The 115,343-nt window shown below is 71.9% G+C and carries 91 protein-coding genes and 4 pseudogenes (2 of these 95 cut by a window edge); 40 read left to right on the forward strand and 55 right to left on the reverse strand.

The window, feature by feature from the left end; translation table 11 throughout:
* On the forward strand, window positions 1-491 hold the 3' portion of the coding sequence (locus B073_RS39105; RefSeq protein ID WP_037810860.1) for a hypothetical protein. It extends 175 nt beyond the left edge of the window; 491 of the gene's 666 nt are visible here — the last part of the coding sequence; its start codon lies off the left edge, out of view; the stop codon is at window positions 489-491.
* 94 nt (window positions 492-585) lie between these two features.
* On the opposite strand, the gene msrB is transcribed toward B073_RS39105, so the two are convergent.
* From msrB to B073_RS0104695, 4 genes are all read right to left on the reverse strand, one after another.
* A complete protein-coding gene (msrB, locus tag B073_RS0104680; protein ID WP_018536932.1) occupies window positions 586-993 on the reverse strand; it encodes a peptide-methionine (R)-S-oxide reductase MsrB in 408 nt (135 codons plus the stop codon).
* Window positions 994-1,010: 17 nt separating this feature from the next.
* Window positions 1,011-2,414 (reverse strand): UDP-N-acetylmuramate--L-alanine ligase, encoded by a 1,404-nt coding sequence (gene murC, locus B073_RS0104685; protein ID WP_026247061.1) that lies wholly within the window; start codon window positions 2,412-2,414, stop codon window positions 1,011-1,013.
* A 163-nt stretch (window positions 2,415-2,577) separates the two neighbouring features.
* Window positions 2,578-3,237 (reverse strand): response regulator transcription factor, encoded by a 660-nt coding sequence (locus B073_RS0104690; protein ID WP_018536934.1) that lies wholly within the window; start codon window positions 3,235-3,237, stop codon window positions 2,578-2,580.
* Window positions 3,234-4,484: a sensor histidine kinase gene (locus B073_RS0104695; RefSeq protein WP_018536935.1), complete on the reverse strand. Its 1,251-nt coding sequence runs from the start codon at window positions 4,482-4,484 to the stop codon at window positions 3,234-3,236. The genes B073_RS0104690 and B073_RS0104695 overlap by 4 nt, the downstream gene beginning before the upstream one ends.
* A 202-nt stretch (window positions 4,485-4,686) precedes the next feature.
* On the opposite strand from B073_RS0104695, the gene B073_RS0104700 reads away from it, so the two are divergent.
* Together B073_RS0104700 and B073_RS0104705 are read left to right on the forward strand one after the other, a co-directional pair.
* Window positions 4,687-5,775 (forward strand): ABC transporter permease, encoded by a 1,089-nt coding sequence (locus B073_RS0104700; RefSeq protein ID WP_018536936.1) that lies wholly within the window; start codon window positions 4,687-4,689, stop codon window positions 5,773-5,775.
* Window positions 5,772-6,458 carry an ABC transporter ATP-binding protein gene (locus B073_RS0104705; RefSeq protein WP_018536937.1) on the forward strand — a complete coding sequence of 229 codons (687 nt, stop codon included), beginning with the start codon at window positions 5,772-5,774 and terminating at the stop codon, window positions 6,456-6,458. The genes B073_RS0104700 and B073_RS0104705 overlap by 4 nt, the downstream gene beginning before the upstream one ends.
* Window positions 6,459-6,556: 98 nt before the next feature.
* Here the strand turns inward: B073_RS0104705 and B073_RS0104710 are convergent, their stop codons facing one another.
* The 3 genes from B073_RS0104710 to B073_RS0104720 all read right to left on the reverse strand — a co-directional run bounded on the left by B073_RS0104710 (window position 6,557) and on the right by B073_RS0104720 (window position 8,513).
* Entirely contained in the window at window positions 6,557-6,766 is a 210-nt protein-coding gene (locus B073_RS0104710; RefSeq protein WP_018536938.1) for a hypothetical protein, read from the reverse strand.
* A 294-nt stretch (window positions 6,767-7,060) separates the two neighbouring features.
* Window positions 7,061-7,534, reverse strand: coding sequence for a hypothetical protein (locus B073_RS0104715; RefSeq protein WP_026247063.1), 474 nt, complete (start codon window positions 7,532-7,534; stop codon window positions 7,061-7,063).
* Window positions 7,535-7,691: 157 nt separating this feature from the next.
* Window positions 7,692-8,513: a pyrimidine reductase family protein gene (locus tag B073_RS0104720; protein ID WP_018536940.1), complete on the reverse strand. Its 822-nt coding sequence runs from the start codon at window positions 8,511-8,513 to the stop codon at window positions 7,692-7,694.
* Window positions 8,514-8,580: 67 nt separating this feature from the next.
* Between B073_RS0104720 and zapE the strand changes: the two genes are divergently transcribed.
* Window positions 8,581-9,708: a cell division protein ZapE gene (gene zapE, locus B073_RS0104725; protein ID WP_018536941.1), complete on the forward strand. Its 1,128-nt coding sequence runs from the start codon at window positions 8,581-8,583 to the stop codon at window positions 9,706-9,708.
* A 284-nt stretch (window positions 9,709-9,992) separates the two neighbouring features.
* On the opposite strand, the pseudogene B073_RS39110 reads toward zapE, so the two are convergent.
* Both B073_RS39110 and B073_RS0104735 read right to left on the reverse strand, forming a co-directional pair.
* Window positions 9,993-10,655, reverse strand: a pseudogene (locus B073_RS39110) (ABC transporter); the annotation flags it as partial.
* An 8-nt stretch (window positions 10,656-10,663) separates the two neighbouring features.
* Window positions 10,664-11,575, reverse strand: a complete 912-nt coding sequence (locus tag B073_RS0104735; RefSeq protein ID WP_051093919.1) for an ATP-binding cassette domain-containing protein — start codon at window positions 11,573-11,575, stop codon at window positions 10,664-10,666.
* A gap of 272 nt (window positions 11,576-11,847) precedes the next feature.
* On the opposite strand from B073_RS0104735, the gene B073_RS0104740 reads away from it, so the two are divergent.
* From B073_RS0104740 to B073_RS0104755, 5 genes and pseudogenes are all read left to right on the forward strand, one after another.
* Complete coding sequence (locus B073_RS0104740; RefSeq protein ID WP_051093920.1) at window positions 11,848-12,552, forward strand: peptidyl-tRNA hydrolase; 705 nt, start codon at window positions 11,848-11,850, stop codon at window positions 12,550-12,552.
* Window positions 12,553-12,623: 71 nt separating this feature from the next.
* Entirely contained in the window at window positions 12,624-12,800 is a 177-nt protein-coding gene (locus tag B073_RS46220; RefSeq protein ID WP_158690088.1) for a hypothetical protein, read from the forward strand.
* A 75-nt stretch (window positions 12,801-12,875) separates the two neighbouring features.
* Window positions 12,876-14,172: pseudogene (locus B073_RS39115) on the forward strand (DUF692 domain-containing protein).
* A gap of 153 nt (window positions 14,173-14,325) precedes the next feature.
* Entirely contained in the window at window positions 14,326-15,126 is an 801-nt protein-coding gene (locus B073_RS0104750) for a TIGR04222 domain-containing membrane protein (RefSeq protein WP_018536945.1), read from the forward strand.
* A gap of 142 nt (window positions 15,127-15,268) precedes the next feature.
* Window positions 15,269-16,981, forward strand: coding sequence for an alpha/beta hydrolase (locus B073_RS0104755; RefSeq protein ID WP_026247064.1), 1,713 nt, complete (start codon window positions 15,269-15,271; stop codon window positions 16,979-16,981).
* Window positions 16,982-17,078: 97 nt separating this feature from the next.
* On the opposite strand, the gene hemQ is transcribed toward B073_RS0104755, so the two are convergent.
* Window positions 17,079-17,816, reverse strand: a complete 738-nt coding sequence (hemQ, locus tag B073_RS0104760; protein ID WP_018536947.1) for a hydrogen peroxide-dependent heme synthase — start codon at window positions 17,814-17,816, stop codon at window positions 17,079-17,081.
* A gap of 2 nt (window positions 17,817-17,818) precedes the next feature.
* The gene (hemG, locus tag B073_RS0104765) at window positions 17,819-19,282 is read right to left on the reverse strand and encodes a protoporphyrinogen oxidase (RefSeq protein ID WP_026247065.1); all 1,464 of its coding nucleotides are present in this window, start codon (window positions 19,280-19,282) and stop codon (window positions 17,819-17,821) included.
* Window positions 19,283-19,536: 254 nt separating this feature from the next.
* Between hemG and B073_RS0104770 the strand changes: the two genes are divergently transcribed.
* The 3 genes from B073_RS0104770 to B073_RS0104780 all read left to right on the forward strand — a co-directional run bounded on the left by B073_RS0104770 (window position 19,537) and on the right by B073_RS0104780 (window position 23,856).
* Window positions 19,537-20,745: a thiolase family protein gene (locus tag B073_RS0104770; RefSeq protein WP_018536949.1), complete on the forward strand. Its 1,209-nt coding sequence runs from the start codon at window positions 19,537-19,539 to the stop codon at window positions 20,743-20,745.
* 112 nt (window positions 20,746-20,857) lie between these two features.
* On the forward strand, window positions 20,858-22,315 hold the full coding sequence (locus tag B073_RS0104775) for an aldehyde dehydrogenase family protein (protein ID WP_018536950.1): 1,458 nt from the start codon (window positions 20,858-20,860) through the stop codon (window positions 22,313-22,315).
* A gap of 152 nt (window positions 22,316-22,467) precedes the next feature.
* Window positions 22,468-23,856 (forward strand): FAD-dependent oxidoreductase, encoded by a 1,389-nt coding sequence (locus B073_RS0104780; RefSeq protein WP_018536951.1) that lies wholly within the window; start codon window positions 22,468-22,470, stop codon window positions 23,854-23,856.
* 57 nt (window positions 23,857-23,913) lie between these two features.
* Here the strand turns inward: B073_RS0104780 and hemE are convergent, their stop codons facing one another.
* Window positions 23,914-24,981, reverse strand: a complete 1,068-nt coding sequence (gene hemE / locus B073_RS0104785; protein WP_018536952.1) for a uroporphyrinogen decarboxylase — start codon at window positions 24,979-24,981, stop codon at window positions 23,914-23,916.
* A gap of 102 nt (window positions 24,982-25,083) precedes the next feature.
* Here hemE and B073_RS0104790 point away from each other — a divergent pair, with 102 nt between their 5' ends.
* The 3 genes from B073_RS0104790 to B073_RS0104800 all read left to right on the forward strand — a co-directional run bounded on the left by B073_RS0104790 (window position 25,084) and on the right by B073_RS0104800 (window position 28,036).
* Window positions 25,084-25,740 (forward strand): DUF3000 domain-containing protein, encoded by a 657-nt coding sequence (locus tag B073_RS0104790; protein WP_018536953.1) that lies wholly within the window; start codon window positions 25,084-25,086, stop codon window positions 25,738-25,740.
* A gap of 272 nt (window positions 25,741-26,012) precedes the next feature.
* Window positions 26,013-26,675 (forward strand): response regulator transcription factor, encoded by a 663-nt coding sequence (locus B073_RS0104795; protein ID WP_018536954.1) that lies wholly within the window; start codon window positions 26,013-26,015, stop codon window positions 26,673-26,675.
* A gap of 80 nt (window positions 26,676-26,755) precedes the next feature.
* On the forward strand, window positions 26,756-28,036 hold the full coding sequence (locus B073_RS0104800) for a ribonuclease D (protein WP_026247066.1): 1,281 nt from the start codon (window positions 26,756-26,758) through the stop codon (window positions 28,034-28,036).
* Between the two features lie 47 nt (window positions 28,037-28,083).
* Here the strand turns inward: B073_RS0104800 and B073_RS0104805 are convergent, their stop codons facing one another.
* Window positions 28,084-28,731, reverse strand: coding sequence for a PepSY domain-containing protein (locus B073_RS0104805; protein WP_051093908.1), 648 nt, complete (start codon window positions 28,729-28,731; stop codon window positions 28,084-28,086).
* 258 nt (window positions 28,732-28,989) lie between these two features.
* On the opposite strand from B073_RS0104805, the gene B073_RS0104810 reads away from it, so the two are divergent.
* The 3 genes from B073_RS0104810 to B073_RS0104820 all read left to right on the forward strand — a co-directional run bounded on the left by B073_RS0104810 (window position 28,990) and on the right by B073_RS0104820 (window position 32,854).
* Window positions 28,990-30,204, forward strand: a complete 1,215-nt coding sequence (locus tag B073_RS0104810; protein ID WP_018536957.1) for a thiolase family protein — start codon at window positions 28,990-28,992, stop codon at window positions 30,202-30,204.
* On the forward strand, window positions 30,201-32,330 hold the full coding sequence (locus tag B073_RS0104815) for a 3-hydroxyacyl-CoA dehydrogenase NAD-binding domain-containing protein (RefSeq protein WP_018536958.1): 2,130 nt from the start codon (window positions 30,201-30,203) through the stop codon (window positions 32,328-32,330). Before B073_RS0104810 ends, B073_RS0104815 begins: the two co-directional genes overlap by 4 nt.
* 125 nt (window positions 32,331-32,455) lie before the next feature.
* The gene (locus B073_RS0104820; protein ID WP_018536959.1) at window positions 32,456-32,854 is read left to right on the forward strand and encodes a hypothetical protein; all 399 of its coding nucleotides are present in this window, start codon (window positions 32,456-32,458) and stop codon (window positions 32,852-32,854) included.
* 39 nt (window positions 32,855-32,893) lie between these two features.
* Here the strand turns inward: B073_RS0104820 and B073_RS0104825 are convergent, their stop codons facing one another.
* From B073_RS0104825 to ngcE, 9 genes are all read right to left on the reverse strand, one after another.
* Window positions 32,894-34,474, reverse strand: a complete 1,581-nt coding sequence (locus tag B073_RS0104825; RefSeq protein ID WP_018536960.1) for an amino acid permease — start codon at window positions 34,472-34,474, stop codon at window positions 32,894-32,896.
* 203 nt (window positions 34,475-34,677) lie between these two features.
* On the reverse strand, window positions 34,678-36,606 hold the full coding sequence (gene dxs, locus B073_RS0104830) for a 1-deoxy-D-xylulose-5-phosphate synthase (RefSeq protein WP_018536961.1): 1,929 nt from the start codon (window positions 36,604-36,606) through the stop codon (window positions 34,678-34,680).
* Window positions 36,607-36,972: 366 nt separating this feature from the next.
* Window positions 36,973-38,247, reverse strand: coding sequence for a sugar ABC transporter permease (locus B073_RS0104835; protein WP_018536962.1), 1,275 nt, complete (start codon window positions 38,245-38,247; stop codon window positions 36,973-36,975).
* Complete coding sequence (locus B073_RS0104840) at window positions 38,244-39,044, reverse strand: ATP-binding cassette domain-containing protein (protein ID WP_078507894.1); 801 nt, start codon at window positions 39,042-39,044, stop codon at window positions 38,244-38,246. Before B073_RS0104840 ends, B073_RS0104835 begins: the two co-directional genes overlap by 4 nt.
* A gap of 124 nt (window positions 39,045-39,168) precedes the next feature.
* Window positions 39,169-40,260, reverse strand: coding sequence for a sugar ABC transporter substrate-binding protein (locus B073_RS0104845; RefSeq protein ID WP_018536964.1), 1,092 nt, complete (start codon window positions 40,258-40,260; stop codon window positions 39,169-39,171).
* A gap of 148 nt (window positions 40,261-40,408) precedes the next feature.
* Complete coding sequence (locus tag B073_RS0104850; RefSeq protein ID WP_018536965.1) at window positions 40,409-41,608, reverse strand: ROK family transcriptional regulator; 1,200 nt, start codon at window positions 41,606-41,608, stop codon at window positions 40,409-40,411.
* A 243-nt stretch (window positions 41,609-41,851) separates the two neighbouring features.
* Window positions 41,852-42,727, reverse strand: a complete 876-nt coding sequence (locus tag B073_RS0104855) for a carbohydrate ABC transporter permease (RefSeq protein ID WP_018536966.1) — start codon at window positions 42,725-42,727, stop codon at window positions 41,852-41,854.
* Between the two features lie 11 nt (window positions 42,728-42,738).
* Complete coding sequence (locus tag B073_RS0104860; RefSeq protein ID WP_018536967.1) at window positions 42,739-43,662, reverse strand: carbohydrate ABC transporter permease; 924 nt, start codon at window positions 43,660-43,662, stop codon at window positions 42,739-42,741.
* Between the two features lie 62 nt (window positions 43,663-43,724).
* Window positions 43,725-45,158: an N-acetylglucosamine/diacetylchitobiose ABC transporter substrate-binding protein gene (ngcE, locus tag B073_RS0104865; protein ID WP_018536968.1), complete on the reverse strand. Its 1,434-nt coding sequence runs from the start codon at window positions 45,156-45,158 to the stop codon at window positions 43,725-43,727.
* A 500-nt stretch (window positions 45,159-45,658) separates the two neighbouring features.
* Here ngcE and B073_RS0104870 point away from each other — a divergent pair, with 500 nt between their 5' ends.
* Window positions 45,659-49,078, forward strand: a complete 3,420-nt coding sequence (locus B073_RS0104870; RefSeq protein ID WP_018536969.1) for a GH92 family glycosyl hydrolase — start codon at window positions 45,659-45,661, stop codon at window positions 49,076-49,078.
* A 353-nt stretch (window positions 49,079-49,431) separates the two neighbouring features.
* On the forward strand, window positions 49,432-50,394 hold the full coding sequence (locus B073_RS0104875; protein ID WP_018536970.1) for an FG-GAP repeat domain-containing protein: 963 nt from the start codon (window positions 49,432-49,434) through the stop codon (window positions 50,392-50,394).
* A gap of 109 nt (window positions 50,395-50,503) precedes the next feature.
* Here the strand turns inward: B073_RS0104875 and acnA are convergent, their stop codons facing one another.
* On the reverse strand, window positions 50,504-53,218 hold the full coding sequence (acnA, locus tag B073_RS0104880) for an aconitate hydratase AcnA (RefSeq protein ID WP_018536971.1): 2,715 nt from the start codon (window positions 53,216-53,218) through the stop codon (window positions 50,504-50,506).
* Window positions 53,219-53,589: 371 nt separating this feature from the next.
* Here acnA and B073_RS0104885 point away from each other — a divergent pair, with 371 nt between their 5' ends.
* Entirely contained in the window at window positions 53,590-54,492 is a 903-nt protein-coding gene (locus B073_RS0104885) for an aminoglycoside phosphotransferase family protein (RefSeq protein WP_018536972.1), read from the forward strand.
* A gap of 68 nt (window positions 54,493-54,560) precedes the next feature.
* On the opposite strand, the gene B073_RS0104890 is transcribed toward B073_RS0104885, so the two are convergent.
* The 3 genes from B073_RS0104890 to B073_RS0104900 all read right to left on the reverse strand — a co-directional run bounded on the left by B073_RS0104890 (window position 54,561) and on the right by B073_RS0104900 (window position 56,951).
* The gene (locus B073_RS0104890; RefSeq protein ID WP_026247068.1) at window positions 54,561-55,421 is read right to left on the reverse strand and encodes a nucleotidyltransferase; all 861 of its coding nucleotides are present in this window, start codon (window positions 55,419-55,421) and stop codon (window positions 54,561-54,563) included.
* A gap of 182 nt (window positions 55,422-55,603) precedes the next feature.
* On the reverse strand, window positions 55,604-55,963 hold the full coding sequence (locus B073_RS0104895) for a GntR family transcriptional regulator (RefSeq protein WP_018536974.1): 360 nt from the start codon (window positions 55,961-55,963) through the stop codon (window positions 55,604-55,606).
* A 1-nt stretch (window position 55,964) separates the two neighbouring features.
* Window positions 55,965-56,951 carry a hypothetical protein gene (locus B073_RS0104900; protein WP_037810937.1) on the reverse strand — a complete coding sequence of 329 codons (987 nt, stop codon included), beginning with the start codon at window positions 56,949-56,951 and terminating at the stop codon, window positions 55,965-55,967.
* Window positions 56,952-57,051: 100 nt separating this feature from the next.
* On the opposite strand from B073_RS0104900, the gene B073_RS0104905 reads away from it, so the two are divergent.
* A complete protein-coding gene (locus B073_RS0104905) occupies window positions 57,052-58,581 on the forward strand; it encodes a helix-turn-helix domain-containing protein (protein WP_018536976.1) in 1,530 nt (509 codons plus the stop codon).
* Between the two features lie 151 nt (window positions 58,582-58,732).
* Here B073_RS0104905 and B073_RS0104910 read toward each other — a convergent pair whose 3' ends face one another.
* Entirely contained in the window at window positions 58,733-59,167 is a 435-nt protein-coding gene (locus B073_RS0104910; RefSeq protein ID WP_026247069.1) for an integrase, read from the reverse strand.
* A gap of 139 nt (window positions 59,168-59,306) precedes the next feature.
* Here B073_RS0104910 and B073_RS43580 point away from each other — a divergent pair.
* A pseudogene (locus B073_RS43580) lies at window positions 59,307-59,597 on the forward strand (NUDIX domain-containing protein); the annotation flags it as partial.
* Here B073_RS43580 and B073_RS39125 read toward each other — a convergent pair.
* Window positions 59,597-59,881: pseudogene (locus tag B073_RS39125) on the reverse strand (HD domain-containing protein); the annotation flags it as partial. The pseudogenes B073_RS43580 and B073_RS39125 overlap by 1 nt on opposite strands.
* A gap of 506 nt (window positions 59,882-60,387) precedes the next feature.
* A complete protein-coding gene (locus B073_RS43585) occupies window positions 60,388-60,678 on the reverse strand; it encodes a hypothetical protein (protein ID WP_234024994.1) in 291 nt (96 codons plus the stop codon).
* A 344-nt stretch (window positions 60,679-61,022) separates the two neighbouring features.
* On the opposite strand from B073_RS43585, the gene B073_RS42680 reads away from it, so the two are divergent.
* The 3 genes from B073_RS42680 to B073_RS0104930 all read left to right on the forward strand — a co-directional run bounded on the left by B073_RS42680 (window position 61,023) and on the right by B073_RS0104930 (window position 65,780).
* Window positions 61,023-61,553 (forward strand): hypothetical protein, encoded by a 531-nt coding sequence (locus B073_RS42680; RefSeq protein WP_158690089.1) that lies wholly within the window; start codon window positions 61,023-61,025, stop codon window positions 61,551-61,553.
* Window positions 61,554-61,757: 204 nt separating this feature from the next.
* A complete protein-coding gene (locus B073_RS0104925) occupies window positions 61,758-62,591 on the forward strand; it encodes a hypothetical protein (RefSeq protein ID WP_018536980.1) in 834 nt (277 codons plus the stop codon).
* A gap of 1,074 nt (window positions 62,592-63,665) precedes the next feature.
* Window positions 63,666-65,780 (forward strand): toll/interleukin-1 receptor domain-containing protein, encoded by a 2,115-nt coding sequence (locus B073_RS0104930; protein ID WP_018536981.1) that lies wholly within the window; start codon window positions 63,666-63,668, stop codon window positions 65,778-65,780.
* Window positions 65,781-66,179: 399 nt separating this feature from the next.
* Here the strand turns inward: B073_RS0104930 and B073_RS42685 are convergent, their stop codons facing one another.
* The 6 genes from B073_RS42685 to B073_RS0104960 all read right to left on the reverse strand — a co-directional run bounded on the left by B073_RS42685 (window position 66,180) and on the right by B073_RS0104960 (window position 74,413).
* The gene (locus B073_RS42685; RefSeq protein ID WP_018536982.1) at window positions 66,180-67,040 is read right to left on the reverse strand and encodes a hypothetical protein; all 861 of its coding nucleotides are present in this window, start codon (window positions 67,038-67,040) and stop codon (window positions 66,180-66,182) included.
* A 216-nt stretch (window positions 67,041-67,256) separates the two neighbouring features.
* On the reverse strand, window positions 67,257-68,210 hold the full coding sequence (locus tag B073_RS0104940) for a hypothetical protein (RefSeq protein WP_158690090.1): 954 nt from the start codon (window positions 68,208-68,210) through the stop codon (window positions 67,257-67,259).
* A 115-nt stretch (window positions 68,211-68,325) separates the two neighbouring features.
* Window positions 68,326-70,926, reverse strand: a complete 2,601-nt coding sequence (locus B073_RS0104945) for an ABC transporter permease (protein WP_018536984.1) — start codon at window positions 70,924-70,926, stop codon at window positions 68,326-68,328.
* A 99-nt stretch (window positions 70,927-71,025) separates the two neighbouring features.
* On the reverse strand, window positions 71,026-71,805 hold the full coding sequence (locus tag B073_RS0104950; protein WP_018536985.1) for an ABC transporter ATP-binding protein: 780 nt from the start codon (window positions 71,803-71,805) through the stop codon (window positions 71,026-71,028).
* Between the two features lie 207 nt (window positions 71,806-72,012).
* A complete protein-coding gene (locus tag B073_RS0104955; RefSeq protein WP_018536986.1) occupies window positions 72,013-72,705 on the reverse strand; it encodes a response regulator in 693 nt (230 codons plus the stop codon).
* Entirely contained in the window at window positions 72,698-74,413 is a 1,716-nt protein-coding gene (locus tag B073_RS0104960; RefSeq protein ID WP_018536987.1) for a sensor histidine kinase, read from the reverse strand. The genes B073_RS0104955 and B073_RS0104960 overlap by 8 nt, the downstream gene beginning before the upstream one ends.
* Before the next feature lie 324 nt (window positions 74,414-74,737).
* Here B073_RS0104960 and B073_RS0104965 point away from each other — a divergent pair, with 324 nt between their 5' ends.
* A complete protein-coding gene (locus tag B073_RS0104965) occupies window positions 74,738-75,286 on the forward strand; it encodes a DUF5994 family protein (RefSeq protein WP_018536988.1) in 549 nt (182 codons plus the stop codon).
* Window positions 75,287-75,433: 147 nt separating this feature from the next.
* Here B073_RS0104965 and B073_RS0104970 read toward each other — a convergent pair whose 3' ends face one another.
* On the reverse strand, window positions 75,434-75,682 hold the full coding sequence (locus B073_RS0104970) for a hypothetical protein (RefSeq protein WP_037810866.1): 249 nt from the start codon (window positions 75,680-75,682) through the stop codon (window positions 75,434-75,436).
* Window positions 75,683-76,121: 439 nt separating this feature from the next.
* Between B073_RS0104970 and B073_RS0104975 the strand changes: the two genes are divergently transcribed.
* The 3 genes from B073_RS0104975 (at window position 76,122) to B073_RS0104985 (ending at window position 77,562) form a co-directional block, all read left to right on the forward strand.
* On the forward strand, window positions 76,122-76,643 hold the full coding sequence (locus B073_RS0104975; protein WP_018536990.1) for a DUF5994 family protein: 522 nt from the start codon (window positions 76,122-76,124) through the stop codon (window positions 76,641-76,643).
* A 165-nt stretch (window positions 76,644-76,808) separates the two neighbouring features.
* Window positions 76,809-77,279 carry a hypothetical protein gene (locus B073_RS0104980; protein WP_018536991.1) on the forward strand — a complete coding sequence of 157 codons (471 nt, stop codon included), beginning with the start codon at window positions 76,809-76,811 and terminating at the stop codon, window positions 77,277-77,279.
* Window positions 77,260-77,562, forward strand: coding sequence for a transcriptional regulator (locus B073_RS0104985; RefSeq protein WP_018536992.1), 303 nt, complete (start codon window positions 77,260-77,262; stop codon window positions 77,560-77,562). The genes B073_RS0104980 and B073_RS0104985 overlap by 20 nt, the downstream gene beginning before the upstream one ends.
* Before the next feature lie 279 nt (window positions 77,563-77,841).
* On the opposite strand, the gene B073_RS0104990 is transcribed toward B073_RS0104985, so the two are convergent.
* Window positions 77,842-78,390 carry a DoxX family protein gene (locus B073_RS0104990; protein ID WP_018536993.1) on the reverse strand — a complete coding sequence of 183 codons (549 nt, stop codon included), beginning with the start codon at window positions 78,388-78,390 and terminating at the stop codon, window positions 77,842-77,844.
* A 319-nt stretch (window positions 78,391-78,709) separates the two neighbouring features.
* Here B073_RS0104990 and B073_RS39140 point away from each other — a divergent pair, with 319 nt between their 5' ends.
* Entirely contained in the window at window positions 78,710-79,447 is a 738-nt protein-coding gene (locus B073_RS39140; protein WP_018536994.1) for a helix-turn-helix transcriptional regulator, read from the forward strand.
* Window positions 79,448-79,499: 52 nt separating this feature from the next.
* Here B073_RS39140 and B073_RS0105000 read toward each other — a convergent pair whose 3' ends face one another.
* Entirely contained in the window at window positions 79,500-80,657 is a 1,158-nt protein-coding gene (locus B073_RS0105000) for an acyl-CoA dehydrogenase family protein (RefSeq protein WP_018536995.1), read from the reverse strand.
* 191 nt (window positions 80,658-80,848) lie between these two features.
* On the opposite strand from B073_RS0105000, the gene B073_RS0105005 reads away from it, so the two are divergent.
* Together B073_RS0105005 and B073_RS0105010 are read left to right on the forward strand one after the other, a co-directional pair.
* Window positions 80,849-82,456, forward strand: a complete 1,608-nt coding sequence (locus tag B073_RS0105005) for an AMP-binding protein (protein WP_018536996.1) — start codon at window positions 80,849-80,851, stop codon at window positions 82,454-82,456.
* A 4-nt stretch (window positions 82,457-82,460) separates the two neighbouring features.
* Window positions 82,461-83,330 (forward strand): PaaX family transcriptional regulator C-terminal domain-containing protein, encoded by an 870-nt coding sequence (locus B073_RS0105010; RefSeq protein ID WP_018536997.1) that lies wholly within the window; start codon window positions 82,461-82,463, stop codon window positions 83,328-83,330.
* A gap of 129 nt (window positions 83,331-83,459) precedes the next feature.
* Here the strand turns inward: B073_RS0105010 and B073_RS39145 are convergent, their stop codons facing one another.
* Complete coding sequence (locus tag B073_RS39145) at window positions 83,460-84,275, reverse strand: HAD family hydrolase (protein WP_234024995.1); 816 nt, start codon at window positions 84,273-84,275, stop codon at window positions 83,460-83,462.
* Window positions 84,276-84,724: 449 nt separating this feature from the next.
* On the opposite strand from B073_RS39145, the gene B073_RS0105020 reads away from it, so the two are divergent.
* The gene (locus B073_RS0105020) at window positions 84,725-85,372 is read left to right on the forward strand and encodes a TetR/AcrR family transcriptional regulator (protein WP_026247072.1); all 648 of its coding nucleotides are present in this window, start codon (window positions 84,725-84,727) and stop codon (window positions 85,370-85,372) included.
* 356 nt (window positions 85,373-85,728) lie between these two features.
* On the opposite strand, the gene B073_RS0105025 is transcribed toward B073_RS0105020, so the two are convergent.
* Both B073_RS0105025 and B073_RS0105030 read right to left on the reverse strand, forming a co-directional pair.
* Window positions 85,729-88,062: a bifunctional salicylyl-CoA 5-hydroxylase/oxidoreductase gene (locus B073_RS0105025; RefSeq protein WP_018537000.1), complete on the reverse strand. Its 2,334-nt coding sequence runs from the start codon at window positions 88,060-88,062 to the stop codon at window positions 85,729-85,731.
* A complete protein-coding gene (locus tag B073_RS0105030) occupies window positions 88,059-88,886 on the reverse strand; it encodes an enoyl-CoA hydratase family protein (protein WP_018537001.1) in 828 nt (275 codons plus the stop codon). Before B073_RS0105030 ends, B073_RS0105025 begins: the two co-directional genes overlap by 4 nt.
* A 536-nt stretch (window positions 88,887-89,422) precedes the next feature.
* Here B073_RS0105030 and B073_RS0105035 point away from each other — a divergent pair.
* The gene (locus tag B073_RS0105035; RefSeq protein ID WP_018537002.1) at window positions 89,423-89,824 is read left to right on the forward strand and encodes an ATP-binding protein; all 402 of its coding nucleotides are present in this window, start codon (window positions 89,423-89,425) and stop codon (window positions 89,822-89,824) included.
* Here the strand turns inward: B073_RS0105035 and B073_RS0105040 are convergent.
* From B073_RS0105040 to B073_RS0105055, 4 genes are all read right to left on the reverse strand, one after another.
* The gene (locus B073_RS0105040; RefSeq protein ID WP_018537003.1) at window positions 89,787-91,370 is read right to left on the reverse strand and encodes an amino acid permease; all 1,584 of its coding nucleotides are present in this window, start codon (window positions 91,368-91,370) and stop codon (window positions 89,787-89,789) included. The two genes, B073_RS0105035 and B073_RS0105040, sit on opposite strands and share 38 nt — an antisense overlap.
* Before the next feature lie 185 nt (window positions 91,371-91,555).
* Entirely contained in the window at window positions 91,556-92,560 is a 1,005-nt protein-coding gene (gene argF / locus B073_RS0105045) for an ornithine carbamoyltransferase (protein WP_018537004.1), read from the reverse strand.
* Between the two features lie 226 nt (window positions 92,561-92,786).
* Window positions 92,787-94,022, reverse strand: a complete 1,236-nt coding sequence (locus B073_RS0105050) for an arginine deiminase (RefSeq protein WP_018537005.1) — start codon at window positions 94,020-94,022, stop codon at window positions 92,787-92,789.
* 261 nt (window positions 94,023-94,283) lie between these two features.
* A complete protein-coding gene (locus B073_RS0105055) occupies window positions 94,284-95,795 on the reverse strand; it encodes an MFS transporter (RefSeq protein ID WP_106731766.1) in 1,512 nt (503 codons plus the stop codon).
* 105 nt (window positions 95,796-95,900) lie between these two features.
* On the opposite strand from B073_RS0105055, the gene B073_RS0105060 reads away from it, so the two are divergent.
* Window positions 95,901-96,866 (forward strand): GlxA family transcriptional regulator, encoded by a 966-nt coding sequence (locus B073_RS0105060; RefSeq protein WP_018537007.1) that lies wholly within the window; start codon window positions 95,901-95,903, stop codon window positions 96,864-96,866.
* Window positions 96,867-96,940: 74 nt separating this feature from the next.
* Here the strand turns inward: B073_RS0105060 and B073_RS0105065 are convergent, their stop codons facing one another.
* The 10 genes from B073_RS0105065 to B073_RS0105110 form a co-directional block, all read right to left on the reverse strand.
* A complete protein-coding gene (locus B073_RS0105065) occupies window positions 96,941-99,946 on the reverse strand; it encodes a polynucleotide kinase-phosphatase (protein ID WP_078507895.1) in 3,006 nt (1,001 codons plus the stop codon).
* Entirely contained in the window at window positions 99,939-101,576 is a 1,638-nt protein-coding gene (locus B073_RS0105070; RefSeq protein ID WP_018537009.1) for a 3' terminal RNA ribose 2'-O-methyltransferase Hen1, read from the reverse strand. Before B073_RS0105070 ends, B073_RS0105065 begins: the two co-directional genes overlap by 8 nt.
* 270 nt (window positions 101,577-101,846) lie before the next feature.
* The gene (locus B073_RS0105075; RefSeq protein WP_018537010.1) at window positions 101,847-102,770 is read right to left on the reverse strand and encodes an LLM class F420-dependent oxidoreductase; all 924 of its coding nucleotides are present in this window, start codon (window positions 102,768-102,770) and stop codon (window positions 101,847-101,849) included.
* Window positions 102,771-103,381: 611 nt separating this feature from the next.
* Window positions 103,382-103,837 carry a DUF6099 family protein gene (locus tag B073_RS0105080; RefSeq protein ID WP_026247076.1) on the reverse strand — a complete coding sequence of 152 codons (456 nt, stop codon included), beginning with the start codon at window positions 103,835-103,837 and terminating at the stop codon, window positions 103,382-103,384.
* A 536-nt stretch (window positions 103,838-104,373) separates the two neighbouring features.
* Window positions 104,374-104,730: a nucleotide pyrophosphohydrolase gene (locus tag B073_RS0105085; RefSeq protein WP_018537012.1), complete on the reverse strand. Its 357-nt coding sequence runs from the start codon at window positions 104,728-104,730 to the stop codon at window positions 104,374-104,376.
* Window positions 104,727-106,163 (reverse strand): hypothetical protein, encoded by a 1,437-nt coding sequence (locus tag B073_RS0105090; RefSeq protein WP_026247077.1) that lies wholly within the window; start codon window positions 106,161-106,163, stop codon window positions 104,727-104,729. Before B073_RS0105090 ends, B073_RS0105085 begins: the two co-directional genes overlap by 4 nt.
* Before the next feature lie 55 nt (window positions 106,164-106,218).
* On the reverse strand, window positions 106,219-106,608 hold the full coding sequence (locus B073_RS0105095) for a cell division protein SepF (protein WP_018537014.1): 390 nt from the start codon (window positions 106,606-106,608) through the stop codon (window positions 106,219-106,221).
* 711 nt (window positions 106,609-107,319) lie between these two features.
* Complete coding sequence (locus B073_RS0105100) at window positions 107,320-108,183, reverse strand: ABC transporter permease (RefSeq protein ID WP_018537015.1); 864 nt, start codon at window positions 108,181-108,183, stop codon at window positions 107,320-107,322.
* Entirely contained in the window at window positions 108,143-109,162 is a 1,020-nt protein-coding gene (locus B073_RS0105105; RefSeq protein WP_018537016.1) for an ATP-binding cassette domain-containing protein, read from the reverse strand. Before B073_RS0105105 ends, B073_RS0105100 begins: the two co-directional genes overlap by 41 nt.
* Entirely contained in the window at window positions 109,159-109,614 is a 456-nt protein-coding gene (locus B073_RS0105110; RefSeq protein WP_018537017.1) for a MarR family winged helix-turn-helix transcriptional regulator, read from the reverse strand. Before B073_RS0105110 ends, B073_RS0105105 begins: the two co-directional genes overlap by 4 nt.
* Before the next feature lie 981 nt (window positions 109,615-110,595).
* Here B073_RS0105110 and B073_RS0105120 point away from each other — a divergent pair.
* The 4 genes from B073_RS0105120 to B073_RS39150 form a co-directional block, all read left to right on the forward strand.
* Window positions 110,596-111,129, forward strand: coding sequence for a hypothetical protein (locus tag B073_RS0105120; protein ID WP_018537019.1), 534 nt, complete (start codon window positions 110,596-110,598; stop codon window positions 111,127-111,129).
* Window positions 111,130-112,049: 920 nt separating this feature from the next.
* Window positions 112,050-113,261, forward strand: coding sequence for a cytochrome P450 (locus B073_RS0105125; RefSeq protein ID WP_018537020.1), 1,212 nt, complete (start codon window positions 112,050-112,052; stop codon window positions 113,259-113,261).
* Window positions 113,262-113,524: 263 nt separating this feature from the next.
* Window positions 113,525-114,577, forward strand: coding sequence for a type III polyketide synthase (locus B073_RS0105130; protein WP_018537021.1), 1,053 nt, complete (start codon window positions 113,525-113,527; stop codon window positions 114,575-114,577).
* A 58-nt stretch (window positions 114,578-114,635) separates the two neighbouring features.
* A protein-coding gene (locus B073_RS39150; protein WP_018537022.1) for an MFS transporter crosses the window boundary here: on the forward strand, window positions 114,636-115,343 show its 5' portion. The gene runs 372 nt beyond the window's last position; only the first 708 of its 1,080 coding nucleotides appear in the window; it begins with the start codon at window positions 114,636-114,638; the stop codon falls past the right edge of the window.

Raw genomic sequence — 115,343 nt, forward strand, 5'->3', positions numbered from 1 at the left:
CCGCCCGCGGCACCGTCCGCCACCAGGAGAGCGGCAGCCGCATCGTCGTACAGCAGCAGCCGCCCCGCTACATCATCGTCCGGCAGCAGCCGAGCCGGACCATCATCGTCCGGCACCGGCCGAGCCGCAGCACCGTGATGCGGCAGCAGACGACCGTCATCAACGGCCAGCCGCAGCAGCAGGCCGCTCCCCAGCAGGCGGCTCCCGCCCAGCCGCAGCAGGCCGCCCCCGCCGCCCCCCAGCCGCAGCAGCAGGCACGCCCCCACACCGCCCCCCGGCAGCAGAGCAACCGCGGGCGCCACGAGGGCGGCCACGTCCTCGTCCTCCGGCAGAGCTCCGCGTGCGGGACGTACGACAAGAACGTCGACGTGTTCGGCGAGGTCGGGGTCGCCAACGGCTGGCTGCCGCTGCACCGGTGGCACGACCGGCGGGGCGACCAGCACGTCCGGATCGGCACGTCGATGGGGTGCAACAACGTCGCCCACCTGTAACGCGCCGGCCCGAAGGGGCCCGCGGTGGACCCCTCCACCCCCGTGAAACCCCGGATGCCCGCGCCCTGTCACCAGGGCGCGGGCATCGGCATGCTCAGCCCGCGTCGGGCGTCAGCCGCAGCGAGATCGAGTTGATGCAGTACCGCTGGTCCGTCGGCGTCGGATAGCCCTCGCCCTCGAAGACGTGGCCGAGGTGCGAGCCGCAGCGGGCACAGCGGACCTCGGTGCGGACCATGCCGTGACTGCGGTCCTCCAGGAGCTCGACGGCGCCGCTGTCCTTGGGGTCGAAGAACGACGGCCAGCCGCAGTGGCTCTCGAACTTGGTGTCGGAGCGGAACAGCTCGGCGCCGCAGGCGCGGCAGGAGTAGACGCCGGTGGTTTTGGTGTCGGTGTACTCGCCGACGAAGGCGGGCTCGGTGCCGCCCTGGCGCAGGACGTGGTACTCGGCCGGGGTCAGCTCGGCGCGCCACTGGTCGTCGGGCTTGTCGATCTCGTACGTCATCGAGGGGCCTCCTCAGCTCATGCGCCCAGGCGGGACAGGATGGCGGGGCCGAGGTCGGTCACATCGCCCGCGCCCATGGTGAGAACAAGGTCACCGGGCCGGGCCATTCCGGCGATCAGGTCCGGGATCGCGCTCTTGTCGGCCTCCGGGGTGACCTCGGCGCCGGCAGCCCGGGCGGCGTCGGTGATCAGGGCGCTGGTGACGCCGGGGATCGGGTCCTCGCGGGCCGGGTAGATGTCCAGGACGACGGAGGCGTCGGCGAGGGCGAGCGCCTGGCCCATCTCGGTGCCCAGCTCCTGGGTGCGGGAGTAGAGGTGCGGCTGGAAGACCACGAGGATGCGGCCGCCGGTCTCCTCGGTGGCGCTGCGGATGGCCTCCAGGTCGGCGGTCATCTCGGTGGGGTGGTGGGCGTAGGAGTCGATGACCTGGACGCCGGCGGCCTCGCCCTTGAGCTGGAGGCGGCGCTTGACGCCGGTGTACTTGCCGAGGGCGTCGGCGAGCTGGTGCGGCGGGAGGTCGAGGGCGACGCCGGCGGCCAGGGCGGCGACGGCGTTGCTCGCGTAGTGCCGGCCGGGGACGGAGACGGTGAAGGTGAGGATCTTGCCGCTGGTGAGGGTGACGGTGACGTCGCTGGCCAGGCCGTGCGGGGTGATCTGGAGGATGCGGACGTCGGCGTCCTTGGCCTCGCCGTAGGTGACGATCTCGAGGTCGTCGCGGCCGGCGAGGCGGGCGGTCAGCTCGCGGGCGCCGGGGTGGTCGGCGGAGACGACCAGGGTGCCGCCGGGGCGGATGCGGTCGACGAAGGTCTCGAAGGACTCGTAGATCTCGTCCATCGAGGCGTAGTTGGCGTGGTGGTCCAGCTCGACGTTGAGGACGATGGCGACCTCGGGGGCGTACTTGTGGAAGCTGCGGTCGCTCTCGTCGGCCTCGGCGACGAAGATCCGGCCGGTGCCGTGCTCGGCGTTGGAGCCGGGGGCGTCGAGATCGCCGCCGATGGCGTAGGACGGCTTGAGGCCGAGGGCGCCGAGGGAGACGGCCAGCATCGACGTGGTGGTGGTCTTGCCGTGGGTGCCGGCGACGGCGATCGGGCGCAGGCCGTCCATGAGCGCGGCGAGGGCGTCGGAGCGGTGGACGACGGGGATGCCGCGCTGCTGCGCGGCGGCCAGCTCGGGGTTGTCCGGGCGGATCGCGGAGGAGACCACGACGCAGCTGGCGCCGGCGGCGAGGTGCTCGGCGGCGTGCCCGATGTGGACGGTGGCGCCCAGCTCGCGCAGCGCCCCGGCCGTCGCGGAGTCCTTGGCGTCGCTGCCCGCCACCTCGGCGCCGCGCTGCGCGAGGATCTTCGCGATGCCCGACATGCCGGCGCCGCCGATGCCGATGAAGTGCGGCCGTTCCATCGAGGCTGGGATGGCGGGTGCCATGGATGGGTCTCCCTGATCGTCGAGCGGGCGTGCGGGTGGTGCTGGTCCTGCGGGTCGTGCCGGCCGCGCGTGGGGGCCGGCTGCCGACGATTCTCGCACCCGGCACCGACAGCGGGCGTCCGCGACCCCGCGGGGGTGCGCGTCCCGGCGCCCGGCGGGCCGCTCAGCGGCGGATCAGGCCCTGCGCGGTGGCGGCGGCGACCGCGGCGGTACGGGAGTCGACGCCCAACTTTGAGTAAATGTGGACAAGGTGGGACTTCACGGTCGCCTGGCTGAGGAAGAGCCGCTTGCTGATCGCCGCGTTGGAGAGCCCGTCGGCGACGAGCTGGAGGACCTCAGTCTCGCGGCGGGAGAGCGCGGTGGCGGGTGTCCGCATCCGGTCCATCAGGCGCAGCGCGACGGTGGGGGCCAGCGCGGACTTCCCGGCCGCGGCGGCCCGCACCGCGGCGGCCAGCTCCTCCGGCGGGGCGTCCTTGAGGAGGTAGCCGGTGGCGCCGGCCTCGATGGCGGCGAGGATGTCGGCGTCGCTGTCGTAGGTGGTCAGGATCAGCACGCGGGGCGCACCGGGGCGCGCGGTGATCTCGGCGGTGGCCTGCGAGCCCAGCATCCGGCCGCCGAACTGGAGGTCCATGAGGACCACGTCGACGCCGAGCCGCCCGGCCAGTTCCACGGCCTCCTCGGCGCTGGGGACGTCGGCGGCGATCTCGAAGTCCGGCTCGGTCTCCAGGACGGCGCGCAGCCCGGCCCGTACGACGGGGTGGTCGTCGGCGAGCAGCAGGCGAACGGGCGCGGCAGACGCGGCAGACGCAACAGACTCAGTCACGGGGCGGCCCCCTCGTCGGGCTCGTCGGGAACGGCGGACGGGTCGGGGCAGGGCAGGGTGACGGCGAGCGCGGTGCCCTCCCCGGGGGCGGACTCGACGGCCAGGGTGCCCTGGAGGGCGCGGGCCCGGGCCCGCATCGCGGCCAGCCCGAAGCCGGAGTCGCCGGCCGCCGTGGAACCGGGCGGCGGGACGTCGGCGGGCACGAACCCCGCGCCGTCGTCGACGACGTCCAGGGCGACCTCGGTGTCCATGTAGCTCAGGGTCAGCTCGACGCGGCGGGCGGCGGCGTGCCGGACGGTGTTGGCGAGCGCGGACTGGGCGATGCGCAGCAGGGCGACCTCGTGTGGGGTGGGCAGCGGGGCGGGCGCACCGGAGACCTGGCAGTGCACGGCCAGCCCGGAGGTACGGGCGGTGGCGGCGCACAGCCGCTCCAGGGCGGCCGGCAGCGAGCCGGCCTCCAGGTCGGGCGGGCTCAGCGCGCGGACGAAGCGGCGTGCCTCGGCGAGGTTGTCGACGGCGGCGGTGCGGGCCTGCCGGATGTGGTCCAGGGCCGTCTCCGGCCGCCTCGGTACGGCCCGCTCGGCGGCCCGGAGCAGCAGCTGGATGCTGGACAGGCCCTGGGCGAGGGTGTCGTGGATCTCGCGGGCCAGCCGCTCCCGTTCGGCGAGGACGCCGGCGGCCCGTTCCGCGGCGGCCAGTTCGCTGCGGGCCGCCGTGAGCTCCTCGATGAGGCGGCGGCGCTGCTCGCTCTCCCGGTAGAGGGCCTGGTAGCCGAGGACGACGGCGACCGCGACCGCGGCGCCCAGGACGGGGCCGATGACCGTGCCGACGGTGAGGGCGCCGGTGTGCCAGGCGAAGCCGGCGATGGCGACGGCCGTGCTGGCCGCGACGGCGGGCAGCGCCGCCCGCAACGGCAGCAGGTGCAGCTGGACGAAGAAGAGCGGGAAGGCCAGCCAGACGCCGTCCGGGGTGAGCGCCAGCAGCACCAGCCAGACGGCGGCCACGGCGGCGAGCCAGAGCGCGGCGGCGCGGGCGGAGCTGCGCACCCGGGGCAGGAAGGGCCCGAGGACGTAGAGGGCCAGCAGGACCACGGCGGTGACGAGGACGGCGGGGGCGGCGGGCGCGCCGTCCGCCAGCGCGCGTACGGCGGCGAGCGCGAGCAGCGCGGCCACCATCAGATGGAGGCACAGGCGCAGCGCGCGCAGGACGGGGGTGAGGGAGTGGTCGGTGCTGGCTTCTTCGGTCACGGCCTCTCCAGGCTACGGGCCGCTACCGGGGCCGGCATCAATCGAAAGGTGGAGCGCGGGCGTCCAAAGGTGGAGCCCGGACCGCATCCTTCGGCGGCGGTGAACCACTCCTGGGCGCGATGCCCGGCGCCCCTCCGGCGGGCGACGGTGGGGTCAGCCGCCGGGCAGCGGGCCCGGCACCGTTCCGAGGATGGCCGCGCCGGTGTTCGTCGCCTGGAGAGACCTGAGATTCGCCAAGGGCCGGTTCGCCCTGATGGGGACCGTCGTCACGCTGATCACGGTGCTGGTGGGGCTGTTGTCCGGCCTGACGGCGGGGCTGGGCCGGGAGAACACCTCGGCGATCACCGCGCTCCCCGCCGACCACCTGGTCTTCGCCGCCCCCGCCGGGGACGGCAAGCCGTCGTTCACCGACTCCCGGCTGCCGGAGCGGACGGTGCGGGAGTGGGCCCGGGTGCCCGGTGTGCGCGCCGCGGACCCGCTGGGGATCGCCACCACCAAGGCCGTGGGGGCCGGCGGGAGGTCGGCGGCGGTGTCGGTGTTCGGAGTGCGGCCCGGGTCGCACCTGGCGCCAGCCGCGGGCCCGGCCGCCGACGGCACGGTGGTGCTGTCGGAGAAGGCCGCCGACAAGCTCGGCGTACGGGCCGGCGACCGGGTCGCGCTGGGCGGCCGGACTCTCGCCGTGACGGCGGTGTCGGGGGCCGCGATGTACAGCCACACTCCGGTGGTGTGGACCTCCCTGGACGACTGGCACCGACTGTCCGGCGGCGCCGGCGGCGCGGACTCCGGGGGCGCGACGGTGCTCGCCCTGTCCACCACCGGGACGGACGGTCTGGCCGCCGCGGACCGGCGGCTGGGCACCCGCACGGTGGCCGCCGCGGACGCCCTGGCGGCGATCGGTTCCTACAGCGCCGAGAACGGCTCGCTGCAGCTGATGCGCGGCTTCCTGTTCGCGATCTCCGCGCTGGTCATCGGGGCGTTCTTCACGGTCTGGACGATCCAGCGCAGCGGCGACGTCGCGGTCCTCAAGGCGCTCGGCGCCTCGACGCGCTATCTGCTGCGGGACGCCCTCGGCCAGGCCGTCGTCCTGCTGGTGGCCGGCACTGCCCTGGGGACGGCGGTGGCGGCCGCAGTGGGCGCCGCGGTGGGCGGGACCGTGCCGTTCGTCCTCGACCCGTCCACCGTGCTGGTCCCGGCCCTGGTCATGATCGCGCTGGGTGCCGTGGGCGCCGCGCTGTCCATCCGCCGCATCACCTCCGTCGACCCGCTGACCGCCCTGGGAAGTGCCCGATGAGTCTCGAACTGACCGATGTCACCCTCACCTACCCCGACGGCGACACCCGGCTGACCGCACTGGACGCGGTCTCGCTGACGGTGCCGGCGGGCAGCCTGACGGCGGTGGTCGGGCCGTCCGGGTCCGGCAAGTCCAGCCTGCTGGCGGTCGCCGCGACGCTGATCCGGCCGGACCGCGGCCGGGTGGTGGTCGACGGCCGGGACACCGCGGGCCTGAGCCGCGCCGAGCTGACGGCGCTGCGCCGCACCACCATCGGGACGGTCTTCCAGCAGCCCAACCTGCTGCCGGCGCTGACGGCGGCCGAGCAGCTCCAGGTGATGGCCCATCTGGACGGCCGCCCGCCCCGTACGGCGCGGTCCCGGGCGCGGGAGCTGCTGGCGGCGGTGGGCCTGGCGGAGCAGGCGGACCGGCGGCCGCACCAGCTCTCGGGCGGCCAGCGGCAGCGGGTCAACATCGCCCGGGCGCTGATGAACGAGCCCGCGGTGCTGCTGGTCGACGAGCCGACCAGCGCGCTGGACCACGAGCGGGGCGCCGCGGTCCTCGCCCTGCTGACCGAGCTGACCCACGCGCGCGGCACCGCGACGGTCCTGGTCACCCACGACCGCTCCCACCTGGACGCGGTGGACGCGGTGGCGGAGGTCCTGGACGGCCGGCTGACCTCGGGGGCGGGCGCCGGGGTGTGAGCCGGTACGGGACGGGCGGGTCACCGGCCGTCCCGTACACCTGCCGGGCCGGGCTCTCGGTGTTCTGTCCACAACCTCCGTCTCCCTGGACAGAACACCTACTCGTCGCGGTGCGAGAAGGTGGGGAACAGGCCGGACGGGCCGCCCGTCTTCCCCTTGGAGGGGCCGCTCGCCCGCTTTCCCGGCTTCCCGTTCTCCGGGGCGGCCTCCTCCGTCGCCTCCCTGCCGCGCTCCTCGTCACGGGTCCGGCCCGCGTCGCGGCCGCGCTCCCGTTCGTCGCCCGGTTCCCGTCCCCGCTGCTCCGCCATGACGGCCCCTTTCCTCGTTTCCTCGCTGCGCCGGTCCTCGGCTGTCGGATACGGCCCGCCACGGGCCGCTTTCTGACCAGGAACGCACCGATCGGGGGCGGCGGCGGGCCGGAGCTGGCCCGTTCGGGTGACGGGCCGACGCGGGGGTGACGCGGCCGGGCGGGACCGGGTCAGGCGCCGCCGGGCTGCTGCGGCCAGGGCGCTTCTGACGGATCTCCGTGGAGGAAGGAGCGGCGCCTGGCGCGAGCGTGCGTGCCAGGCGCCGCGACGCCACGGAGATCCGTCAGAGGCGCCCTAGTCGTCGGCGGCGTGCGAGAACAGCTTGAGGACCGGGACGCCGACCTTGTGGCGGGCCCGGGAGGCCCAGTCGCGGTGGAAGAACTCCTCGACGAAGTGCGGGGCGGTCAGCACGATCACCTCGTCCGCGCCGGTCTCGTCGACGACCGACTTCAGCAGGTCCAGCGGATGGTCCTCGACCACCTGCCCGACCGCCTCGGAGCCGGCCGCGCGCAGCGCCTCCAGGGTGTGCGACAAGCCCTGCTCGGCGGGGAGCGCGGCGTGCGCCCCGCCGGGCTCCCCGCCCTCCCGCACGGCGTCCTCGAACTCCCCGAGCGCGACGTCGTCGATGGCCCGCAGCAGGACGTCCTGTTTGCCGCGCGGTTGCATGAGGACCACGAAGGAGACCGGATCGTCCCCGTGCAGGGTGGTGACGAACTCCACGTCGGCGGGCGCCAGAGGCTTCTCGATCATCAATACGCTCGTGAACACGACGGACGCCCTTCTTCTCTTCCGGCACCGCTGTCACGGTGCCCACAGAAACCATCCTGCCCCGTCGCCACACGGGACCTGTCGGCTTTTAGTGTGCCCAACGGAAGCTAAGCGGAACAGGCAATTCCGCACGCTCTTTTGAGCACCGGCGGCACGCTCAGAACCGGCGGTAACGGGTGAACAGGAACCCGGCCTCCTCCAGTACGGACACCAGCGCGAACCGCTCCGGAACGGCCACCGCGGGCCCGTCCATGATCCGCTGCGCGCCGCCCACCGCCACCACCGGGGAGAGCGAGAGGCACATCTCGTCCAGTGCCCCGGCCGCCGCGAACTGCCCCAGCAGGCGCGGCCCGCCCTCGGAGAGCAACCGGGTGTGGCCCCGCCCGGCCAGCGCCCCCGGGACCCGCGCCGGGTCGACGCCGAGCCCCTCGCCGGCGAACAGCACCTCGGCGCCGGCCGCGCGGGCCGCCCGCACCCGGTCCTCGGGGGCGCCCGTGCCGGTCACCACCAGGGTGGGCACCAGGGGCTCGGTGAACAGCGGCAGGGAGAAGTCCAGGTCCAGGCCCGCGGTCACCACGGCGATGGCGGGGGCCGGGGCCTGTCCGGCGGCGGCCCGCCGCTCGGCGAACGCGGCCCGGGCACGGGCCGGCCGGTAGCCCTCCCGCCGGACCGTTTCCGCGCCCACCACGACGGCGTCCGCGAGCGCCCGCAGCACCCCGAAGATCCGCATGTCGGCGTCCCCGGAGAGCGGCTGCGAACGGCCCTCGTGGTGCGCCGCGCCGTCCAGGGAGGACACCATGTTGGCGCGCAGCCAGCCGGGGCGGCCGGAGCGCACCGGGTCGTCCGCCTCCGGGTACGCGTAGACCGCGGCCAGCTCGTCCAGCGTCCACTCGCGGTCGGTGGTGCCGTCGGGACCGGCATCCGGGCCGGTTTCCGGGGACGGGGCGGTGGTGGTCGGGAGGGGGAACAGGCGTCGCATGGGCGCAGTGTGACATGCCTCGCTCACCGGGTCGGGTGGTACCGCGCAGCGACTAGGCTGGACAGCTGTGTCACCTTCCCAGCCCTCGTCCTCTTCCGCGCCCTCCCCGATAGCCGGGCCCCCGGCCGACGGGGACGGCACCGCGGCGCCCACCGCGCTCACCTCCCGCGCACCGCACGTCCCGGCCGAGCGCCTGGTCGCCGAGATGGTGCCGCCGCCGCGCTTCCAGGGCGCCCGCTTCGACACCTACCTCCCGGACCCGAACCAGCCCAGCCAGGCCGAGGCGGTGCAGGTCCTGCGGACGTTCGCCGCCGGCATCGACGGCGGGGCGGACGCGGGCGGCGGGAAGCGCCGCTGGTTCTCCCGGGGGCCGAAGAAGGCCGCGGCGCCCAAGGGGCCGCGCGGGGTCTATCTGGACGGCGGCTACGGCGTCGGCAAGACCCACCTGCTGGCCTCCCTCTGGCACGCCACCCCGGCCGCGCCCGAGCTCAAGGCGTTCGGCACCTTCGTCGAGCTGACCAACCTGGTCGGCGCGCTCGGCTTCCAGCAGACCGTGCGGACGCTCAGCGGCCACCGGCTGCTGTGCATCGACGAGTTCGAGCTGGACGACCCCGGCGACACGGTGCTGGTCTCCACCCTGCTGGGCAAGCTGGTGGAGGCGGGCGTCGCGCTGGCCGCCACCTCCAACACGCTGCCCGGCAAGCTCGGCGAGGGCCGGTTCGCGGCCGCCGACTTCCTGCGCGAGATCCAGGGCCTGAGCGCCCACTTCCGCCCGCTGCGGATCGACGGCGAGGACTACCGCCACCGCGGCCTGCCCGAGGCGCCCGCCCCGTACGACGAGGAGACGGTGACCCGCGCGGCGCACCGCACCCCCGGTGCCTCGCTCGACGACTTCCCGTCCCTGCTGGGGCACCTGTCGACGGTGCACCCGAGCCGGTACGGCGCGATGTGCGACGGCATCTCGGCGGTCTGCCTCACCGACGTCCAGGCGGTGCCGGACCAGTCCACCGCGCTGCGCCTGGTGGTCCTCGCCGACCGGCTCTACGACCGCGAGGTGCCGGTGCTGGCCGCCGGCAAGCCCTTCGACGAGCTGTTCAGCGACGAGATGCTGCGCGGCGGCTACCGGAAGAAGTACTTCCGGGCGATCTCCCGGCTGACCGCGCTGGCCCGGGACGCCAAGACGCTGGTGGCGTAGGGCGCGCCGTCCCCTTGCGGCGGCCGCCGCGGGTCACCCCGAGCAGGCCGTCCGCTGGGCCTCCTGCCACTCGCAGACCGGGCAGCGGACGATCCCCGGGCGGGCGGCCGGGTACTCCGTCGGGCGGCCGCACTCGACGCAGTCGGCGCAGTCGCCGCGGGGCGCGCCCGCGTCGGGAACTGCGGCGGCCGGGCCCCGGTCGGGGGCGGCGGGCGTCTCGGGCACGGGGTGCGGGTCGGTGGACGGCATGGGGCGAGCGTACGCCGCGGCCGGAGCGGTCCGCCGCGGCGCCCGGTGAGTGCGCAGGCCAGGGCCGTCGCCCCGGAGGCCAGCAGCCCCGCGGCGGCGAACGGCAGCCAGGGCACGGTGACGGTGCCGTGCTCGGAGCCGGTGATCATGCCGGTCAGCGCGGCGTTGGCGGGCGACGCGCCCAGGACGAGGACCAGCAGCGCGGCGACCAGCCCCGCCGGGACGCCCCAGCCGGGACGGCGCAGCACCGGCCAGGAGCACAGCGCGCCGATCCCGACGCCCAGCAGCAGGCAGACCAGCTGGGTCAGCAGCCCGGCGACGGTGGCGGGCAGCACCGGGACCGCGACCCGGTGGTCGTTCGAGTGCGGGTCGGAGAGCAGCGCGACGAAGGCGGTCCCGGCCAGGGCGAGCAGCAGCCCGGCACCGGCCGCGGTCAGCAGGGCGGCGAGGTGCGCCCGGCCGGGTCCGGCGGCGGCCGCGGTGCAACTACGGGCGGCGGGCGGCTCGTTGGCGACGCAGATCCGGGCCAGCCAGACGGTGACCGGCAGCAGCCCGCCGGCGGCGTAGCCGTACGCGTCCAGGATCGGGCCGCCGGTCTGGACGCCGACGGCGAGGAACGCCGCGTGGACGAGGAGCGGCGGCAGCCAGCGGTACGAACCGGCGAACAGCGCCGCCTGGTAGCGGACCAGGGCGGTCAGGGAGGCGGTCATGGGCGGGGCGCTCCTCCGGGGGCGGGCGTGCCGGGGGCCGGTGTTCCGGGGCCGGGCGGCTCGGCGGCGGCGACCGCGCGGATGTGCCAGGGCGGGCGCGCGGTGAGCAGGGCGCGGAGCAGGGCGTCGGAGTGGGCGGCCGGGACGGTCAGCCGGAGGGTGCCGCCGGGGCCGGGGGCGAGATGCGGTGCCCCGGGGAGGCCGGGCGGCGGGCTGCCGGACGGGCCCTCCGCCTCGATGACGGTCCACGGCCCCGGGTCGGGCACGGCCCCGTCCACCGGGTCGGCGGCCGCCGCGGACTCCTGGGGCAGCAGCCGGCCGTCGGCGACGCGGTAGCGGGCGTCCGCGGCCCCGGCGAGCCGGCGCGGGTCGTGGTCGACGAAGACGACGGTGCCGCCGGCGGCGACCCGCTCGCCGACCGCACGGTCGAGGACCTCGCGGGCGGCCGGGTCCAGACCGGTCCACGCCTCGTCCAGGACGAGGAGTTCGGGCTCGGCGAGCAGCGCCTGAGCCACCGCAACCTTCTGGCTGGTCCCCTTGGAGAGCTCGGCCAGCGGGGTACGGGCGCGGCCGGAGGCGCCGAAGCGGGCCAGCCACTCGGCGGCCCGGCCGGCGGCCTCCGGCGTCCGCAGGCCGTGGACGCGGCCGAGGTGGGTGAGGTAGCCGGCGGCGGTGAACGGCAGGGCGGCCGGGAACCGTTCGGGTACGTAGGCGGTGCGCGGGCGGCCGGTGATCCGGCCGGTGGTGGGCCGGTCGATACCGGCGAGCAGCCGCAGCAGCGTGGACTTCCCGCTGCCGTTCGTCCCCTCGACGCGCAGCAGCGCACCCGCCGGCACGTCGAGCCGCACCTCGCGCAGCACCCAGGAGCCGCGCAGCCCGTAGCGCCGTCCGACCCCGTCCAGCCGCATCCGCTCGGCCCCCCGCCCCGGCATGGGCGGCACCTCCCCCGCTGCTCCGCTTCCCCGCCGGCGCCGACAGTAACGCGGCGCGGGGCGCGCCGGGTTGCCGGGGGCACACACGGCGACCGCGGGCACGCGCGGGGGATGTCGGTGGCGGCTGGCAGACTGATCGGGTGACCAGTACCGAGACCGCCGGCCCGGCCGGCGAGCACAGCCGGCCCACCCGGATCGACGACCACGACCGCCCGCCGGCCGCCCGTGAGGAGACCGCGGAGCAGGCCATGGAACAGGCTGCGGAGCGGACGGAGACGGCACCGGAGTACGTGCTGCCGCTCGTGGTGCGCCTGGAGCGGGACGCCCCGCCGGCGCGCACCGACGCGCTGGAGACGGCGGCGCGGGCGGTGCTGGTGCTGCTCTCCGACGAGCGGTCCGCCGGCGCGGGCGAGTGGGCCCCGGTGGTGCACGCCTGGCAGGACTCCCGGATACGGAAGGTGGTGCGGCGGGCGCGCGGCGCGGAGTGGCGGCGGGCCGCCGCGCTGCCCGGCATCACGGTCACCGGCCGCGCGGCCGAGGTGCGGGTCTTCCCGCCGGTGCCGCTGGACGGCTGGCCGAAGGAGCTGGCGCGGCTCCAGGTCTCCGGCACCGAGCTGGACGATCCCGGCGCCCCCGCGGAGCCGGCGGACGGCGTGCCGGTGCTGTGGCTCAGTCCGGCGCTGGAGATGTCGGCAGGCAAGGCGATGGCGCAGGCCGGGCACGGCGCGCAGCTGGCGTGGTGGGGGCTGTCCGCGGCGGAGCGGGAGTCCTGGCGCGCGGCGGGCTTCCCGCTCGCGGTGCGGACGGCCGAGCCCGCGGCGTGGGCGGCACTGACCACCGGCGGACTGCCCGTGGTGCGGGACGCCGGCTTCACGGAGATACCCAGCGGCTCGTGCACGGTGGTCGCCGACCATCCGGCGCTGCCCGGCTCCTCGCTGCCCGCCGCCCGCTGACGGCCGGGTCGGCTCCCCGGCACCCGTCCCCCGTCGGAGGCGCCGCCCCCGACGGGACATACCGTGTACCCATGCCGACCTCGCTCCCCGGCTTCACCGTGGTCGCCGGGCTGCCGACCGTCTCCGGACGCGGCGGTCGGGTTCGAGGTGGCCCGCTGAGCCCCGGCCGGAGGCGGCGGCCGGGGCACGTCACTCCGGGGCCGCGGCCCGCCCGGCCGGTGCCGGGCGAAGCTCAGATCAACCTCTGAACCGCGCGGCCGGGCGATTGTCCGGGCCGCGCGCGGTGAGGAGTACCCCGACCGAGAGGAACGACAGGGGGGACCATGCGGCATTTGGGGACGGGCATCGGCTGGCGGCCGGAGATCGCCGCGGAGATCGCCGCACTGCCCGGGGTGGACTGGGTGGAGGTGGTGGCCGAGAACGTCTGCCCGGGCCATCTCCCGGACGCCCTGCGGGAGTTGCGGGAGCGCGGCACGACGGTGGTGCCGCACGGCGTCTCGCTGGGGCTCGGCGGTGCGGACCGGCCGGACGCCGGGCGGCTGGCGGCGCTCGCCGAGCGGGCCACCGCGCTGGACGCCCCGTTGGTCACCGAGCACCTCGCGTTCGTCCGCGCGGGCGGCCCGCTGACCGCGTCGCCGGTGATGGAGGCCGGGCACCTGCTGCCCGTGCCGCGCACCCGGGACGCGCTCGACGTGCTGTGCGAGAACGTCCGGATCGCCCAGGACGCGCTCCCGGTGCCGCTGGCCCTGGAGAACATCGCCGCGCTGTTCGCCTGGCCCGGTGAGGAGCTGACCGAGGGGCGCTTCCTGTCGGAGCTGGTCGAGCGCACCGGGGTCCGGCTGCTGATCGACGTCGCCAACCTCCACACCAATCACGTCAACCGCGGCGAGGACCCGGCCGCGGCGCTCGACGAGCTGCCGGTGGAGGCGATCGCCTACGTCCATGTCGCCGGCGGCGTCGAGCGGGACGGGGTGTGGCACGACAGCCATGCGCACCCGGTGACCCAGCCGGTCCTGGACGTCCTCGCGGAGCTGTGCGCCCGGGTCGATCCGCCCGGGGTGCTGCTGGAGCGCGACGACGACTTCCCCGAGGGCGCGGCGCTGGCCGGTGAACTCGACGCGATCCGCGCGGTGGTGGAGGGGGCGCGCCATGGCGCGGCGGCCTGAGACGCGGGACACCGGTCCGGCCCGGGAACGGCTGGCGCTGGCGCAGACGGCGCTGCTGTCGGCGCTGGTGGCCGGGACGCCCGCCCCGGAGGGCTTCGACCGTACCCGGCTGCGGGTGCAGAGCCGGGCGCTGGCCGCCAAGCGGGCCTCGGTGGTCGCCAAGGTCGCGCCCGAGCTTCCGGAGCTGCTCGGCGACGGCTACCGGCCGGCCTTCCTCGACTACGCCCGCAACCGCCCCATGCGCGGCGGCTACCGCCAGGACGCCCTGGACTTCGCGGCGTTCCTCCTGGCCCGGGAGCGCCCCGCAGACCCGGTGGCGCGGCGGCGGCTGGCCCGCTGGTGGCGCGACCGGGCCGGGCCGCGGCCGCCGTCCGCGGGCCCCGCGGCGCGCCTCGCACGGGCCGCCGCCCGGCGCGCCGCGTCGCTGCGACGCGCCCTGCACCGCACCCGGTAGCTGACGGGCCGTCGGTTCGCGTCTGTGGACACGCCCGACGTGAAGCGCCGGACCGGCGCCGCGCGTTGGGCGGCACCGGCCACCTTGGGCAAGATGTCCGCATCGTGAGAAAGCTCATGGCGGCGGCGCCCGCCGTCCCGTAGAACCTCCGCCATGTGGCTCCTCTTCCTCCTGCTCGCCTGGGCCGCGGCGGTCGCCTCCTGCGTCCGGGTCTGCCGCGCGGCGGTCGTCGCCGGGCACGCCCTGCACCGCGCCCAGGGCACGCCGCCGGACACCGGACCGGCCCCCGGCGCCGCCCCCGCCGGGCTGACCCTGTACGAGACGGCGTACCTCTCCGGCGGCCCACACCGGCTCGCCGACGTGGTGCTCGTCCTGATGGCCCAGCAGCGGCGACTGCACCTGGCCCACACCGGCTGGGCCACGGTCGTCGACCCGGTCGGCAAGGACCCGGTCGAGCGCGCCGCGCTCACCGCCATCGGCCCGGAGGGGCAGCAGCGCATACCGGCCGTACGGCACGCCCTGTCCGGTACCGACGCGGTCCACGGGCTGGCCGACCGGCTGGTGCGCGCCGGTCTCGCGGCGCCCGCCACGGTCCGTACGGGGGTCGGCGCCGCCGTCCGCCGGCTGCGGGCCACCGCCCTCGTGGTGCTGCTGGCCGCCGGCGCGACGTACTGGGCGGCGCCGTCCGGCCGGGTGGACCGGCTGGTGCTGGCGTGGTTCGCGCTGCCGCTGATCCTCACCCTCGGCACCTGGCTCGTCGCCCGCGCCGAGGCCCACCCGTACACCGGCTGGGCCACCGACGCCGGCGAGGCGCGACTGCGCCAGGAGCACCACGGCCCACGGGAGCGGCGGTCGTCCCCGGCCCCGGCCGGGCTGACGGGGCTGGCGCTGTTCGGGCCCGCGGTGCTCACCGATCCCGGTTTGCGCGAGGCGCTCCACTCTTCCGGGGCATAGCGTCCGACACCGCCGTACGGTGCTTTACTTCGCCACCAGTTGGCCCAACTATCCCTTTTGTATGCCCACCGTGCGACCCAGTGCAGCGAGCCCCTCACGGAGCCCCGCACCGCGCACCACGCACCATACGAAGGGACGGCTCGTGAGAGCACTTGCGTTGTACGGCGCCCTCGGGTCGCTGGTCCTGACCGGCCTCGCCACCCCACCGGCCGGCGGCGCCGTCCGGGACCCGTCGGCGCCGCCCGCCCCCGTCCACCCCCTCACTTTCGGCCGGTGCGCGGCCGTGGAACACCTCCCGTCGTCGATCGAGTGCGGCACCCTCACCGTGCCGCTCGACTACGCGCGCCCCAACGGCAAGAAGATCAAGCTGGCGGTCAGCCGGTCCCGGGCCGCCGCGCCCGGCGAGCGCCAGGGCGCCCTGGTCTTCAACCCCGGCGGCCCCGGCGCCTCCAGCCTGCAGTTCCCCCTCTACGGCGGGCTGCCCACCTGGCGCCGGACCGCCCGCGCCTACGACTTCGTCGGCTACGCGCCGCGCGGGGTGGGGCACAGCGCGCCGCTGTCCTGCGTGAGCCCCAAGGAGTTCGTCAAAGCCCCCACGGACAGCCCGCGGTACCCCAGCGAGTCCTTCAAGCGGAAGAAGGTGGCGGAGGCCAAGGCGTACGCCCACGGCTGCGCCCAGCGGGCCGGCGCCGACCTGCCGTTCTACAACTCGGTCAACAACGCCCGGGACCTGGACATGCTGCGGGCGGCGCTCGGCGAGAAGAAGCTGACGTTCATGGGCGCGTCCTACGGGACGTACTTCGGCGCGGTCTACGCGACGCTGTTCCCCGGCCACGTCCGCCGGATGGTCTTCGACAGCGTGGTCAACCCCGACCCCCGGCAGATCTGGTACCGCAACAACCTCGACCAGAGCGTCGCCTTCGAACGCCGCTGGCACGACTGGCTGAACTGGGTCGCCAGGCACGACGCCACCTACCACCTGGGGGCCGACCAGGAGGCCGTGCAGCGCTCGTACGACACCGCCGTCAGGCGGCTGCGGCGGGAACCGGCCAACGGCCGGATCGGCCCCGGCCAGCTGCAGGCGGCGTTCCTCAAGACCGGCTACAACGACGCGTTCTGGCCACTGCGCGCGGACGCGCTGTCGAAGTACCTGCGCGGCGACGCCCAGCAGCTGCTCGCCCAGGCGCTGCCCTCCCCCGATGCCGCGGGCGAGGAGAACGCCAACGCCGTCTACACCGCCGTCGAGTGCAACGACGCGGCCTGGCCGCGCGACTGGCGCGTCTGGGACCGGGACAACACCACCCTGGCCCGCACCGCGCCGTTCGAGACCTGGGACAACGTCTGGATGAACCTGCCGTGTGCGTTCTGGCCGAACCACCGGCAGTCGGCGGCGGCCGGCGTCGAGGAGGCGATCCGCACCACCGCCCACCGGGCCGCCAAGGGCGCGCCGGCCGGCGGCACGCTGGCCGACGCCTCCCGGCGCGCCGCCGACACCGCCCTGGACTCCGCGCTGGGCCCGCGCGGCCCGCTGGACGTGCGCACCGAGCCCGGTGCGCTGCCGCCGGTGCTGCTGCTGGCCGCCGAGCGGGACGCGGCCACGCCGTACCCGGGCGCGCTGGAGCTGCAGCGGCGGCTGCCCGGTTCGTCGCTGGTCACCGAGCGGGCGGCGGGCACCCACGGCATCGCGCTGGGCGACAACGCCTGTGTCAACGCCCATGTCGAGGCGTATCTGCTGCGCGGGAAGGTGCCCGGGCACCGGGCGTACTGCGCGCCGCGCGCCGAGCCGGTGCCGGGGCAGCCGATCCAGCGGTCCCGGCAGGCGCTGGTGCAGCAGGTGAAGGTGAAGGGGCGGTAGGGCCGGGGAAGGGAGAGCCGCCGCCCCGGTGCCACGCGTACGGGCCGTCCCTCGGGGGGCGGCCCGTACGGCTGCGTGCCAGGCGGGCCGGTGCCGGTCAGGCCAGGCCGGCGATCAGCTCGGCGACCGGCTTGCGGCGGCCGGTGTAGAAGGGGATCTCCTCGCGGACGTGCCGCCGCGCCTCGGAGCCGCGCAGGTGGCGCATCAGGTCGACGATGCGGTGCAGCTCGTCGGCCTCGAAGGCGAGGATCCACTCGTAGTCGCCCAGCGAGAAGGAGGCGACGGTGTTGGCGCGGACGTCGGGGAAGCCGCGGGCCATCTTGCCGTGGTCGGCGAGCATCCGGCGGCGGTCCTCGTCGGGGAGGAGGTACCAGTCGTAGGAGCGGACGAACGGGTAGACGCTCACGTAGTCGCGGGCGTGCTCGTCGGCCAGGAAGGCCGGGATGTGCGACTTGTTGAACTCGGCGGGGCGGTGCAGCGCCATGTTCGACCACACCGGCGCGAGCGCGCGGCCCAGACGCGTGCGGCGGAAGCGGTTGTACGCCTCCTGGAGGTCGTCGGAGTTCTCCGAGTGCCACCAGATCATCACGTCCGCGTCGGCGCGCAGGCCGGAGAGGTCGTAGGTGCCGCGGACCACCACGTCCTTGGCGGCGAGCTGGGCGAACAGCTCCTCGACCTCGTCGGCGTAGCCGGACCGGTCGTCGGGGAGGACGTCGCGCAGCCTGAAGACCGACCAGAGGGTGTAGCGGATGACCTCGTTGAGGTCCTTGGCCTTCTTGCCGGCGTTGGGGATCTTGGCGGTGTCGGGGGCGGAAGCGTCTGTCATGTCGTCCATTCTCACTCGCCGCCGGCGGAGCCCGCCGCCAGGGTCCCGAGGACCTCGTCGGCGGCCCGCCGGGCGGAACCGATGCACGCCGGGATGCCGACGCCGTCGTAGAGCGCGCCGCAGACCCGCAGCGGGCCCGGCAGGCCGGCGACGGCGGCCCGGATGCGCGCCACCCGGTCCACATGGCCGACGGTGTACTGCGGCAGTCCGCCGTCCCAGCGGGTCACGGTGGTGGCCACCGGCCGGGCGGCCAGGCCGACCGCCTCGCCGAGGTCGGCCAGGGAGAGCTTCACCAGTTCGTCGTCGTCGCGGGCGAGGTCGGCCTCGTCGCCGTAGCGGCCGAGGGAGGTGCGGAGCACGAAGAGGTCCGGGTCGGCCTCGGCGATCCAGTTCCACTTGTGGCTGGCGAAGGTGGACGCCTTGATCCGGTGGCCGTCGACCGGCGGGACGAGGAAGCCGCTGCCGCCCGGCACGGTGGTCAGGTCAGCGCGCCGGAAGGCCATGGTGACCAGCGCCATCGAGGCGTACTCGACGGCGGACAGTTCGCCGGCGGCGGCCGGGCAGCCGGCGTGCAGCAGCCGTGCGGCGGCGGCCGCGGGGGCGGCCAGGACCACCGCGTCGGCGGTGAGCGTGCGCTCGCCCGCCCGGAGGTGCCAGCCGTCCGCACCGGCCCAGCGCAGCTCGTGCACCGGCGTGCGCAGCAGGATCTCGCCGCCGGAGCGGCGGACCGCGTCCGCGACCGCGCCGGGCAGGGTGCCGATGCCGCCGGCGATGCCCATGAAGACCGAGGCCGGGCCGTTCGCCGCCGGCCCCTCGGAGGCGGCGGCCGCGGCGCGCTCCTGGATGGCCCGGACGCCCTCGATCAGCGAACCGCCGCGGCGGGCCGCGTCGAAGAGCTGCGGCACGGCGGCGCGCATCGAGATGCGGTAGGCGTCGCCGGCGTAGACCCCGCCGAGCAGCGGCTCGACGAGCCGGTCGACGACCTCCCGGCCGAGCCGGGCCGCGACGTACGCGCCGACCCCGACGTCGGCGCCGGCCTCGGTCGTCGGCAGCGTCCGGTCCTCCTCGATGCGCGCCAGGCCCTCCGGGGAGAGCACCCCGGAGGCGGCCAGCGGCCCCAGGTCGCCGGGGACGCCCATCACATGTCCCTTGGGCATCGGGCGGAGCGCACCGCGCGTCCACAGCGAGGCGGTGGCGGTGCCGGGCGGCTGGAGCCGGTCGGCCAGGCCCACGGCCCGCGCCAGCTCCACCCCCTCCGGCCGCCGGGCCAGCATCGACTCGGCGCCGAGATCGACCGGCACGCCCGCGATCTCGCCGGCCAGCAGCTTGCCGCCGAGGCGCGCCGACGCCTCCAGCAGGGTCACCCGGGCGCCGCCGGCCAGCAGCCGGTGTGCGGCGGCCAGCCCCGCGATCCCGCCGCCGACGACCACGACATGACCGGGTGCCCGGCCCGTACCGCTGTGCGCTGTGCTCATGTCCTCCACTCTCTCAGAGCCGGTCCGGGCCGTTCGGAGCCGGTCCGCTCCCCCGGGAGCCGGCCCGCGCCCGAGGCGCCCGAGGCGTCCGGCGGGTCCGGTGAAGGCGGCCGGGTGCACCGTTGACACCGGGCGGCGCCGGGCAAAGACTCGGGGTCGGCGGGTGGCGATCTTCGTACCGCCCGGCCGCCCGAGCCGGTACGCGAGGACAGCGCAGAGCGCCCAGTCGGGGCAGACAGCGAGGACACAGCCTGATGACCGAGCCACACGCAGGGGACGCCGTACGGGACGTCTACATCGTCGACGCGGTGCGGACCCCGGTCGGCAAGTACGGCGGCGCACTGGCCGGGACGCGCCCCGACGACCTCGCCGCCCATGTGCTGCGCGCCCTGGTGGACCGCACCCCGCGGCTCGACCCGGCGCGGATCGACGACGTGTACTTCGGCGACGCCAACGGCGCGGGCGAGGACAACCGCAACGTGGCGCGGATGGCGGTGCTGCTGGCCGGGCTGCCGGTCACCGTGCCCGGCGTGACGGTCAACCGGCTGTGCGGGTCCGGGCTGGAGGCGGTCGTCCAGGCGGCGCGGGCGGTCGCGCACGGCGACGCGGAGATCGCGGTGGCCGGCGGCGTGGAGTCGATGAGCCGGGCGCCGTACGTGCTGCGCAAGCCGGAGCGGGCCTTCCCGGCGGGCCATCAGGAGATGTTCTCCTCGACGCTGGGCTGGCGGATGGTCAATCCGCGGATGGCGCCGGAGTGGACGGTGTCGCTGGGCGAGGGCGCCGAGCTGATCGCCGAGAAGCACGGCATCACCCGCGAGCAGCAGGACGTGTTCGCGCTGGCCAGCCATCAGAAGGCGGTCCGGGCCTGGGCGGCGGGCGACTACGCCGCGGAGGTCGTGCCGGTGCCGGGGGTCGCGCTGGCCCGCGACGAGACGATCCGGGAGAACTCCTCGCTGGAGGCGCTCTCCAGGCTGAAGCCGGTGTTCCGCACCGAGGGCGGCACGGTCACCGCCGGCAACTCCTCGCCGCTCAACGACGGCGCCGCCGCGCTGCTGCTGGTCAGCGAGGAGGGGCTGCGGGCCACCGGGCGGGAGCCGCTGGCCCGCGTCCGGGCGAGCGCGGTGACCGGCGTCGAGCCGCAGCTGTTCGGGCTGGGCCCGGTCGAGGCGGTCCGGCGGGCGCTTACGCGGGCCGGGCGGGGCTTCGGCGATCTGGCGGTCTGCGAGCTGAACGAGGCGTTCGCGGCCCAGGCGCTGGGCTGCGTCGCCCAGTGGCCGGAGCTCGACCCCACGGTGGTCAATCCGCGCGGCGGCGCCATCGCCATCGGCCACCCGCTGGGCGCCTCCGGGGCCCGGCTCGCCGGCGCGGTGGCCCATCAGCTCGCCGCCCGCGGCTCGGGCACCGGCCTGGCGGCCCTGTGCATCGGCGTGGGCCAGGGGTCGGCGCTGGTGCTGGAGCGCTAGGGCGCTTCTGACGGTCGGGCGTCCGGCGTCGGCCGTCCGGCGGGCGTGCGGCGGCGGCATGGGGCACACTCGTTGACCAATCAACTGACGCCGTGATCCCGGAGGTTGGCCGATGGCCCTGCTCGACCCCAAGGACTGGTGCGCCCTGCGCGGCGGCCCCGCCGCGGCACTGGAGCCCGCGACCGGCGAGGCACTGGCGGAGCTGACGCTGGCCGCGCCCGCCGACGTCGCGGACGCGGCGGGCGCGGCCGCCGCGGCGCAGCGGGACTGGGCGCGCCGGCCGTACGCGGAACGGGCCGCGGTGCTGCGCCGGGCCGGCGACCTCGTGCACCGGCACGCCGAGGAGATCGGCGAGTGGCTCGTCCGGGAGGCCGGCAGCGTCCGCGGCAAGGCCGAGTTCGAGATCCGCACCGCGGCCGAGGAGTGCTACGAGGCCGCGGCGCTCGCCCACCGCCCGCTCGGCCAGGTGCTGCCCTCGGGCGCGCCGCGCCTGTCGTACACCACCCGGGTGCCGGCCGGCGTGGTCGGGGTGATCACGCCGTTCAACGTCCCGCTGGTCCTCGCGGTCCGGTCCGTCGCGCCGGCCCTGGCGCTGGGCAACGCGGCGGTGCTCAAGCCCGATCCGCGGACCGCGGTGTGCGGCGGGCACGTGCTCGCCGCGGTCTTCGCCGAGGCCGGTCTGCCGGCGGGGCTGCTGCACGTGCTGCCCGGCGGCGCGGACGCCGGGCGGGCGCTGGTCGAGGATCCGCGGGTGCGGGTGATCTCCTTCACCGGCTCGACCGCGGCCGGCCGCAGCGTCGGCGCGTTGGCCGCCCGGCACCTCAAGCGGGCCCATCTCGAACTGGGCGGCAACAGCGCCTTCCTGGTGCTGCCGGACGCCGATCTGGACGCGGCGATGTCCACCGCCGCCTGGGCGTCGTTCTTCCACCAGGGCCAGGTGTGCATGACGGCCGGCCGGCACCTCGTGCCCGCCTCGCTCTACGACGAGTACGTGGCGCGGCTGGCGGCGAAGGCGGACGCGCTGACGGTCGGGGACCCGTTCCGCGCGCAGGTGCACCTCGGTCCGGTCATCGACCGCGGCCAGCTCGGCAAGATCGACGCGCTGGTGCGGCGGAGCGCCGCGGCGGGTGTGCGGATCGCCGCCGGCGGCACCCACGAGGAGCTGTTCTACCGGCCGACGGTCCTCGCCGACGCGGGCCCGGACACGACCGGACCGGGCTCGGTGGGCGCCTCCCCCGCGTACGGCGAGGAGGTCTTCGGGCCGGTCGCGCCGGTCCGCGCCTTCCGGACCCTCGACGAGGCGGTGGCGCTGGCCAACGAGTCCTCCTACGGGCTGGCGCTGGGCGTCGTCACCCGCGACGCGGCCCGCGCTCTGGAGCTGGCCGACCGGATCCCGACCGGGCTGCTGCACATCAACGACCAGACCGTCAACGACGAGCCGGTGGCGGCCTTCGGCGGACTGGCCGACTCCGGGACCGGCGCCCGCTTCGGTGGCGAGGCCAATCTCGACGCGTTCACCGAGACCCGCTGGACGACGGTGCGCGCCACCCCGGCGGCCTACCCCTTCTGATCCGGGTACCCGATCGGCCACCCGCTTCCGCTGCGGCCCGGGTGCCGCCGGTCCCGCACCGCGGCACCCCGCGCCGCGATCATGGAGCGCGGCGGAGCGGGCGGACCGACCGGAACGCCGCGGACCGCGGCACCGAACGAGAGGAGACGGCGATGGCGGCGCCGGAGCGGCTGGTGGTCATCGGCGGCGACGCGGCGGGGATGTCCGCCGCCTCACAGGCCCGGCGGCTGAAGGGCCCGGACGCGCTGGCCATCACGGCCTTCGAGCGCGGCCGCTTCACGTCGTACTCCGCCTGCGGCATCCCGTACTGGGTCGGCGGCGTGGTGGACGGCCCGGACGCGCTGATCGCCCGGACCGCGGACGAGCACCGGGCCCGCGACATCGACCTGCGGCTGCGCACCGAGGTCACCGAGATCGACCTGGACCGGTCCCGGGTGCGCACCCGGGATCTGGCGGACGGCGGCCGGGAGGAGTGGACGGGCTTCGACAAGCTGGTGGTGGCCACCGGGGCGCGCCCGCTGCGGCCGCCGCTGCCGGGGATCGACGCGCCGGGCGTGTACGGGGTGCAGACGCTGGAGGACGGGCAGCGGCTGCTGGCCGGTCTGCGCGGCGCACCGGTCCGGCGGGCGGTGGTGATCGGCGCCGGCTACATCGGCGTCGAGATGGCCGAGGCGCTGGTCCACCGGGGCTACGAGGTGACGGTGCTGGAGCAGGGCGCGCAGCCGATGTCCACCCTGGACCCGGACATGGGGGCGCTGGTGCACACCGCGATGTCGGGGATGGGCATCGAGGTCGTGACCGGTGCGCGGGTGACCGCGGTACTGACACAGGGGGCGGACGGCCCGGCCCGCGCGGTGGTCACGGACGACGCCGCGTACCCGGCGGACGTGGTCGTGCTGGGGCTGGGCGTGCGCCCGGAGACCGCGCTGGCCGAGGCGGCGGGGCTGCCGCTGGGCGCGTCCGGCGGCCTGCGCACCGACCTGGCGATGCGGGTGGCCGGCCAGGAGCAGGTGTGGGCGGGCGGGGACTGCGTCGAGGTGCGCGATCTGATCACCGGCGAGCACCGGCACATCGCGCTGGGCACCCACGCCAACAAGCACGGCCAGGTGATCGGGTCCAACGTGGCCGGCGGCTACGCGACCTTCCCGGGGGTCGTCGGCACGGCCGTCAGCAAGGTCTGCGATCTGGAGATCGCCCGCACCGGGCTGCTGGAGCGCCAGGCACGGGCGGCGGGGCTGCGGTTCGTGAGCGTCACCGTCGAGTCGACCAGCCGCGCCGGCTACTACCCCGAGGCCCGCCCGATGCACGTGAAGATGCTCGCCGAGCGGCGCACCGGGCGGCTGCTGGGGGTGCAGATCGTCGGCCGGGAGGGCGCCGGGAAGCGGGTGGACATCGCCGCGGTGGCGCTCACCGCGGGGATGACGGTGGAGCAGATGACCGCCCTGGACCTGGGCTACGCCCCGCCGTTCTCTCCGGTGTGGGACCCGGTCCTGGTGGCGGCCCGCAAGGCGACCGCGGCGGTGCGGGAGGCCGGGGCCTGACCCGGAGGCGGCCCGATCCGGAAGAACCAGAAGAAGTCGCCCGGCCTCCCGCCCCGTTCAGCGCGCGGTCTGCGTGTGGACGTACTCGACGAGGCGGGTCAGCGCGTCCGGGTCGGTGTCGGGCAGCACACCGTGGCCGAGGTTGAAGATGTGGCCCGGGAGGCCGGCGGCGGCGTCGAGGACCTCGCGGGCCTTGGTCTCGACGGCCTCGCGGGGGGCGAAGAGCACGGCCGGGTCGAGGTTGCCCTGGAGCGCCTTGCCGGGGCCGACCCGGCGGGCCGCCTCGTCCAGCGGGACCCGCCAGTCGACGCCGACCACGTCCGCGCCGGCCTCGCCCAGCAGGCCGAGGAGTTCGCCGGTGCCGGCGCCGAAGTGGATCCGCGGGACGCCGTAGGGGGCGACCGCGTCGAAGACCTTGGCGGAGGCCGGCAGCACCGCGCGCCGGTAGTCGGCCGGGGAGAGCGCGCCGACCCAGGAGTCGAAGAGCTGCACCGCACCGGCCCCGGCCTCGATCTGGACCTTGAGGAAGGCGGTGGTGATGTCCCCGAGCCGGTGCATCAGGTCGGCCCACAGCTGCGGGTCGCCGTACATCAGGGCCTTGGTGTGCTCGTGGTTGCGGGACGGGCCGCCCTCGACGAGGTAGCTGGCGAGGGTGAACGGGGCGCCGGCGAAGCCGATCAGCGGGGTGCCGCCCAGCTCGCGGGTGAGCAGGCCGATGGCCTCGGTGACGTAGGGGACGTCGCCGGGCTCCAGCGGGCGCAGCCGCTCCAGGTCGGCGCGGCTGCGGATCGGGTTCTCGACGACCGGGCCGACGCCGGGCTTGATGTCCAGGTCGATGCCGATGGCCTTCAGGGGCACCACGATGTCGCTGTAGTAGACGGCGGCGTCCACGCCGTGCCGGCGGACGGGCTGCAGCGTGATCTCGGTGACCAGCTCGGGCCGCGTGCAGGAGTCCAGCATCGCGATGCCCTCGCGGACCTTGCGGTACTCGGGGAGCGAGCGCCCGGCCTGCCGCATGAACCACACCGGCGTGTGCGGCACCGGCTCGCGCCGGCACGCCTTGAGGAAGGCCGAGTCGTACGTCGCGGTCTGCTGCTGGCCCGTCCGGGCGTCGTTGGCACTCACGCGGCAAATCTTCGCATGCGCCCCTCGGCACCTCCGAACGGGCGACGCGCGCATCGGGTGTCCTCCCCGTATGCGCGCCGTCTTCCGCCTAACCTTCCGGGCATGGCTGCGGCTCAAGAACACCTCGCGGACAGCGCGGACGAGACCCCGATCCCCTTCCGTCAGGCGGTCGAGGCGCTCCGCGCGGCACGGCTGCGGCCGGAGATCGAGACCGACCCGACCCCCGCGCCGAAGCGGCTGGCACCGTTCGCCTACGCCCTGGAGGCCGTGGTCGTCGAGCGCGGGGCGGGGCCGGACGGCGAGGACCGGGACCTGGCCGACGGGCGGCTGGTGGTGCTGCACCAGCCGGCCGGCGACGAGACCTGGCAGGGGACGTTCCGGGTGGTGACGCTGGCCCGCGCGGAGCTGGAGCCGGAGATGGGCACCGATCCGCTGCTGCCCGAGGTGTCGTGGTCCTGGCTGACCGGTGCGCTGGAGGCCCGCGGGGTGCGCTACGGCGCGCCGAGCGGGACGGTCACCCGGGCCGGGTCGCACTACTTCGGCGGGCTGGCGGCACGGGAGCCGGTGACCCAGATCGAGATCCGGGCGTCATGGACGCCGGAGGAGGGGCCCGGCGGGGTGCCGGACCTCGCCGCGCATCTGTCGGCCTGGTGCGACCTGCTGTGCCAGGTGGCGGGCCTGCCCCCGACCCCGCTCGACCCCCCGCCGCACGGCGGGGTGGTGGCACTGCCCCAGCGCCGCGGCCCGCAGGCCCGCTGAGGGAGCAATACGACCGCGAGGTGCCGTGTGTCCGGGATGTCCGGGTGCGCGGCACTTCGCCGTTTCCGTACGCCTGTGATCACCTCGATGTGCACTCCATACTCACCTTGATCGCTCACGCATCCGATTTGCCCGAATTGCCCCTAACTAAATCGTGATCAAACTCTAAAGTCCCGCCGTATTGCTGCCGAAGAGGTCAGTGACCCTTCAAACACGGATCATTCCGGCTTTCCCCAGTCGGCTTCCGTCCCCGCCACTCCCCAGGAGGCCCGGTGTCAGTTCTCCTTGAGCAGCCTTCGAGCCTGGTCGCCTACCGCCCGAACAAGCCGACCGCCATGGTCGTCGTGGCCGACCCTCGCGTCCGCTCCACCGTCACCCGTCACCTGTGGGCCCTCGGCGTACGTGACGTGATCGAGGCGTCGTCCATCGCGGAGGCCCGTCCACGCGTCGGCAACCCGCGCGACATCTGCGTGGCCGACGTCCACCTTCCCGACGGCTCCGGCCTCACCCTGCTGTCCGAGACCCGGGCGGCCGGCTGGCCCAACGGCCTCGCCCTGTCCGCGGCCGACGACATCGGCGCCGTGCGCAACGCCCTCGCCGGCGGCGTCAAGGGCTACGTCGTCACCGGCACCCGCACCAACCTCGGCCTCCCGGGCCGGCCGGGCACCTCGCCGATCGGCGCCAACGCGGCCCGGATGCAGCGCCGCCCGCCGGGCGCCCCGGGCCACCCCGGCGGCTACCGCGAGCTGTCCGGGCGCGAGGTGGAGGTGTTGCGGCTGGTGGCGGAGGGCCAGTCGAACAAGGCCATCGGCGTCTCGATGGGTCTCTCGGCACTGACCGTGAAGAGCCATCTCGCCCGGATCGCGCGCAAGCTCGGCACCGGCGACCGGGCCGGAATGGTGGCGGTCGCGCTGCGCACCGGCATCATCCACTGAACCCCGCCTCCCGCCCCTTCTCGCCCGTCGAGGGAAGATTCCCCCGACGGGCGACGTGCATCCACAGATACCCTTGACTGGTGACCGACGCCCAAAAGACCGCAGCAGACACGACACTGCGAGCATCCGGAGAGTCGCCTCCGGCATCCCGACCGGCGCCGGTACCCCTACTGGACCCCCGCGAGGGCATCCCCCCGGTGACCGCCACGCCCGAGGCGCTCGCCGAGGTCGTCGCCGCCTTCGCCGCCGGCCGTGGCCCGGTCGCGGTGGACGCCGAGCGCGCCTCCGGCTACCGCTACGGCCAGCGCGCCTATCTGGTCCAGCTGCGCCGCGAGGGCGCCGGCAGCGTACTGATCGACCCGGTCGGCTGCCCCGATCTCTCCGCACTGGGAGAGGCGCTCTCCGACGCCGAGTGGGTGCTGCACGCCGCCACCCAGGACCTGCCCTGCCTGCGTGACATAGGGATGGTCCCGAGCCGGCTGTTCGACACCGAGCTGGCCGGGCGGCTGGCCGGCTTCGCCCGGGTCGGCCTGGGCGCCATGGTCGAGAACGTCCTCGGCTTCGCCCTGGAGAAGGGCCACTCCGCCGTCGACTGGTCCACCCGCCCGCTGCCCGAGCCGTGGCTGCGCTACGCCGCGCTCGACGTCGAGCTGCTGGTGGACCTGCGCGACGCGCTGGAGGAGGAGCTGGACCGGCAGGGCAAGCTGGAGTGGGCCCGGCAGGAGTTCGCGGCGATCGCCGCCGCTCCCCCGCCGCCGCCCCGCAAGGACCCCTGGCGCCGCACGTCCGGCATGCACAAGGTGCGCCGGCGCCGGCAGATGGCGGTGGTCCGGGAGCTGTGGACGCTGCGCGACCAGGTCGCCCAGCGGCGCGACGTCTCGCCCGGCAAGGTGCTCGGCGACGCCGCGATCATCGAGGCCGCGCTCCAACTCCCGCCCAACACCCACGCGCTGGCCGCGCTGTCCGGTTTCGGGCACCGGATGGGCCGGCGTCAGCTGGAGCAGTGGCAGGGCGCGGTCGACCGGGCGCGGGCGCTGCCGGAGAGCGAGCTGCCGCAGCCCGGCCAGCCGCTCAACGGCCCGCCGCCGCCCCGCTCGTGGGCCGACAAGGACCCGGCCGCGGCGGCCCGGCTCTCGGCCGCCCGCGGAGCGGTGACCGCGCTCGCCGAGCGGCTGAACCTCCCCCAGGAGAATCTGATCACCCCCGACACCGTGCGCCGGCTGTGCTGGGAGCCGCCGGCCGGCCCGACCCCGGAGACGGTCGCCGACGTCCTGGCCGGACACGGCGCCCGTCCCTGGCAGATCGAGCTGGTCGCGCCGCTGCTCACCGAGGCCCTGCTGTCGGGCACCGGGGACGGCTGACGCCCCCGGCGCCGCCCGCCCCCGTCGGCCGGGACCGATCCGTGGGATCAGTCCCGGTCGACGTGCATCCGGAGCACCTTGCGGTCGGTGGCGTCGATGTCGTAGGTGGTCTTCTTCCAGTCGTCGGTGCTGACCACGTCCACCGACCAGGCCGGCTTCCGGCTGCCGTGGCCGGCGTCGCCCAGCTCCACGGCGCTGACCGTGCCCCTGGTCCTGGCGGTGGCCGTCCCGACGGCCTGCTGCGGGGTGACGGTGGCCGCGGCGAGCCGGGCGGCCAGCTTCCTCCGGTCGCCGGCGTCGTCCGAGTCGGTGCGCGGCGGCTCGGCCCGGCCGGTGACCGCGTCGACGTGGACCACACGGTCCGTCCCGCCGGAGGTGGCGACCTGCGTGCGCCAATAGGGGCTCTTAGACGTGCCCTTGAGCTCGGCGGCGACCGGCTTCGCGGCCCGGACTTCGGCGACGGCGGCGCGCAGCGCCCGCTCGTAGTCGACCTTGGCGGCGGGGATCAGCGCCTTCCGTTCGGCCTGGTCCGCGGTGAGCCTGGTGCCGGGCGAGGCCGCGGGGGCCGAGGCGGGGACCGCCCGCTCGTGGCCGACGACACCCGTCCCGGTGGCGTGGCCGTTTCCGCAGCCCGCGAGCAGGGCGCCGCCCAGGGCGACGACGGTGCAGAGCACCGCACTCCTCTGTGTAGTCATGTGATCACTTTAAGTGGGCACGTGTCGGGTTTGCGTCAGGACCCGTCGGGATCCGGACGTTTCCGGTCGCCCGCTCCACGGCCGCGGCCGCCCGTGGGGCGCACACCCCCTCCCGGCCCGTCCGCCGGCACGGTGTGACCTTCACCGCTCCGGGCGGTGGGGGTGGGCAGGTTGGTTACCCGTAAGTAGCATGTCGGTTGGGACGCGCCCCCGGGGCGCCCCGCAGCAGTGCCATCCCGCACCTGGAGGAGAGCCAACGTGCCTCGTACCGCTAGGGACGTCGTCTTCGTCGACGGCGTCCGCACCCCGTTCGGCAAGGCGGGCCCGAAGGGCATTTACCACGAGACCCGCGCCGACGACCTGGTCGTCAAGTGCATCCGGGAGCTGCTGCGCCGCAACCCGGATCTGGACCCGGCCCGTATCGACGAGGTCGCCCTCGCCGCCACCACCCAGATCGGCGACCAGGGCCTGACCCTGGGCCGTACCGCCGCCATCCTGGCGGGGCTGCCGCAGTCCGTGCCCGGGTTCTCCGTGGACCGGATGTGCGCCGGTGCGATGACCGCGGTGACCAGCGTCGCCGGCGGGGTGGCCTTCGGCGCGTACGACCTCGCGGTGGCCGGCGGTGTCGAGCACATGGGCCGGCACCCGATGGGCGAGGGCGTGGACCCCAACCCGAGGTTCGTGAGCGAGAAGCTGGTCGACCAGTCCGCCCTGTTCATGGGCATGACCGCCGAGAACCTCCACGACCGGCTGCCGCACCTCACCAAGCAGCGCGCCGACGAGTACGCGGTGCGCAGCCAGGAGAAGGCCGCGAAGGCGTACGCCAACGGCAAGATCCAGCAGGACCTGGTGCCGATCTCGGTGCGCCGCACCAACGCAGAGGCCGGCGAGACCGGTTGGGGCCTGGCCACCGCCGACGAGCCGATGCGCCCGGGCACGACGCTGGAGAACCTCGCCGGCCTGAAGACCCCGTTCCGCCCGCACGGCCGGGTGACCGCGGGCAACGCCGCCGGGCTCAACGACGGCGCCACCGCCTCGCTGATCGCCGCCGAGGACGTCGCCCGCGAGCTGGGCCTGCCGGTCAAGATGCGCCTGGTGGACTACGCCTTCGCGGGCGTCGAGCCCGAGGTGATGGGCATCGGCCCGGTCCCGGCGACCGAGAAGGCGCTGGCCAAGGCCGGTCTGACCATCGACGACATCGGCCTGTTCGAGATCAACGAGGCGTTCGCCGTCCAGGTGCTCTCGCTGCTCGACCACTACGGCATCGCCGACGACGACCCGCGCGTCAACCAGTACGGCGGCGCGATCGCCTTCGGCCACCCGCTGGCGTCGTCCGGCGTGCGTCTGATGACGCAGCTGGCGCGGCAGTTCGAGGAGCAGCCCGAGGTCCGCTACGGCATCACCACCATGTGCGTCGGCTTCGGCATGGGCGGCACGGTCATCTGGGAAAACCCGCACTGGGAGGGCAAGTGAGCACCACCGCTGAGCTGTTGAAGGGTGCGGCCGAGCTGTTCCCCGACGAGGTCGTGACGCAGGCGCACGTGCGCCACCTCGACCTCCCCAAGGGCGCGGGCAGGTTCGCGCTCATCACGCTGGACAACGGCCTGGACCACACCAAGCCGACCACCTTCGGCCCGCAGTCGCTGGCGAACCTCAACGTCGCGATCGACCAGGTCGAGAAGGAGGCCGCGGACGGCGCGATCGTCGGCGTCGGCATCACCGGCAAGCCGTTCATCTTCGCGGTGGGCGCCGACCTCAAGGGCGTCGAACTGCTCAAGCGCCACGAGGACGCGCTGGCCATCGGCAAGGGCGGCCACGACGTCTTCAAGCGGCTGGCGGCGCTGGCCGTGCCGACCTTCGCGTACTACAACGGCGCCGCGATGGGCGGCGGTGTCGAGGTCGGTCTGCACTGCACCTACCGCACCGTCTCCCAGGCGCTGCCGGCCTTCTCGCTGCCCGAGGTCTTCCTCGGTCTGGTGCCCGGCTGGGGCGGCTGCACGCTGCTGCCGAACCTCATCGGCGCGGACAAGGCGATCTCGGTGATCATCGAGAACTCGCTCAACCAGAACAAGCAGCTCAAGGGCAAGCAGGTCTTCGAACTCGGCATCGCGGACGCGCTCTTCGAGGGCGCGGACTTCCTGGAGCGGTCGCTGGACTGGACCGCGTCGGTGCTGACGGGCGAGACCGAGGTCAGCCGGCCCGAGGTGGACCGCGGCGAGGCGTGGGACGCGGCCGTGCAGCGCGGCAAGGCGATCGCGGACGGCAAGGTGCACGGCGCGGCCCCGGCCGCCTACCGCGCGCTGGACATCATCGCCGCCGCCAAGAACGGCGACCTGCGGCAGGGCTTCGACGCCGAGGACCAGGCGCTGGCCGACCTCATCATGGGCGGCGAACTGCGCTCCGGCATCTACGCGTTCAACCTGGTGCAGAAGCGCGCCAAGCGCCCGGCCGGCGCGCCGGACAAGGCGCTGGCCCGCCCCGTCACCAAGGTGGGCGTGGTCGGCGCCGGTCTGATGGCCTCTCAGCTGGCGCTGCTGTTCGCCCGCCGCCTGGAGGTCCCGGTCGTCCTCACGGACATCGACCAGGCCCGCATCGACAAGGGCGTGGCGTACGTCCACGGCGAGATCGACAAGCTGCTGCTCAAGGGCCGGGTCAACCAGGACAAGGCGAACCGCCTCAAGGGCCTGGTCTCCGGTCACCTCGACAAGGCCGCCGCCTTCGGCGACGCGGACTTCGTCATCGAGGCCGTCTTCGAGGAGATGGGCGTCAAGCAGCAGGTGTTCGCCGAGGTCGAGGCGGTGGTGCCGGAGCACGCCGTGCTCGCCACCAACACCTCCTCGCTGTCGGTCACCGAGATGGCCTCCAAGCTCAAGCACCCCGAGCGGGTCGTGGGCTTCCACTTCTTCAACCCGGTCGCGATCCTGCCGCTGCTGGAGATCGTCCGGGCGGAGAAGACCGACGACGCGTCGCTGGCCACCGCCTTCGCGGTCGCCAAGTCGCTGAAGAAGACGGCCGTGCTGGTGAAGGACGCCCCGGCGTTCGTCGTCAACCGCATCCTGACCCGCTTCATGGGCGAGATCCAGAACGTCATCGACGAGGGCACCCCGGTCGCCGTCGCCGAGAAGGCGGTCGAGCCGCTCGGCCTGCCGATGTCGCCGCTGGTCCTGCTGGAGCTGGTCGGCCCGGCGATCGGCCTGCACGTCTCCGAGACGCTGCACGGCGCCTTCCCGGAGCGCTTCACGGTCTCCCCCAACCTCAAGGCGGTCGTCGAGGCCGGCAAGCGCGGCTTCTACGTCTACGACTCCGGCGCGCCGGAGCTGGACCCGGAGGTCGCCGCGCTGCTGAAGCAGGGCGACTCGGTGCTGACCGAGGAGCAGGTGCGCGACCGGGTGCTGGACGCCGTGGCGCAGGAGATCGGCCTGATGCTGGACGAGGGCGTGGTCGCCGAGGCGCAGGACATCGACCTGTGCCTGATCACCGGCGCCGGCTGGCCCTTCCACCTGGGCGGCATCACGCCGTACCTGGACCGCGAGGGCGTCTCCGAGCGGGTGACCGGCAAGAAGTTCCTGGCGCAGGGGATCGCGAGCGTTCCCGCGTAAGGGGTCGTAAGGGACCTCCGCACCGCGGACGTCGGCGCGCGGACCGGCTCGGTGGAGCCGGTCCGCGCGTCTTTCGGGTGGGCGGACGCGTCCGCCGGCGGTGCCGCCCGTGGCAGGCTGGCGGTATGGATTCCTTGGTCATCGTCGATGCCGCGAACGTCGTCGGCTCGGTGCCGGACGGCTGGTGGCGGGACCGGCGCGGGGCGGCCGAGCGGCTGCGGGACGCGCTGCCCGGCTGTGCGGACGCCGGGCTGCCGGGGCTGGTCGAACCGCCGCTGGAGCTGGTGCTGGTGGTGGAGGGCGCGGCGCGCGGGGTGGCGTCCGTACCGGGCGTGCGGGTGGTGTCGGCGTACGGCAGCGGCGACGACGCGATCGTGGAGCTGGTGGCCCGGGAGGGCGTCGGACGGAACTGTCTGGTGGTCACCGCGGACCGCGGGCTGCGGGAGCGCGTACAGGCGCTGGGCGCCCGCGTGACGGGCCCCCGGACGGTGTGGGGTGGCAGAGGGCGCGACGGGGCGTCGTAGCCCGCGAGAGCGGCGTGTGCGGCCGCGTGGCCGTCCGCTCTACGACCGGGCGCCGGCCGTGGCGCGCTGCCGCTGCCGGAGGCCCAGGCGGCTGTGCGAACGGCCGTAGACGAAGTAGAGGACGAAGCCGAGCGCCATCCAGAGCGCGAAGCGGATCCAGGTCTCGGCGGGCAGATTGAGCATCAGCCAGAGCGACGCCAGCACCGACAGCAGCGGGACGTACGGCACGAACGGGGTGCGGAAGCCGCGCGGCAGGTCGGGGCGGGAGCGGCGGAGCAGCACGACGCCGACGGCGACCACGACGAACGCGAAGAGCGTGCCGATGTTGACGAGTTCGGCGAGCACGTCGATGGAGGTGAAGCCGGAGACCACCGCGACGACGACGCCCAGCACGATGGTCGAGCGGTGCGGGGTGCCGAACTTGGGGTGCACACGGGAGAAGAGCTGCGGCAGCAGCCCGTCCCGGCTCATCGCGAAGAACACCCGGCTCTGGCCGAGCAGCAGGATCATGCACACCGAGGTCAGGCCGACCGCCGCGCCGAAGCTGATCAGGCCCGCGTAGAACGGGTACCCGACGTGCTTGAAGGCGTCGGCCAGCGGGGCGTCGACGGAGAGCGAGCTGTATTTCTCCATGCCGGTGACGACGACGGAGACGGCGACGTAGAGCAGGGTGCAGATGGCCAGCGAGCCGAGGATGCCGCGCGGCACGTCGCGCTGCGGGACGCGGGTCTCCTCGGCCGCGGTGGCCACGATGTCGAAGCCGATGAAGGCGAAGAAGACCACCGCGGCGGCCGCGAAGATGCCCATCACGCCGAAGTGGGACGGGGCGAAGCCGAACATCAGCTGGGAGAGCGGCGCGGCCAGGCCGCCGCCGGCCGTGGTGGGCCGGGCGGGCGGGATGAACGGGTCGTAGTTGGCGCCGGAGACGAAGAACGCGCCGGCGATGACGACCAGCAGCACGACGGTGACCTTGACGCCCACGACCACGGTCGTCACCCGGGAGGAGAGCTTCATGCCGAGCACCAGGATGGCGGTGAGGGCCAGCACCAGGACACAGGCGAGCAGGTCGAACCCGAACCGCCCCTCGTGGCTGCCGGACAGCTCCGGCGGCAGGTGCAGCCCCCCGGTCTCCAGCAGCGAGCGGACATAGCCGGACCAGCCGACGGAGACGACCGCGCACCCCAGAGCCAGCTCCAGGATGAGGTCCCAGCCGATGATCCAGGCGGGCAGTTCGCCCAGGGAGGCGTACGCGAAGGTGTAGGCGGAGCCGGCGACCGGCACGGTGGAGGCGAACTCCGCGTAGCACAGCGCCGCCAGCGCGCAGACCACACCGGCGACGACGAAGGAGAGCGCGACGGCGGGTCCCGCCTGCTCCTTGGCGATCTTCCCGGTGAGCACGAAGATCCCGGTGCCGATCACCACACCGACGCCGAAGACGGTCAGGTCCAGCGCCGAGAGGGACTTCTTGAGGGCGTGCTCCGGCTCCTCGGTGTCCTGGATGGACTGCTCGATGCTCTTCGTCCGCAGGACGCCTCGGTCCCGGCGCGTCCCCTCCCGGGGCCCGGGCCCCTGTGGCCCGTGTCCCGGCCCGTGTCCCTGTGGTCCGTGCTGTGTGCTCATGGGCGAACCTCCGCCTGGACGACCTCGCGACTGCGCTGAACTGACCGAGTCTCCGCAATGTCGGGAAGGGGTCGTCGTCGGCGGGCCCTCGGGGGGCGGGGATTCACCCGATGGGTGGGGCATCGCCCCGGACGCCGATGGGCCGGCCGGAACATCCGTGGGGACGTCCGGCCGGCCCATCGGGCGGGCGGTGCGGGCCGCGGTCAGTCGCGGGCCGCCTCCGCGGGCGCGGGGGCGCCGGCGCCGGCGCCGCGGTTGTCCATCTTGGCGACCAGGCCGGTCACCTGGCGGGCGATGTCCGGCGCGGTGAGCCCGACCTCGGCCATGACCTCCTTGCGGGAGGCGTGGTCCAGGAACCGCTCGGGGATGCCGAAGTCGCGCAGCGGGACGTCCACGTCGGCGTCCCGGAGCGCCTGGGCGACGGCCGAACCGACGCCGCCGGTGCGGATGTTGTCCTCGACGGTGACCACGACCCGGTGCTCGGCGGCCAGGCCCGGCAGCGCCTCGTCGACCGGCTTGACCCAGCGGGGGTCCACGACGGTGGTGGAGATGCCCTGCTTGTCGAGGAGGTCGGCGACCTCCAGGCACATCGGGGCGAGCGCGCCGACCGACACCAGCAGGACGTCGGGCCGCCCGTCGGTGCCGGCCGCGCGCAGCACGTCCATGCCGCCGACCCGGCCGACCGCCTCGACCGCCGGGCCGACCGCGCCCTTGGAGTAGCGCACCACGGTCGGCGCGTCGTCGATCTCGACGGCCTCCCGCAGCTGGGCGCGCACCTGCTCGGCGTCGCGCGGCGCGGCCAGCCGCAGGCCGGGGACGACCTGGAGGATCGACATGTCCCACATGCCGTTGTGCGAGGCGCCGTCGGTGCCGGTGATGCCGGCCCGGTCCAGGACGAAGGTGACGCCGCACCTGTGCAGCGCGACGTCCATCAGGACCTGGTCGAAGGCGCGGTTGAGGAAGGTGGCGTAGACCGCGAAGACCGGGTGGAGTCCGGCGGTGGCCATACCGGCCGCGGAGACCGCGGCGTGCTGCTCGGCGATGCCGACGTCGTAGACCCGGTCCGGGAACGCCTTGGCGAACTTCTCCAGGCCGACCGGCTGGAGCATGGCCGCCGTGATGGCGACGATGTCCTCGCGCTCCTTGCCCAGCGCGACCATCTCGTCGCCAAAGACGCCGGTCCAGTCCTTGCCGCCGGAGGAGATCGGCAGGCCGGTGTCCGGGTGGATGGGGCCGATGCCGTGGAAGCGGTCGGCCTCGTCCTGCTCGGCGGGCTTGTACCCACGGCCCTTCTCGGTGAGGCAGTGGACGATCACCGGGCCGCCGAAGCGCTTGGCGCGGGCCAGCGCGGACTCCAGCGCCTCGATGTCGTGGCCGTCGATCGGGCCGACGTACTTCAGGCCCAGGTCCTCGAACATGCCCTGCGGCGCGATGAAGTCCTTCAGGCCCTTCTTGGCGCCGTGCAGGGTCTCGTAGAGCGGCTTGCCGACGACCGGGGTGCGCTCCAGGATGTCCTTCCCGCGGGCCAGGAAGCGTTCGTAGCCGTCGGTGGTGCGCAGGGTCGCGAGGTGGTTGGCCAGGCCGCCGATGGTCGGCGCGTAGGAGCGCTCGTTGTCGTTGACGACGATGACCAGCGGGCGGTCCTTGGCGGCGGCGATGTTGTTGAGCGCCTCCCAGGCCATGCCGCCGGTGAGGGCGCCGTCACCGATGACGGCCACCACCCGGTCGTCCCGGCGGCGGACCTCGTTGGCCTTGGCGATGCCCTCGGCCCAGCCCAGGACGGTGGAGGCGTGGCTGTTCTCGATGACGTCGTGCGCCGACTCGGCGCGGGAGGGGTAGCCGGAGAGGCCGCCCTTGGCCTTGAGCCGGGAGAAGTCCTGGCGGCCGGTCAGCAGCTTGTGGACGTAGGACTGGTGTCCGGTGTCCCACAGGACCCGGTCCTTGGGGGAATGGAAGACGCGGTGCAGGGCGATGGTCAGCTCGACCACGCCGAGGTTCGGGCCGAGGTGTCCGCCGGTCTTGGAGACCGCGTCGACGAGGAAACCACGGATCTCCGCCGCCAGCTGCGTGAGCTGCTCCGGGGTAAGCCGGTCCAGGTCGCGCGGCCCCTTGATACGGGTCAGCAATGCCACCCCATGCCTCCTTGCTGCCGTAGGTCGAGCTTGCCGATCAGATGAGTCTAATGTCGCGCGCGCCGCCGGCGCGGCCGGGCCTCGCGATGTATGTCACTCGGGTGGAGGCCCCCTCGAACGCCGTCGCGGGCGGTCGCAACGGCGTCCCGGACGCGGCACGGCCCCCGTCGGAAGACGTCCGATGGGGGCCGGTTTCCACCCTGTGACGAAGACTGTTGCCGTCCTATGACATTTCAGGACTTACAGGCACCTGGGGGGTGATGTGGCCAGCCGGCGTTACGTACGCCCGAGGCGCCGCCGCAGCCGCAATCCGACCCGCGGCTACGTGCGCCCGAGGCGCTGCCGCAGCCGCGATGCGACCTGCGGCTACGTGCGCCCGGCGGTCTTCTGGGTCCGCCGCGAGACCGAGTCGATCACCACGGCGGCCAGCAGCACCGCGCCGGTGATCATGTACTGGATCTCGCTGGCCATGCCGAGCAGGTTCAGGCCCTGCTGGATCGACTGGATGACCAGCATGCCCAGCAGCGCGGACCAGATCTTGCCGCGGCCGCCGAAGAGGCTGGTGCCGCCGATGACCGCCGCGGCGATGACGTTCATCAGCGTGTTGCCCGAACCCAGGTTCTTGGTGGCACCGCCGGAGAGGCTGGCGATGAAGAGACCGCCGAAGGCGGCCAGCATCCCGGAGATCGCGAAGACCGTGATCCGGACCCGGTTGACGTTGATGCCCGCCCGGCGGGCCGCCTCCGCGTTGCCGCCGACCGCGAAGATCTGCCGGCCGTAGCGGGTGCGGCGCACCACGAAGTCCGCGACGACCAGAACGGCGAGGAAGAGCACCAGGGCCAGCGGCAGGCCGCGGGCGCCGGACGGCTCGTTGAGGACGTAGGCGACGGCGAAGGCGATCACCGCCACCACACCGGTGCGCAGCAGCACCTCGCTGAGCGGCCGGAACGGCAGGTCAGCGGCCCGGCGGCGCCGGGTGTCCAGCAGCAGTGAGCCGGCGTACGCAAGGACCGCGACCAGCGCCAGACCGTAGGCGGCGGCCTTGTCGTCGAAGTAGTAGCCGGTGAGGTCCTCGACCAGGCTGCCGCTGGGCGTGTTGATGGAGCCTTCCTTGCCCATCAGCCAGATCTGCAGGCCGCTCCAGCCGAGGAACCCGGCCAGGGTGACGACGAACGCGGGCACCCCGACCTTGGCGAAGAAGAAGCCGTGCAGGACGCCGATGGCGGCGCCGGCGGCGATCGCGATCAGGACCGCTAGCCAGTCGTCGACGCCGTGCGTGACGCTCAGCACCGCCCAGACGGCCGCACCCACACCGGCGACCGACCCGACGGAGAGGTCGATCTCGCCGAGCAGCAGGACGAAGACGATGCCGACGGCCATGATGCCCAGGCCGGAGGTGTAGACGCCGATGTTGGCGAGGCTGCCCGCGGAGAGGAAGCTGCTGTTCTTGAACTGGAAGACGACGGCGATGACGATCAGGCCGACGATGACCGGCAGGGATCCCAGCTCACCGCCGCGGATCCGGCGCGCGAACTCCTGGAAGTAGCCGGCGAAACCTTTCTCCCTGACCAGCAGCCGGGGGTCGACGGCGGTCGGCTGCGGGGTCTTCGGCGTGGCCTCGGCGGTCTGCTGCTCGGTCATCGCCCGGCCTCCTTCTTCAGCTGGGTGGTGCGGGCCGTGCGGCGGGTGACGGCGTTGTCGTCGGCACCGGTGATGGCGGCGATGATCTCTTCGTGGGAGGTGTCCGCGACGTCGAAGACACCGTTGTTACGGCCCAGCCGCAGCACCGCCACCCGGTCCGCGACGGCCCGCACGTCGGCCATGTTGTGGCTGATCAGGATGGTGCCGAGGGCGCGCTCGCGGAGCCGCTCGACGAGGTCGAGGACCTGCGCGGTCTGCTCGACGCCCAGCGCGGCGGTCGGCTCGTCCAGGATGACGACCCGGGGCTCGCCGATCAGCGCGCGGGCGATGGCGACGACCTGCCGCTGGCCGCCGGAGAGCGCGGCGACCGGGATCCGGACGCTGGGGATCCGGATGGACAGGGTGTCCAGGAGCTCCTTGGCCCGCTTCTCCATGGCGATCTCGTCGAGGACGCCGGAGGTGGCCAGCTCGCTGCCGAGGTAGAGGTTGGCGACGACGTCGAGGTTGTCGCAGAGGGCGAGGTCCTGGTAGACGGTGGCGACGCCGAGCGCCTGGGCGTCGTGTGGCCGGCCGATGCGGACCGGCGCGCCCTCCCATTCGATGACGCCGTCGTCGACCGGGTGGACGCCCGAGATGGTCTTGACGAGGGTGGACTTTCCGGCGCCGTTGTCGCCGACCAGGGCGACCACCTCACCGGCGCGGATCTCCAGGGTGACGTCGGTGAGCGCCTGGACGGCGCCGAACCGCTTGGAGACGCCGCGCAACGCCAGCACGGGCGTAGCGGACACGTGAATCATCTCCTTCACCGCCGTCGCTGCGGCGGGAGTGGTGGTGCGAGTGCGGGGGCGGTGCGGGGCCCGGCGCCGGCCGGCTGCCGGGCCGGGGTGGGCGGAAGCGGGCCGGTCGGGCCGGCCGTCCGCGCTACTTGATGCCCGCCGCCGCGCAGGCCGCCTTGACGTCGGCGGTGCAGATCTGGCTCGCCTGGTAGACCTTGTCCTTGATGATCGTGTCCTTGATGTTGTCCTTGGTCACGACCTGGGCGTCGTAGAGCTTGGCGGGGATGCCCTTGACCTCGCCGCTGAGGCTGTCGACCTTGGCGGGCGCCAGGGAGTCGATCTTGTCGCCCTTGAGCAGCCGGACCGCGATCTCGGCCGTGGTGTCGGCCTGCGGCTGGATCTGCTTGTAGATCGTGAACGCCTGGTCGCCCTTGAGGACCCGCTGCAGGCCCGCGAGCTCGGAGTCCTGGCCGCCGACGGGGACGTTCATGCCGCGCTGCTTGAGGGCGGTGATGATGCCGCCGGCCATGCCGTCGTTGGCGGAGTAGACACCCTGGATGCCGCCCTTGCCGAGCGCGTCGATGGCCGCGTTCATCTTCTTGTTGGCCTCGTCCGACGACCAGTCGGGGATGTCCTGCTCGTAGACGACCTTCTTGACCTGCTTGTCGAGGACGCTGTGGGCGCCCTTCTTGAAGAACGGCGCGTTGGGGTCGGTCGGCGAGCCGTTGATCATGACGACGTTGTCGTCCTTGGCCCCGGCCCCCATGGCCTTGACCAGCGCCTCGCCCTGGAGGCGGCCGATCTTCTCGTTGTCGTAGGAGACATAGGCGGAGATCCGGCCCTCGGCCAGGCGGTCGTAGGCGACGACCTCGACGCCCTGCTTGGCGGCCTGGTTCACCCAGGATCTGGTGGCCTTGTAGTCGACCGGGTCCAGCACGATCACCTTCACGCCCTGGGTGATCAGCGCGTCGAACTGCTTCTTCTGTTCCTGGGTGTCCTGGTCGGCGTTGTTGTACCGGACCTGGCAGTCCGGGCACAGCGCCTTGATCTTCTTGGTGATCAGCGGGCGGTCGAAGGTCTCGTAGCGGGTCGTCTTGTTCTCCGGCAGCAGCAGACCGATCGTCTTGCCGTCCCCGCCGCCCTTACCGCCGTCGCCGGCCTTGCCGCAGGCGGCCACGGAGAGCGCCATCGAGACGGCGGCGGTGGCTATGACGACGCGGCGCGTCCACACGTTCATGGGGTACCTCCCTGACATGGCCGCGTCGTTGCGGCCGAGGTGGCTGGAAGTCAACTCGGCCGCCAGCCGACCGTCAAGGAGTAAATCCTTAACGAGATGACAACGGTGCCATGCGTTAGGGGAGTGAACTTAAAGCGCTTTCACGCGGTCATGCGGGCGCGGGCGCGTCGGCCTCGCGGGCGCCGTCGAGCAGGGTCGAATCGCCCATCTCGCTCAGGACCAGGGCCAGCGCGCCCAGCACCTCGGCACGGCCGCCGAGGGTGCCCGGCACGATGCCCAACTGCCGTGCGGCGCTGGGGATGGCGTACCGCGAGACGGACTCCCGGATCGGGCCGAGGACCAACTCGCCGGCCTCGGCGAGATCGCCGCCCAGCACCACCCGGCTGGGATTGAGCAGATTGCACAGATTCGCCACACCGCTGCCGATATGGCGGCCCACGTCCGCGACGACCCGGCGGCACCCGGGGTCGCCCTCGCGGGCCAGCTGGACGACCCGGGCCATGGTCAGGTCGGGGCCGTGGCTGGGCTGGAGCAGCGGGAGGACGTAGCGGGCGGCGGTGAAGGTCTCCAGGCAGCCACGGTTGCCGCAGCGGCAGACCGGGCCGGACTCGTCCAGGGTGATGTGGCCGATCTCGCCGGCCGTGCCGCCCGGGCCGCGGTAGATCTGGCCGCTGATCACCAGTCCGGCGCCGACGCCGCTGGCCACCTTGATGTACGCCAGGTCCGCCGCGCCGCGGCCGCCGCCCCACACCAGCTCGCCGAGCGCGCCGAGGTTGGCGTCGTTGTCGACGTAGACCGGGACGCCGAGCCGCCCGGACAGCTCCTCGCCGGGCTTGGTGCCGGCCCAGCCCGGCAGGATCGCGGTCGAGCCGAGGGTGCCGGACTCGACGTCGATGGGGCCGGGGACGCCCAGCCCGACGCCGATGATCTTGCCGGGACTGACGCCGGTCCGCTCGATCAGCCGGCCGACCAGCCGCTCGGCCCGGGAGAGGCCCTCGGCCGCGGAGGCGTCCACGTCGATCGGCTCGGCCTCCTCGGCGAGCACCTCGTGGGCGAGGTTGCCGACCGCCACCCGCAGGTGGGAGTGGCCGAAGTCGACGCCCACCACGATGCCGGCGTCGCCGGAGAGCGAGACGCTGCGGGCCCGGCGGCCGCCCGCGGAGGTGGGCGTCACCTGGACGGTCCCGCCGTCCTTCAACTCGCGAACGATGTTGGAGACGGTGGCCGCGGACAGCCCCGTGCTCCGGGCGATCTCCGCCTGGGTGAGCGAGCCCGCCATGCGCACCGCCCGGACGACCCGCTCCAGATTGGCCCGGTGCAGCGAGGACTGCGACCCCGGAGTCTCCATCGACTCATCCACTCCCGCCTCTGGCGCACAGTGCGACGACTGCCCGCCGGCCGCACCCACGTCATCGAGGGACGGCAACCGAATTCAACATGTGAACTCTAAGCAGAACTCCAGCGGGGAAGTCTCGTCAAGGCGTTGAGCCCGGGCGGACACCCGGCGGAGGCGGGCGGCAACAGTGCGGCGGGGCATACGGAAAGGGCGGTTCCGGCGCCGTACGGAACCGCCCCGCCGAGGTGACCGGCGCTACTTGAGCGCGCCGGCCGTCAGCCCGGCCTGCACCTGCCGCTGGAAGACGACGTACACGGCCAGGACCGGCAGCATCGCGATCATCATGCCGGCCATCAGCCCGCCCCAGTCGCCCTGGTAGCCCTGCTGGAGCGCGAGGTTGGCCAGGCCCTGGGTGAGCACGTACTTGCTCTCGTCCTGGTTGAGGACCATCGGCAGCAGGTACTGGTTCCACTGCCCCAGGAAGTTGAAGATGCCGACGCTGATCAGGCCGGGTTTGGCCATCGGCAGCATGACCTGGAAGAACGTCCGGGCGTGCGAGGCGCCGTCGATCATCGCCGCCTCCGCCACCGAGGTCGGCAGGGTGCGGAAGAACGCCGTCATGAAGAAGACCGTGAACGGCAGCGAGTAGGCGATGTAGACGAGGATCAGGCCCTGGTACGTCGCCAGCAGCGGGACTCCGGGGAAGTCCCGCAGCACGAAGAAGAGCGGGATGACCAGCATGAAGACCGGGAAGGACATGCCGGCGACGAAGAGGTAGTAGATGAGGCGGTTGCCGGGGAAGGTGAAACGGGCCAGGACGTAGCCCGCCATGGAGCCCAGCACCATCGTCCCGGTGAGCGAACCGCCCACCACGATCAGGGTGTTGAGGAACATCCTGCCGATGTCGGCCTTCTCCCAGGCGTTGGCCCAGTTCTCGAAGTGCAGCCGGCCCGGGAGGGACCACGGCGTGGTGAGGATGTCGCCGCTGCTCTTGAAGGAACTCCACAGCACCCACAGCAGCGGCAGGCCCACCATCAGGCCCCACACGAAGAGGATGCCGTGCGAGAAGACGTTGAGCGTGCCGCCCTCGGAGGTCCGGCGCGGCCGTGCCGTGGTGGTTCGTCTCGTCATGCGCCCTGCCCCTAGTACTCGATCCGCTCACGGCGCGCGAAGCGCATCGTGAGGACGGCGAACAGCAGCGTGACGACGAGCATCGCGACGCCCATCGCCGCCGCGTAGCCGAACTGACTGTCGCGGAAGGCGGTTTGGTAGAGGCGGAGCGGGACGACGTCGGTCACGCCGTCCGGGCCGCCCATGTTGACCGACATGATCTGCACCAGCGCGAACGCGTCCATCGCGATGATGCCCATGTAGACCCAGCCCGTCTGCACGGTGTCCCACAGCAGCGGCAGGGTGATCCGGAAGAAGGTGTGCGAGCGGCCGGCGCCGTCCAGCAGCGCGGCCTCGTAGATGTCGCGCGGAATGGAGGCCATGGCGGCGGAGAACAGCACGACGTAGAAGCCGACGTTGGCCCACACCATCACGACCATGATGCAGGCCAGTGCCAGGCGGCCCTCCCCCAGCCAGGCGCTCTGCAGGGAGTCCAGACCGACCGCGCCCAGCAGCGAGTTGAGCATGCCGTCGTGCGGATCGGGATTGTAGATGTTGAACCAGATCACCGAGATGATGGTGATCGAGATGACCTGCGGGAAGAAGTAGACGAATTTGTAGAACCTCGCGCCGCGGACTCCGGTGATGACCGCGCCCCGGCGGGCCCGGCCGCCGACGTTCAGCATGAAGGCGAAGAACAGCCCCAGCGCCAGTGTGGCGATCGGCACCAGCACCAGCATGACGACGTTGTGTTTGAGCGCGTTCCAGAATTCGTCGCTGTGCAGCAGTTTTCCGTAGTTGGCCAGCCCGACGCTCTTGGCGGTGCCGCGCAGTCCGCTCCATTCCGTGGTGGAGATCTGGAACGCCTGGACGAACGGCGAGAGCACGAAGATGCCGTAGATCAGCAGCGGCAGGGCCAGGAACCCCGCGATGAATCGGTACGTGCCGTGGCGCATGAGCTTCCCGGCCCTCCCTCGTCGGCGGTGGTGCGTGGACGGAACCCCGGTCGGCGGACCGGTCAGGAAGCGCGGTGGAACTTGGTGACGGAGCTGTCCTTGGCGACCTCGTCCGCGTACTGCTGGGCCTTGCTGATCCAGTCGGCGGCCTTGAGTTCGCCGGTGAGCAGCTGGCTGGTGAGACCGCCGAGCTTTTCGTCGGTCAGCTTCGGATACCACTCCGGCAGCTGGATCATCAGGAGGTTCTTTCCGCCCTCCTTGACGGCCTTCGCCGCGGACGCCAGGCCGGGCGAGAGCTGCATTCCGTCGGTCGCGCCCTGGACACTCGTCAGCGACTTGACCTTGGTGGCGAAATTCTGGGCATGCTTCCTGGAAAGCATGATCCGCAGCAGTTCCATGCCACCGACGGGGTTCTTTCCGCCCTTGGCGACGATGAACGGCTCACTGGGCTCGGCGCGCAGGGTGCCGTGCGGCATCCGGTCGCCACTGCCGCCGTCGAAGAGCGCCCCGACGGCCATGTCGAAGTCGGCCGGGGTGGTGGGCCCGGCCTCGTTCTCCACCCAGGAGCCGTTGGGGATGAAGGCGGCCTTGCCGCGGGTCCAGGCGGTCTGTGCCTGAATGTGCGTCATCCCCTGGCTGCCCTGGAGGAAGTAGCCCTTGGCGGCCAGTTCCTCGTAGTGCCCGATGACCTGCTTGACCGCGTCGTTGGAGGTCCAGGCGCGGGGTTCGAGGTTGTCGATGGCGATCCACTTGTCCAGGCCGCCGATCTTGGCGATCTGCGCGAACACGTTGAAGTGGACGTAGTACGGGTATTTTCCCGGATACGTCCAGGGGGCGATCCCGGCCTTCTTGATCTCGGCGCAGAGGCTGATCATCTCGTCGAAGGAGGCGGGATAGGCCCAGCCCTTGTCCTTCAGGAGCTTGTGGGAATACCACGTTCCGTACACCGTGAAGGCGTAGTAGAAGACGTCGAAGGCGTCCTTGTGCTTTCCCTTTTCGATGGTGCTCGGGTAGAGCGTGTCCCGGACCTTCTTCTTCGGGTCGTCCAGCGACGGGGCGTCGAGCAGTGCGGTGAGATCCTGCAACTGCCCCTGTGCGGACAGCTTGTTCATATCCAGGTGGTCGGCGCCGGAGTTGTCGATCAGGTCGGGCGGATTGCCGCCGGCAAAGCGCGGCTGGAGTTTGGGACCGATCTGCTGGGTGCCGGTGTGCTTGACGGTGACGCCGTAGGACTTGCCGTAGTCGGCCTCGGCGTCCTTCGCGTACTGGTCGCCCAGACCGCCCTTGAAGATGAAGGTCTCCAGCGGCGCGGCGTTCTTCACGCCGAGCGGATTCTTCGCGGAGGTCGCGCCCTTGTTCTTGATGCCGTCGTCCGAGCCGCCGCCGCCCCCGGTGGCGCAGGAGGTGAGGGCGCCCATCGCCGGTACCGCGAGAATTCCCAGGGCCACGGCCCGCTTGACCAGATCGCGGCGGCCTACTTCTGAGGTGGATCCCATGCTCAAGTCCTCGCCTTCTTCAGGACTCAGGCGGTGCACCGGAGCCACCCCGGCACCGCAGGTCAGATGAAGCTGAGTCGTACGGGATGTGCACCGGGCGAGCCGGGGCCTCTCCAGCGGAACAGGCCCCAGGGATACGCGGGGAATTCGTCCGCCCCCGCATTCCCCCGGATTCCGGCCCTGGATCTGGTGTACGGCCGGTTTCGGACGCCGATAGGTATAGTCCACTTCCGGCCGAACCGGCAAGATCGGATACCGGGTTGGCCGGGAGTCTTTCCCTAGTTGAGACCTCCCCGGTATGTGCCCCGGGCATCCCTTTGAGAGGTTTCGGCGGAGGGCGGGCGGCCCGCCGGGGCGGCGCCGGACGCCCCGGCGGCACCGGCGGTCGCGACACGGTCGCCGCCCGCCCCGCACACCCTTGACACCCGCCCCCGCGCGCACCTTACTTGTCTCTGCACTACGCAACTGACAACGATGTCAATCTCGTTGAGAGGGCTCGCGTGCGGCACAGACACCGGCACAGTCCCCTGCGGGCGCTCGCCCGCCCCGCCGCCCTCGCGGCGGCCGCCCTGCTCGTCGCCACCGCCCCCACCGCGACCGGCGTCGCGCAGGCCGCGCCGCCCCGACCACCGCACAGCGCAACGGAGTTCCGCTCCTCCTTCGAACCGGGCCAGCCGGCGCCGGACTGGACCGACACCGTCGAGACCGGCCCGGACGGCCGCCCGAAGACCTCCGGCGTCGCCCCGGCGACCACGCCCGGCGCACCCGGGATGAACACCGCGCCCGGCTCCGGCCCCGTCGACTCCCCCACCGCCAAGCCGCACGCCGGATTCACCGGCGGCCACGCGCTGCGCTACGCCGGCACCCACACCGCCGCCGGCCGGGCCTACTCGTACAACAAGCTGTTCGCGGTGCACCTCCCCGTCACCCCCACGACCACGCTCTCCTACGCGCTCTTCCCGGAGATGGCGGAGACCGACCTCGACTACCCCGCCACCCATGTCGCGGTCGACCTGGCCTTCACCGACGGCACGTACCTCAGCGAACTGGCCGCGACCGACCAGTACGGCGCGCCGCTGACCCCGCAGGGCCAGGCCGCCGCCAAGACGCTCTACGTCAACCAGTGGAACCACCGCGAGTCCCGGATCGGCGCGGTCGCCGCCGGGAAGACCATCGCACGCATCCTGCTCGCCTACGACGCGCCCCGGGCCCCGCACACCGCGCCCGCCTTCCGCGGCTGGCTCGACGACCTCGCCATCGGTCCCGAGGTGCCGGAGAAGCCGGCCGCCCACCTCTCCGACTACGCGGTCACCACCCGTGGCACCCTCTCCAGCGGCGGCTTCTCGCGCGGCAACACCTTCCCCGCGACCGCGGTGCCCAACGGCTTCACCTTCTGGACGCCGGTGACGAACGCCGGCTCCACCGACTGGCTCTACGAGTACGCGCGGCGGAACAACGCCGACAACCTCCCCACCCTCCAGGCGTTCAGCGCCAGTCACGAGCCGAGCCCCTGGATGGGCGACCGGCAGACCTTCCAGGTGATGCCGTCCACGGCGGCCGGCACCCCGGACGCCTCGCGCACCGGCCGCGCGCTGCCCTTCCACCACGAGCACGAGTCCGCCCGGCCGTACCGCTACGCGGTGACCTTCGACAACGGCCTGCGGACCGAGATCGCGCCGACCGACCACGCGGCGATGATGCGGTTCACCTTCCCCGGCGCCGACGCCAACCTGCTCTTCGACAACGTCAACGACAAGGGCGGCCTGACCCTCGACGCCGCGCACGGCGTCGTCTCCGGCTACTCCGACGTGCGCAGCGGTCTGTCGGCCGGCGCCACCCGGCTGTTCGTCTACGGCGTGGTGGACGCGCCGGTCACCGCGAGCGGGCGGTCTGCAGGGGGAGGGGGCAAGGACGTCACCGGCTATCTGAAGCTGCGGCCGGGCACCGACCGCACCGTGACGCTGCGGCTGGCCACCTCGCTGATCGGCGTCGGGCAGGCGAAGGCCAACCTCGCCCGGGAGATCCCCGACGGCACCTCCTTCGCCACCGTCCGGGACCGCGCCCGCGCCCAGTGGGACGCCCTGCTCGGCCGCGTCGAGGTGCAGGGCGCCACCCACGACCAGCTGACCACCCTCTACTCCAGCCTCTACCGGCTCTACCTCTACCCCAACTCGGGCTCGGAGCAGGTCGGTTCGCGGCTCCGCTACGCCAGTCCGTTCTCGCCGCCGGCCGGCCCGGACACCCCCACGCACACCGGCGCCGAGATCGTCGACGGTGCGGTGTACGTCAACAACGGCTTCTGGGACACCTATCGCACCACCTGGCCCGCCTACACGCTGCTCACCCCCGGCCGGGCGGGCCGGATGGCGGACGGGTTCGTCCAGCAGTACAAGGACGGCGGCTGGATCTCCCGCTGGTCCTCGCCCGGTTACGCGGACCTGATGACCGGGACCAGCTCCGACGTCGCGTTCGCCGACGCCTACGTCAAGGGCGTGAAGTTCGACGCCGCCGCTGCTTACGACGCGGCGGTGAAGAACGCGACCGTCGCCCCGCCCGCCGCCGGCGTCGGCCGCAAGGGCATGACCACCGCGCCGTTCCTCGGTTACACCAGCACCGACACCCGCGAGGGCGCGTCCTGGGCGCTGGAGGGCTACCTCAACGACTTCGGCATCGCGCGGATGGGGCAGGCCCTGTACGCCAGGACCCACAACCCCCGCTACAAGGAGGAGTCGGCGTACTTCCTGGGCCGGGCCCGGAACTACGTACGGCTCTTCGACGCCCGCATCGGCTTCTTCCAGGGCCGGGACGCCCGGGGCGGCTGGCGGCTGCCGCCGGACCGCTTCGACCCCCGCGTCTGGGGCTACGACTACACCGAGACCAACGCCTGGACCTTCGCCTTCGCCGCACCGCAGGACACCCGCGGACTGGCCGACCTCTACGGCGGCCGGGCCGGCCTGGCGAAGAAGCTGGACGCCTACTTCGGCACACCGGAGACCGCCGCGAAGCGGTTCGCCGGCTCCTACGGCGACGTCATCCACGAGATGACCGAGGCCCGCGACGTCCGGATGGGGATGTACGGGCACAGCAACCAGCCCTCGCACCACATCGCCTACCTCTACGACGCGGCCGGGCAGCCGTACAAGACCCAGGCCAAGGTCCGCGAGGTGCTCTCCCGGCTCTACCTCGGCAGCGAGATCGGCCAGGGCTACCCGGGCGACGAGGACAACGGCGAGATGTCCGCGTGGTACGTCTTCAGCGCCCTGGGCTGCTATCCGCTGGTGATGGGCCAGGGCGAGTACGCGGTGGGCTCACCGCTCTTCACCAGGGCCACGGTGCACCTGGAGAACGGCCGCGACCTCGTCGTCAACGCGCCCCGCAACAGCGCCCGGAACGTCTACGTCCAGGGCCTCCGGGTCAACGGCAAGCCGTGGAACTCCACCGCCCTGCCGCACGCCCTGCTCGCCCGCGGCGGCACCCTGGACTTCGCCATGGGCCCCCGCCCCTCCCGCTGGGCCACCGGCCCGGACGCCGGACCCGCCTCGCTCACCCAGGGCGACACGGTGCCCGCCCCGCCCTCCGACCTGACCGTCCCGGACGGCGGCCCGCTCACCGACAACGCCTCCGCCACCTCCGCCACGGTCACCCGCGCCACCTTCACCGTCCCCGCCGGCGCCACCGTCTCCTCCTACACCCTCACCTCCGCCACCGCCCCGACCGCCCCGCACGCCTGGCTCCTGGAAGCCTCCGACGACGGCACCCACTGGACCCCCCTGGACCACCGCACAGACCAGCACTTCACCTGGGACCGCCAAACCCGCCCCTTCCCCCTCCCCGCCCCCACCACCCACCGCCACTACCGCCTCACCTTCCCCACACCGACCACCCTCGCGGAGGTCGAACTGCTGGGACAGCGCCCATGAGTCGGGGCCGTCGAGGTCAGACGCTCACGCCGTCCGGAGTCCCGGTGTCGGAAGGATCACAGGGCGGAACAAGAGGCGCGGAGCGGGACAGAGCGACGGGGGCCGGCTTCGTCGGGGAGTGGTGCGGGCGGGGTCTCTCGCTCGGTTCGCCGGGTTCGTGCCCGCAACTCCGAATCGTCTGTGGGGAAAAGGTTGTACGGGCGGAAGGGGAGCCGTTCGCGCCGACGCCAAGGTAGTTGACAGATGAAGAACCCGTGACAGGATCCTGAGCTCCGGACACCTTCGGCGCGCCCCCACCGGGGGCGCGCCGTCGTCGTGCCGGACACCCTTCGATCCCCTACACGGAGAACTACGTGGCAATACTCTCCGGCCGCAGGCGTGGACGGGCCCTGTCCCGTCTCGCCACCGCGGCCATCGCCGTCGCGCTCGCCGGCACCGCTGCCGGCACCTCCTTCGCGGCGGACAACCCCGGCGCGGCCACCCGGAACGCCGTCCAGGCTCCTCCGCAGGCGCCCGCCCAGGCCCCGAACGCGATCACCGGCGGTGCCACCGGCACCGGCTCGACCGCCGACGCGGCCAACCCGGTCTTCACCCTCTTCGGGGTGGAGTCCTCCGGTGCCACGTACGTCTACGACGTCGACGGCTCGGGCAAGTTCACGGCCCGCCAGAAGGTCGACGACGACGGTGCCGTCCGCGCCGAGCAGCAGGCGGTGGACAACGACGGCGACGGCATCGGCGACGGGGTCTGGCTCTGGACCCCCGGTGGCGACCTGTACTTCAGCAACGCCGCCGCCCCGGACAGCGTCCACATCGGCGGCGGCTGGAACATCTACGACAAGGTGCTCTCGCCGGGCAACCTGGGCGGCGCCCAGGGGTACGACATCCTCGCCCGCGACCGCTCCGGTGTGCTCTGGATGTACCTCGGCTACCCCGACGGCCGGGTCACCGCCCGCACCAAGGTCGGCGCCGGCTGGGGAATCTACGACCTGATCACCGGCAAGGGCGACCTGACCGGTGACGGCAAGGCCGACATCATCGCCCGCGAGAAGTCCACCGGCGACCTGTACCTCTACAAGGGCACCGGCGACCAGAGCGCGCCGTTCGCGGCCCGCCAGAAGATCGGCACCGGCTGGGGCGGCTACAACGCCCTGGTCTCCACCGGCGACGTGAACCTCGACGGGAAGACCGACTTCGTGGCGCGGGACGGCTCCGGCCGCCTCTACGCCTACTACGGCACCGGCAACGCCGCGAGCCCGTACCGGGCCCGCGTCCAGATCGGCACCGGCTGGAACATCTACACCAAGCTGTTCTCCTAGCCGTTCTCCCGGCTGTTCTCCAGCTGCTCTTCCGGCTGTCTGCAGCACAAGCGCGAGGGCCGCACCCCCCGTCCGGGGAGTGCGGCCCTCGTGGCCGTACCGCGTGCGGTTACTTGCGGATCAGGCTCCGCAGCACGTACTGCATGATGCCGCCGTTGCGGTAGTAGTCCGCCTCACCGGGGGTGTCGATGCGGACCACCGCGTCGAACTCGACACCGGTGTCGGTGGTGACCTTCACCGTGCGCGGGGTGGTGCCGTTGTTGAGCTCCTCGACACCCGCGAAGGAGAAGGTCTCCTCGCCGGTCAGGCCGAGGGACTGCGCCGAGGCGCCCTCGGGGAACTGCAGCGGCAGCACGCCCATGCCGATGAGGTTGGAGCGGTGGATGCGCTCGTAGGACTCGGCGATGACGGCCTTGACGCCGAGCAGCGCGGTGCCCTTGGCCGCCCAGTCGCGGGACGAGCCGGAGCCGTACTCCTTGCCGGCCAGGACGACCAGCGGGATGCCCTGCTCGATGTAGTTGCGCGAGGCGTCGTAGATGAACGACACCGGTGCGTCGGCCTGGGTGAAGTCGCGGGTGTAGCCGCCCTCGGTGCCCGGCGCGATCTGGTTGCGCAGGCGGATGTTGGCGAACGTACCGCGGATCATGACCTCGTGGTTGCCGCGGCGGGAGCCGTAGCTGTTGAAGTCGCGGCGCTCGACGCCGTGCTCCGTGAGGTACTTGCCGGCCGGGGTGTCGGCCTTGATGGCACCGGCCGGGGAGATGTGGTCGGTGGTGACCGAGTCGCCCAGCTTGGCCAGCACGCGGGCACCGGAGATGTCCTGGACCGGCGCGGGCTCCATCTGCATGCCCTCGAAGTACGGGGGCTTGCGGACGTAGGTGGACTCGGCGTCCCACTCGAAGGTGTTGCCGGTCGGGATCGGCAGCGCCTGCCACTGGGCGTCGCCCGCGAAGACGTCGGAGTAGGACTTGTTGAACATGTCCTCGCCGATCGCGTTCGCGACCACGTCGTTGACCTCGGCCTCGGTCGGCCAGATGTCCTTCAGGTAGACCGGGTTGCCGTCCTGGTCGATGCCCAGGGCCTCGGTGGTGATGTCCACCTTCATGGAGCCCGCGAGGGCGTAGGCGACGACCAGCGGCGGGGACGCCAGGTAGTTCATCTTGACGTCGGGGTTGATCCGGCCCTCGAAGTTGCGGTTGCCGGAGAGCACCGAGGTGACGGCCAGGTCGTGGTCGTTGACGGCCTGGGAGACCTCCTCCGGCAGCGGGCCGGAGTTGCCGATGCAGGTGGTGCAGCCGTAGCCGACGAGGTTGAAGCCGACCTTGTCGAGGTAGGGGGTCAGGCCCGCCTTGTCGAAGTAGTCGGTGACGACCTTCGAGCCCGGGGCGAGGGTGGTCTTGACCCACGGCTTGCGGGTCAGGCCCTTCTCGACCGCCTTCTTGGCCACCAGGGCGGCGGCGACCATGACGTACGGGTTCGAGGTGTTGGTGCAGGAGGTGATCGCGGCGACGGTGACGGCGCCGTGGTCCAGCTCGTAGGTCGAGCCGTCGGGGGCGGTCACGGTGACCGGGTTGGACGGCACGCCGTTGTGGACGGCCGGGGCGTCGGAGGCCGGGAAGGACTCCTCGCCCGCCTCGTCGGCGGTGTCGACGTAGTTGCGGACGTCCTGCTTGAACTGCTCGGCGGCGTTGGCGAGGACGATGCGGTCCTGCGGGCGCTTCGGGCCGGCGATGGACGGGACGACGGTGGAGAGGTCCAGTTCCAGCTTCTCGGAGAAGTCCGGCTCGGCCTGCGGGTCCAGCCAGAGGCCCTGCTGCTTGGCGTACGCCTCGACCAGCGCGACCTGCTGCTCCGAACGGCCGGTCAGCTTCAGGTAGTTCAGCGTCTCGCCGTCGATCGGGAAGATCGCGGCGGTGGAGCCGAACTCCGGCGACATGTTGCCGATGGTGGCGCGGTTGGCGAGCGAGGTGGCGGCGACGCCCTCGCCGTAGAACTCGACGAACTTGCCGACGACACCGTGCTTGCGCAGCATCTCGGTGATGGTGAGCACGAGGTCCGTGGCGGTCGTACCGGGCTTCAGCTCACCGGTCAGCTTGAAGCCGACCACGCGCGGGATGAGCATGGAGACCGGCTGGCCGAGCATCGCGGCCTCGGCCTCGATGCCGCCGACGCCCCAGCCCAGCACGCCCAGGCCGTTGACCATGGTGGTGTGCGAGTCGGTGCCGACGAGGGTGTCGGGGTATGCCTGGCCGCCTCGGACCATGACCGTGCGGGCCAGGTGCTCGATGTTGACCTGGTGGACGATGCCGGTGCCCGGCGGGACGACCTTGAACTCGTCGAACGCGGTCTGGCCCCAGCGCAGGAACTGGTAGCGCTCGCGGTTGCGGCCGTACTCCAGCTCCACGTTCTGACCGAACGCGTCCTTGGTGCCGAACTTGTCGGCGATGACGGAGTGGTCGATGACCAGCTCGGCCGGCGCCAGCGGGTTGATCTTCGCCGGGTCGCCGCCCAGCTCCTTCACGGCCTCGCGCATGGTCGCCAGGTCCACGACGCACGGCACGCCGGTGAAGTCCTGCATGATCACGCGGGCCGGCGTGAACTGGATCTCCTGCGAGGGCTGCGCCTGGGAGTCCCAGTTGCCGAGGGCACGGATGTGGTCGGCGGTGATGTTCGCGCCGTCCTCGGTGCGGAGCAGGTTCTCCAGCAGCACCTTGAGGCTGTAGGGCAGACGGGCCGAGCCCTCCACCTTGTCCAGCCTGAAGATCTCGTACGACTCGTCGCCCACCTGCAGCGTGCTACGGGCGTCGAAGCTGTTCGCCGACACGACAGTCTCCTTCAATGATTTCGCGCGTACCACCGCAATCCTGCCGTCACAGGTTCCTCGCCGATCCGCTAAGGTGAACCTTAGTTAGGTACGCCTAACTAAATACGGCAGCGGTACGCCTTCCGGCAGATATCTCGATGTCGAGATAACTCTAGTACATCGCTGCTGCCGGGTCATGCCCCGACGGCCCTGATCTCTCGCAGCGGAGGTTGAGCGCTCTCAGCGAAGATCGGTGACCGCTGGGCTTTCTCAGCGAAGGTTGCGTGGCTGCCTTCGCAGGCCGTGGGGGGAATCCCGTTCCCGGCGACTTCGGTCTGGACTCCTTCGACGAGAGCGAGAACCGCTCGGCCTGCCCAGTACCGTGGCTTCGCATGACCGACTCCGAGATCGAGATCACCGCGGGCCTGGTCCGCGACCTACTGGAGGAGCAGCACCCGGACCTTGCGGAGCTAGCCCTCCGCGAAGTGGCGGGCGGATGGGACAACCAGCAGTGGCGCCTTGGGGACGAGCTGGCCGTGCGCGTGCCGCGTACAGAACGTGCCCCGGATCTCCAGCGCAAGGAGTGCCGATGGCTGCCCGTCCTGGCCCCGTGCCTGCCGCTCCCGATTCCGAACCCTGTGCGGATCGGTGAACCGTCCGCGCGCTTCCCCAGGCCCTGGACCATCATGACGTGGGTTCCTGGCGAGCCACTGGACCACACCTCGATCAGCCGCGGCGACCACGCGGCCGACACACTGGCGGGCTTCCTCAGGGCGCTGCATACGGAGGCGCCCGCCGAGGCGCCGACCAGTTCGGACCGCGGCGCTCACCCCAAGAAGTGCACGGACGGTTTCGACCACCTCTTTCAAGCCGTTGTCCCCGGCAGCATTGCCGACGAGGTCCGGGCCGTCTGGGATGACGCCGTTGCGGCCCCGGAGTGGGAGGGCCCGCAGGTATGGGTGCACGGTGACCTGCATCCCGCAAATGTCGTCGTCTCGGACGGGACGCTCTCGGGAGTGATCGACTTCGGTGACATGTTCGCCGGCGACCCGGCGTGGGACCTCGCGGCCGCCTGGGTAGTCCTTCCCACAGGCGCCGCCTCACGGTTCTTCGACGCGTACGCGCATGCGGACGAGGCGACGATCCGGCGCGCCCGCGGGCTGGCTGCTCTGAAAAGCCTGTTCCTCATGCTGATGGGCCAGAACGGAGATCGGGGCCTTCCTGGTGGCAAGCCGGCATGGGGGCCTGCAGGCCGGGCAGCGCTCGATCGTGTTCTGAGATGCGGTTTGACGTAGACACGGGGCGGAGGAGCGTCAGCGGCCCCACCCGACTCTCCTCCGTCAGGTTTCGCGCGACTCGGGACTCACCCTTCGGTGAGAACGCTCAACAATCGCTGCGACATGTCAGGCCCGCCACGCTGCGCCCGGCCGCCCGGCTCGGCCCTCGGACACCCCGCGACCCAGGCGCTCCCGTACACGGCCGGCGTCCGGTCGATCGCCGGACCGAGGAAGGCACGGGTCAGCTCGGCGCGCCGGAGCGGCCAGCCCGCGCGGTGGGACTCCGGTGCTCCGGCCGCGCGGTCCGGTGGCGGCGGGGCGCCGGGGTCGGGGCCGTAGCGCCGGTGCCGGATGTCGGCGAGGACCTGGGCCGGCGCGCCCAGGCCGGCCAGGACGGGCAGGGCCCGGCGCTTGCTGATCAGGGTGCCGTCCCGCAGCGTCACCGTGGCCCGGGCCAGGGTCAGCAGCCCGAGGTCCACCCAGATGTCCCGCAGCCAGCATTCGGGGCGGGCACGTGCGGGTCGCCGGAATCCGCGCAGGTCGGCGAGGACGAAGCCGGTCAGCCGGGCGTCGGTCACCGGGGGTACGAGCGCGGTGGGGCCGTCGCCGTACAGGACCAGGCCGAAGGTGTGGAGTTCGCGGCGGGTGACGGGGGTGAGCGGGCGGTGCGTCAACTTGCCGTGTGCCCAGGCGAGATGGGGGTGCGCGGGGTCGTCCGGTGCGGTGCCGTCCGGGTAGGCGCAGTGCAGCGCCCGGGCCGGCGGGCCGCCGGTGTCGGCGAGCTGCCGGTGGAGCTCCGCCAGGCGGCGTTCCTCCTGCGGAGCGACGGGGCGGTCGAGGACCGCGACCAGATCGAGGTCGCTGCGGCCCTCCTGACAGTCGCCGCCGGCCAGCGAGCCGTGCGCCCAGAGCGCCCGCAGCGACACCCGCTCCTGAAGGCCCGTCAGGAAGGCCCGTCAGGAAGGCGCGGAGCAGGGCGACGGTGGCCGGCGGTGGCTCCGGCCGGTGCTCGCCGGTCGGTGTCCGCATCTGCGCCTCCCGCCCCGGCCGCCAACACGGCCCTCCGGAAACCCCGTCCCCGCTCGCGTGCCCCACCCGCGCCGGTGCCAACCGCCCTCCCGGGCCCGGCTCATCCCCCGTCCAGCCCGAGCCGCACCACCCGCACGATCTCCTCGTCGCTCAGGCCCAGGTGGCGGGCCTCGGCGATCAACCGCTCGGCGGCCTCGCCGAGACGGGCGCGGGCCGGGGAGGCGGCTCCGGTGACCACCGCGCCGCGGCCGCGGCGGAGTTCGATCAGCCCCTCCTCCTTCAGCCGCTGGTAGCCCCGCAGCACGGTGTGGACGTTGACGCCGAGGGAGGCGGCCAGCGCGCGGGCGGCGGGCAGACGCTCCCCGGCGCGGACCGAGCCGTCGGCGATGGCGCCGCGGACCGAGGCGGCGATCTGGTCGCCGAGCGGGACGGACGAGCCGGGGTCGACGCGGAACAGCACGTCAGCCTCCTTCTCCGGAGCGCCGGCGGTCGAGGTAGGTGTTGAGCAGGGCGGCGGCGGTGGCGGCGTCGTCGACCGTCACCACGAACTCCCGGCCGTTGGTGAGGCGGAGCACCACGCCCTCCCCCGAACGGAGCAGCAGGCCACTGCCGCCGGGCCGGATGCGGTATCCCCAGCCACCGTACTCGGAGAGTGCCGCGATCGAGCGGCTGGTCGCCTCCGCCACCTTGGCGAGCGGTATCCGACGCAGCGGAAACGGCAGCAGGGCCGGCTGGACGGTCAGCCCGCGGCGGTCGACGGTCACCCGTGCGGAGCAGCAGCCCACGACCAGCGCGCCGCCCAGGCCCATCACCGCACCGCCGAGCAGGGCGCCGAGCACGATCTGCAGGATTCCTACGGCCGTCAGTAGGCCGCCCACGAGGGCCAGCGGCAGCGAGCTGACGGTGCGTGACCAGCCGGCCCGGACGCCGGCGGGCAGGTCGAGGCGGCCCGCGGCGCCCGTTCCGGTGCGGGGCGCCGGGGCGTCGGGGCCGGCCAGCAGCCAGGCCAGGACGCCGGCCGCGGCGCCCGCCGCCAGCGTGGCGGCCAGCAGCCAGGCGGGGAGTCGCACCGCACCCGGTCCGGCGGCACCGGCGTTCCCGAGCAGGATCGCGGCCACCGGAGCCCCCAGGGTGACGGCGGTGAACCAGCCCGTCCCGACCAGGACGCGCCCGCCCCAGACCGGCGTGCGGTGCCGGATGAACAGGCCGATACCGGCCCCGAGCACCAACAGGACCACCAGACACACCACAAGGAACGCCTGCGGCGAGGAGTAGCCGTTGGGCCGGCCGTCGAGGCCGAAGCCGGACGCGAGCCGGTCGGGCAGCCGGCCGGCGACGCACGCGTAGAGCGCGCCGAGGGTGAGGGTGACGACGATGAACGGCGCGGCGGCGAGCCAGCCCCGCCGACGGGTGCCGGCGGGTGGGGCGGACGCCCCGGATTGCTTCATGACGACCATGGCGACCTCCAGTTGTTTGCATAGTAGTAGAACAACCCCGAGAGGACCCCGCAATGACACATCAATCTCATATCTGAGATACGGTCACCCCATGGCAGACGACTACCTCGTACGCATCGGCAGGCTCATCCGTGACGCCAGGCAACACCGTGGCTGGACACAGACGCAGCTCGCCGAGGCGCTCGGCACCAGCCAGAGTGCGGTCAATCGCATCGAACGCGGCAACCAGAACATCAGCCTTGAGATGATCGCCCGCATCGGCGAAGCCCTGGACAGCGAAATCGTCTCGCTCGGATACGCCGGACCGATGCATCTGCGGGTCGTCGGCGGCCGCCGGCTGTCCGGCAGCATCGACGTCAAGACGAGCAAGAACGCCTGCGTCGCGCTGCTGTGCGCGACGCTGCTCAACGCGGGCCGCACAACTCTGCGGCGGGTGGCCCGTATTGAGGAGGTCTACCGCATCCTGGAGGTGCTGGGCAGCATCGGCGTCCGCACCCGCTGGATCAACGACGGCAACGACCTGGAGATCGTACCGCCGGCCCAACTCGACCTGGACGCCATGGACATGGAGGCGGCCCGCCGCACCCGCAGCGTCATCATGTTCCTCGGTCCGCTGCTGCACCGGATGGACCACTTCAAGCTGCCGTATGCGGGCGGCTGCGACCTCGGCACCCGGACCGTCACGCCCCATCTGACGGCTTTGCGGCACTTCGGGCTGGAGGTCACCGCGACCGACGGCACCTACCTCGCCGAGGTCGACCGCACCGTCGCCCCCAAGCGCGCCATCGTCCTGACCGAACGCGGCGACACCGTCACCGAGAACGCGCTGCTGGCCGCCGCCCGGCACGACGGCGTCACGGTCATCCGCAACGCCTCCTCCAACTACATGGTCCAGGACCTCTGCTTCTTCCTGGAGGAGCTGGGCGTCCGGGTCGACGGCATCGGCACCACCACCCTCACCGTCCACGGCATCGCCAAGATCGACCGCGATGTGGACTTCGCGCCGTCCGAGGACCCGGTCGAGGCGATGAGCCTGCTGGCGGCGGCCGTCGTCACCGAGTCGGAACTGACGATCCGTCGGGTCCCGGTGGAGTTCCTGGAGATCGAGCTGGCCGTCCTGGAGGAGATGGGCCTCGACCACGAGCGCAGCACGGAGTACCGCGCCGACAACGGCCGTACCCGGCTCGTCGACCTGACGGTCCGCCCCTCCAAGCTCCAGGCCCCGCTCGACAAGATCCACCCGATGCCCTTCCCGGGCCTCAACATCGACAACGTCCCGTTCTTCGCGGCCATCGCAGCCACCGCCCAGGGCCAGACCCTCATCCACGACTGGGTCTACGACAACCGCGCCATCTACCTCACCGACCTCACCCGCCTCGGCGCCCAGGTCAAACTCCTGGACCCGCACCGCGTCCTGGTCGACGGCCCCACCCGCTGGCGCTCCGCGGAAATGATGTGCCCCCCGGCACTCCGCCCCGCCGTCGTCGTCCTGCTGGCCATGATGGCCGCCGAGGGCACCTCGGTCCTGCGCAACGTCTACGTCATCAACCGCGGCTACGAGGACCTCGCCGAACGCCTCAACTCGATCGGCGCCCAGATCGAGACCTTCCGCGACATTTGATACGTGAATGCCGCCGCACCCCGTCTGACCTGCTACTTAGCGAGTCAGGGAGGGGTGCGGCGGCATCCCTGGGACTTCTCTGGGACTTCGGGCCCGCGTCGGGCTACGTCCACGCTCCACAGGCTCTGCCGACCACCGGCTACGGCTACGGCTACGCGAAGATCGCGTCGATGGCGGCGCCGCCTCGTGCACCGGCCCAGGGCAGGAAGTGGGAGTACTTCCGCAGCGTGAACCCGGGGTCGGAGTGCCCCAGCCATCGCGCCAGGGAGACGATCGATTCGCCTGCCCCCAGCTCCTCGGAGGCGTAGAAGTGGCGCAGGGCGTGGTAGCCGTGCTCCCGGGAAGGCTCCCAGATCCGGGCCCCGTACTGGGAGCTCGTCTCCAACGCTGCGATCACGCCGGCCTGGGCCAGAGCCGGCTTCCAGACATAGGAGTTGAAGTAGTTCCGGTTGATCGCCTTCCGCTCGCGCCCCGTCACCACGAGGCTGTACGTCCGCGGCCGACCGTGCTTGGCTTCCACCGGTGTCTCGGGAGGACTTGGGTCGCCCCAGGGCAGCGTGACCGGCACCGGCGCAAAGTCCACCATGTGCTGCCGCAGAGCCCTGGTCGCACTTGAGGGCAGGGGAACGTCTCGGACCTTGCGTCCCTTTGGAAGCACAAAGCACAGCTTTGTCCGCACCATCTTGATCTGGCGCCGGACATGGACGACTTCCTCTTCGAAGTCGATGTCGTCCAAGCAGAGGCACAACGACCCCACCGCCCCCAAAGCGAACACCCTCATCCCCGCCAGCAATCTGCTTGTCGTCGACGGAGACGGTGCGATCCTGCTTCAGCGTCGTCGCGACACGGGCCAGTGGGCCCTGCCCGGAGGCGCCCAGGACATCGGGGAGACCGCGGCGCAGTGCGCGGTGCGCGAATGCCTGGAGGAGACCGGCATCGTCGCCTACACCGACGGCGAGATCCGTCAGCGGTACGAGAACATCTCCATCGGCCGCCCGGTCAGCGGCGAGCCCACGTGGTTCGCCACCAACCGCACCAGCCGCTCATCGGCACCATGCTCATCACGGAGGAACCGGGCACCGTCGAGCGGATGGAAACCCGTCGTCGCCAGGCGAGGTGCGTAGCCCACATCATGAAGCGTTGCGGCAGCCACCAGTAGGTCGGCGTTCTCACCCGAGATCTGCCCAAGAGCAGCGGCGCGACGTGCGACTCCCATGCAGTGCACCCACCGCCGCGGAAGAGCAGCATGGAGCTCCGCTTCCGCCACGTGCATCGCCCAGTCCACCGTCAATTCATCCATGATCTGGTTCATGCCCAGGTCTCCTTGCGGGAAGTCCGGCCGCTGCGAGCTGAAAGCCGGCGCCTGGATCAGCCCCTTCGCCTGTGCCGTCCCCACAGCGTTCAACGCTGCCTCTGCACGGATAGTCGACCGCAACAGCGGATACCGGTGCGCGGCGCCAGCAAGTGCCGTCGAGGCGCTGCGGTGAGGGCGACCGGCCAGCCGACAGGGTGAGCTGGATCACGCCGCTGTGGATCTGTCGTCGCCAGCAGCCGAGAGGAAGCCCGTGAAATCAGCCATGTTCGGCTCTCAGGTGCCACGTGACAGCAGGGTTCCTACTTGACTCTGCTGAAACTGTTCTGGCTCGCGGATACGCGGGCCGCTACAGCTGGGGTACATCTTGAATGCATCGGCCGTCTGAACTATCTCAGCCTCAGTGGACCGCAGCGGGATCGCCGCGCGCCGCCGACCTCTATAAGAGGCTCCTGCTTCTCCGCCACACGAGTCCTGATTCGGGAAGCTGCTGGTCAACCGTTCGTCGGCCTGATTTCATCAGGCCCTTTGGACAGGCGAAGTATCTTGTCCCATGCCGCCACTGCACCTGCGGCAGCCGCTGTTGCCAGGGCGACGCCAATGGCAGATGAAGCTAGGGCGAAGACGATGCCAGCGAGGCAGAGCGTGAAAGCTGTCCCGCGGGCTACTTGCCGCCGCCAGGCTTTGCGCTCCTTGAGACTGCGTAGCAGCTCGTCAGGCGAGGCGTCGCCGGGTGCGAGATCCTGCATTCGGCCGCTGGCGAGAACGTTCAGGATCCGTTCCATTTCAAGCAGCGCTTGTTTTACCCCGTCGACGCGATCGAGTTCGACGCCGTCGCGAAGTTCGCGACCTGCCGGGATTGAAGCCGATGCAACAGGACAGTCCGGCTAATGTATGAAAAATGCGTCCTGTTGATGTTCCGATGCCGCCCGCGATCGCCTCTCGCCCTCGTGACCCCCGCGGTTACCCGGTGCCCGCAATCACACCGTGGGAGAACGGCGTCCCTCAGTTCGCCTCGCTGAGCATGAGGCGAGTCTTCCTCTGTGTCACCCAACGGAGATGCACCGTATGCGGCTTGGAGGTCCCGCCCGGCTCTCTGTGGCGCGTCGTTGACACCGAAGAGACCGAGATGCTGGCCGAGGTGCTGGCCGCCGGCATCGGGGGGAAGTTTCAGAATGCGGCACCGACACAGGAGGGCCCCGGCCATCGTCTGTGCATGATCTACAGCGCGATGATCTGCCCCTTCCTCGGAGGTCCGGAAGCTCGCCGAAGCCAGGGGGCGGACACCTACGGGGAGCAGATACCCCGGGGCGAAGCGCGGGGCCAGAAGGGCGGAATCGTCGCCTACGACGGCTGCGAGTTCCGCTCGACACCGGTCGGGCCTGGCGTCGTCTACGGGCACCCGCTCGACTTGATCGAATACGAGCGGGGAGAGGACCTGTTGGACGAGCTGGAGCGGTCGCTCGAAGACGACACTTCAGCCGGGATTGGGAGCTGCCCTCCGTGGCTGCTCGACGACGAAGCCGCTGTGGACGCTGCGTTCAACCGAGCCATGCGCGGGCCGGAGGAAGAAGCGAGGATCCGAGCGGACCGTCGCGCAGCACAGGAGCGCAGGAAGCGCCAGAAGCAAGCCAAAGCTTCCCGGCGCCGGAACCGCTGACGTACGTGCAGTCGTCGATCGACGGGGGACTTGCCCGGTCGATCACGTAATCGTCCCCTGTGGGTGCGTTGATACGGGCATGCGGCGGGCAGTGGAGGTCCGCGGCAGCCATCATGGTCTGGCCGTGGTCGATAGCCGACCGCTGTCACTGGAGCTACCTGCGCCGGCCACACCGTCCCGACTATGTGAGAGAGGCGGTCAAGGATGAGCAGCGAGGGCGACGTGTCCTCTGAAGTGCAGCAGATGATCGAAGAGACACAGGCCATGATGACCGAGGGGCTCTTCGAAGAAACGCTGCGGACCCAGGCCCATGTGGACCCCATAGACCTCAGCGCGTTGCTGGATGTCCTTGCGCTTGGCATCACCAACAGCTGCTGGCGCAACAGCTGCGTTGAGACTTGGCACGCCGAGGGCCGGCTGTCCGACGGCGACATGATGCGGATCAACAGCCACACCACCCACGGCATACGTCAGCGCCTGACCGGCTGGACCACCGAGTTCGGGATCACTTCTGGAAGCAGCGCCGCACTGGCAGAGGTCACCGTGGAAGATGTGGACCTCCTCGCGCATCGGATCTTCCGGTGGTTGACGAATCCCAAGCGCAAGCTCCCCACCGGCATCACCCTGAGCGAGCTCGCCCAGTCGAAGGAAGAACTTGAAGAGTACGAGGATCACGCAGACCGCCGACTCGGTGGGTTCAGCGGGCAAATGGAAGAAAAGGGCGTCCGTTTCGGTCTGCTCTACATGGCCTGCCACGGGGCACTTGCCTGCTCCAAATGGTGGCTGCACCCCTCATGGCCTGATCGCGTTCAGCGCTTCATCACCGTCCTCGACAACCCGACCGACCGTCACTGGGGACCGGATGGAGACTGGCTCAAGCGACTGGAAGCCGAGCCGCCAGCCGTCCGTGATCGAGGCGCCTTGCACGCCATGCTCCTCCAGGCACCCTGGAATCTGGGCATTGAGGCTGCTGAGTGGATCACAGACGCCGGCATTGGCTACCTGGCACCCACGAAAGACCCAAACCCTGCGCAGTGACTGGTGAGCGACACCTTGCCGGTGCTGAACAGCCGCAACCCAGCTGACGCGGGCCCGCTAGCGACTACGTAGGTCATCTGCTCTCCATATGTGAGCGGATGACCTAGCAGGGGCCGTCCGGTACCGAACCCGGGGTCAAGGAAGACCTCCCTGACCAGGCAAAACCGGACAGCAGCGGACCAAGCAGCAGCGTCGATCAGGAAGCCACCTGGACTTTCCATCCACTGGTCGACACTCCGCGGCCTGCGAGAACCTCCGATGTGGTAGGTCTCTGCAGCCATGGAGGTACACGCCACTGGCCGGGGCTGGCGAAGCTGGTGGGGTAGCAGTCCAGCTTGCCGCAACCCCTACGGCGATCTTTCGTCGCCGCCCAGATACCGGGCATTCCCGCTTTCTAAGCCCCCCCCCCCGCTGATCGGGGAGTCGAGGTGATCGCGGGTCCAAAAGGTCCGCTGCACCGGCGACTTCCGCCAGGACACGGGCGAGTTCAGCCAACGCCTGCCGGGAGATTCGAAGCTCCTCGCGGAGCTCGGCCTCGCATTCCCACTCCCGCTCGTGTTGCTGAGGTGCCGTACCAGACGGCCGCGCGGCTTCGTGCTCCGCGAGTGCCGGGTGCCAGCGGGTCAGCAGTGGGCGGACGACTGCATTCAGGACCGTCACCGCCAGGGAACCGAAGGTGATCTGTCCTTGGCGGCTGCGCGGAGCTACGTCAGGGCCGTAGCGACGCAAGATGTCACGTGTGGTGGTGAAGAGCGTGTAGTGCGAGGACAGCGCTTCGCGCAGGACGCCCTCAGTCGGGCCGAGCTCGATCACGCTTACTCGGGTGATCAATTCGACATACAGCTCCCAAGCGGCTTTTCGCTCGGCATCGTCCGGGCGCCAGGTACCGCTGATCTCCCCGACGAACGGCACGGTGAACTTAACGGCGACCTCGGCCGGCCGCCTGCCCATGCCCTTTTTCCTCGGCACGCCATCCCCCACGTCGCGTCGCACCCATAGCCTGGGCCGCCACGATACTGGACAGGATCAGCATTCGGGCAGACTGCCCCGAGCAAGGCAAGCGAAGGGACTGAAATGGATCGGGCTACCGGCGAGGAGGACTGGGACGTCTTCGTCAGCTACAGCCGATCCGATGCCGACCTGCTGGAACTCCTGGCCCCTGCCTTGCGCCACCGCGGACTGCGGGTTTTCGTGGACGACACCGCCGTCGAGGACTTCGCCGGCATCACCTCCACCATCTCCCGTGCGTTGGCCCAGTCGAAGGTGCTCTTGGCCCTCTATTCACACGAATATCCGCGCCGTCGTGCGTGCCAGTGGGAGCTGACCTATGCCTTCCTGGCCGGCCAGCGGGAGGGTGACCCCCGCCGACGCATCCTGGTGATCAACCCCGAGCAGTCCGCGGACCACGTGCAGCCGCTCGAGTTGCGGGATGCCCGACACTGGCCAGGTATCACGGACAAGGGTGTTGCGGAGCGGCTCGCTGATCGGGTTGCCTCGTACGTAAGTGGGCTGACAGGCCCGTTGGGTGGGGTCCCCAGACCAGCACGGCCGCGCTGGCTGCCAGCTCCGATACCGTCCGGGTCCCGGCACTTCACAGGCCGGCTGGCCGAACAGTGGCATCTGCACACGGCACTGCACCGCCACCGCGCACCGCTCGTATCGCAGACAGGCCACGGACGAACCGCTGTGGTCCGGGGCATGCCTGGCATCGGAAAGTCGCTACTGGCCCAGGAGTACGCGCTGCAGTTCGCCTCCTCGTTCCCCGGCGGCATCTACTGGTTTGACCTGCACGCAGCCGCCGACAGCCCGCCTCAACGCACTCTGGAAAGCTACTTCCGTCAACTAGAAACAGTCAGTTCCGCGCTCGGAATCGACGTGCGCGGCAAGTCCCTCCATGCGCTGCTCAGTCATCTGGCCGTCACTTTGGGACGGCGAGATGAGCCCTGCCTCTGGGTGCTCGACGGCGTCCCTGACGGCTTGTCACGCGAGCAACTCGCGCTGCTCCACAGCCCGCACATGCTCGCTGCCACGTTGCTCACCACGCGGTCGCAGCACTACGGCGCCTCCGGCGAGCCGCTCGACCTCGGTCCGCTCCCCGACGCCGACGCCTACGACCTCCTCACCTCACGCCGCCTCCCTGCGGACTCGGCAGAACACCTGACCGCCGACGAGGTCATCCGGGACCTTGGCGGCCATCCCTTCGCGCTGGATCTCATTGCCGAGCGCATGGCCCATGAAAACCTTTCGCGCTTGCGCCGTCTCCTGCACAGCAACACCACAGACGTGCTGCTGCGCTGGGAACGTGCCGCTGCGCCCGGGCGGACATCGGATCACACACCGCGCTCTTCAACTCTGCTGCCGCGCAGCATCAAGACTCACAGTTCCGCCAACGACATTCTCCGGATCCTCGCTCTCGTGCATCCCGCGACTCTTGCTGAAGCTCCGCTGCAGCAGACCCTGGCGCGCGTCGACGCCCTTCGACCTTCCGAAGCCGGCCAGCGCGTCGCAGAGGGCATCGATGTCCTCATCGGTGACGGTGTCGTCCGCCCATCTGCTCCTGACGCCCGCGCTTGGAGCGTGCACCCTCTGATCGCACGTGCGGTCCGACGCCACGACGAAGACGTCACCAGACAAGAGGATCTCCGTCAGGCACTCCTCCACACTCTGGTGCAATCGTGGCCGACTCCTATCCTGGAAAGCCGAACCACTCCGACCACAGCACAGGAGCACCCCGTGCCTTCCCAGTCGCCGGTCTCACCCAATGACATCGAGCGGGCAGCAGCCTTCGACCTGCAGGTCGAGCTCTCCCTACGCGTCGGAGTGCAGCCCCTGGCCGATGGACAGGGCTCACTCAGAGAGGCCCTAACCTCGCTCCACTCCCTGTTCACCACGGCACGCGACTGCCTTCACCGCCTAGGCCCGAATGCCTCTGCCTCCCGGCTCCCCTACCTCGTGGCCACTCTCGTCAACGACCACCTTCGGCCCTTCCTAAGCACATGGCACCCGGCGCTCGAAGTCCACGAAGCAGCCCGGCCAGCTGACACAAGCACTATCGATCACGAACGCCGCTGGGAACACGCCGCAGACATGCGCAACGCCCTGTCGGCTCTGCGGGAACCACTCACCGAGATCACCAGCGCACTCGGCGAACTCTCGGGAGCCGACTTGCTGACGGCCGGTGCCGAATAATGACAGGGTGTCGAGAGGAACGATCACATGGCAAGCAACACCGACCGCATCCCGCCCTTCTAGAGTACGGAAGGGTGCCAGGCCGAGATTGTCCGCTGCCACCTTGGGCACTTGGGCTCTCGGGAGACTTTCGAGGAGCTTGGCGGTTGCCCCTACTGCATGCGCACGCCAGGCGGGCGTGTAGCCGCACTATGAGCCAAGCAGGCTGCCGAGAGACGAGAGGCAACTGCCTCCGACGCATGAGCTGAGTGCCGTCCTGCTACCACCCCGCCGTCCGGTCGGCTGAGGTTCGCGACCGAAGAGGAGCGCCACCTTCGGCGCGTCACGTGGGAGCTGTCTGGGAGCCGACTTCGAGATCCAGCTCCCCGCGCAGGCTGCTTCCTCACACCTCTGCACCTTCTAGCGGTACTCGCGGAGCCGCTTCAGGAAGGCGCCAACGAGGTCGTCGATCTCGGAGTCAACGCTCGTCTCCTCCACCAGGATCCGCTCGATGTGGAAGATCCCGCTGTTGCGCCAATGCCGATCGCGAGTCGCGTCCGCTGCCAGTCGACCCTTGTGGTGCGGTCCATCGACCTCGATGATCCCGACTCGCCCCGTCACGGCCACCAAGAAGTCCGGGGTCCACACACTGCCAGTGGCCACACGGCCCATCGGAAGCGGGAAAATGGAAACGGAGGAGTCGGTCGGCAGAATCTCCTGTTGCCTCTTGAGCGCCTCGTAGACCCGCATCTCCTCGCGGGAGTCAAAGACGAAACCATCTGCACTGAGCACGGCATCGACACTCATGGACCGAGTCCGGGCCGCCTGATTCGAGGCTGTGCCCTGTGCCAGGCGCTGCTGCAGCGCTTGGCGCCAGTTCTCATCGACCTGCGGAAGTGCGGGCGCCGCCGAGACGCCCCCAATCTCGATCTCGTGGCGTTCTGCAACGTGGCCGAAGACTGGCTGGATGGAGTCGATGGCCTCCTTTGTGAAGCGCGAGACGAGATAAGGCGGCACGATCAGCACAGCGTCCTGCCAGTCGCCGAACCGGTTACCGGGGACAATCTCCACATCCTCCACATCCAGCAGGAGGGCAGCCGCCTGGTTGTTTCCCTGCTCGTGGAGCAGATGGGCCGTCTGCGCGAGGACAAGCATCAGCTTTCGCTCCGTGCCCTCCTCCTCGCCCCCTGCGTCCCCCTTACCAACCCGCTCCGTCGTCAGCTGGCTCGGCAGCGAAGTCGCAGGGGAGGGTCGCCTGGTCTCTTCCGCGACATCTGCCATACCGGCACCGTCGCACCCCTTCTGACCTGCAATGAAGCGGCTGCGCCCGGCGCCGCCACCAGCCACGCCCTGGCCAGTTCACCGACGCCACAACTGCGGGGCCAGACAGGAAGACCCTGCCCGGCCCCGTACGCGATCGCCTGATCACGCCCAGCGCATCACCGGCCGCGCTCGCCCGCCGGCTCTACGACGACCGTGACATGGGGAGGTGTGCCGCTAGTTGTCCTGGCGCTTGATCCACGACAGCGGAGTCGCACTGCCGGGTGCCTGGATCATGACGCGGGCGGGGATGAGGACCATTTTTTGTTTCCGCTCGCCGTTGCCGTTGGTGAAGTCGAGCTTGTAGACGATGTACCCGAGGTACTCACCGGCGTTGGCGCGTGACTCGATCCGCCCCAGTACGCCGTCCGGGATGGAGACCTTGCGGTCCTGGTCCACCGTGTTCGTCCATTTGTTGGTGGTGGTGGTCGACTGGCTGTAGCTGAAGTTGATCTCCCTGCCGGTCCCGCCGCTGACCGGTCCGGCGGTTATGTCCAGGTGTGAGGTGACGTTTCCGCCGATGGACCAGCCCTGGGTCTTGCTGGTGTCCTGGCCGACCATGGCCGAGGTCTTGTAGGAGAAGTCCTGCTTGCCCATCTGCGCGTCCGAGCTCTGCATCCTCGGGTACGGCGTCTCAAGGCGGCCGACGAAGCCGCAGGGCATCGGCTCGCCGCCGGGGTTGTGGCTGGGCTGGCCGCACATGGACTTGGCGTCCCAGTTGTCCAGCCAGGGCTCCTTGTCGCTGCTACTGCTGCTGCGGATGTCGGGGCCTTCGGTGGTGACGCCCGATGCGAGGTTGAACCCGCTTCCCAGCTGGGACGGGACGTCCGCGAGCGCCTGGTCGTGCGGGTAGACCTTCTCGACGTCTGCGAGCTTGACCTCCTGCGAGTCCTGCCCCTGGGCCGGGTAGCCCTTGATGGCTTCCGACTGGTTCAGGCGGTTCTGGCTCTGGTTGAGGAAGTTGATGACGTCCTGTTCGGTCCTGAGGAAGGTGTTGCCGTCCTCGGCATGTGCCTGGGTGGGGGAGCCGATCAGGGAGATGCCGGTGAGGAAGGCGGTGGCGAGGGCACCCGCCACCAGGCTGCCCTTCCGTGGGCCTCGACGAGCAGGGGTGGTGCACAGTGTGGACACGTGAATCTCCTTGACTTGTCGGGAACTTGCGGGAACTGCTCCGGCGTCGGCCGCTGGTCGGCCGTGCCGCATTCAGGGGGCTTCGGGGGATTCCGTCGGCGGGTGCCGCTCTTGGTCAACTCGCCTGGATCGAGCGCAGCATGTTCAGACGGGCGGCTCGGTGGGCCGGCCAGATGGCGGCCAGGACGCCGATCATCCATGCCAGGACCAGGAAGGCGCCGAGCCTTCCCCATGGCAGGACGGTCTCGTAGTCGTGCATCGAGGTCGTGGTCAGGCCGCCTGCGGCCCAGGCCAGGAAGATGCCGGTGCCGATGCCGAGGATCGCGCCGAACAGTGAGATGACCACCGACTCCAGCCGGACCATCTGCCGGATGCCGGCGCGGTCGAGGCCGATGGCGCGCAGCATCCCGATCTCCCGGGTGCGTTCGACGACCGACATGGCCAGGGTGTTGACGACGCCGAGGATCGCGATGACGACGGCCATGCCGAGCAGCCCGTACGTCATGCTGAGGACCGTGGTGACCTTCTCGTTGTTGTCCTTGACGAGTTGCTCCTGGGTCCGGACCTTCAGCAGCGGACTGTCGCCGAGCGCGGCGCGGATCGCGCGCTCCAGGCCGGCGGCCCTGCCGGGCTCGGCCTTGACCAGCAGGTTGTCGAACTGCTTCGTCACGGAGTACGGGAGCACGTCGGCGCGCGTGCCCAGGGCATCGTCGACGGCGGCGGTCTTGGTGTAGACGCCGACGACCGTCAGCTTCCGCTTCGCGGCCTTGCCGCCGTCCATGGCGCCGCCCATCTGGGCGTCGAGGGTGGCGCCGGCCTGGAGGCCGGCTCGCTTGGCGAACTGGTCGGAGACCGCGATCCTCCCGGGGCCGATGTCGTGCAGCGAGCCGGCGCGGAAGTCGAGTTGTGCGACCTTGCCGAACGCGTCGGGGTCGGTGCCGGTGATGACGGCCGACTGGCCTTGGGTGTCGAGCTGCGCCATGGTGACGGGGGCGGCCGCGGCGACCCCGGGCACCCGGGCGATCTTGCCGACGGCGTCCGTGTCGAGTCCGCGGGCGCTGTTGTAGTTGACCTTGTAGTCGGCGGTCAGGCCGTGGGTGGCCTCCTCGGCCATGGCGTGCTGGGCGGAGTGGGCACCGACGGTCAGGCCGGTGATCAGGGCGAGCCCGATCATCAGGGCGGAGGCGGTGGCGGCGGTGCGGCGCGGGTTGCGCAGCGCGTTCTCCTTGGCCAGCCTGCCGCCCACGCCGAAGAAGCGGGTGGCGGCCTTGCCGGCCAGTGCGATCAACGGTCGGGAGAGCAGCGGGGCCAGCACGATCACGCCGAGAAGGGTCAGTGCGCCGCCGAGCATCGCGGCCGACAGGTTCGACTCCTTGGTGCCCTTGAGTGTGGAGACGTAGAGCATCACCAGCACTCCGGCCCCGGTGAGCAGCGTGCCGAGCACGTTGCGGAGCCGCAGGGCGCGGGCGGGCGGGGCCTGGTCGACACTGCTGAGCGCCGCCACGGGGGCGATCTTCGCAGCCCTGCGGGAGGGCAGCCAGGCCGCCAGAACGGTGATGACGACGCCCACCGCGAGCGCGGCCAGCGGAGCCGCGGGCGTGATGACCAGCGGCCCGTCGGGCAGCCCGGCACCCGTCGAGTTGAGCAGCGGGTGCATGGCCGTGGCGATGCCGAGGCCGAGCGCGAATCCGCCGACGGAGGACACCAGGCCGAGCAGGGCGGCCTCGATGAGGACGGAGCGGACGACCTGGCGGCGCGAGGCGCCCACCGCCCGCAGCAGCGCGATCTCCCGGCTGCGCTGGGCGATGAGCATGGTGAAGGTGTTGGCGATCAGGAACACGCCGACGAACAGCGCGACGCCGGCGAAGACCAGCAGCGTCTTCGTCAAGTATCCGGTGTTCTCGGCGATCTGGGCGGACTGCTCGGCGGCCAGTTGGGTGCCGCTGGTGGCGCTGGCGCCCTCCTTCGGGAGCAGCGCCTGGACCTGGTCGGTCAGCGTGTACTCGTCGGTCCCCGGGCGGGCCGCGACCGCGATCTCGTCGAAGCGGCCGGAGCGGTGGAACAGCTTCTGTGCGGTCCCGGTGTCGAAGAGCGTCAGGGTGCCGCCGGCAGTGACCTGGGGGTCGTCGGTGGAGACGATGCCGACCAGCTTCTTGGCCAGGGCAGGGCCGTCGGTGGCGAAACGGACGGTGTCGCCGATCCGGTAGCCGGCCTTCGCCGCGGTGCCGGCATCGAGGGCCAGCTCGCCCGCGGCGGCGGGGCCGCGACCTTCCTTGATCGGGTAGTGGCTGTCCCTGCCGTCCTTGCCGGGCAGGTAGTTGGTGGCCAGGTTCTGCCCGTTGGCGTCGGCGTTGACCGGGAGGCCGCCCTTACCGGCCAAGGTGGCCCGGCCATGGACGAGGGGGCGCACTTCCCTGACGCCGGGCAGCGCGCGGATCTTCCGCGCCAGCGCGGCATCGAGGGCGGTGGCCGGCGTGCCGTCCTGACCGTCTGCCGGGTCAGGGGCAGCCGTGTCGGTGGCGGTGGCGTCGTCCGCCCGCACGGAAACGGCCACGCCCTTGAGGCTCTGGGCCGAGGCACTGCGGAAGGCGTTCGCCATGGTGTCGGCGAAGACGAGGGTGCCGGAGACGAAGGCGACGCCGAGCAGGACCGCGAGCGCGGTCATGATCAATCGGGCTTTGTGCGCAAGGACGTTGCGCAGGGCGGTACGCAGCATGGTGGTCGGTTCAGTCCTGGGTGCGAGGTGACAGGGCGCGGATGCGGGAGGAGGCGCGGGCAATCCCGGATACGGGGCGGTGTGCGGCCGCGGGCCGCGTCAGCTCGTCCGTCCCTTGGTGTCGAAGAGCCGCATCCGGTCCAGCACGGTCTCGGGGGTGGGGGCGAGCAGCTCGTCGGTGACGCGTCCGTCGGCGAGGAAGACCACCCGGTCCGCGTAGGAAGCGGCCACCGGGTCGTGGGTGACCATCACCACCGTCTGCCCCAACTCCCGTACGGAGTCCCGCAGAAAGCCCAGGACCTCCGCGCCGGAGCGGGAGTCGAGGTTGCCGGTCGGCTCGTCCGCGAAGATGATCTCCGGGCGCCCCGCCAGTGCACGGGCCACGGCAACCCGCTGCTGCTGGCCACCGGACAGCTGCGAGGGACGGTGCCGCAGCCGCCCGGCCAGGCCGACCGTCCCCACGATCAGCTCCAGCCACTCCTGGTCGGGCTTCCGGCCGGCGATGTCCAGCGGCAGCGTGATGTTCTCCAGGGCATCCAGCGTGGGCAGCAGGTTGAACGACTGGAAGACGAAACCGATCTTCTCCCGCCGCAGCCTGGTCAGCTGACGGTCCTTCAGCCCGGACAGCTCGGTGTCACCGATCCGGGCCGAGCCGCCGGAGAAGACGTCGAGGCCCGCCATGCAGTGCATCAGCGTCGACTTGCCGGAACCGGACGGGCCCATGATCGCGGTGAACCGGCCGCGCCCGAACTCCACCGTCACCGCGTCGAGGGCGACGACACGGGTCTCGCCCTCGCCGTAGACCTTGGTCAGCCCCGTCGCGCGAGCGGCAACGGAGGGCGCGTGGAGGCGAGTTGTGGCAGTGGCATGCTGCGGCATAGGTGCTCCTGGAAGGGGTGCGAAACTCCCGACCATCGTGGCCGCGGCACACCCCCGATTCCGTCGCCCTCAGGTCGCGAATACGCCGCCTGTCAACAGGGCAGACCCGCCGCTGCCGCGTCGCCCTCACGGACCACGCCCCCTCTACCAACAGACAGAGCCGCCTGTCCTTCCCGACGGCAGAGCGGGCGGCCCAAGCCAGGTGCGTCAGCCCATGAGCCCGGCCTGGTGGGCCAGCATCCCCGCCTGCACCCGGCTGCCGCACCCCGTCTTCTCCAGGATCGACCTCACGTGGCTCTTGACCGTCCCCACACCGATGCCGAGCCGCCTGCCGATCTCCGGGTTCGAGATCCCCTCCCCCAGCATGACCAGTACCTCCCGCTCCCGGCCGGTCAGCCCGGCCACCCGGCTCTCCGGGGCGGCGGCCCCGGCCCCGCCGCCGCTCAGCATCCGTCGGATGACGGTCCCGGTGACACCGGGCGAGAGCACCGCATCTCCTGCGGCCGCCGCCCGCACCGCGCGGATCAGCTCCTGCGAACCCTCGTCCTTCAGCAGGAAGCCGGTGGCACCCGCCCGCAGGGCCCGGGTGACGTTCTCGTCGTCGCCGAAGGTGGTGAGCATGACCACCTGCGGGCCGGGGTCGAGGGCGACCAGCGGTTCGATGGCCGCGAGCCCGTCGAGGACGGGCATACGGATGTCGAGGAGCACCACATCGGGCCGGTGCTCAGCCGCGAGCCGGACGGCCTCGGCGCCGTTGACCGCCTCGCCCACCACCTCGATACCGTCGACGTGCCGGAGGATCAGCCGGATACCGTGCCGGATCATCTCCTCGTCGTCAGCGAGCAGCACCCGGATCGCGGAACCCGCCCCCGAGCCAGCCGAGTTGGCCTGATCAGTCATGTGTCCCTCTCCCACGGGTCGGTTCGGTCGCCTTCTCGGTCACCACCGGAACCGTGAAACGGTCGATCGCGATCAAAACGTCGGACCGGAAGCAGTAGCGGACGATCTCCAGCCGCCCGTCCTTGGCCCCCTCTTCCACGTATGGATACAGGCAGTCCGTGGCGGACGGCGGCCGCGCCGGCTCGCGCCCGGCGGCGGCCGCGCGCACCGTGTCGGAGTCGAAGGACACGGCCCGCTCCACCCGCTCCCGCGACATCCCCACCCGTGGCTTTTCGTGGCTCCGATGATGGGCACCGAGCTGCGCATCGTGCACCAGAACGATCCCGAACAGCATCATCACGCCCACCCCCGCCAGGCCGACCAGCCCGACGACGGCACCACCGAGGCGCCGCTGGAAGGCGGTCAGCCCGCGGCCGGACTCCTCGACAGCGGGGCCCGGCCCCTCCTCATGCGGCTCGGCCGCCGACGGCTCCGCACCGGGCCCGGGCTCGGCAGGGAGATCGGCGGTCACGGCGAAGCCACCACCAGGCGTCCGCCCCGCCTCCAGCTCACCGCCGAGCAACGCCACCCGCTCCCGGAGCCCGATCAGCCCCCGCCCGGTACCGAGCCCGGTCACGGCGGCCGGCGGCACCGGGGGCACGCCGTTGCGCACCCGCACCTCCACCCGCTCGGCGGCGTGGCGGACGGAAACGGTCACATGGGCTCCGACCGCGTACCGGTGGACGTTGGTCAGCGCCTCGCGCACCACGCGGTGCACCGCCCGCCGCACCCGGGCCGGCCGCGCATCGAGATCGCTCCCCTCCCAGTGCAGCTCAACAGGGATGCCGCCACCGCGCGACTCCTCGATCAGCCCCTCGATGTCCGCACGCGTACCCGTCGCGTCCGTCAGCGCCTCAGCGCCGGTGTCCTGCCCCACCGGGCCCAGGACCCCCAGCACCTCGCGCAACTCCCGCATCGCCTCACGGGCGGCACCGCCCACCACGGCGGCCTCGTCCCGCAGCCCGGGCGCCTCTTTGCGCAGCGCCAGCTCCAGCCCGTCCGAGTACAGCGAGACCACGCTCAGCCGGTGCCCGACCAGATCGTGCATCTCCGCGGCGATCCGCGACCGCTCGCGCACCCGCGCCTCGCTGTCCGCCAGCCGCCGCGCCTCCTCCGCGGCAGCCGTACGCTCCCGCAACGCCCGCAACAGCCGGTCCTGCTGCCCCGCGGCAGTGCCCACCAGCCCGGGCACCACGACCGTCGTCACCGCGAGCACCGCACCCAGCGCCAGACCGAACACCCAACTGCCCACCTCCAGCAGGGGCGCGGACACCGCACACGTCACCATCGCCGCACCGGCCGCCCCGAGCAGCAACCCCACCCGCCGCCGTGGCGTCTCCCGCTGCCGGGCCACGGTGTAGGCCGCCACCGCGGTCAGCAACGCCGCCGCAGGCGCCACCCCCGACAGCGCCGCAAGCCCGACCAGACTGGCCACCGCACAACGGCGCCGCACCAGCACCAACGCAATGCCGATGACGGCCAGAGCCGGGACCCGACCCGCCAACCTGGCCTCGATCCACGACTCGCCCACATAGGTGAGCAGCACCACGGCCCCCGCCAGAACCGCCTCACCCCCCGCCCGCCACAGCTGCCACCCCCGCTCATCGGGCCCCGCGAAGGGACCGCGGGCCAGGCGTTTCTCGATGGCTGGTGGTGCGCTGGACGACATGACGTCGATTATCGACGGCTCCGTACGGCGATCCCCTGCGCCTTACGGACGACCCACCTCTACCAACAGGCAGAGCCCCTCCCCGGAGGGACAGAGCAGCCCGGCCGCAGCGCATTTCTCCCACGCCCGCGACCGGGAGCCCCTGAGCGCGGGGCATCGCCGAAACTCCTTGATATCCGTCACCCCGAAACCGTCCGGCGGCTGCATCCCGGAGTACCCTCAAATTACCGAGGACATTTCGCACAGGAGTCTCTGAGTTCCTGTCGTTCTCGGCGATTCACAACGCCGGGCCGGTGTAGACCGGCCCGGGGACAGGTCCGCATCATGACCGCGACCACTCTGTATACGCCGGCGGTCGAGAAGCGGACCTTTTCGCTGCCGCTGCGCCTCGCACTCGCCTCGACCGACACCCCTGGTGCTCTTCTGGACGGCGCCTGGTGGCCCCGCTCCCGCGACCTGACGGCGGAACTTCCCGCGTTGACAGCGGTGCTGGATCCCCGGTGGGGGCGCATCACCCATGTCACGGTGAACCCGACCCTCTGGCCGGTGATCCCACGGAAGGTACCCGTTGACGGGCACGTGGTGAGCGTCGGCTGGTTCACGGCCGAGCAAGATCCCCACAAGCTGATGCTGCTCTCCTACACCGTCGGCCGCTGGGACCTGCTGGTGATTCCGCCGCAGACGGATCCGGCCATCGCCGCCTGGCTCATGACCGCGGCTACCGGTCCGCTGCGCAGCCACACGGCGAGTGAGCTGCTGGAGAGGGCCAAGTTCCAACGGCTCGTGACAGAAGCCGACCAGGCCCGAGAAGCGGTCTGGGACTCCGAGGGCGGCCACGGCCCCCGCGCGACCCCACCGGCACGCTCGGTGTGAACGTCGAAACGGCCCCGCCGAAACCACCGGGGCCGTTTCGACGAGTTCCACAGACCGACGCGACGCGGGGCGAACATTGCGCTCGGAACTGAAGCACCAGTGACCGGGCTCCCCAGCCGGGAACCCCGGCCACCGGCAAGGTGCGCGCTACTCCGCGTTACCGTGCCACTGCCCGTGGACGCGGAACCAGAGTCCCGGAGCGTAGATCGAATCGACGACAGCGGCTTCGCCCTTGGTCACCTTGAGGATCCGCAATGCGCCACCCGGAAGCAGGTCGTACTCGTACGCCGCGGGCGACTCACCGTCGGTGATGTCGTCGTAGGAGATATCCGCCGCCGCCAGCTCCGCGTATTCCTTGGGGGGCCGGTTCTCCACCAGCTTGATGAACACGCTCATACCTCGACGATAGATCGCTCACGGCTTTCTCGCGTGACATGCCGCCTGCGGAGCAATGGGTCAGGCTGATCCGACAACCGCTGCACGCTGCTCTTCATCGATCACCGCCGTGCCGGGAGTTCATGTGCGCACACCCTTCAAGCGGGTTCCTGAGAACGTCCGCCCGTGTATGGCTCGCGCCACCGCGGGCACCGTGCCTGCACCATGCCGGCAAGGGACCGGCGATGGCCGGAGAGGTGAACGCCGACCGGCCGGCTAGGAGCGCAGTCCAGCTAGAGGAGCGCAGTCACCCGGCCTGCGCTGTCAGCTCCCGACACCGGCCCGTCGCTGCCCGTGTGCGGAGTACGGTGGAGAAGAAAACGACGGCCGGCACAGCCACGCGGTCCTCACACGACCGTCAGCAGACGTACCGGCCTCCCGCAGACGGGCGGCGCTCACCATGGCGGATTCCGATGTCCCGTACGGCGCCGAGCTGCCGGACGCCATCCACCAGTCCGTGAAAGCCGGGACGGCGCTCGTCCGACTGCAGACGACGCATGTCCGTGAGGGGATTCTCGACGGAGCGTGGTGGCCCCGCTCCCGCGACATCAGCGCCGAGCTTCCCGGCCTGATCACGGCACTGACCGAGCATCTCGGCCCGGTCACGCGCATCGGTCTGGACGCCGATGCCTGGGAAGGACTGCCGACACGGCTGGTCATCGACGAGCGGGTCGTGCACATCGACTCGTACCCGGTCAGTGACGACACCGTCCTGATCACCCGTGGCGATCACGACTACTTCACCCTGCTCGTGGTCCCACCCCACGCAACGCCCGAGGCGGCACGGGCCGCGATGGCCAGAGCCGTCCGGGCCGACAACCCTGATCAGGCCGAAAAGATCCTCATCGACACCGGCACCGGACGTGCCCGCCCGCTCACCGGAGATCTCGGGCCCTCCCAGGCGAACCGTGACGCGGGCTGAGGTTACAGCGGTTCCTGGCTCGTCGCTTCGCCTGAGCGATCCACCCGCCGTCGGCGGCGGCACCACACAGGGACGCCTGCACAGCCACCTTCTTTCCCGTAGGGAAAGAAGGTGGTACTTTCCTGCGAGGAAAGCACCCGGATGAACGGATGACCAGGAACGCTCATGACCCCTTACGACGCCCAGACCGCGCTCGACGCCATACACCAACGCCAAGCGCAGACACGTGACGAATACGCGCGCCACGCCTCCACCAGCTACGGGCTCACCGCGGCACTCACCGTGTTCGCCACGGGATCGTCCATCGACCTGCCGAGGCCCTGGAGCCTCCTCGCCCAGCTGGCAGGAGGCGTCCTGATCGCGGCCGGACTGGCCGTGCAGTACCGCCGGACCCGCGTGCACCAGAAGCGCTCCGCCGCGGGAACGCTTTTCGCGGTGTCGGTGGTGGCAGTTGCTCTCACGGTCTTCATCGCGGCATCGATCCTCGCCCGGCTGCTCGACCTGCCGGTCCCCTCCGTACCCGCCGCAGCCGTCGCCGCCCTGGCAACGCTGGTGGCCACGTACACGACCCGCCCGATCGTCATGAAGATCCTCTCCAGAGGGGGCGAGCAGGCCGATGGACCCGGACTTCGATGAATTCCTGCACGTACCGGCCCGGCTGTCGGTCGTCGCACTGCTGGCTCCCGCCGACTGGGTGGAGTTCGGCTTCGTGCGCGATGCCGTGAGCACCAGCGACTCGGCCCTGTCCAAACAGATCGCGGCACTGACGGACGCCGGCTACGTCGAGGTACGCAAAACACGGAACCGCACGGGACGCCACACCCACCTCCGGCTCACCGCACACGGGCGGCAGGCACTTCAGCAGCACGCCTCGGCCCTGGAGAGGATCGTGGCGGCAGCCCGCGAGCCACAGAAGTGAGCAACCCAGGCATCCGTGTGGAGTGAACGGTGATCCGTGAACGCTCAGGGCGGGCGAGGACCAGACCAGCCCCGGCGAGAAATCCGGCAAGGGGCAGGGACTGGACAACTCTCCAGCGTCTGCTTGTTTCCCTGCCCTCCGGGCGGTGGACGACCCATGGGGACGTGGCGACCGCGGCCGGGAGCCACGCCGTCCCGATCGGCACGCGCACCACCGCACCCCCTCCGGGGCGTGGAGGGGACCTCCGGAGTGGGGTGCGGTGGGGGCCGTGGGGCGGGATCAGAGGCTCAGGGTGATCGCGGCTCCTATGCCGCCGAGCCCCAGGGCGACGGCGACGGAGACCCAGCCGCCCCGGCCCCAGGGGAAGAAGCGGTCGACGGCGAGGCGGCCGGGGCCGAGGGCGGCGACGGCGAGGGCCGCGACGGTGATGCCGAGGCTGTACTCCACGCCGCCCTGGGTCTCCCACAGCCCGTGGGCGCCGGTGACGGTGGCCATGGCGTTGATCATCACGCCGACCAGGGCCGCCGCGGCGAGCGGGGTGAGGAACCCCAGCGCTAGGCCCAGGCCGCCGAGGCCCTCGGAGAGGCCGCAGATCACGGCGAAGACATTGCCCGGGTGGTAGCCGAGGGCCTCGAAGCCCTTGCCGGTGGCCGCCAGGCCCTGGCCGCCGAAGATCCCGAAAAGCTTCTGGGCGCCGTGCGCGGCCATGACCAGGCCGAAGGTGAGTCGGAGAAGCAGAAGTCCCCAGTCGCCCGCGGAGGACCAGGGTCCGGCGGGGTGCTGCGCCGTGCGCTCCGCGGGCGGGGACGGCCGATCGGCGGTCTTCATCTCGTGCTCCGGAGGGGGACGGAGGACGGTTGCCAGTGGGTCGCCGCAAGGACCGTCCGGCTGCCGTCGGGACGGCTGCGCGGCACCCGGGGCAGCTGCCACCACCTGCGCGATGGCGGTCAGCGGCGCACGTACGCGAGGGCGACGGGGAGAACGGCGGACGGCGGGGGAACCGACCTGACTCGCCGTCGGCCCATCGACTGTTTCTCCCATCATTGTTGGACTTATTCCTCCGCAGGGTCAAGCAAACAGGGTCGAATACGTGGAAGTGCGTATTTGACGCAGAAAAATGGGTGATAGGGGCACTACAGTGGCGGGTGTGGGACTGGATGCCGCCTCGCTGACCTCGCTGGCCGTCCTCGGTGACGACCTCCGCCGCCGCATGTTCCAGTTCGCGCGGCGGGCCCGGCGGCCGGTCACCCGCGAGGAGGTGGCCGACAGCCTGGGGATCTCCCGCAAACTGGCCGCCTTCCACCTCGACAAGCTGGTGGCGGCGGGGCTGCTGCACACCCACTACGCATCCGCCGCCGGCATCCGCAAGGTCGGCCGCCGGCCCAAGGTGTACGAGCTGGCGACCGAGGCCATCGCGGTGAGCATCCCCGAGCGCCGCTACGAGATCCTGGCCGGCTTCCTCACCGAGGCCGTCACGGCCCCGGCGGACGGCGAGTCGGCCCGCGAGGCCGCGCTCCGGGTCGCCCGCGAGCACGGCGAGGCGCTGGGCGCCGCCGACCGCGCGCGGGTCCGCCCCGGGCGACTGGGGGCCGAGCGCGGACTGAGCCTGGCCGCGGAGACGCTGGAGGAGTTCGGGTTCGAGCCGGAGCGCACCGCCCCCACCGTGCTGCGGCTGCGGAACTGCCCGTTCCATCCGCTGGCCGCCGAGGCCCCGCAGCTCGTCTGCGGTGTCAACCAGGCGTTCCTGGCCGGCTATCTGCGCGGCCTGGGCAGCGACCGGACCGTGGCCGTGCAGGCGCCGCGGCCCGGCTCGTGCTGCGTCGAACTGCGCGGCGGCGAGGCGGCGGGCCCGCCCTGGGAGGACGGCACCGCCTGCGAACGGTGACGCCGCGGCCCGCCGCGCGCTCGCCCCGTGCGGACGCCCCGCGCGGCGCCCGTCAGCCGCCGGCCCCCGCCGGCCGGCGCCCCGCCTCGCGGTACAACTCCTTGGCGATCAGGGACCGTTGGACCTCCGTGGCGCCCTCGTAGATGCGCGGGGCGCGGACCTCGCGGTAGAGGTGCTCCAGGAGGTGGCCGCGGCGCAGCGCGCGGGCGCCGTGGATCTGGACGGCGGCGTCGACGACGTCCTGCGCGGTCTCGGTGGCCAGGAGCTTGGCCATCGCCGAGCGGCGGGCGACGTCCGGGGCGCCGCGGTCGTAGGCGGCCGCGGCCGCGTACACCAGGAGCCGGGCGGCCTCGATACGGGTGGCCATCTCGGCCAGTTGGTGGCCGACGGACTGGAGATCCTTCAGCGGTCCGCCGAACGCGGTGCGGGAGCCGGCGTGCGCCAGCGCGGCGTCCAGAGCGGCCTGCGCCATGCCGACCGCGAACGCGCCGACGCTGGGCCGGAAGAGGTTCAGGGTGCGCATCGCCACGCCGAAGCCGCCGCCCACCTCCCCGAGCACGTCGTCCGCGGTCACCGGTGTGCCGTCGAAGACCAGGGTGCCGATGGGGTGCGGGCTGAGCATGGCCAGCGGTTCGCCGGCCAGCCCCGGGCGGTCGGCGGGGACGAGGAAGGCGGTGATGCCGTGGGCCCCGTCGGCGCCGCCGGTGCGGGCGAAGACGGTGGCGAAGTCGGCCTCGGGGGCGTTGGAGATCCAGCACTTCTCGCCGGACAGCCGCCAGCGGCCGGGGCCGTCGGGGGCGGCGGCCAGAGCGAGTGCCGCGGCGTCCGAGCCGGCGCCCGGCTCGCTCAGCGCGAAGGCCGCCACCGCCCGGCCTGCCGTCACCTCCGGCAGCCAGCGGGCCCGTTGGGCGTCCGTCCCGGACTGGACGACCGGGCCGGCCCCCAGTCCTTGGAGTGCCAGGGCGGTCTCCGCCTCCGTGCACTCCTGGGCCAGCGACTCCCGCAGCAGGCACAGGTCCAGCGCTCGCGGGCTGCCGCCGTCGGGGAAGAGCCGGTCCAGCAGGCCGAGTTCGCCGAGGGCGGCGACCAGCGGGCGGTTGACCCGGCCCGGTTCCCCCTTCTCCGCCAGGGGGCGCAGCCGTTCGGCCGTGCGGGCGCGCAGCCAGGCGCACCACTCCTGTTGCTCCGGTCCCAGTGCGAATGCGGTCACGAGGCGGCTCCCTGGTAGCGGTACCGGACGCGACGGCGGCCCGGCGACCGGTTATCGCGGTCTGTTGACTGCCGTCACGAAGACGTTACGCTGACGAGCATCCGTACGGCAGTCCTCCCGGTCCTCTCCCCCACACCTCCACCCCTCCCCGGCCGCCCGGCGGCCACCCGGCGCAAGGGGGCGCACCCCGCATGGAGCTACGGTCCTCGGCCCACACCGACACCTTCACCCGCGACCGGCTGCCCCCGCCCGAGCAGTGGCCGCACCTCACCGACCTGGGCTATCCCGACCGGCTGAACTGCGGCGCGGAACTCCTCGACGCGACCATCGCCCGGCTGGGCGGGGACCGGCCCGCGGTCCGTGACGCCCACGGCCGGGTGTGGTCCTACGAGGAGCTGCGGGCGCGGGTCGACGCCATCGCGCATGTCCTCACCGGCCCGCTGGGCCTCGTCCCGGGCAACCGCGTACTGCTCCGCGGCCCCACCACGCCCTGGCTGGCGGCCTGCTGGCTCGCCGTCATGAAGGCCGGCGCGGTGGCGGTGACGGTCCTGGCGGCGCACCGGCCGGACGAACTCGCCACGATCTGCCGGATCGCCCGGGTCCGGCACGCGCTGTGCGACGCCGGAGCGGTCGGCGACCTGGTCCGGGCCGAGGTCCCGGCGCTGCGGATCACGACGTACGGGGGCGACGGCCCGGAGGACCTGACGCGCCGCGCACGGCCCGGCGGCGCACCGTACCCGGCGGTGCCGACCGCCTCCGACGACGTCGCGCTGATCGCCTTCACCTCGGGCACCACCGGCCGCCCCAAGGGGTGCCTGCACTTCCACCGCGATGTGCTGGCCGTCGCGGACACCTTCTCGGCGCAGGTGCTGCGGCCGCGCCCGGACGACGTGTTCGCCGGCAGCCCGCCGCTCGGTTTCACCTTCGGGCTGGGCGGATTGGTGGTCTTCCCGCTGCGGGCCGGGGCCTCGGCGTACCTGGCCGACTGGGGCGGGCCCCGGCGACTGCTGCACGACGTCGCGACCCACCGGATCTCGGTGCTGTTCACCGCGCCGACCGCCTACCGGGCGATGCTGGCCGAGCTCGACGGCCACGACCTGTCCTCGCTGCGCCGCTGCGTCTCGGCCGGCGAGAACCTGCCCGCCGCCACCTGGCGTTCCTGGCACGCGGCGACCGGCCTGCGGATCATCAACGGGATCGGCGCCACCGAACTGCTGCACATCTTCCTGTCCGCCGCCGACGACGCCATACGGCCGGGGACGACGGGGCTGCCGGTGCCCGGCTACGAGGCGCGGGTGGTGGACCCGGCCGGCAGGCCGGTGCCGGACGGCACACCGGGGCTGCTCGCGGTCCGCGGCCCGACCGGCTGCCGCTACCTCGCCGACGACCGGCAGACCGCCTACGTCCGCGACGGCTGGAACCTCACCGGCGACACCTATGTCCGGGACCAGGACGGCTACTTCCGCTACGTGGCCCGCGCGGACGACATGATCATCTCGGCCGGGTACAACATCGCCGGTCCCGAGGTGGAGGACGCCCTGCTGCGGCACCCGGACGTCACCGAGGCGGCGGTGGTCGGCCGGCCCGACGCGGACCGCGGCGAGGTCGTCGTCGCCCATGTGGTGCTGCGGGACGGCGTGCCCACCGGCGAGCAGACCGTCGCGGCGCTGCGCGACTTCGTCAAGTCCCGGATCGCGCCCTACAAATGCCCGCGCGAGGTGGTCTTCCACACCGTCCTGCCGCGCACCCCGACCGGCAAGCTCCAGCGCTTCCGGCTGCGCGAGCGGGAACTAGAGTGAACCGGTGAACGACGAGCAAGCCCAGGCCACCCCGCGGTCCCTGATCGTCACCCTCTACGGGGCCTACGGACGCGGCGGAGCGGAGACCTCGGGTGGTGTGCCCGGCCCGGTGCCGGTGGCCGCGCTGATCCGGCTGCTCGGCGTCCTCGGCGTGGATCCGCCGTCGGTGCGCTCGGCGGTCTCCCGGCTCAAGCGCCGCGGACTGCTGGTCCCGGAGCGCACCCCCGCCGGCGCCGCCGCGTACGGGCTCTCCGACGCGGGGCACCAGCTGCTGGCCGACGGCGACCGCCGGATATTCGGCCGGCCCGCGAGCCGGCCGGAAGGATGGGTACTGGCCGTCTTCTCCGTCCCCGAGGAGGAGCGGCACAAGCGCCATCTGCTGCGCTCCCGGCTGACCCGGCTGGGCTTCGGCACCGCGGCCCCCGGAGTGTGGATCGCCCCCGCGCACCTCTACGAGGAGACCCGGCACACCCTGGAACGGCTGGAACTGGCCGACTACGTGGACCTGTTCACGGGCCACCACGCCGGTTTCACGCCCACCGCGCAGGCCGTGGCACGCTGGTGGGACCTGGACGCCCTGGCCGCGCGGCACCGCGCCTTCCTGACCGTGCACGAACCGGTCCTGTCCCGCTGGACCCGGCGCCGCACGCTGCCCCCCGAGGCCGCCTACCGCGACTATCTGCTCGCCCTGGACGCCTGGCGGCGCCTGCCCTACGCGGACCCCGCCCTGCCCCCGCACCTGCTGCCAAAGGACTGGCCCGGCGGCCGCGCGGCGGAGGTGTTCGCCCGGCTGCACGCCCGGCTGCGGGACGCCGGTGCCCGCTACGTACACAAGGCGATGGCCGGGCCGCACCGCACCCGGGACGCCGGCTGACCCGCCCCGCTCCCGGCCCGTTCCGCCGGGCGGGAGGCGCCGCCTCGTCCTTGTACGTCCCGCGCCATCGCCTCCGGCCCGCGGCCCCGGTGTTCCCCCTGGGCCGCGGGCACTCCCCGTACCCGTGCCCTATGGCAGGCGTCGCCGCCGCTGCTGTGCGCCCACCGGGACGGCGGCGGCCCGGCGCTGCCGGACGACCGGACCGGCGGCGGTCGACGGCCGCGGCCGGGCGGCGGCGATCACCGACACCACGTCCTTGAAGGAGCTGCACATCCGCGTCCCGGCCACCGCGGCGAGTTCACCGAAGGTGCCGCTGCCGTAGGTGACCGCGACCGGCTCCATGCGCGCGGTCACCGCCATCCGCATGTCCCCCACGGTGTCCCCGACATAGGCGCTCTGCCAGGCCGGGACCCCCAGCCGGCCGGCCGCGCGCAGCACCAGCTCCGGGTGCGGCTTGCCGCGCCGGACCATGTCCTGGCCGATGACCGGGCCGACCAGGTCACGGATGCCCATCACCTCGAGCAGGGACTCGGCGCTGCGGGTGGTCTTGGAGGTGGCGACGGCGAGTTCGACGCCGTGCGCGCGCAGCGCGGACAGCCCGGCCGTCACTCCCGGGTAGAGCAGCTGCGGCCCCTGGCACAGGACCTCGTAGGAGAACAGCTCGCGGTAGCGGGAGATGGCGGCCTGCACCCGGCCGTCGTCCTCGGGCCGGCCCAGCAGGCGTCCGAACGCGGCGGCCGGGGGCTTGCCGATGGCCGCGGCCGCCTGCCGCGCGGTCACCGAACAGCCCTGCTCCTTGGCCACCTTGACCAGCAGCTTGCTGATCGCGGGCAGGGTGTTGGCGAGAGTGCCGTCCAGATCGAAGACGGCGGCCCTGAGCGCCTCGCCGCCGGCGCTCCGCGCACCTCTCACGGGACGTTCGCCGACTTCCATTGATACGCGCATGGGTGGGGACCTTTCCGGGTTCCGGTGGGTGCGGGGCTCGGGGACTGGACGGGCTCAGCTGGTCGGGCGGGCCTGTGGTCGACGACTGTGGCGGCAGAGGCGGTCTCGCCGTGGCGCACCGCTGTCCAAGGGCGGTGCGCGACCGTCGGAGCGGCGGCGTCGGAAGGGATCGTCCCGTTTACCGCCTTCGGAGATTTAAAAACCGCCTGCGCTGTTTGTCAATGTGCCTTAGCCCCTCCCTGACGCATGGCACCGGCCCCCGAGGAGCCCAAGCGGGCTCTGCCCTCGGCCGCTGCGCGACGGTCTGGTTCGGTCCGGGGGGCCAGCGATCACTTCCCGACAGGGCAGGGTGGATCCGGCCATTTCGCCTCACGATAGCGAACCGCATGGTTGGTTTTCTCTGTAGACTGCGAAGACGTTGCAGTCGTACGAGAGACGGGACGGACACCGTGCCCACGCAGCATCGCGCCATCCAGAGCCGTCAGGCGCTCATCCGCTCGGCCGCAGAGACCTTCCTGGAAAAGGGAGTGCCCGCCGCGGGCATGGTCGAGATCAGCCGGCGGGCCCGGCTCAGCAAGGGCGCCCTCTACTTCCACTTCACGTCCAAGGACGACCTGACCCTCGCGGTGCGGGACGCCGCCCTGGCCTCCCTCAACGAGATCGAGGAGGGCTTTCTGCGCTCTCCCGAGCCGCTGACCGCCGCCGTCCGCGACTTCGCCGTCGAGCTGTTCGACCGGGTGCAGTCGGACGCGGTGCTGCGCGCCGGACTGCGACTGCGCCCGGAGACCGCGCCCGGTCTGGACATCCACGCCCTGGAGCAGCGCTGGTACGCGCTCTTCCTCGACAAGGCGGTGACCTGCGGCACCGGCGAGCCGGTCGGCGGCGGCCTCCCCGGCCGGCACGCCTCGGACGCCGAACCCCGCTACACCGCCCAGCTGCTGACGTCGATCGTGGTGGGCCTGCTGCACCTGGGCGGCGGCGACCGGACCTGGTGGGACACGGAGGCGGTCACCGGAATGTGGAGGCTGCTGCCGGCCGCCTCGGGCCGCTTCGCGACCGCCGGCATCCCGGCACCGGCCCAGGTCCCGGCCGGCTGACCACCCCACGGCAAAGGGCGGCCCGCACCCCGCCCGAAGCTTGCGCCGCCCGCGCAACTCCCCGATAACTCCCCGTACACCAGCCCTACATGACGCCCCGGCGATATTCGTTCAGGAACATCTCGGCGGCGCGCGTCCGCCCGTCTTCGCCAGCCGTCGTCCGCTTCCGGAGCGTGGACGCGTGGGAAGCGGAAGACGGACGCCCCCCCGTGAGCCGCCCCGCAGCGCGGCTGTAGCCCGGCTGTGGCCCGGCCGCACTCCGCCCGTCTGTACGTCCCGAAGTCGAGCGCGCCGTACGGAAGCTGTAGGGAAGCGGTACGGAAACCGACCACGGAGGCCGTCGGCAGCGGCGTCCGTCAGTTCAGGGTGAGGCGGGGTTTCGGGGCGTCGGTGCGGCCGGTGGGCGGGGTGCGGCTGCCGGCCTGGTAAGGGAGCGGCCAGGGGGCGCCGGGGCCGGTGTAGCCCTGTTCGGCGGCGGCGTGCAGGGTCCAGTGCGGGTCGTAGAGGTGGGGGCGGGCCAGTGCGCACAGGTCCGCGCGGCCGGCCAGGATCAGGGAGTTGACGTCGTCCCAGGAGGAGAGGGCGCCGACGGCGATGACCGGTATACCGAGGGTGTTGCGGATCCGGTCGGCGAACGGGGTCTGGTAGGAGCGGCCGAAGTCGGGGCGTTCGTGCGGCACGACCTGGCCGGTGGAGACGTCGATGGCGTCGGCGCCGTGCTCGGCGAAGGCGGCCGCGATGGCCACCGCGTCGTCCGGGGTGGTGCCGCCCTCCGCCCAGTCGGTGGCGGAGATCCGAACGGTCATCGGGCGGTCCGCCGGCCATTGTTCGCGGACCGCGTCGAAGACTTCGAGAGGGAAGCGGAGCCGGCCGGCGAGGGTGCCGCCGTAGGCGTCGGTGCGGTGGTTGGTGAGCGGGGAGAGGAAGCCGGAGAGCAGGTAGCCGTGCGCGCAGTGGAGTTCGAGGAGGTCGAAGCCGGCGCGGGCGGCGGAGGCGGCGGAGTCGGCGAACTGCTCGCGTACGGCGGTGAGTTCGGCGGCGGTCAAGGCGTGCGGGATCTGGTTGACGCCCGGGCGGTAGGGCAGCGCGGAAGGGGCGACGAGCGGCCAGTTGCCGTCCGGGAGCGGCTGGTCGATACCCTCCCACATGCGCCGGGTGGAGCCCTTGCGGCCGGAGTGGCCGAGCTGGACGCCGAGGGCGGTGCCGGGGGACTGGGTGTGGACGAAGTCGGTGACGCGGCGCCAGGCCCGTTCGTGCCCGGGCGCATACAGGCCGCTGCAGGCCGGGGTGATCCGCCCCTCGGGGCTGACGCAGACCATCTCCGTCATCACCAGGCCGGCGCCGCCGAGCGCGCGCGAGCCGAGGTGGACGAGGTGGAAGTCGCCGGGGGTGCCGTCGGCGGCGGAGTACATGTCCATCGGGGAGACCACGATCCGGTTGCGCAGGGTCAGTCCGCGCATCCTGAAGGGGGTGAACATCGGCGGCGTCCCGTCGGGGACACCGGCCTCGGCGGCCACCGCGTCGGTGAACTCCGCGTCGCGCAGCCGCAGGTTGCCGTGGGTGACGCGGCGGCTGCGGGTGAGCAGGTTGAAGGCGAACTGGTGCGGCGGCTGGTGGGTGTAGGTGGCCAGGTCCTCGAACCACGCGAGGCTGGCGCGGGCGGCGCGCTGGGTGGAGGCGACGACGGGGCGGCGCTCGGCCTCGTAGGCGGTGAGGGCGTCCGGGACGGTGGGCTGTTCGCGGAGGCAGGCGGCGAGGGCGAGGGCGTCCTCGACGGCGAGTTTGGTGCCGGAGCCGATGGAGAAGTGGGCGGTGTGCGCGGCGTCGCCGAGCAGCACGATCCGGCCGTGCGACCAGCGCTCGTTGACGACCGTGCGGAAGGCGATCCAGCTGGAGTTGTTGGTGCGCAGCGGGCGGCCGCGCAGGGTGCCGGCGAAGAGCCCGGCGCACCAGGCGGCCGAGGCGGTCTCGTCGAGGGTGTCCAGGCCGTTGGCGCGCCAGACCTCCTCGCGCATCTCGACGATGACGGTGCTGGCGCCGCCGTCGGGTGCGCCTGACCGGCCGGGCGCCGGGTGGGCGTACGGATAGGCGTGGAGCTGGGCGACGCCGTGGCCGGTGTCGGCGATCTCGAAGCGGAAGGCGTCCAGGGCGAAGTCGGCGGAGAGCCAGATGTAGCGGCAGCGGTGGGTGGTGAGCCGGGGGCGGAAGACGTCGGCGTGCGCGGTGCGGGTGGTGCTGTGCACGCCGTCGGCGGCGATCACCAGGTCGTGGTCGCGGGCGAGTTCGGCGGCCGGCGGGGCCTCGGTGCGGAAGACCAGCCGGACGCCCAGCGCGCGGCAGCGGTCGTGGAGGACGGCCAGCAGCCGGCGGCGGCCGAGGGCGGCGAAGCCGTGGCCGCCGGAGGTGAGGGTGCGACCGCGGTGCACGATGTCGATGTCGTCCCAGCGCACGAACTCCGCCTGCAGCGCGCCGTAGACGACCGGATCGGCGTGTTCGATGCCGCCGAGGGTCTCGTCGGAGAGGACGACGCCGAAGCCGAAGGTGTCGTCGGGGGCGTTGCGCTCCCAGACGGTGATCTCGCGGTCCGGGTCGAGGCGTTTGAGCAGGGCCGCGGCGTAGAGCCCGCCGGGGCCGCCGCCGAGGACGGCGACCTTCAGGGGCCGCTGCGCCGGGCCTGCGGGCGCGCTCACTTGCCCTGCCACTCGGGCGGCCGCTTCGCCGTGAAGGCGGCGTGGAACTCGGCGTAGTCGGCGCTGTTCATCAGCAGCGCCTGGGTGTTGGCGTCGAGTTCGACGGCGGCGGCCAGCGGCATGTCGAGTTCGGCGGTGAGCAGGGCCTTGGTCTGGGCGTGGGCCAGGGCCGGGCCGTCGGCGAGCCGGCGGGCGAGCGCGGCGGCCCGCTCGTCGGCGCGACCCTCCTCGGCCAACTCGCTGATCAGGCCGAGGCGTTCGGCCTCCGGGGCACGGACCGGGTCGCCGAGCATCAGCACCCGGGTGGCGTGGCCGAGGCCGATGACGCGGGGCAGCAGGTAGGCCGCGCCCATGTCGCCGCCGGAGAGGCCGACCCGGGTGAAGAGGAAGGCGAAGCGGGCGGAGGGGTCGGCGACCCGGAAGTCGGCCGCCAGGGCGAGCACCGCGCCGGCGCCGGCGGCCACGCCGTGGACGGCCGCGACGACCGGGAAGGGGCACTCCCGGATGGCCCGGACGACCTGCCCGGTCATCCGGTTGAAGTCCAGGAGCTGGGCGGTGTCCATGCCGAGGGTGACGCCGATGATCTCCTCGACGTCACCGCCCGAGCAGAAGCCGCGGCCCTCGCCGGCCAGGACCAGGGCGCGCACGGAGCGCTCCCGGGAGAGTTCGGCGAGCAGGTCGCGGAGGTCGGCGTAGGACTCGAAGGTGAGCGCATTGAGCTTCTCGGGGCGGGCGAGGGTGACGGTGGCGACGCCGTCCTCTCTGGTGACCCGGATGTGCTGCCATGCGCCGGTACTGCGGGCGGATCCTGCGAACGGGCTCATCGGTCTGCCTGCCCCCTTCAGCCGGACGGCTGGTGCGTGCGGTGGCCGCGGATGCGGTGGCGGTGCGGGACGCGCGAAATGCCCTTCGAAGTTATCACTCGTTTGTGACTGCCGTCATGAGGGCGCGATATCCGGCGGGTGGGGAAGGGCTTCGGCGGGGTGGGGCGGCGGCGGTTCCGGTGGGCGGTGGGGGCCGGAAGTCCTGTCGGGGTGGGCCGCTGGTCCCCCTCGGTGGGGTCCGCTGGCCCTGCTGCGGTCGGAGGGCGCGGCCTAGCGTGGAGGCGTCCCGCCGGGCCGCGGGCGTCCGTCCCGGCCCGCCGCGAAGGGAGCGGCGCATGCCGGAAGTTCGGACGACGACGGCCACGACGAAAACCACGAAGACGATGGCGACCAAGGCGAAGACGGCAGGGGCGGCGGGGGCGCCATGGGCGAGTGGCACGACGGAGACCAGGGACACGAGGGAGACGAGGGAGACACGTGGGCTGATCCCGCAGCCGCAGGACCGGTGCGAGCCGTGCGGCCCCTCATGCTGGCGGATGGAGCTGCCGCACGCCCCGTCCGCGGTCTCCCTCGCCCGCGCGCTGACCGCCACCGCGCTGCGCGATCTGCGGGCCACGGCGGACCGCTGCACCGCCGCGCTGCTCGCCGCCGAACTGGTCGCCAACGCCGTCGCGCACACCCCCGGCCCCGGCCCCGTCGCGCTGGTGGTGCGGGCGCGGCCGGCGGGCTGCGAGGTGGAGGTCCACGACACCGATCCGACGCCGGTACCGGGCCTGGCCGAGGCCGTCGGCGGCGCGGACGGTCAGGAGGCGCCGGTGGCCGGGCGGGGGGTGCGGCTGGTGCGGGGGCTCAGCGCGGCCGCCGGCTGCCGCCGGACGCCGCGCGGCAAGGCGGTGTGGTTCATCCTTCCGGCGCTGCGGGAGCCCCGGTTGCCGTGACGGCGGGCGCCGTGGCGGGGGGTGCCGAGGAGGGGAGTGCCGAGGCGACGGGTGCTTCGGTACCGGCACCGCTGGTGGCACTCGCACCACTGGGGGCACTGGTGGCACTCGCCGCGCCGGCAGCCCCGGCTCCCGCCCCGGCCCCCAGGCGCGAGTGCCGGCGTCCGTAGACCGCGTAGAGCACCAGGCCGACGGCGAGGAAGCCGGCGAACTGGAGCCAGGTGGCCGGGCCGGTGCCGTAGACGAGGTAGCCGCAGAAGGCGACGCCGAGCAGGGGGCTGAGCGGGAAGAGCGGGACGCGGAAGCGGCGCGGCAGGGCGGGCCGGGTACGGCGCAGGACCACCACGCTGACGTTGACCACCGCCATGACGGCCAGCGTGCCGACGCTGCTGAGGTTCATCACCATGTCCAGCGGGACGACCGCGGCCGGGACGGCGAAGACGGCGGCGACGATCCAGGTGTTGGCGACGGGTGTGGCGGTCCGGGGCGAGACCCGTGCGAAGACCCCGGGGACCAGGCCGTCCCGCGCCATCGACAGCAGGATGCGGGTCTGGCCGTACAGCACGGCCAGGACGACGGAGGCGATGGCGACGACCGCACCGAAGGCGATCACCGTGCCGCCGATGCCGGACTGGGTTACCCGGTCGACGATCAGCGACAGCGCGGCGGGGCGGCCCGCGACCTGATCGGCGGAGAGCGCGCCGATGGCGGCCAGCGCGACCAGGGAGTACAGGACGGTGACCACCCCGATGCAGACCAGGATCGCGACGGGGACGTCCCGGCGCGGGTTCCGCGCCTCCTCACCGGCGGTGGTGATCGAGTCGAAGCCGATGTACGAGAAGAACGCGACGGAGGCGCCGGAGGTGATCCCGGCCAGGCCCTCCGGGGCGAACGGGGAGAGGTTTCCGCTGCGGAACGCGCCGAAGCCGATCACACAGAACAGCACCAGCACCGCCAGCTTGAGCACCGCCATCGCGGCGGTGGCGCGGGCGCTCTCCCGGACCCCGCGGACCAGCAGCACCGCGGCCAGCACCACCACGACCACGGCCGGGAGGTTGACGACGCCGCCCTCGCCGGGCGGGTTGGCGAGCGCCGCGGGCAGCTGCCAGCCGGTCAGGCTGCCGAACAGTTGGTTGAGGTACTGGCCCCAGCCGACGGCGACCGCCGAGACCGAGACGCCGTATTCGAGCAGCAGGCACCAGCCGACGAGGAAGGCGGTGCGCTCGCCCAGGGTCGCGTAGGCGTAGGAGTACGAGCTGCCGGAGACCGGGATCGCGCCGCCCAGCTCGGCGAAGGAGAAGGCGGTGAAGACGCAGGTGACGGCCGCCAGTACGAAGGAGACGACGACCGCGGGGCCTGCCTGGGCGACGGTGTCGGAGAGGCCGACGAAGATGCCGGTGCCGACGATGGCGCCGACGCCGAAGCAGATGAGCTGGAAGAGGCCCATGCTGCGCCGCAGGCCGTGGCCGTGGAGATCCGCTCCGGATTCGGCGATGAGCAGGTCGGGGGACTTGATGCGCAGTCCGGACGCGCCTGGGCGGGGCATGGGGCGGTTCTCTCTCTGGTGGTGCGAGGCGCGCGGCGCGGGTGGGCCGGGCGCGGAGCGGGGCCCGGACGGGTGGGTCCGGGCCCCGTGTGCGGCTCGATGGTAACTGTCCGGTTCGTACGGTCGCCTGGCCGCCCGTATGGCTGCCGGGGGCCAGGCGGTTCCACGCCGTCGGCCGGCCGACGCTATCGGCCCAGCGTCGCCACCATCACCGCCTTGATGGTGTGCATCCGGTTCTCCGCCTCGTCGAAGACCACGGAGTGCGCGGACTCGAAGACCTCGTCGGTGACCTCCAGCGAGGTCAGGCCGTGCCGGGCGTGGATCTCCCGGCCGACCGCGGTGCCGAGGTCGTGGTAGGCGGGCAGGCAGTGCAGGAACTTCACGTCGGGCCTACCGGTCGCGCGCAGCACGTCCATCGTGACCGCGTACGGGGCGAGCAGCGCGATCCGCTCGTCCCAGACCTCCTTGGGCTCCCCCATGGAGACCCAGACGTCGGTGGCGACGAAGTCCGCGCCCCGGACGCCCTCGGCGACCTCCTCGGTGAGGGTGATGCGGGCCCCACTGGTCTCCGCGAGCGCCCGCGCCCGGGCGATGACGGACTCCTCGGGCCACAGCTGCCGGGGCGCCACGATCCGTACGTCCATGCCGAGCAGGGCGCCGGTGACGAGGTAGGAGTTGCCCATGTTGTTGCGGGCGTCGCCGAGGTAGGCGAAGGCGGTCTCCGTCAGGGGGCGGCCGCCGCCGTGCTCGATCATGGTCAGGACGTCGGCGAGCATCTGGGTCGGGTGCCAGTCGTCGGTGAGGCCGTTGTAGACGGGCACCCCGGCGTGCGCCGCGAGTTCCTCGACGTCGGACTGGCGGCTGCCGCGGAACTCGATGGCGTCGAACATCCGGCCAAGTACGCGGGCGGTGTCCTTGACCGACTCCTTGTGCCCGATCTGCGAACCGGACGGGTCGAGGTAGGTGGTCGAGGCGCCCTGGTCCGCGGCGGCGACCTCGAAGGAGCAGCGGGTCCGGGTCGAGGTCTTCTCGAAGATCAGGGCGATGTTGCGGCCGTTCAGGCGGCGGACCTCGGTACCGGCGCGCTTGGCCGCTTTCAGCTCGGCGGCCAGATCGATCAGTCGACGGAACTCCTCGGCGCTGAAGTCCAGCTCCTTGAGGAAGTGGCGGCCCGTGAGGTCTATCGCCATGGGTGGGCTCCTCGTTCGCGGCGGGTGGGGGTCTTGGGGGCGGGTGGATGGGTGAGGTGGGTGAGGTGGGTGGTGAGTCGGCGGGCACTCGTACGCTTGGACTCCCCTTGGAATTATATACGAGCGCTCGCATCTCTATACGGATGATCCGGGTGAGCCCACCTGCTCCACGCCGCCCCTCCCCGTCCGGTGCGCCTCGCCCCTCCCCCTCCCCTCCCGTCCCGCTTCACCTCAAGCCCGGCACCGCGTCCCTGGTCACCGGGCAGCTCATACAGCGCGGCCCGCCGCGGCCCCGGCCCAGTTCGCTCCCGGGGATCGTGATCACCTCGATGCCGCGCTTGCGCAGAAAGGTGTTGGTGGTGACGTTGCGCTCGTAGGCGACCACGACGCCCGGCTCCACCGCCAGCACGTTGCAGCCGTCGTCCCACTGCTCGCGCTCGGCCGAGTGCACGTCCTGGGTCGCGGTGAGCACCCGGATGTCGGCGAGGCCGAGGGAGGACGCTATGGCGCGGTGCATGTGCTCCGGCGGATGGTCGGTGACCTTGAGGTCCTGCGCGCCGGCGCCCGGTTCGATGGTGTACGAGCGGAGCATGCCCAGGCCCTCGTACTGGGTGAAGGTGTCCCCGTCGATCATGGTCATCACGGTGTCCAGGTGCATGAACGCCCGTCGCTTGGGCATGTCCAGCGCCACGATCGTCTGCGCGGACCCCGCCGCGAACAGCCCCCTGGCCAGCAGTTCCACCGCCTGGGGCGTGGTGCGTTCGCTCATGCCGATCAGCACCGCGCCGTTGCCCAGGACGAGGACGTCGCCGCCCTCGATCGTCGAGGGGAAGTCCGCCTGGCCGTCCGACCAGACGTGGAAGGACTTGTCGCGGAAGAGCGGGTGGTGGTGGTAGATGGCCTCGTAGTGCACGGTCTCGCGCTGCCGGGCGGGCCAGCGCATCGAGTTGATCGACACCCCGTCGTAGATCCAGGCGGAGGTGTCGCGGGTGAAGAGGTGGTTGGGCAGCGGGCCCAGCAGGAAGTCGTCCAGGTCCATCACATGGAAGCGGACCGAGGTGGGTTCCGGGTGGCGTTCCAGGAACTCGCGCTTGGTCATCCCGCCGACCAGCGCCTCGACGAGTTCGGGCACCGGCATCTCGTCGAACGCCGCCCGCAGGTGGTCGGTCGCCAGCGGCCCGTACTCCTTCTCGTCGAAGACCCGGTCCAGGACCAGCCTGCGGGCCTCGGGGATCTGCAGGCTCTCGGCCAGCAGATCCCCGAAGAGGTGCACTTCGATGCCCCGGTCGCGGAGCACGTCCGCGAACCCGTCGTGCTCGGCCCGGGCCCGCCGCACCCACAGCACGTCATCGAAGAGCAAGGTGTCCTTGTTGGACGGGGTGAGCCGCTTCAGCTCCAGATCGGGGCGGTGCAGGATCACCCGGCGCAGCCGCCCGGCCTCTGAGTCGACATGGAATCCCATCTCCCCATCTTGTCGGCTCCGACGGCATCTTGTCGGCTCCGACGGCCGGACGTCGGGACTCAGGGGGACGTCGAGACTCGGGGGGGACGTCGAGACTCGGGGGGGCGTCGGGACTCGGGGGGGGTCGGGACTCGGGCGGGTCGGGACTCGGGGGGGGCGGGACTCGGGGGATGTCGAGACCGCCTCGCATCCGTCTACCGCCGCGCCCCTGCCCCCGCTCCCGTCCACCGCCGCCCGCCGCCGGCCGCCGGCCAACCCGATCTACCCCCGCCCCTCCCTGCCCCGCCGCAGGGTCAGCGCCGCCGCCACCGCGGCCGCCGAGGTCACCGCCGCGATGATCCAGCCGCCGCGCAGCGCCCCCAGGTCCGGGTGCGGCCGGCCGCCCATGGTGGCGACCAGGACGGCGACGCCGAGCGCGGTACCGGCCTGCCGGGACACCATCAACACACCCGACCCTAGGGAGAGTTGGCTGCTCGGCAGCGACCCCGCGGCGGCGAACATCACCGGCTGGTAGAGCCCGGTGCCGAGCCCGGCGAAGAGCAAACCGGGCAGAAACCGCACCGCGTAGTGCGTCCCCCCGCTCCCGTCGCCAGCCAGCACGATCCACCACAGCGCCGCCGCCACGAAGCACAGCGCGCCGATCACCGCCGTCCCCCGGCCGCCGATCGCCCCGACGATCCGGCCCGAGACCGCCGAGACCACCAGTACGGCCAGCGGCCAGGGCGCCATCGCCAGCCCAGCCGTCCGCACCGAGTAGTGCCAGACGTCGGTGAACAGCAGGCTCGCGGCGAGCATCATCGCCCCGTAGGCGACGAAGTAGCTCAGCAGCCCCAGGGTGGCCGGGGTGAAGCCGGGTGTACGGAAGAGCACCGGGTGCACGACGGGCTGTTCGGCCCGCCGGACGTGGCGGACGCCCAGTACGCCCGCCAGTACACCGGCGGCCAACACGGCGAGCGTGGCCGGGGCGGTGTACCCCCACTCCGGGGCCTCGACGAACGCGGTGACCAGCCCGCCGACGCACACCAGCACCAGCGCCGTCCCCGGCAGGTCGAGCGCCTGCCGCGGCCCGCGCACCGACCGGGGCAGCAGCCGGACGCCCGCGCCGACCGCGAGCAGCACCACGGGGACGTTGATCAGGAAGATCAGCCGCCAGTCGGCCGCGGCGAGCAGCCCGCCGAGCACCGGCCCGGAACTCGCCGCCACCGCGCTGACCGCCGTCCACGCGCCGACCGCGGTGGCCCGCTCGCGGGCCGGGAAGGCGGGCAGCGCGAGGGAGAGCGAGGTGGGGATCAGGACCGCGGCGGCCGCGCCCTGCACCACCCGGGCCACGACCAGCAGTGCGAGCGTGGGGGCCGCGCCGCAGGCCGCCGAGGCCAGACCGAACAGCACCATGCCGATCAGGAAGCAGCGCCGCCGCCCGGCCTCGTCGGCCAACCGGCCGGCGGGTACCAGGAGCGCGGCGAGCACGACGGTGTAGCCGTTGAGCACCCAGGAGAGCGTGGAGGCCGGCGCCGGTGCGAAGTCCTGGCCGATCGCCGGGAAGGCGATGGTGACCGCGATCAGGTCGAGTACGGCCAGGAACTGCGCCGCGGAGGCGATCGCCAGGATCAGCCAGCGACGGGGGTGGGGAGCTTCGCCGGTGTCAGCGGTGCTCGTCGTGGTGGCGCTCGCAGAGGCAGTAGTGCTCGTGGTGGCGGTGTCGGTGGGGTGGGCAGCGGGGCTCGCGCCCGTGGGCGCACTCGTCCCCCGGCCGCCCAGATGAGGAGTGGTCATGTCGATCAAGCATCGGCCCGACGCTCCCCCGCCACGAGTGGCAGTACTGCCACCACCCGCTACATTTCTGCCACGCAATCCCCCGCACTCTGCGACACTCGCGCCATGCCTTCGCTCGCGATCGCCGTCACCGCCGGAATGCCGTTCTTCGAACTCGCCGTGCCCTGCCACATCTTCGGCTTCGACCGCCTCCGGCCGCCTCCGGACTGGTACGACCTCCGGGTGTGCGTGATCGGCGGCCAGGAAGGCGAAACGAGCCTCGCCGGCGCGTGGTTCAGCACCCGGGCCCCGTACGGCGTCGCGGAGTTGGTCTCCGCCGACACGGTCATCGTCCCGGCCTCCGCGGACGTCCACGGCGACCCGCCGGACCAACTCGTCGACGCCCTACGCGAGGCCCACCGCCGCGGCGCACGCGTGGTCTCGTTCTGCTCGGGCGCCTTCACCCTCGCCGCGGCCGGGCTGCTCGACGGCCGGACCGCCGCCACGCACTGGATGTACGCGGCGCTGCTCGCCGAGCGCTATCCGGCGGTGAGCGTGGACCCGGCGGTGCTCTACGTCGACCACGGGGACGTGCTCACCGGCGCGGGCGCCACCGCCTCCATCGACGTCTGCCTGCACCTCATCCGCGAGGACTTCGGTACGGAGGTCGCCAACTCCCTCGCCCGGCAACTGGTCGCACCCGCGCACCGCCCCGGCGGCCAGGCACAGTACATCGAGACGCCGCTGCCCGAACGCCGCGACGACTCCCTCGCGCCGGTCCTGCACTGGGCCACCGAACGGCTCCGCGAGCCGCTGACCGTCGCCGACCTCGCCCGGCACGCGCACACCAGCCCACGCACCCTCGTACGGCGCTTCCACGCCACGACCGGGACCACGCCGATGCAGTGGCTGCAGTCCCAACGGATCGCCCGGGCCCGTGAGTTGCTGGAGAGCACCGACCTGCCGGTGGACCGGGTGGCGGAGGTCGCCGGCCTGGGGACGGCCGCCAACCTCCGCCGCCACTTCACCCGCGCGATGGGCGTCCCCCCGGTCGACTACCGACGCACCTACCGGGCGACACGGGTGGCGTGAATCCACCACCGGCACCACCCGCGCCGTCGGAACCGACGGCGCGGGCCACGCCCGAGCCCCGCTGTGCCCCGTCCCTACAGCCGCGGGTCCACCGGCTCCGACTCCAGCGCGAGCACCGCGAAGACGGCCTCGTGCACCCGCCAGAGCGGTTCGCCCGCCGCCAGCCGGTCGAGCGCCTCCAGCCCCAGTGCGTATTCGCGCAGGGCCAGTGAACGCTTGTGACCGAGGTGGCGCACGCGCAGCCGCCGAAGGTTCTCCGGGCGGGTGTACTCCGGACCGTAGACGATCCGCAGGTACTCCCGGCCACGGCACTTGACGCCCGGCTGGACGAGCCGGCCGTCCGGCTGTCGGACCAGCGCCTGGACCGGCTTGACGACCATGCCCTCACCACCGTCGGCGGTCAGATCCAGCCACCACGCCACACCATCGGCGACCGAAGCCTCGTCCTCCGTGTCGACGACCAGCCGCCGGGTCGGCGCCAGCAACCGTATTCGCTCGGCGGCGGACGCGGCAGGCACGGGCACCGGCACATTCGCACCCACGGAAGCCGTCACCACCTCGGGCACCTCAGCCGCCTCAGACGCCGCGGTCGCCGCGGTCGCCCCAGACTCCTCGGCCGCCTCAGCAGCCGGGCACGCTGCCGCCTCGTCCTGCGCCGCCGAAAGCGCCTCCTCGGCCGCTATCAGCCGGTCGATCAGGGCCAGTTGCTCGGTGTGCGGCAGATCGGCCAGGCTGCGGCCCTCGACGGCGAGTATCTGGAACGGAGCGAGCCGCATCCCGGCCAACCCGGCGAGCCCCGGCGAGGACACCCCACCCGGCCAGTCACCCGGCCGGCCACCCAACGCCGCATCCCCGGACGACACCGGCCCGCCGGCCGACACCGGCTCCTCAGCCGACTCCGGCTCCTCGGACGACACCGGCTCCTCCGACGGCACCGACTCCCCCACCCGCCAGCAGTAGCGCCGGTACGCATCGGTGAACGCCGCGGCGTCGGCGGCCCGGCCCCGCTGCCGGTCGAGCAGCTCGGCCACCTCCACGCCACGGGCGGCCGCCGTCTCCAGTGCGCCCAGCACCCCCGGAAACACCGCCCGCGACGCCGCCCCGACCGCCGCGTACTGCGTACGCAACAGCCCCGTCGCCTTGAGCGACCACGGCATCAACTCGGCGTCCAGCAGCAGCCAGTCGGTGTCCAGCTCCGCCCACAGCCCGGCCCGGCCCACGCAGTCGCGGACCCGCCGCACTATCCGCTCGGTCGTCTCCCGATCGTCGAAGAACGGCCGTCCGGTGCGGGTGTACAGGGCGCCCGACACCCCTCCGTCCACCACCCCGAACCGCTCACGGGCCACCGCCTCGTCCCGGCAGACCAGCACCACCGCCCGGGAACCCATGTGCTTCTCCTCGCACACCACTTCGCGGACGCCGGCCGCGCGGTACTCGGCGAACGCCTCCCGCGGATGCTCCAGAAAGCCCTCGCCGCGCGCGTCGGCCTCGCCCTCCTGGGCGGTGGCGCAGGGCGCCATGGTCGGCGGAAGATACGGCAGCAGCCGCGGATCCGTCGCGAAGCGGCTCATCACCTCCAGAGCGGCGGCGGCGTTCTCCTCCCGCACAGCGAGGCGGCCCATGTGACGGGTCTCCACGGCCCGCCGGCCGGTCACATCTCCCAGATCCAGCGGCCGGCCGTCCGCCCCGCCCGGCGCCTCCGTGGCCAGCGGCCTGGCGGGCTCGTACCAGACGCGCTCCGCCGCAACGTCCACCAGCTCGCGCTCCGGCCAGCGCAGCGCGGTCAGCTTCCCGCCGAAGACACAGCCGGTGTCCAGGCAGATGGTGTTGTTCAGCCAGCCGGCACGCGGGGTCGGCGTGTGGCCGTAGACGACGGCGGCCCGGCCGCGGTACTCCTCCGCCCAGGGGTACCGCACGGGCAGGCCGAACTCGTCGGTCTCGCCCGTCGTGTCGCCGTACAGCGCGAACGACCGCACCCGGCCCGACGTACGGCCGTGGTACTTCTCCGGCAACCCGGCGTGGCACACCACCAATCCACCCCCGTCCAGGACGTAGTGACTGACCAGTCCCCGAATGAACTCCGCGACCCCCGCGCGGAACGTCTCGTCCTCCTTCTCCAACTGCTCGACCGTCTCGGCGAGTCCGTGCGTGTGCTGAACAGCCCGACCCTTCAGATAACGTCCGAGCTTGTTCTCATGATTCCCGGACACACACAATCCGTGACCGGATGCCACCATTCCTGTCACCAGCCGCAGCACACCGGGGCTGTCCGGCCCCCGGTCGACGAGGTCGCCGACGAAGACCGCCGTACGGCCCGCGGGGTGCACCGCGTCCACGGCCCGCCCCTGCGCGTCGCGCGTCAGCTCGTAGCCGAGCCGGCCGAGCAGCGTCTCCAGCTCGGAGCGGCACCCGTGGACATCACCGATGATGTCGAACGGCCCGGTGAGGTGCCGCAGGTCGTTGAACCGCCGCTCCCGGACGATCTCCGCCGCCCCGATCTCCCGCTCGCCGCGCAGGACGTGCACCTTGCGGAAGCCCTCGCGCTCCAACCTGCCCAGCGAGCGCCGCAGTTCGCGCTGGTGCCGCTGGATGACGCGCCGCGGCAGTCCGGCCCGGTCGGAGCGCGCCGCGTTGCGCTCGGCACAGACCTGCTCCGGCACGTCCAGCACGATCGCCACCGGCAGGACATCGTGCTCGCGCGCCAGCCGCACCAGCTGCGCACGCGATTCCGCCTGCACATTGGTGGCGTCCACCACCGTCAGTCGCCCGGCCGCGAGCCGCTTGCCCACGATGAAGTGCAGCACCTCGAACGCGTCCCCACTGGCGGACTGATCGTTCTCGTCGTCGCTGACCAGCCCCCGGCAGAAGTCCGACGAGATCACCTCGGTCGGCTTGAAGTGCCGGGCGGCGAACGTCGACTTACCCGAGCCGGTCGCTCCGACCAGCACCACCAGCGACAGATCGGGCACAGCCAGCGAACGCCCCGCCCGGCGGGTCACGGAGGACGCCCCCTCGCCGGCCAACCGCACACCAGGCAGCCGCTCGGGCCGGAACGAGGCCCCACTGCTTACGTCACTCATGCCACCGCCCCTTCCTGCCACGCGCCCGGTCATCCCCGGACCCTTCACCGCCACTCACACTCACCCTCGCACCACTACTACCGCTCACACCTCTATTACCGTTTACACCCTTCTTCCCTTCCCCGCGCCCGCCGCCGTCGGTACCGGCACCACCGCCGACACCACGACATCCATCACCACTGCCATCGCCACTCCCCTCCTGGACGAAGCACGCGAGCTGGGTGGGCGGCCCGACCTCCGGGTCCTCCGGCCCCACCGGGCCGAACGTCACCGCATAGCCGTGCCGCGCCGCGACCTCCGCCGCCCAGCGCCGGAACTCCTCCCGCGTCCACTCGAACCGGTGGTCCGCGTGCCGCACCCGCCCGGCGGGCAACGATTCCCAGCGCACGTTGTACTCGACGTTCGGGGTGGTCACCACGACCGTCCGGGGCCTGGCCGCCCCGAACACCGCATACTCCAGCGCCGGCAACCGCTCCGGGTCGACATGCTCGACGACCTCGCTGAGCACCGCCGCGTCGAAGCCCTTGAGCCGGTCGTCCGTGTAGGCCAGCGACCCCTGGACGAGCCGCACGCGCCGCGACTGGCGCTCGGGCATCCGATCGAGGCGGAGCCGGCGCCCGGCCGCATGGAGCGCCCGCATCGACACGTCCATGCCGACGATCTCGATGAACTGCCCCTCCTTGAGGAGCGCACCGACCAACTGCCCCTGCCCACAGCCCAGATCGAGGACCCTGGCGGCCCCGGACGAGCGCAGCACGTCGAGGACGGCCTCGCGCCGCCGCACGGCGAGCGGGACCGGCTTCTCCTCGGTGTCGGTCTCCTCGTCCACCGCGTTGTCGATCTCCTCGACGGCCGCGTCGTCCACGTCGGCGAGCCGCTCCAGTTCCAGCCGCGCCATCGCCTCACGGGCCAGCGACCAGCGGCGGGCGAGATAGCGGCCGACGATGAGCTGCTGCTCCGGGTGATGCTCCAGCCAGCCCTCGCCGGCTCGCAACAGCTTGTCGACCTCGTCCGGCGTCACCCAGTAGTGCTTGGCGTCGTCCAGGACCGGCAGCAGCACATACAAGTGCCGCAGTGCGCGGGCGAGTTCGCGCTTTCCCTCCAGGACGAGCCGCACATAGCGCGAGTCACCCCACTCGGGAAAGGTCTCATCCAACGGCAGCGGCTCCGCCCGCACCGACCAGCCCAACGGCCCGAACAGCCGCTCCACCAGCCCCGCACCACCCCGCGCGGGCAGCACCGGCACCTCGATGCGCAGCGGAAGCGGCTGCCGTGCCAACTCCGGACGGGCCGCACACTGCGCCCTCATCGCGCTCGCGAAGACGCTCCGCAACGCCACCGCCAGCAGCGACGACGCCGCATACGGCCGGTCGTTCACATACCGCCCGAGCGCCGCATCCGGCGCCCCACCACGCCCCTTCCCCTTCCCCCGACGCACCAGGGCAATGGGATCGACCTCCAACAGCAGCGCCGCCGTGCATCGTTCCGCCTCGGCCTGCGGATAGAAGACGTGCGCGGTGCCGTGCGACGTCGAGAACTGCTGCGCCTTCTCGGGATGCTTGTGCAGCAGAAACCCGAGGTCGGTCGCGGGACGATCGGCAGTACCGGTGGTGGTTATGGTCAGAAACACGCCTTCAGTATCGGCCTGCGGGGTGTGCCTTCCCCAACGATTTTCCCAGGCCACCGCCTCCTTCCTCCGCTTCCCCCTCCCCCGCACCGGGCCCCGGCTGGGCGGCCACCACGGGCACCCGGCGCTGCAACAACCCCGACGCCGAGAACGGCCTACCAGCCGACTGCCCGCAAACCTGACCCAGCCCGGCCCAGCTCACCCCTTCGCAGCCCAGCCAAGCCCACCTCACCTCAGCTCAGCTCAGCTCAGCTCAGCCAAGAACAACCCGACTCAACTCAACTGCGACTGAATCTGTGCCGAGATCAACTCCAGGTGATCCAGATCGTCAAGATCCAGGATCTGCAGGTAGGCCCGGGACGAGCCGATGGCTGAGTACCGGCCGAGCTTGTCCACGACCTCCGCCGGCGAGCCCGCCAAGCCGTTGGCCTTGAGTTCGTCCACCTGGCGACCGATGGCCGCAGCCCGCCGCGCCACCTCGGCATCGGTCCTCCCCACACAGGCGACCAACGCGTTGGAGTACACCAGGTCGCCCCCCTTGCGCCCAGCGGCTTCGGCGGCCGCCCGCACCCGTCCGAACTGGCGCTCACTGTCTTCGAGCGAGGCGAAGGGAATGTTGAACTCATCGGCGTACTGCGCCGCCAGCTGCGGAGTGCGCGTCGCGCCGTGTCCCCCGATCAGCACCGGCACCTTGCCCTGGGCGGGCTTGGGCAGCGCGGGCGACTTCTCCAGCTGGTAGTACCTCCCGTCGTAAGAGAACTCCTTTCCTACCTCCGTGGCCCACAGGCCGGTGACAATCGCCAGCTGCTCCTCCAGCCGCGCGAACTTCTCCTTCGGGAACGGAATGCCGTACGCCTTGTGCTCCTCCTCGAACCACCCTGCGCCGAGGCCGAGTTCGACCCGCCCGCCGGACATCTGGTCGACCTGGGCGACCTGGATGGCCAGCACGCCCGGCAGGCGGAAGGTGCCGGCCGTCATGAGGGTGCCGAGCCGGATGCGCTGGGTCTCGCGGGCCAGGCCGGCCAGCGTGATCCAGGCGTCCGTCGGTCCGGGCAGACCGGCGGCGTTCCCCATCCGCAGGTAGTGATCGGAACGGAAGAAGGCGTCGAATCCAAGTTCCTCGGTGGCCTTGGCGACCTTCAGAAGGGTGTCGTAGGAAGCCCCCTGCTGGGGCTCGGTGAAGATGCGTAGATCCATACCTCCATCCTGCACGGCCCCCGGCGAATCAACCGCCAGTGCCTACCACCACACGGGGGCGACCCCGTTCCGGCATATGCCTCGTGCGTTGCCCGCGATCCGTGTCACGCGTGGGGGGCACGTGCTTGGCTTGCGTCGTACTTGAGGAGCACCGTGCTTGAGGTGCGCCCGTGCTTGGTGCGCCCGTGCTTGGTGCGCCTCTCCTGTGGGACGCGTGTAGTCGGACGGCGAGAGCAGCACCGAGTCGGGTCAAGTGAGCCTGCGTGCTCGACCAAAGCAGACAAGTGGCCGAGCCCGCAGCGCCGACCGGAGTCCGGCGGCCGGCGTCTCGTGTGCGGACGGCGGGGCCCACGCCAGACGCTCACCGGCGAGCCGGCACAACGGAGCCGAAGACGAACGAAGCGAGGCAGGGAAACGAAGCGAGGAAGGAAGGAGAGGAGCCACGGGCGGAAGCGGCACAGACGGGCACCAGCCCTGAGCGTGGCGGGCCAGGGGCACAGGGGGTGTGTGCCTCCGCCCGAGCAAGCCGGTTGAGATGGTCGGTAGGCATGAGGTGACAGCCGAGCCGACGAAGGGCGCAGAGGGCAGGTCGGGTGGCGGCCCGCCCTCCGTCAGGCAAGGTGCCGGTCGCGTACCTCCAGTTTCTCCAGTATTCCGACGGCGTGGTCCCTGGACTCGTCTGCGGTGTCCATCGCCTCCACGCAGGTCCAGTACATCCCCTCCTCCTCGGCCGAGATCACCACTCCCACGAGCGCCTCACACACGTCCCGGAGCAGCTGGCACAGGCCGATTAAAGCCGCCTTGACGTCACGTATCTCGGTCAGCTGAGCCGCCCGCAGTCCGCCGGTGGTCGCTGTCGAGCACAGCAGTCCCCCGCTGAACCGCCCGCTCGCGTCGCCCAACCCGCGGGCTCTGGACCGCACTTCGTACGGACCGAATATCGCGAGATGGCTGCCTATCGCCTCGGCCAGGGCCTGCGCCTGCCACGCCTCGACGAGCACGTCGTGAACCGTGTTCGCCTGCGCCAGACCGCGCCGACCGTCCGCGATGATCCGCACCGCGTCCATCTGCGTCCCTCCTTCCTTCGTCATGTGCATTCACCCCGCTCTCCTTCCACTACCCAGAGTGAGGGTCAACAGCCAAAAACGCCAGAGGAATTCGCAAATCTGTGGACAACCAAGGCGCTGTGGAAAGATCCATGACTCCATAGAGTGACAAGAGGCGGATTTGGAACGGTTGCGGCTGCGCTTCCGGCCCTGGTGTTTACCTCGTGCGTCACTGCGTCCCCGGCCGCCACCTAGCATGAATGGCACCACATACACCGCTCAAAGCGCTTTCAACACACCAGTCACTGCGATCCCCGTCGTGCGGCTCACCGCTCAAACCGCATGCACCACGCCGCTCGCCACGCAACGGCGATGGCGAAGACAGCGAGAGCGGCAGCGGCAGCCGGCACAGCCAATCCGGCGCCGGAGCCGGTGCTCAGCGACCACCCCGACGCGCCCCTCGGCCGACACCAAAAAGCCGGCGGGGCGAAGGCCCCTGCCCCCGCCCCGCCGGCTTCACGCCCCCGCACGACGCCCGGCGCTCCCCCGTCCGACCGTCACTCGCCGTCCCGCGGCCGGTCCGGCGGTGCCTGCCGGACCGCCGGGAACCTCGTCTCGTTGCGCTCGATCTTCGCGGCGAGCGCGCCGAGCGGATCGATCCCCAGCGCCTGACAGAACTGGAGCAGATACGCCAGAACGTCCGCGACCTCGTCCTCCACCCGGCCGGCCGACTTCGGGTCGGTCATCACCTTGGCCGACTCCTCCGGGGTCAACCACTGGAAGATCTCGACCAGTTCCGCGGCCTCGACACTCAGCGCCGCGGCCAGGTTCTTGGGGGTGTGGTACTGCTGCCAGTCCCGTGCGGCCGCGAAGTCGGCCAGGCGTCGTTGCAGGGCATGAAGATCCTCACTCATACCCCTAGGTGTAGCACCTGTACGTCGGGCAGCCCCTCGGCGACCGACGGGTCCCGTACTGTGCCCAGCAGCCGGACATGTCCGCGTTCGGCCATCCGTACCGCCAGCGAGACCAGCTCCCGGGCCTGCCGGCCGTCCATACAGCGGTCCATGCCGTCCGCCATCACCGTCATCTGCTGCAGCGCGGACGGGATCTCCCCGGCCGGGTCCATGGCGAGCACACCGGGCCCGGTCAAGAGCACCAGCGCCAGCGCGAGGAACCGCAGCTCACCGTCGCCGAGCAACTCAACGGGCATCTCCCCCATGGAGCCGCGGTCGAGAACCGTTCGCAGCGCCTGCGGGCCCGATGCCGCCTGACCACCCGGCACCGTGCCACCGACGCCCCCTCCACCATCCATGGCATCCCCTGCCGTCGCCGCATCCGGCTGCCAGGGAACCGCACGCAGCCCCTCGACAGGCCCGGAGCATGCCTCCCGGATGGCTGCCACCAGGACCGCGTGCCGGCGGGAGCATTCGCGGCTGGTGCGCTCCAGCACAGCGGCGAGATTGTCGCAGGACGACCGGAGTCGCCCCTCGTCGCGTTCGCCGTCCTGGCCCCATCCGCTGGCCTCACCCCCGTTCCGGACGCCCTTACGCCCGCGCGCCCCCGCCGTCCGACTGGAGCTCCCGGCTCCCGCGCCTTTCCCCGAGCGGCCCGAACCGCCGCCTCGGCCGCCTCCGCGCACACCGTTGCCACGCCCCGCGCCTCCCCCGCCGGACGCGCCGCCTTCCGTACTGCCGTCACCACCGAGACCCTCCGCCGCCTGGCCTCGCATGACCTCCGGCCGCGGATCGCACACAAAGGCTGAACGCAGCGCGACCACGACTTGTTCCGCGGCGGCCAGGACAAGGCGCTGCCCCTCGGTCTTGCCCGCGACCCGCAACGGGAGGAGGGAGGTGGCCAGCCGGTCGTCGGGCAGCGGCGCACGGGTCACCGGGGTCGCACCCGCGGTGTGCCACGCAGCCTGGACAGCGGATCGGGTGGGGTCGGTGAGGGCGGTGGTGAGCAGCGTCTCCCCGCACCCCGTCAACCGCTCGCCGACGATGCGGAGTTCGGGCTCGGCCTGTACTGCGAGATCGAGGTCGACGGGACCGACGGGGCCATCGACCGTACAACCGATGCGGAAGCCGCGCCGCCCCTGCTCATCGGGGCGCGCGCCGGCCGGCACGCAGGCGGAGGCCCCACCCGCCACCACCCCCACGGCCCGCTGGAGAGGGTCCCCGCTGCCGAGCCGGGCGAGGATCTCGTACGCCTGCAACACACTGGACTTGCCGCTTCCGCTGCCCCCACTGAGCAGCGTCAACGGGCCGAGCGGCAAGATGACGCCGCGATGGGTCTTGAAGGCGGACAGCCGTAATTCGATGACGGCCGGACGCACACTGCCGGTATCCATGCGGGGACGCTATGCAGTCGCACGCGCGGAGAACCGTTACGCCCAACTGCCCTTCCTACGAACGGGGGACGGCACCCGCCGCCGGCTCCGCAACCTCGGTGCCGACCGGCGCCAGCAGGAACACATTGGTGTCCACGCGATGCATGCCGCTGCCGAGGCCGAAGACGACCCCGCTGGCGAAGTCCAGGATGCGCTTGGCGACATCGGTGTCCGCGCTACTGAGGTCCAGCAGGACCGGCAGCTGCGCCATGAGGTACTCGGCCACTTCCCGGGCGTCCGCAAAGGTCTGCACGCGGATGACGATGAACCGCCGCGTCTCCTCCGTCGGTTCGTCGTCGGGGAGCGCGCGATGGTCGGGCCAGGAGGGCCATTCGCTGCCGCCGCGTAGCGGTACGACTTCGGCGAGCCCTTCCCACTGCTCGTCGGTGGCATCGGGGCCGTTCACCGAATCACCTCACCCAGAGGAGCGCTGGCTTTCTGCGGTATATGCATCGCACGATTCTAGAGATAAACCTACAAACGTCGCCGACTGCGACACACGCGGCGCCGCAGTCGCTCCCATCCTGCCTCATAGCCCTGACCAGTGCAGACACCTGGGCAGATCCACCGGGTCGAGTTTCTGTATGCCTGTTCATCCTCTCTTGCGACGAAGGCTTGGCGGTTCCCCGGGGCACGATGGCCAACTTCCTGACGGGGCTTCACCTTGGGGCGAACCGGCGCCGTCGAGCGCCCGCGCGCCGCTCCTGACTCACTGGCGGGCGCGCAGCGTGCTATGCCATGACAGGCGACGTGGCGTTTGTCACGACTGCGGGCGACACCGGGGCGGACGGCGGAGCCGGGGCCCACACCCCGCGGGCGCGACACGCGCCAAGTCCGGTGCGGCAGCGCGGGCGTGAGCCGTGGGGCGCATCCATCCACCTCACCATCGCGCGGGCGAGCCGACCCAACAACCCCTCGGCCGACGAGCACCACGACCGAAGCGGCGCTCCCCAGGCATTTCCACAGGAATTTCCGCTGGTCGGAGGCGTTGTCAGTGCAGTCTCGTACGGTAGGTGCATGAGTACGGAGAGTGCCCGTCGAGGGTGGTCGTGGCGCAAACGCATCCGCCGCGCGCGAGGTGCGTCAGGTCGTTCGGAGAGGTGTTGCGGTCAATGGGTCAGCGAGCCAGTCGCCCGAGGAGCGAGGAAGCGACGGTGATACCGGCGAACGCCGCGACGGTGAGGACGAGGTAGTCGAGGCCCAGGTGAGAGGGGGTGCCCAGGAGCAGTCCGCGGAGGGCGTCGACTTGATAGCTGAGAGGGTTGATCTTGCTGATGGTCTGCAGCCAGCCGGGCATCACGGCCACGGGGTAGAGGGCATTGGAGGCGAAGAAGAGGGGCATGGTGATGGCTTGGCCGATGCCCATCAAACGGTCACGGGTCAGCACGATGCCGGCGATCGAAATCGACAGACAGGAGAAGAAGGCGGAGCCGAGAATCACGGCGACGGCCACGCCCAGCAGGCGCAGCGGATTCCAGGTCATGGCCACACCGAGCAGGGCGGCGATGAGGATCACCACGACGGCTTGGAGCAACGCCTTCAGGCCGGCGGCGAACGCCTTGCCTGCGATCAGGGCGGACCGCGGCGTCGGGGTGACCAGCAGTTTGGTGAGGATCCCGGCATCCCGCTCCCAGATGATCATGATGCCGTAGAAGATCGCGATGAACATGGCGGACTGGGCGATGATTCCGGGCGCCAGATAGTCGATATAGGGGGTACCACCAGTGGGAATGGCCTTGATACGAGTGAAGGTCTCGCCGAAGACCACGAGCCAGAGGGCGGGTTGGACAGCGCGGGTGTAGAGCTCCGTGCGGTCGTGGCGGAGTTTCTGCAACTCGACCACGCACATCGCGACGACTCTGGCGGGCAGCACCCGCCAGCCGGTGCGGGCACGCGGTGGGCTGAGCAGTAGGTCCAAGTGGCGGGTGGCAGCGGCGTTCTCAACCGACCCGGGCTGCGGTGCGGCGGGTGCTTCGGACATCGCGGAAGCCTCCTGACTGCTCGTCGAGGCCGGTGCCGGCGACGTCCCGGAAGACGTCCTCCAGCGTCGGCTCCGTGTCGGGCGAGGGAGAAGAGAGGGCCGCGGACGCGGTCGTCGTGGTGCGCGCGGCGTGCGCGCGACGGGCGCGCAGGGCCGAGCGGAGTTCGCCGGGCGTGCCGAGCGCGCGTATCCGGCCGCGGTGCATCAGGGCGACGCGGCCGCAGTACTGCTCCGCCTCGTCCATGTAGTGGGTGGTGACGAGGACGGTCATGCCAGTGGCGGCGCGGACGGTGTTGATGTGCTCCCAGACCGTGGTGCGGGCGATCGGGTCGAGGCCGATGGTCGGTTCGTCGAGCATGAGCAGGCGGGGTGCGCTGACCAGTGCCTGGGCTAGTTCCAGGCGGCGGATCATGCCGCCGGAATACGTGTTGGCAAGCCGGTTGGCGGCATCGGTGAGGCCGACCGCCTCCAGTGCCTGGGTGACGCGGGCGGCGCGCTCGCGACGGGGGACGTCGAAGACCCTGGCGAAGAGCGCGACGTTCTCCCGTCCGGTCAGGCCGGCGTCGGCGGACAGTTGCTGCGGCACATAGCCGAGGAGTCGCCGCACAGCCATCTGTTCCCGCGCCGCGTCATGGCCGAAGACTCGGACCATGCCCGTGGGGACGGGCAGGAGGGTGGTGATGCAGCGGATGGCGGTGGTCTTGCCCGCGCCATTGGGACCGAGCAGCCCGAAGACCTCGCCGGGGCGGACGGCCAGGTCCACTCCGTCCACCGCCCGGGTCTCGCCGAAGGCGTAGCGGAGGGCATGGCAGGTAAGGGCGTCGGGCCCCGGAGTCGGACCGGCAACCGGGTCTCCGTCCGGTGCAGGGACTCGTTCCGGAGCCGGGGCCGCCGTGCCGTTGGTCGGCGTGGCAGAGGTGTACGGGGGCTCGTCGGAGGCGGTCACCGGGACCGGTCGGCCTGGGTCTTCGCTGGTCATGGTCCCTCCGACTGCTGGTGCAGGTTGTGGGCGAGCCGCCGCAGCGCCGGAAGGGCGGCCTCCAAAGCCGTCCGGTCGTCCTCGGGGAGGCACGCCACCTGTTCGCGTACGAGGGCACTGCGGCGTGTCTCCCAGTGGTGCAGCCGGGTCCGGGCCTCCTGGGTGGGGAAGAGCCGGGCGGAGCGCCGGTCGTCCGGGTCGGTCTCCCGGGCCAGATAGCCGGCCCGGCTGAGCCGGTTGACCAGAGTGGAGACCGAGTTGCCCGCCAGGTAGAGCTCTCTCGCGGCGGCGGAGACGCGGATGCCGGGCCGGGCGGCGACCAGCCGCAGCAGTTCGACCTCGGCACCGCGCAGCCGAGGGGCCGGCAGGCCGGGGCGGAGCCGCCGACGAATCAGCCGCTGGATACCGGCCAGTACGTCGGCCAGCTCGTCGGGGAAGTCCCCAGTGGCCATATGTCGACTTTAGCTCTGAGTGAGAGGCATGGCAGGGCGATGAAAGGTAAAGGCAGCGTGAGGAATCGGACCGGCCAGGGGATGAGCCCGCGGCTGCGGTGGTGGCCCGGCCCCGTATTGCGGGCGGGGTACGGCGCAGGCGGACGGGCAGCACGGCGCTCCATGCCCCCAGACCCTAGGAGTTCGATCCGGAAACGGCGCTCCCGCTGGGCACCAACCACTCCAGCATGTACGCCGCTTTCGGTTCCCGACACGACCTCTGTCGGAAGGCCCTGGACCGCTGCAGCGCGGACGAGTAGGCCAGGGCGGAGGCGGACGTCGAACTGGCCGGTGGCAGTCCGGTGCTGCCCGTGCTGCGGGCTTCCTGCTGTCCTGCAAGGTGCGAGCCGCTCTCCACCACGTTCTCGATCATCTCGGCGGTGTACGTGGCTGTGGTGGCGCCGGTCGCCACCAGTAGCCCGCCCGCTGTCCGGATCACTGCCCGCCAATCCGGAACCGGTACGTCCAGGCGCACGGCCTCGCCGGAAGATCACTCTGAGCTGCCATGGCGGGACCCCACGGGCCGACCCGGGCTCCACGCACTGGTCTCTCGGCGGGAGTTGGGGTGCGTTCCTGGGAAGAGGCGGGGTCGCGGCGGGTGCGGCTCAGGGTCGTAGTCGGGGACGACGTTCGGGTCGGCGTCAGGGGCGGCTCAGGGACGGATCAGGGGTGGTGAGGGGGTGGGTGAGGGCGGAGGCGGGGACAGTTCAGTCAGGAAGCGGAAGGCGGCGGCCAGGCGAAGAAGAGCAGGAAGAGAAGGATGTCCAGGGAGCCGGGAACGGCGACCCGAGGATACGAGGAAGCAGAAGTACACCTACAGGCACAGGGAATCGAGAAGACGGGGAGGACGAATGATGACGGGGGACGTAGGCATGGGCGGGGCGGTGCCAAGGTCGCCGGTGCGGCCGACCGTGGGGCACGTGGTAGGTATCGTGACGCCGCGTGGGCGACAGTACGGTGTGGACTCTGGCAATCGCGGCGCTGACCGGTGGTACGGCGGTACTGGCCAGCTGGGTGACCAGTCGCGGCAGTACGCAGGCCGCCAAGATCCAGGCGGAGACAGCGGCACGATCGCAACGCGCGGAAAGGCTGCGGGAGAGCAGGCGCGCCGCCTATCTCGATCTGATCGAACAGACTCACCGTATCGGCGAGTTGTACTGGGAGATCTCCGCAGAGCTACGGGAGTCGGCGTCGGAGGCACGGGCCGCCAGGCTCGATACGCTGCTCGACCGAGAGGTGGCGGAATACGCAAAGATCCGCCGCTGTGCGCGGGTCGTGGAGCTGGAGGGCCCGCCCTCGGCCGCAGCCGCGGCGCTCGCCCTCCAGAAAGCGACCGGGCCCTTCTACGAGGCTCTCAAGGCGGGCCTGACGGATGGCACGGACTGCCAGGAACAGTTCAACGCCGCATACAGCACCTTCTGGAAGACACTGGAGCAGTTCGTGGACGCAGCCCGGGACGCACACCAAACGGAATGAGCGTGATAAGGGCGGACCGGAGGGCTTGGCTGTATGCCGTCCCTGCCTGGGATCAGGCCCCTGTGCCCGCTGCCGTGCCCGTTGCACGCGCAGGTTGGCGGCGTTGCCGCAGCTGTGGACGTCCACCTGGTCGATGAAGGTGACGATCAGTCCGGTGCCGCCCGCCGCGCGTCGTACGCGGCGACGCCATCGCCGCGACGGCCCGGATGGCTGTGGAGTGTTCGAGGCGGGCTGCAGCCAGGCACCGGGAACCGCGGAGAGGCGGTGCCGGACTCGGTCATCCAGGAACGCCGCCAAGCGCCGAGTCGGCACCGCACAGCCTGAAGAGCCCGAGCCACCGTAAGCACTCCGCAACCGGATCAACGCGCTCCACTCCGCCTCCGAACCGCCCCCTCGGCCCGGGCAGGACCCACCGTATCCAGACAACGCTCAGGCGAGCGCTCAAGAGATCGAGTGCCCAAGAGATTAGGGCAACGCCGGTTCAGCGCCCCTTTCCCCAGCGAATGGATCGCAAAGCCCCCCGAGACACCCCTCCCCTTCACCCCGGCCCGCAACCCCGACCCCCAGCCCTGCCCAGCCGACCACCACAGCCCACCCCACCCCCTCACCCATTCGGCGTAGCGCCGTCCCCACCGCAGGCCAGCCGGAAAGCACCCGGAAAGTAACCGGCGAAGCGGGTCCGTGACGCGTCACGGCCGACGGTTTCGGACGCGGATGGCAAGCGCGCGGCGGCAGTCGGCTGCGTACGATAACCGGGATGAATAGCGCCTTTCTGGCCTATTAGCGAGGGCATGTGCACCTTCCGGCCGCCCGCGCCCGCGGGCGGAAAATCGCTCAGCGCTCGCAGCAATTCAAATCGTCGGACGAAACCCACCCGACCCACCCCACCCACCCCGTCCTTCTCACTCCGGGAGTTCGGAATGGCACAGGAAACCGACAGCACCGTCTGGAACTGCCCATTCGATTACGCCGAGGCGCTGGAGTTCGATCCGACGCTGAGGCGGATCATGACCGAAGAACCGGTCGCACGTATTCGGCTGCCCTATGGAGAGGGCTGGGCGTGGCTGGTCACGCGATACGACGACGTGCGAACGGTGACGACCGACCGGCGGTTCAGCCGCCACGCGATCGTCGGGCGGGACTTTCCACGGATGACGCCGGAACCGATCGTGCAGGACGAGGCGATCAACGTCATGGACCCGCCCGCGAGCAGCCGGCTGCGGAGCCTGGTGTCCAAGGCGTTCGCCCCGAAGCAGGTGGAGCGCATGCGGGCGCGTACGCAGCACGTCGTGGACGAGTTGCTGGACCGGATGCTCGAGGACGGGGCGCCGGGTGACCTCATGGAGAACCTCGCGTCGCCGCTGCCGCTGACGACCATCTGCGAGGTGCTGGACATCCCGGAGGACGAGCGCGCGCAGCTGCGCGGCTACGCCCGGACGATGATGAACGTCAGCCTCGAGAACAAGGAAAACGCCGTCCGCGCCAAGGCGGAAATGCGGGAGTACTTCGCGGAGCTGACCGCACGGCGCCGGCGGGACCCGGGCGACGACCTGATCAGCGCGCTGGCGACGGCCCGCGTCGGGGACGAGGTCCTCGACGCGAAGGAGCTGACCGTCATGGCGATGGTGCTCCTCATCACCGGCCAGGACACCACCACCTACGAGATCGGCAACCTCTCGTACATGCTGCTGACCCGGCCCAAGGACCTGGCGATGCTGCGCGAGAACCCCGAGGCGCTGCCACACGCGATGGAGGAGATGCTGCGGTTCATCCCGTTCCGCAAGGGAGTTGGCATCCCACGCGTCGCGCTGGAGGACGTCGAGCTGAGCGGGGTGACCATCCGGGCCGGCGACATCGTGCACGTCTCGTATCTGACGGCCAACCGGGACGCCCGGAAGTTCGAGCGGCCCGACGAGCTGGACCTCACGCGTGAGCCCACGGGCCACATGACGTTCGGCTGGGGCGCGCACCACTGCCTGGGCGCCCCTCTGGCCCTCACGGAGATGCAGGTGGCGCTCAGCACGCTGCTCAAGCGGTTCCCCGAACTGAGGCTGGCGAAGCCGGCCGAGGAACTCCGTTGGAACACGACGGCGATCTGGCGTTATCCGCTGGCTTTGCCGGTGGTGTGGTGAGTCATCGGGGCCGCGGTAAAACCGCGGCCCCGACCGGCGGCATGCGGAACTCACTCCCCTGGCGTACGGTCTAAGAACGACCCATCTGCACGGGGAGAGTTCATTCTTCGACGGATGGCCCGCTCGCGTCCTTCCAGGGTCTGTGTGTCATCAGGCCGACGGAATCGCCGGAGATTCCACCGGTCGACAACGGAAGAGACAACGACGCGAAATGCAGAGCGAATTCAGCACTGAGCGGACCACAGTCTGCAAGGAGTGCATCGATGGCCGTTTTGTGCAAGCCGGCAATCGCGGTCCCTGAATACATCATCACCAGGGACGACACCCTCGAACTGGCACGACAGCTGCACGCCGACCACGCACAGCTGAATCTCGTGCTGCGACTGATCGAGCATACGGGCGTCGTACGGCGGCATTTGATCCAGCCGATCGACAAAGTGCTGGAACACCCGGGATTCGACGCCCGCAGCGCCATCTACGAAGAGGAGTCCAAGGCACGCGTCCCCGACGTGGTGCGCAAGGCCCTCGATGAGGCGGAGCTGGAGCCACGCGAGATCGACCTGATCATCTACGTGTCGTGCACCGGCTTCATGATGCCGTCGCTGACGGCGTGGCTCATCAACCACATGGGGTTCCGGTCGGACACCCGGCAGGTTCCGATAGCCCAACTCGGGTGCGCCGCGGGCGGTGCCGCGATCAATCGCGCGCACGACTTCTGCCAGGCGTACCCGGAGGCCAACGTCCTCATCGTCGCCTGCGAGTTCTGCTCGCTGTGCTACCAGCCCGAGGACGTGGGAGTCGGATCGCTGCTGTCCAACGGCCTGTTCGGGGACGCGGTAGCGGCGGCCGTGATGCGCGGCAAGGGCGGCAGGGGCGTCCATCTGGAGCGGAACGCCTCGTACCTGATACCGCACACGGAGGACTGGATCTCCTACGCGGTGCGTTCCACGGGATTCCACTTCCAGCTCGACAAGCGGGTCCCGGGCACGATGGAACCGCTCGCACCGGCGCTCCGCTCCCTCGCCGAGGAGCACCAATGGGACGCCGGCAACCTGGACTTCTACATCGTCCACGCGGGCGGCCCGCGCATCCTCGACGACCTCAGTCGCTTCCTGGGCGTACCTCACGAGGCGTTCCGGTTCAGCCGGGCGACGCTGACCGAGTACGGCAACATCGCCAGCGCGGTGGTGCTCGACGCCCTGGCCCGCATGTTCGACGAGGCGTCGGCCGAGGAGGGGCAGCGCGGCCTGCTGGCCGGCTTCGGCCCCGGCATCACCGCCGAAATGGCACTGGGAACGTGGTCGTCGGTCAACTGAGGGAGGAGGAGCGGGGACAGCGGAACCTGACGGGCCGTCTCGGGACGGCCCGTCAGACGTGCGTGCACACAGGGGGTTCGCCACCACTCTCGGCACGATCGGATGGGTCGCCACCCTCGGTCCCGTACTCGGCCCGCTCCTCGGCGGAGTGATCCTCCAAAACCTCGGCTGGCGCTGGATGTTCCTCCTCAACCTGCCCGTCGGACTGTTGGCGATCCTGCTGTCCCTGAGGGTGCTCCCCGCCGACCCGCCCCCCGTGGCACGGCCGTCCGTCCGCCTCGACATCATCGGACTGGCGCTGCTGGGGCCGTCTTTCGCCCTGCTGGCGTTCGCTCTCTCGCAGGCCGCCGGAGACGCCGGGTTCGCCGCCACGCCGGTGATCGTCGCTCTGGCTCTGGGAGTTGCGCTGCTCGCGGCCTATCTCGCGTACGCGGCCCGGGTCGGCGCGCAGGCCCTCATCCGGCTGAGTCTCTTCCGCAGTCGTGGCTTCACCGCCGGCGTCACGGTCATGGGCCTCACCGGGGTCGTGCTCTTCTCGATGCTCTTCCTGGTACCGCTCTACCAGCAGCGGGTGCGCGGGCACGAAGTCCTCGCCTCGGGGCTGCTGTTGGCCCCGCTGGGGGTCGGCTCGTTCCTGGCGATGCCGCTCGCGGGCCGCCTCAGCGACAGGGTGGGGGCCCGGCGGCTGGCCCCGCTGGGCGGCCTGGTCATCGCGCTCAGCGCGTTCGTCCACACCCGGGCGGACGGTCGGACCAGCGAAGTGCTG

The sequence above is a fragment of the Streptomyces sp. MspMP-M5 genome (genome assembly GCF_000373585.1).
Classification (GTDB): Bacteria; Actinomycetota; Actinomycetes; order Streptomycetales; family Streptomycetaceae; genus Streptomyces.

Excerpts from the sequence above, each read along its gene's own strand:
- msrB (WP_018536932.1), bottom strand. The coding sequence starts at position 993 with ATGACGTACGAGATCGACAAGCCCGACGACCAGTGGCGCGCCGAGCTG.
- murC (WP_026247061.1), bottom strand. The coding sequence starts at position 2,414 with ATGGCACCCGCCATCCCAGCCTCGATGGAACGGCCGCACTTCATCGGC.
- B073_RS0104705 (WP_018536937.1), top strand. The coding sequence starts at position 5,772 with ATGAGTCTCGAACTGACCGATGTCACCCTCACCTACCCCGACGGCGAC.
- B073_RS0104710 (WP_018536938.1), bottom strand. The coding sequence starts at position 6,766 with ATGGCGGAGCAGCGGGGACGGGAACCGGGCGACGAACGGGAGCGCGGC.
- B073_RS0104720 (WP_018536940.1), bottom strand. The coding sequence starts at position 8,513 with ATGCGACGCCTGTTCCCCCTCCCGACCACCACCGCCCCGTCCCCGGAA.
- B073_RS0104735 (WP_051093919.1), bottom strand. The coding sequence starts at position 11,575 with ATGCGGCTGGACGGGGTCGGACGGCGCTACGGGCTGCGCGGCTCCTGG.
- B073_RS0104740 (WP_051093920.1), top strand. The coding sequence starts at position 11,848 with ATGGAACAGGCTGCGGAGCGGACGGAGACGGCACCGGAGTACGTGCTG.
- B073_RS46220 (WP_158690088.1), top strand. The coding sequence starts at position 12,624 with ATGCCGACCTCGCTCCCCGGCTTCACCGTGGTCGCCGGGCTGCCGACC.
- B073_RS0104750 (WP_018536945.1), top strand. The coding sequence starts at position 14,326 with ATGTGGCTCCTCTTCCTCCTGCTCGCCTGGGCCGCGGCGGTCGCCTCC.
- hemQ (WP_018536947.1), bottom strand. The coding sequence starts at position 17,816 with ATGGACGACATGACAGACGCTTCCGCCCCCGACACCGCCAAGATCCCC.
- hemG (WP_026247065.1), bottom strand. The coding sequence starts at position 19,282 with ATGAGCACAGCGCACAGCGGTACGGGCCGGGCACCCGGTCATGTCGTG.
- B073_RS0104770 (WP_018536949.1), top strand. The coding sequence starts at position 19,537 with ATGACCGAGCCACACGCAGGGGACGCCGTACGGGACGTCTACATCGTC.
- B073_RS0104775 (WP_018536950.1), top strand. The coding sequence starts at position 20,858 with ATGGCCCTGCTCGACCCCAAGGACTGGTGCGCCCTGCGCGGCGGCCCC.
- B073_RS0104780 (WP_018536951.1), top strand. The coding sequence starts at position 22,468 with ATGGCGGCGCCGGAGCGGCTGGTGGTCATCGGCGGCGACGCGGCGGGG.
- B073_RS0104790 (WP_018536953.1), top strand. The coding sequence starts at position 25,084 with ATGGCTGCGGCTCAAGAACACCTCGCGGACAGCGCGGACGAGACCCCG.
- B073_RS0104805 (WP_051093908.1), bottom strand. The coding sequence starts at position 28,731 with ATGACTACACAGAGGAGTGCGGTGCTCTGCACCGTCGTCGCCCTGGGC.
- B073_RS0104820 (WP_018536959.1), top strand. The coding sequence starts at position 32,456 with ATGGATTCCTTGGTCATCGTCGATGCCGCGAACGTCGTCGGCTCGGTG.
- B073_RS0104825 (WP_018536960.1), bottom strand. The coding sequence starts at position 34,474 with ATGAGCACACAGCACGGACCACAGGGACACGGGCCGGGACACGGGCCA.
- B073_RS0104835 (WP_018536962.1), bottom strand. The coding sequence starts at position 38,247 with ATGACCGAGCAGCAGACCGCCGAGGCCACGCCGAAGACCCCGCAGCCG.
- B073_RS0104840 (WP_078507894.1), bottom strand. The coding sequence starts at position 39,044 with ATGATTCACGTGTCCGCTACGCCCGTGCTGGCGTTGCGCGGCGTCTCC.
- B073_RS0104845 (WP_018536964.1), bottom strand. The coding sequence starts at position 40,260 with ATGAACGTGTGGACGCGCCGCGTCGTCATAGCCACCGCCGCCGTCTCG.
- B073_RS0104850 (WP_018536965.1), bottom strand. The coding sequence starts at position 41,608 with ATGGAGACTCCGGGGTCGCAGTCCTCGCTGCACCGGGCCAATCTGGAG.
- B073_RS0104855 (WP_018536966.1), bottom strand. The coding sequence starts at position 42,727 with ATGACGAGACGAACCACCACGGCACGGCCGCGCCGGACCTCCGAGGGC.
- B073_RS0104860 (WP_018536967.1), bottom strand. The coding sequence starts at position 43,662 with ATGCGCCACGGCACGTACCGATTCATCGCGGGGTTCCTGGCCCTGCCG.
- ngcE (WP_018536968.1), bottom strand. The coding sequence starts at position 45,158 with ATGGGATCCACCTCAGAAGTAGGCCGCCGCGATCTGGTCAAGCGGGCC.
- B073_RS0104885 (WP_018536972.1), top strand. The coding sequence starts at position 53,590 with ATGACCGACTCCGAGATCGAGATCACCGCGGGCCTGGTCCGCGACCTA.
- B073_RS0104900 (WP_037810937.1), bottom strand. The coding sequence starts at position 56,951 with ATGAAGCAATCCGGGGCGTCCGCCCCACCCGCCGGCACCCGTCGGCGG.
- B073_RS0104905 (WP_018536976.1), top strand. The coding sequence starts at position 57,052 with ATGGCAGACGACTACCTCGTACGCATCGGCAGGCTCATCCGTGACGCC.
- B073_RS0104910 (WP_026247069.1), bottom strand. The coding sequence starts at position 59,167 with ATGGTGGACTTTGCGCCGGTGCCGGTCACGCTGCCCTGGGGCGACCCA.
- B073_RS43585 (WP_234024994.1), bottom strand. The coding sequence starts at position 60,678 with ATGGAACGGATCCTGAACGTTCTCGCCAGCGGCCGAATGCAGGATCTC.
- B073_RS42680 (WP_158690089.1), top strand. The coding sequence starts at position 61,023 with ATGCTGGCCGAGGTGCTGGCCGCCGGCATCGGGGGGAAGTTTCAGAAT.
- B073_RS0104925 (WP_018536980.1), top strand. The coding sequence starts at position 61,758 with ATGAGCAGCGAGGGCGACGTGTCCTCTGAAGTGCAGCAGATGATCGAA.
- B073_RS0104930 (WP_018536981.1), top strand. The coding sequence starts at position 63,666 with ATGGATCGGGCTACCGGCGAGGAGGACTGGGACGTCTTCGTCAGCTAC.
- B073_RS42685 (WP_018536982.1), bottom strand. The coding sequence starts at position 67,040 with ATGGCAGATGTCGCGGAAGAGACCAGGCGACCCTCCCCTGCGACTTCG.
- B073_RS0104945 (WP_018536984.1), bottom strand. The coding sequence starts at position 70,926 with ATGCTGCGTACCGCCCTGCGCAACGTCCTTGCGCACAAAGCCCGATTG.
- B073_RS0104950 (WP_018536985.1), bottom strand. The coding sequence starts at position 71,805 with ATGCCGCAGCATGCCACTGCCACAACTCGCCTCCACGCGCCCTCCGTT.
- B073_RS0104955 (WP_018536986.1), bottom strand. The coding sequence starts at position 72,705 with ATGACTGATCAGGCCAACTCGGCTGGCTCGGGGGCGGGTTCCGCGATC.
- B073_RS0104960 (WP_018536987.1), bottom strand. The coding sequence starts at position 74,413 with ATGTCGTCCAGCGCACCACCAGCCATCGAGAAACGCCTGGCCCGCGGT.
- B073_RS0104965 (WP_018536988.1), top strand. The coding sequence starts at position 74,738 with ATGACCGCGACCACTCTGTATACGCCGGCGGTCGAGAAGCGGACCTTT.
- B073_RS0104970 (WP_037810866.1), bottom strand. The coding sequence starts at position 75,682 with ATGAGCGTGTTCATCAAGCTGGTGGAGAACCGGCCCCCCAAGGAATAC.
- B073_RS0104975 (WP_018536990.1), top strand. The coding sequence starts at position 76,122 with ATGGCGGATTCCGATGTCCCGTACGGCGCCGAGCTGCCGGACGCCATC.
- B073_RS0104980 (WP_018536991.1), top strand. The coding sequence starts at position 76,809 with ATGACCCCTTACGACGCCCAGACCGCGCTCGACGCCATACACCAACGC.
- B073_RS0104985 (WP_018536992.1), top strand. The coding sequence starts at position 77,260 with ATGGACCCGGACTTCGATGAATTCCTGCACGTACCGGCCCGGCTGTCG.
- B073_RS0104990 (WP_018536993.1), bottom strand. The coding sequence starts at position 78,390 with ATGAAGACCGCCGATCGGCCGTCCCCGCCCGCGGAGCGCACGGCGCAG.
- B073_RS0105005 (WP_018536996.1), top strand. The coding sequence starts at position 80,849 with ATGGAGCTACGGTCCTCGGCCCACACCGACACCTTCACCCGCGACCGG.
- B073_RS39145 (WP_234024995.1), bottom strand. The coding sequence starts at position 84,275 with ATGCGCGTATCAATGGAAGTCGGCGAACGTCCCGTGAGAGGTGCGCGG.
- B073_RS0105030 (WP_018537001.1), bottom strand. The coding sequence starts at position 88,886 with ATGAGCCCGTTCGCAGGATCCGCCCGCAGTACCGGCGCATGGCAGCAC.
- B073_RS0105035 (WP_018537002.1), top strand. The coding sequence starts at position 89,423 with ATGGAGCTGCCGCACGCCCCGTCCGCGGTCTCCCTCGCCCGCGCGCTG.
- B073_RS0105040 (WP_018537003.1), bottom strand. The coding sequence starts at position 91,370 with ATGCCCCGCCCAGGCGCGTCCGGACTGCGCATCAAGTCCCCCGACCTG.
- argF (WP_018537004.1), bottom strand. The coding sequence starts at position 92,560 with ATGGCGATAGACCTCACGGGCCGCCACTTCCTCAAGGAGCTGGACTTC.
- B073_RS0105050 (WP_018537005.1), bottom strand. The coding sequence starts at position 94,022 with ATGGGATTCCATGTCGACTCAGAGGCCGGGCGGCTGCGCCGGGTGATC.
- B073_RS0105055 (WP_106731766.1), bottom strand. The coding sequence starts at position 95,795 with ATGACCACTCCTCATCTGGGCGGCCGGGGGACGAGTGCGCCCACGGGC.
- B073_RS0105060 (WP_018537007.1), top strand. The coding sequence starts at position 95,901 with ATGCCTTCGCTCGCGATCGCCGTCACCGCCGGAATGCCGTTCTTCGAA.
- B073_RS0105065 (WP_078507895.1), bottom strand. The coding sequence starts at position 99,946 with ATGAGTGACGTAAGCAGTGGGGCCTCGTTCCGGCCCGAGCGGCTGCCT.
- B073_RS0105075 (WP_018537010.1), bottom strand. The coding sequence starts at position 102,770 with ATGGATCTACGCATCTTCACCGAGCCCCAGCAGGGGGCTTCCTACGAC.
- B073_RS0105080 (WP_026247076.1), bottom strand. The coding sequence starts at position 103,837 with ATGGACGCGGTGCGGATCATCGCGGACGGTCGGCGCGGTCTGGCGCAG.
- B073_RS0105085 (WP_018537012.1), bottom strand. The coding sequence starts at position 104,730 with ATGAGTGAGGATCTTCATGCCCTGCAACGACGCCTGGCCGACTTCGCG.
- B073_RS0105090 (WP_026247077.1), bottom strand. The coding sequence starts at position 106,163 with ATGGATACCGGCAGTGTGCGTCCGGCCGTCATCGAATTACGGCTGTCC.
- B073_RS0105100 (WP_018537015.1), bottom strand. The coding sequence starts at position 108,183 with ATGTCCGAAGCACCCGCCGCACCGCAGCCCGGGTCGGTTGAGAACGCC.
- B073_RS0105105 (WP_018537016.1), bottom strand. The coding sequence starts at position 109,162 with ATGACCAGCGAAGACCCAGGCCGACCGGTCCCGGTGACCGCCTCCGAC.
- B073_RS0105110 (WP_018537017.1), bottom strand. The coding sequence starts at position 109,614 with ATGGCCACTGGGGACTTCCCCGACGAGCTGGCCGACGTACTGGCCGGT.
- B073_RS0105125 (WP_018537020.1), top strand. The coding sequence starts at position 112,050 with ATGGCACAGGAAACCGACAGCACCGTCTGGAACTGCCCATTCGATTAC.
- B073_RS0105130 (WP_018537021.1), top strand. The coding sequence starts at position 113,525 with ATGGCCGTTTTGTGCAAGCCGGCAATCGCGGTCCCTGAATACATCATC.